Raw genomic sequence first — 113,724 nt, 5'->3', positions numbered from 1 at the left:
GCTGGCGTTCCGCGCCGAGGCGTGGTGGGCAGGCTCGACCGTAGAGCGCCACCTGGGCACGGCAGTAGTCGCCGTCGATGCGGACGCACACACCGTGACAACCGAGGACGGCGGGACGATCAGTTACGGCACGCTCGTCTGGAGCGCGGGAGGAGAGGCGCGCCGACTGCCGACCCCCGGAGCCGACCTCAACGGGGTGCACGTAGTGCGCAAGCTGAGCGATGCGGAGCATGTCAAGCGCCTGGTCGCCACGACCCGAAAGGCCGTCGTCATCGGCGGCGGATACATCGGGCTGGAGACGGCCGCGTCACTGCGGAAGCTCGGCATCGAGGTGACGGTCGTCGAGGCGCTTGAACGGCTCCTGCAACGGGTCACGGGCGAGGACATCGCGGCGTACATCAAGGCGAAGCATGAGGGCGAGGGAGTCGAGTTCTTGCTGGGCACCGGCGTGAGCGAGATTCTCGGCGAGGACGGCCACGTCACCGGCGTGCAGCTGGCCTCCGGCCAGGTTCTTCCCGCCGACCTCGTCATTGTCGGGATCGGGCTAATCCCGAACGTGCGGCAACTGGCGGATGCCGGTGCCGAGATCGGCAACGGAGTGCTCGTCGACAAGTTCTGCCGCACGACCCTTCCGGATGTCTACGCGATCGGTGACTGCGCGAGTTTCGAGTCCGATTGGGTGCCCGATGACCGGCTGCGGCTCGAGTCCGTCCAGAACGCCAACGATCAGGCGAAGGCCGTCGCCAATACGCTCCTCGGTAAGCCTCAGCCGTACGACGCGTTGCCGTGGTTCTGGTCGCACCAGTACGACGATCGACTGCAGACCGCCGGGGTACTGACCGGCTACGATTCCGCAGTGCTTCGTGGAGATCCGGCCACCGGAAAGTTCAGCGTCGTGTACATGCGCGGTGACACTGTCGCCGCCGTCGACGCCATCAATAACGTCAAGGACTATGCGCAGGCCAAGTCGCTCATCGGCCGGACAGTGGCTGCCGACGATTCTCGCCTCGCTGACTCCGCGGTGCCGCTGAAGGCATTCGTCACCGAATCGCAGCTGGCATGAGCGATTCGATGAGTCCGCTGCGCTGGGCGGTCAAAGAGTCGTTCATCGACTACATCCGGGGCCTGGAAGACGGCACGATCGAGACGTTCGACGGGTGTGAAGCGGTCGACGGTGGTTTCGTCTTTCCCGGGGTGTCCGAGGCGGACGGCGAACTTCTGTTCACGGGCGGCGTCCGGTTCACGGGGTTCAGCGGCATGCTGGACGTTCGGCTGGTAGATCCGATGATCGAGGGCGACGGTCCTGACAAGACCCTGTCCGCCCTAGTCGGAGTTCCGTCGATCGCCGCGCGGGTTGCGATCGCAACCATTGAGGGCGCCGAGCAGCGCAACGCTGGACAACAGTGGACTGCAACACCGCGGATCACGTTCGAGGGCGTGCGCATCTTCGGCGACGTATACCAGGTCGGCACCGACCTCGCCCCGCTGGTTGTCGATCGGGAACAGTAGTGAGCGACACCGCGTACGAGGCGATTCTTGCGGCCGCGCGAGTGCGGTTCGGTGAAGACGGTTATCGCGATGTGACGATCCGCGCGATCGCCGCCGACGCCGGCTATTCCGCAGCCATGGTCATGAAGCTCATGGGTAGTAAGGAGCGACTGTTCTGGCTTGTCGCGCCCGGCGTGGCGTCGACCGCCGGCTTGGAGGACGAACGCGAACTCGTACCCAAACAAGAGATCGGCCGCGAACTCGTGCGGCGTATCTTCGCCCGGCGCCGAATGGGCTCCGGCGACCCCTACGCCGTGGCACCGCTGCTGATCAGGTCCGCACCGGAACCCGATCAGATCCGAGAAGAGATCCGGGAGCGGTACCTGCACAACATGGCCGCAATCATCGGTGACTCCAGCAAGGATCGGCGGCACGCGAAGGCTGTTCTGGCGATGATGTTCGGCATCGCCGCATCCGTCCACACGCTCGAAGCGTATGACGACGGTGACGACGAGGAAGCGATCACCACGTTCGCGGAACTGGTGCAGGTCGTGATCGATCGCTGCGACGGACCGCGACTGCCGTTGCCCGACGAGAGCGTCGGGATCTCCGCGGCGAGCCATGCCACACAAAGAGAGGACTGACTCCATGGCGGAGCAATCAAAGGGAGCGCGGCTGCGCGCACTGTTCACATCCCAGGAAACGACGCTGATGCCCTTCGGCGTGCTGCCTTTGCATGCGCGGATGGCGCAGCAGGCCGGCTTCCAGGCGTTCGAGGTGTCCGGCGGTTACTCGTCGTTCTGGCTCGCGGGCGTCGCCGATGTCGGGTATCAAACGATGACGGAGATCGTCGAGCAGGCGGCTCGCGTGGCGCGATCCGTCGACATTCCGGTCTTCTGCGACGCGGACACGGGGTACGGGGGCCCGGTGAACGTGCAGCGCACGACGCGCGCCTTCATCGACGCCGGAGTCGCGGGCATCCACCTGGAAGACCAGGCCGAACCGAAGAAGGCCGGCGGTCGCGGTGGTATTCGCCTGGTTTCGGATGCCGAGGCGATCGGTCGCTTCGCCGCCGCGGTCGAGGCGCGAGACCGGGTGGACCCCGACTTCGTGCTCGTCGCACGGACCGACGGCTATGGTGCCGCCGGCGGCGGTCTGGACGAGGCGATCCGGCGAGGCCAGCTGTACCGCGAGGAGACGGGTGTCGACGTCATCTTCTACGAGGGCCTGGAGACCTGGGAGGAGATCGAGACCGCGCTACGCGAAACGCCCGGTCCCGCCTACGCGATCCCGCACCGGAACGCAGGTCCGACGCCGTCGGTGGCTGAGATGACCCGAATGGGACAGGCGATTCAGATCGTTCCGTTCCTGCTGCCTGGTGTGCATGAGGTCTGGAACCTGCTGCGTGCGGTGGCAGAGAGCGGCGAGCTGAAGCCGGTCGACGACTACCGCGCGTACGTCGAGTCCTTTCGGGGCACCGACGCCTGGGTGGGAGCGGGCGAAGCGTTGTTGGGGATCACCTATGACGAGGTCGCGGAGCTCGAGGCCCGCCTCGCGCCGATTGCGGCGAACGCGACGACCGGTGGCGGCGCCGCATGAGCGCGCTCGACACGCCGCTCACGTTCTTGCGGGGAAGGGCGCTGCCGAATCGCTTCGTCCTGGCGCCCATGACGAACAAGCAGAGCGCGCCGGATGGCACGGTATTGGATGCCGAGATCGATTGGCTGGCTCGTCGGGCGCAGGGCGGATTCGGCGGGGTTGTCACCAGCGAGAGCGGCGTGGAGTTGCGCGGCCGCGGGTTTGAGACCGAGCCCGGCACGCACTCCGACGATCACATTCCGGGCCTCGCCCGGCTTGCCGAGGCAGTGAAGTCTGCCGGAAGCCTGGCGACCATGCAGTTGAATCACGCCGGCACGCGCGGGTACCGACTGGGTGAGCGCGTCAGTTCGTCGGATGACCCGGACACCGGGGCCCGGTCCTTGCTGGACGACGAGATCCCCGACGTGATCGAGGCATGGGCCAAGGCGGCGGCGCGATGCGAGCTCGCCGGTTTCGACGGCGTGCAGATCCACGCCGCGCATGGCTATCTGATCGGGCAGTTCCTCAGCGGCTCGCTGAATCGGCGTGTCGATGACTGGGGTGGGTCGCCCGAGAACCGGGCACGCTTCCTGTTCGCCGTGGTCGATGCCATCCGCGGAGCGACGGGTCCGGACTTCCAGATCGGCATCCGACTGTCCCCTGAACGATATGGCCAGGATCTCTTCGAGACGACCGCGGTGGTGGAACGTCTGATTGACGAGCGCCAGGTCGATTCGATCGACATGTCGCTGTGGGACGCTGGTAAGTTCCCGGATGACGAGCGCGCCGACCGTGCGCCGATCATGCGCCACTTCCTGCGCCTTCCCCGTGGCGAGGTACGGATGGGCGTCGCCGGCCGCGTGCGCACCGGGGCAGCAGTGCGTGCAGCGCTCGACGAGGGTAGTGACTACATCGCGATCGGCAAAGCAGGCATCCTGTACCCGGACTTCCCCCAGCGGGTTCTGCGTGACCCGGATCTGGAGCCGGATTGGTTGCCCGTGTCGGGGTCCTATCTGCGGTCGCAGTCGGTGGGGGACGGGTTCATCGAATACCTGAAGACGTGGAAGGGCTTCATCTCGGATGAGGCCCCACCGGAGGGATCCGCAGCATTCGTTTCGGCGTGGAGCGATGACGTGCACGGCATCAAGCCCGTGACCGTAGGCGCGGAATGATTCACACAACGACAAGGAGGTCGAGCGAATGAGTAGTACTGCAATCGCCGGCGGCAAGCAGGCAGTTTTCGATATGGATTCGCTGACGCTCACCGTCGAGGAAGCACCACACCCGGTGGCCGTACCCGGCGGACTTATTGCCCGCGTGACGCTCGCGGGTGTGTGCGGCAGCGATGTGCATCGCCTCGTCGGGCATGTAAAGGATGCCGTGGGCCGAGTCTCCTTCGGCCATGAGGCTGTCGGCGTCATCGAAGAGCTCGGCGACGGCCTCACCAGCGACTGGGGTGGATTGCCGATCTCGGTCGGCGATCGAGTCGTCTGGTACGCCGGTTCGACGCCGTGCGGCAAATGCCGCGGCTGTCGCACGACCGGCGAGGCCTGTGACGACCGGCAGTGGCCGTCGCCGTCAGAAGAGCCGAACGCCGCCGGCTACCGGGACGTTGCGAGCCTCTCTCCCCTCGTCCCATTCTTCCGAGTCGATGGGCCAGTAACAGACGAAGAGATCGTGGCCTTCGGCTGCGCACTGCCGACCGCGATCAGCGGTCAGCGTCGGCTCGGCCAGATCGAGCCGGGGCAGACCGTCGTCGTTCAGGGCGCCGGGCCGGTCGGTATCGCTGCCGCGATGGTCGCCTCGCTCAGTCCTGCCCGGAACGTCATTGTCATCGGGGCCCCGGCGCATCGCCTTGAGCTCGCGCGCGAGTTCGGCGCAACGAGCACGATCAACCTGGATGAGACGACCCCCGAAGAGCGGCTCGCCCGCGTGCTCGAACTCACCGATGGCCGCGGGGCAGACGTTGTCATCGAGGCGGCCGGCGTGCCGGAGGCGTTTCCGGAGGGAGTCTCCCTGCTCGCCCGCCACGGACGCTACCTGCTCTCGGGACTTTATTCGGGAACGCGGGAAGTCTTGTTCAACCCGGTTCCGATCACCCTCAAGTCGGCACGCATCATCGGCAATCTCGGGTCTAAGCCCGAGAGCGGGCTCCAAGCGCTGCGCTTCGTGCAGTCGAACCGCGAGCGGTTCCCGTTCGCCCGGGTCGTCACGCACCGCTACGGGCTGGAGGGAGTTGCCGATGCACTCGGGGCGATGCAGGACGGGTCGGCGCTTAAAGCCGTCATCACGCCCGCCCTCCGGCAGGCGTAGCTCGCGATCCTGATCCGGCTGGCGCACGGTGTGCCAGCCGGATCAACCAGCTCAGTCGTGAGCGAGGTGGGTGCCGAACAGGCGCTGGTGATAGGTCAACGGGGCCACGTCGGCGTGCTCGGCCCGCAACACCGTGCCGATCGCAATCTCATGATCGCCACCGTCAACCAGGGTGTGCAGCTCGCACGCGACCCAGCCGGACGAACCGTCCAGCCGGGGTGCACCCGCATCCAGTGCCCAGTCCACGTCCGCGAACCGGTCAACGCCTTTGCGGGCGAACACGGATGCCGTCGCGCTTTGGTGCGCGCCGAGAACGTTCACGCCGAAAGTACCGACCCGGCGCACGATCTCGAGCAGCTCCGAGCGACGATCGAGCGAGACGAGGATCATCGGCGGGTTCATTGACAGCGATGCGAACGCGCTCACTGTCGTGCCGTGCGGCATGCCGTCCTCGTATGCGGTCACGATGGAGACCGGGGTCGCGACGTTTCCCATCGCCATGCGGAAGGCGTCTTGCAGCAGAAGCGTCGGGGCAGTTTCGGTCATTGTCATGGGTCAGACTCCAGTGTCTTCAGGTCGGCGCGGATCGCTCCTGCCGAAGTTGCTTCTCACCATCGTCGGACGCCGAGCATGGTGTGTAAAGTGCAAGTAAAGCTACCTAACATGCGAAAACTGCAAGGAAAAAATAATGCTCGACGTCACTCGACTCAACCACGCGGTTGCGATCGCGGAACACGGGACGTTCGGTGCTGCCGCGCTCACCCTGCACATGTCGCAGTCCGCACTCACCCGCAGCATCCAGTCCCTCGAGTCCGAGTTCGGCATCAGACTGTTCGAACGCGGGCGCTCTGGCGCGAAGCTGACAGCTGAGGGAACGCGATTCATCGCCCAGGCGGAGCAGCTGGTGCGCCACGCCGCGTCCGTCGAACGCGACCTTCGCGACATCAGCGCCGGACGGGATGCCGCCGTGAACGTCGGCATGGGGCCGATCTCCGCGACGCTGTTCCTCCCGCGGATCCTCGAGGGTATGCTCCAGCTCTCTGCGCTCTTCCCCATCCGGGTCAAGGTCGGATCGAACAGCGAACTGCGGTACATGCTCGAAGCCGGCGAGCTCGACTTCTACGTGGGCGGTGTGCCGCGGGAGTCGCGTGGATTCTCCGGCGAGGACGGGCTGCGGATCGATCCGGTTCGAGCGCGTTCACGGTTGGCACTACTGGTGCGCGAAGGTCACCCATTGCTCGAATCGCCGGGTGATGTGGAACTTCGGGAGCGCTGTCCTGTGGTCGCCGGCACGTTCGCGCGGGATACTTCCGTCGGTGCCGATGTCGAGCGACACGGCTTTGCCGCTCCGGCGTTCGTCCTGGACGATTACGACCTTCTCGCGGATCTCGTCCGGCGGACGGATGCGGTTCTTCTGGCGACCGAACTCTTCGTCATAGTGCGCCCGGAACTCGGCTTGCACCGACTTGATATCGACGTCGCGCCTCAGGCCGATGCGAACTACGGCATCGTGTACTCAGACGCGCGCCGACTCTCGGTGGCGGCCAAGCAGGTCGCGGGACTGCTTCGGGAAACGGTCACCGTCGCCTACACCTGACGTTTCAGTCGAGCCCGCCACCGAACCGCTCGCTGAGTGCTCGGGATGCCGTGACCAGCACGTCGCGGGCGTGCTCAACGAACTCCAGTGACGCGTTCGGCGGGAACCCGTACAGCGTCAGGTGCAGGAGCGGGCCGTTCGCGTTGAGTACCGGTGCCGTGATCGTTCGCACCTCGCTCGCGGTTGACTCGTTCAACAGCGTGGGGTCATCGAGACCCCTCATCTGCGTACCGACGTCGAATAGCCGGCGCTGGAGACTCGGCGTGCGTCCGTGCTCTGCCATCGCCTCGACCAGTTCCTCTGCTTCGGTCGCGGCGTCGCTGCGGAACGTGAGTGTCCACCCGCGCTTGCGGATCCGGTCCAGGTCCGCGTCGAACTCCGCCCGCTGCTCGCTGCCAAGCTCTGCCGGGAAGCCGTCATACCACTCGGCTCGCAGCTCCGGCACGCCCCAGGCCGCGATGGTGCCGCCGAACGGGGGGAAGAACGGCAGAACCGCACCGACCGGATCGGCACCGCCGGCGTGGCCGGCAGTTGCCACGATGACGAGACCGTCCGCCTCGCGCGCAATGACCCGGCACTCCAGGCCCACGTCGGCCGCGAGTTGTTCCAGGTCTTCCCGTGCGGCCTCTGCCATACGAACTGCCTCGCTCGGGCGGCCACGAGAGGCCATGACCAGGGAGCGCGGGGCGAAGGTGCCGTACCCGCCCTGGAAGAACAGCAAGGGCAGGGTGGGAGTTTGAATCTCGAGCCCGAGTACCTTCCCGATGACGATGTAGTGGTCGCCGGCCTCGTGTACGTCGCCGAGTTCACAGTCGATCCACGCGACTGCTCCATCGAGCACGGGCGAGCCGGTGTGCGGCGCAGGACGCCAGTCGACTGAGCCGAAGCGATCTGCTCCCCTCGTCGCGAAGATGCGGCAGAGGTCCTCCTGGCCTCCCGCGAGCACATTCACGCAGAACCGGCCGGCGTCCCGAATCACCGGAAAGGTCGAGGATCCCCGATCGGGAAGGAACGCCACCATCGGAGGGTCCAGGGAGACCGATGCGAATGAGCCGACAGCCATGCCGATTGGCGCACCGTCGCCGTCGAGGGCGGTGATGACGGCCACGCCGGTCGGGAAGTGTCCGAGCACATCCCGAAAATGCCGCGGCGAGATCTCGCCGCCCTGGGGTCCATTCAACACAACGACTCCTTCGTCTACGTCCGTTCCTGTCCATCCGGCAGGATGTCAGATCGATCCGCGCTAGCGGGATCCGGACCACCGTACCAACTCGATCCACGGCTGCGATCTTGCGGGTCGAGGTGCCGGTACGCTCAGTGGCGTGTCGATGAAGCCAGCTCCTGCGGTCGTGAGAGCGATGTCCACCCTGAACTATCTGACTGCGCACCCTGGCGTCTCGTTCACACTCTCGGACCTCTGCGACGCCCTCGATGTGAACGCGGCATCCCTCTCTGCCCTTCTTCTCGCTCTGTCCGACGCCGGCTATGTGACGCGGCATCCGCGGCGCAAGACGTACACGCTCGGCCCGGCGGGTGTGGCGCTCGGGCATGCTGCGGCGCTGCAACACCCAGCGATTGAAGCTGCGGCAGATGAGATGCGCGAACTCGCCAATCTCGGCAACGAGTGCGTCGGCACCGTGGCCACCTCCGGTGAGATCCTGTTCGTCGCGATCGAGGGTCATCCCGGTGCAAAGTCACGGGAGGCGTGGGTGGGGCAGCGGATCCCGATGCTGCCCCCGTTCGGCCAGGTGTTCGTTGCGTGGTCATCGAGGGCAGAAATCGACCGCTGGCTCGGCCAGCCGGGCGAAGATGAGTCTGCGGTTCTCCTGCGCGAGCGAATCTTTGCGTCGCTGGAGCGAGTGCGCGAGGACGGCTATGTCGTGGGTCTGGCGAACGAGCCTGCCGAAGAGGTCATTGCGCTCGTCGACGAGCTCACCGAACTGGATCGCGAGGGGATCCGTCGTCGGCTCCTGGAGGCGATCCCGCGGCAGGGCGCGGACTACATCTCCGAAGGGATCCAGCCGGACGATGTTTACGATGTCGCGAACCTGGCAGTGCCCGTCTTCGACGCGGAAGGCACAGTGGCCTTCGCGATGACTCTCACCGGGTTGACCGGTATCCGTGGGGCCCGGCTTCGCGAGATCGGCGAGACTGCACTCGGCGCCGCACGGCGGGTGACCCGCAGTATCGGTGGAAAATGGCCCTCGCCGATAACCCCTGAACGGTAGCCATCGAGCTATCTGTCCATCTAGTGCATCCTATAGAGGATTGATAGGATAGAGTGGACTTGTCGCGGATGAAATCCGCCTGGATGGAGGACGAAGTTGTCTGGTGATCAAAGCGTCTACTCGGATCGGTTCCGCCTGGATGGCCGACGTATCGTGGTGCTCGGGGCCGGTCTCGGCATGGGTCGCGAGTCGGCAATCGCGGCACAGCAACTCGGCGCATCCGTATTTGCCGTGGACCTCGACGAAGCACGCGCGAAAGCGACCGCCGAGATCGTGGGCGGCGGGTATGCCGCGGTCGACGTCACCGACCGCGATGCCGTACTCGCGCTCGCCGATCGCGTTTCACAGGAGCTCGGGGAAGTCGACGGGGTGATCGACGTCGTCGGCATGGCCGCCTGGCACCCGGTCGACCAGACACCTGCGGACGTACGCGAGCGAATGTTCGCGCTGAACTACGTGCAGGCACTCCACGTCTTGGAGGCGTTCACGCCCAAGATGACCGGCGGCGGCACGTTTGCGTTCGTGAGCTCGGTATCCGGTGTGCGCGGCGCACAGAGTCACAGCGCCTACGGTGCGGCGAAAGCTGCCCTCATCGCCCTCGTCCGTTCGGCCGCCGTCGAACTCGCGCCGAAAGGCATCCGGGTCAACGCGGTTGCTCCCGGCGTAATCCTCACCCCGCGAACCCAGGACAGCTTGTTCGCCGATCCGAAGTTCATCGCGGCGCAGGAAGCGAGCGTTCCGATGGGGCGGTTCGGCGAGACGCCCGACATTGCCGGCGCCTTGATGTTCTTCACCGCGGCGGCGAGTGCCTATGTGACCGGACAGAACCTGATCGTCGACGGCGGAGTCGACGCGAAGTTCCCCCACCTCATCAAGTCTTGACGGCGCAGGAGGCCTTCCAATGATTGACAATGACTTCACCCGCATCTTCGGTATCGAACACCCGATCACCTGCGGTGGCATGACCGGTGTCGGGACGGCGCAGCTGATCGGTGCGGTCGCCGAAGCCGGAGCCCTCGGCTTCCTGACCGCCCTCACTCAGCCCACGCCTGAGGACCTCGTCCGGGAGATCCAGCGCACGAAAGATCTCACCGACAAGCCGTTCGGTGTCAACCTCACGATTTTGCCGACGATTCGGCCCGTGCCGTACGACGAATATCGCCAGGCGATCATCGAGAGCGGTGTCAAGGTCGTGGAGACCGCGGGCAGCAGCCCCGAGCCGCACATGGCGGACTTCAAGGCTGCCGGTGTCAAGGTGATCCACAAGGCAGTCGCGGTGCGTCATGCGCTGAAGGCCGAGTCTCTCGGCGTCGACGCGATCAGCATCGACGGATTCGAGTGCGCCGGGCATCCGGGCGAGGAAGACGTCCCCGGCCTGATCCTCATCCCTGCCGCCACGCGGCAGCTGACGATCCCGGTGATCGCATCCGGCGGTTTCGCCAACGGGCAGGGCCTTGCGGCAGCCATGGCACTGGGGGCCCAGGGCATCAACATGGGCACGCGATTCGTGGCTACCCACGAGGCTCCCGTGCACGAGAACGTCAAGCGACAGATCGTCGCGAACAACGAGCGCGACACGGTGCTGATCTTCCGAATGTTCAAGAACTCCGCCCGCGTCGCGCGCAACTCGATCTCCGAGGAGATCCTCGAGATCTCGAGTCGGCCCGGTGCCACCTTCGAAGACATCGCACACCTGGCGTCGGGCGTGCGCGGTCGCGAGCGAGTGCTCGCCGGCGGCGACATGGAGGGCGGCGTGTGGTGGGCGGGACAGTCTCAGGGCCTCATCCACGAGGTGCTGAGCGCCCGCGAGGTCATCGAATCGGTGGTCGCGGATGCCGAGGACGTAATCGTGAATCGACTGGCCAGCCAGGTCAAGGTCGCAGTCTGACACCCCGAGACGAAGAGAGAGACAGCAGATGGAGATCCGCAACGCAGCCGCACTAGTGACCGGCGCCGCATCCGGACTGGGCGCGGCCACGGCCGCGCGTCTGGCCGCCGACGGCGCGCAGGTGTTCGGTCTCGACCTCGCCGCCGGCGTGGAAAAGGCTCCGGCGATCGAGGGCGTGCGGTACCTCGCCGCCGATGTGACGAGCCCGTCGGACGTGGAGGCTGCTCTGGCGGCGGTCCGCGAGAGCGGGCACGACCTGCGCCTGGTGGTCAACTGTGCCGGTATCGCACCGGCGGTGCGCATCCTGTCGTCGCGTGGCGTGCATGACCTGGACGTGTTCCGCCGTACGATCGAGGTCAACCTGGTGGGCACCTTCAACGTGCTGCGCTTGAGCGCCGAGCTGATGGCCGCGCAGGATGCCGACGGTGACGGGCAGCGCGGCGTGATCATCAACACTGCGTCGGTCGCGGCCTATGAGGGGCAGATCGGGCAGGCCGCGTATGCCGCCTCGAAGGGTGGCGTGGTGAGTCTCACGATCGCCGCCGCCCGTGACCTGGCCCGGTCGGGGATCCGGGTGAACACCATCGCTCCCGGCATCGTGGCAACCCCCATGCTGACATCCCTCGGCGAAGAAGTCGGAGCATCGCTGGCACGGACGGTACCATTCCCCGCGCGGCTGGCGCGGCCGGACGAGTACGCCGATCTCGTGACGATGATCGTCGCCCACGACTACCTCAACGGTGAGACGATCCGCATGGACGCGGCGCTGCGGATGGCCCCGCAATGAGCGTGCTCCTCTCCGAACGGGACGGTCCGATCGCCCGCTTGACCCTCAACCGGCCGGACGCCGGGAACGCGCTCGATCTCGAGCTCGCCCGGGCATTGCGTGACAGTGCGCGGTCGTTGAGCGCCGACGACACGTGCGCCGTCATCCTCATCGACGCCCGCGGCGCCCTCTTCTGCGGGGGCGGCGACGTCGCGGCGATGTCCGCTGCCGAATCGCCCGCGGACTATGTGCGTGAACTAGCCGGAACGGTGCACGAGGCCATGCTCACGCTCGCCGCATCCGACACCGTCGTCATCAGCGCTGTGCACGGTGCTGCCGCCGGTGGCGGGTTCGGCATCGTGCTGAACTCCGACTACGTCGTGGCGGCCGAGACCGCGACCTTTGTCAGTGCCTATTCGAAGGTCGGGCTCAGCCCCGACTGCGGTTCGTCCTACCTGCTCCCACGAATCGTCGGCTCTATGAGGGCGACCGAATTCGCGATGTTCGGACGGCCCCTCGATGCCGCAACGGCACGCGACTGGGGCGTCGTCAACGCCGTCGAGCCGACCGAGCAAGTCGGAGCCACGGCGGTGCGCGCCGCGGAAAAGGTAGCCGGCATGCCGCCCGCCGCCCGAGCTGCATCCAAGCGGCTGCTGGCCGCCAGTTGGCTGCCTGGCTACCGCGAACACCTTGACGATGAGCGCGACACCATCGCGCAGCTCGCCTCGACGCTGGACTCCCAGCGCCTTCGCGCGGCCTTCCTCGCCCGCGCATCCTGACGAACCAAAAACTACTTGCGGTACCTAGTAATTACTTGCAGGTCCAAATATAATTTTGAGAACGTGCACCGCGAAAGGACACCATGACCACCCAGCTGACAGAAACCAAGACCCGCGAACTCACCCACTTCGTTGGTGGCCGCCACGTCGCCGGAACGTCCGGGCGATTCAGTGACGTCTACGACCCCAGCACCGGTGAGGTGCAGGCCACCGTCCCGCTCGCGAGCGCGGCAGAGGTTGGGGCCGCAATCGCCAACGCCGAGGAGGCACAGCTCGAGTGGGGTGCCTGGAACCCGCAGCGCCGCGCCCGCGTGCTACTGAAGTTCCTTCAGCTCGTCGACCGCGACATGGACTCCCTCGCCCGACTGCTCTCATCCGAACACGGCAAGACCATCGCCGACGCGAAGGGCGACATCCAACGCGGCATCGAGGTCATCGAGTTCGCCGCCGGCGGACCCCACCTGCTCAAGGGCGAGTACACCACTAGCGCAGGCACCGGAATTGACGTGTACTCGATGCGCCAGCCGCTCGGTGTCGTCGCGGGCATCACCCCCTTCAACTTCCCGGCCATGATTCCGCTGTGGAAGATGGGTCCGGCCCTCGCGGCAGGCAACTCCTTCATCCTCAAGCCGTCCGAGCGCGACCCTTCCGTGCCGCTGCGGATCGCCGAGCTCTTCCTTGAGGCCGGCTTGCCCGCCGGAGTGCTCAATGTCGTCAACGGCGACAAGACGGCCGTCGACGTGTTGCTCACCGACGACCGCGTCAAGGCGATCGGCTTCGTCGGCTCGACCCCGATCGCCCAGTACATCTACGAGACGGCCGCTGCCCATGGCAAGCGCGCCCAGTGCTTCGGCGGCGCGAAGAACCACATGATCGTGATGCCGGATGCCGACCTCGACCAGGTGGCCGATGCCCTGATCGGCGCTGGCTACGGCTCGGCCGGAGAACGCTGCATGGCCATTTCTGTGGCGGTTCCCGTGGGCAAAGAGACGGGCGACGCGCTCGCCGCGAAGCTCGCCGAGCGGGTCAAGGGCCTGAAGATCGGCCACTCCCACGACGAGAACGCCGACTACGGACCCCTGATCAACGCCGACGCCGTCACCCGAGTGTCGGCCGCCATTCAGGCCGGAATCGACGAAGGCGCCGAGCTGCTCGCCGACGGCCGCGGCCACGTGGTCGAAGGATACGAGAACGGCTTCTACCTCGGCCCGACCCTCTTCGACAACGTCACCACCGACATGAGCATCTACCAGGAAGAGGTCTTCGGGCCGGTGCTCATCATCACTCGCGTCGACACGTACGAAGAGGCACTGCGCCTGCCGTCCGAGCACAAGTACGGAAACGGTGTCTCCATCTATACGCGCGACGGCGACACCGCGCGCGACTTCAGCGCCCGCGTCAACACGGGAATGGTCGGTGTCAACGTGCCTATTCCGGTGCCCATCGCGTACCACACGTTCGGCGGCTGGAAGAAGTCTGGCTTCGGCGACCTCAACCAGCACGGTCCCGACTCGTTCCGGTTCTACACAAAGACCAAGACGGTGACGTCCCGCTGGCCCTCCGGCATCAAGGACGGCACCAGCTTCGTCATCCCGACGATGCACTGAGGAACCACGATGTTCACTACCCAGACTGAGGAGCAGGCGGCGCTCGTAGAAGCGGTACGCGACTTCGCCGAGAGCGAGCTGGCGCCGTATGCCGCCGAGCGGGATGCCGAGAAGTTCTTCCCGGTAGATACTCTCCGCAACGCCGGCGAGCTCGGCCTTGGCGGCATCTACGTCAAGGAGGATGTCGGGGGCTCCGGCCTCTCGCGGCTTGACGCGGTCGCGATCTTCGAGGAACTCGCCAAGGGCGACACGACGGTCGCGGCGTACATCTCGATCCACAACATGGTGGCGTGGATGATCGATACCTTCGGCAACGACGAGCAGCGGCACCGGTGGGTTCCGTCTCTCGTGACCATGGCCGACCTCGGCAGCTACTGCCTCACCGAGCCGGGTGCGGGCTCCGACGCCGCCGCGATCACCACGTCGGCACGGCGTGAGGGCGACGAGTATGTGATCAACGGCACTAAGCAGTTCATCTCGGGTGCGGGTTCGTCCGCGGTCTACATCGTGATGGCTCGAACAGGGGCGGACGGTCCCCGCGGGATCAGTGCGATCGTCGTCCCCGCCGGCGCCGAGGGGCTCAGCTTCGGACCCAACGAGAAGAAGATGGGCTGGAACGCGCAGCCCACGCGACAGGTCATCTTCGACGATGTGCGGGTTCCCGTCTCGAACCGGCTCGGCGAAGAGGGCGACGGCTTCGGCATCGCCATGAAGGGCCTCAACGGCGGGCGCGTGAACATGGGTGCCTGCTCCCTGGGCGGTGCCCAGTGGGCGTTGGACCGCGCCGCGCGTTACGTGCAGGAGCGCCACGCCTTCGGTGCGCCCCTGTCCGCGAACCAGTCCGTCGTGTTCACGCTCGCCGATATGGAGACCAACCTGCAGGCGGCCAGGGCGCTGCTGCAGCGGGCTGCCTCGATGATGGACGACGGAGATTCCGACGTGGCCGTCGCCTGCGCACTCGCGAAGCGATTCGCGACGGATGCCGCGTTTGAGGTGGCCAACGCCGCCCTGCAATTGCACGGCGGATACGGCTACCTGCAGGAGTACGGCATCGAGCGTGTGGTCCGTGACCTGCGGGTGCACCAGATCCTGGAAGGGACGAACGAGATCATGAAGGTCATCGTCGGGCGCAGCCTGCTGGAGCACATCCGATGACTGACGACGCAGAGGTCCTGGTTGGCCGTTCCGGCCGCCTCGGCATCCTCACCCTGAACCGACCACGCGCGATCAACGCGCTGACCCACGGAATGGTGCGCGCCGTCACCGACGCGCTGAACCACTGGCGGGGCGACGACAGTGTCCTGACCATCGCCATCGTCGGCGCGGGAGAGCGCGGACTCTGTGCCGGCGGAGACGTCGTGAGCCTCTATCGCGACGCGACCGAGGGTGACGGCTCGGCCGCCGCCGAATTCTGGCGCGACGAGTACCGCATGAATGCGCTCATTGCGCGCTATTCGAAACCGATTGTCGCGATCCAGGACGGACTCGTGCTCGGCGGCGGCATCGGCATCTCCGCGCACGCGTCGCATCGCGTCGTGACGGAGCGATCACGCATCGGCTTCCCCGAAGTCACCATCGGCTTCGTTCCGGATGTCGGGGCCAGCTGGCTGCTGTCTCGAGCGCCGGGCCAGGTGGGGAGCCGTCTCGGCCTGACCGCCGAGTCCATCGGCGCTGCCGACGCGATCTACGTCGGATTCTCCGACCACTTCGTGCCGAGCGACCAGATCTCTGCTTTGCTCATGGCCCTCGAGACGGAGGATCCCGATTCGGCGATTGCTGCTCTCGCGCAGCATCCGGGTGAGGCTCCCCTCGCCGCACAAACTCCGGCCATCGATCAGGCGTTCGGGCTCGACACTGTCGGCGAGATCCTTGCCGCGCTCCGCGAGGCCGGTGCCGACGACCTCGCCGACGGCATCCAGGCGAAGTCCCCGCTCGCGCTCGCCGTCACACGTGAGTCACTCCGCCGGGCGCGCGACTTCGGCGATCTGGAGGAGGCGCTCGTCAATGAGTTCCGGGTCTCAACGCACGCGCTGGCGGCACCCGACTTCGCCGAGGGGGTCCGCGCCCAGCTGGTCGACAAGGACCGCAACCCGCAGTGGACTCCCGCCTCTCTCGCGGACGTCACAGCTGACGCCGTGGCCCGGTTCTTCGCCGAGCCGGCCGCCGGCGACCTCACCATCCCCGATTTCGCACCGTCGAAGGAGACAGCATGACAACGATCGCATTCCTCGGACTCGGTCACATGGGCGGCCCCATGGCCGCAAACCTGGTGAAGGCCGGGCACCGCGTGATCGGCTTCGACATGATGCCCGCCGCGCTGGAGGCCGCCGCTGCCGCCGGTATTGAGGTGGTGGCGTCGGGTCAGGATGCCGTCCGGTCCGTGGGCTCGGGAGGCGTCGTGTTCACGATGTTCCCCAGCGGCCGACACGTGATCGACGCCTATCGGGGAACGGAAACCGAACCGGGCCTGCTTGCCGTCGCGGCGCCCGGAACCCTGTTCGTTGATTCCTCGACGATCGCGGTCGACGAGGCCCGTGCCGCGCATGCCCTCGCGGAGGCAGCGGGTCACCGTAGCCTGGACGCCCCGGTATCGGGAGGCGTCGTGGGAGCAGAGAACGCCACGCTCGCATTCATGGTCGGCGGAGGCGACGCTGACTTCGCAGAGGCGCTGCCGCTGCTGGAGACCATGGGCCGCCGCATCGTGCACTGCGGGGGCGCCGGACTCGGCCAAGCAGCGAAGATCTGCAACAACATGATCCTGGGCATCTCGCAGATCGCGGTCGCCGAAGCCTTCGTGCTCGGCGAGCGTCTCGGGCTCACCCACCAGGCCCTGTTCGACGTGGCATCCAACGCGTCCGGCCAGTCCTGGGCGCTCACGACGAACTGCCCCGTCCCGGGACCCGTGCCGACCAGCCCGGCAAACCGCGACTACCAGCCCGGCTTCGCGGGCACGCTCATGTCGAAAGACCTGGGCCTTGCCGAGCAGGCGATCGACCTGACCGGTGTCGACGCCAAGCTGGGTCTGATGGCGCACGAGATCTACAAGGAGTTCGCGGCCGGCGCCGGCGCAGGGCAGGACTTCTCGGGAATCATCAACACGGTGCGCGCGCAGAGCACTCCGGCGCCCGACCAGTTGTCGAGCAGCATGGTTCGGGAGGGCGCAGCATGACCAGCGCAGTCATCGTGGATGTCGTCCGCACCGCCAGCGGACGAGGCAAGCCCGGAGGCGCACTATCCGGCGTGCACCCGGTCGACCTCGCCGCGACCGTGCTGTCCTCGGTGCTCGAGCGCAACGGCCTGGAGTCCCGGCAGATCGACGATGTGATCTGGGGGACGGTCAGTCAGGTCGGCGACCAGAGCATGAACATCGCGCGCCAGGCAACCCTTGCGGCCGGGTTCGACGAGACCGTCCCCGCCACCACGATCGATCGCCAGTGCGGATCGAGCCAGCAGGCCGCCCATTTTGCGGCACAGGGCGTGATCGCGGGCGCCTATGACATCGTGATCGCCGGTGGCGTCGAGTCGATGAGTCGCGTGCCGCTCGGCAGCTCTTCCCGGGGCGGGTCTTCCTCGTCTCGCCTGGGCGAGCGATACCCGGAGGGCCTGGTCAACCAGGGCATCTCAGCGGAGCTGATCGCGGCGAAGTGGGGCTTTGACCGCGACCGACTGGACGCCTTCGCGGCAGAGTCGCACCGGAGAGCCGCGCTCGCGGCGGACTCCGGCTGGTTCGACTCTGCGCTGATCGAGGTCGACGTGACCGGTGCCGACGGAGAACGGCATGGACTCCGCAGGGACGAGACCATCCGCTCCGCGACGACCGCCGAAGGCCTCAGCGGGCTGCAGCCGTCGTTTTATGACGAGCAAGTCGTCGCCCGATTCCCGCAAATCGGCTGGTCGATCACGCCCGGCAACTCGTCGCCGCTCACGGACGGGTCATCCGCCGCGCTCATCATGAGTGAGGCGAAGGCTGCCGAACTCGGGCTCACCCCCCGCGCGCGCTTCCACAGTTTTGCCGTTGTGGGCGACGACCCGCTCTACATGCTCACCGGTCCGATCCCCGCGACCCGTCGCATCCTGGAGCGATCCGGGCTCAGCTTCGACGATCTCGACGCGTACGAGGTCAACGAGGCGTTCGCGTCCGTGCCGCTGGCGTGGGCTCACGAGTTCGACGCGGACCCGGCAAAGCTGAACCCGTGGGGCGGCGCGATCGCCCTCGGCCACGCGCTCGGATCCTCGGGAACGAGGCTGCTCGGCACTCTCCTGACCCACTTGGAAGCGACCGGCGGCCGGTACGGGCTGCAGACGATGTGCGAGGGCGGCGGTTTGGCCAATGCCACGATCATCGAGCGCCTCTAGCGCATCCACCCCAACTTTTCTTCACCAATCTCATAAGGACAGCTCTATGACTCACTACGAAGCAATCCTGGTCGAGACCCGCGGTCGCGTCGGCTGGATCACGCTCAATCGCCCCGAGGCGCTCAACGCGCTGAACTCGACCCTGATCCGCGAGATCGTGGCAGCAGGGCAAGCCTTCGACGTCGACCCCGCGATCGGCGCGATCGTGATCACCGGCTCGGAGAAGGCGTTCGCGGCCGGGGCCGACATCAAAGAGATGGCGGAGATGGGCTACGCCGACATGTACCTCAACGATCCGTTCGCGGGCTGGGGAGGCTTCGGTCGTCTGCGCACTCCGGTGATTGCCGCCGTCGCCGGGTACGCCCTGGGCGGTGGAAACGAACTCGCGATGATGTGCGACATCATCCTCGCGGCCGACACCGCGAAGTTCGGGCAGCCGGAGATCAACCTCGGCGTCATCCCGGGCATCGGCGGCACCCAGCGGCTGCCGCGTGTGGTCGGCAAGTACAAGGCAGCCGAACTCGTGCTGACCGGGCGGATCATGGGGGCCGAGGAGGCTGAGCGCGCGGGCCTGGTCTCGCGGATCGTGCCTGCGGCCGATCTGCTGGACGAGGCTCAGAAAGTGGCCGAGACGATCGCGTCCAAGTCGCTGCCGGTCGTCTATGCGGCCAAGGACGCCCTGCACGCGGCCGAAGAGACGGCGCTCGCTGAGGGGCTCCGCTTCGAACGGCAGGCTTTTGCCGCTGTCTTCGCCCTTGAGGACCAGACTGAGGGAATGGCGGCCTTCCGTGAAAAGCGTGCACCGAACTTCACGCACGGCTAAGGAGAGTGTGCTGTGATTTCTCAGAGCGGATCGGGCATCGGGCGGGGCTCCTCGAAGTCGCCCGCGTCACGCCGCAGTCGAGCCACAATGCGCACGAGGTCGACGGTGTCGGTCTCGGTCAGTCCCGGCTCGGCGAAGACGTCTCTGTTCAGGGCATCCGTCGCCGCTTCGACGACCTCGCGTCCCGCGGCTGTCAGCGACACGAGCGCGGCACGCCCGTCCTGCGGGTGCGGCTCGCGGAGCACGAGCCCGTCGCGGACGAGTCGGTCGACGGTGTTGGTCACGCTCGTGGGGTGCACCTGCAACCGCGCGATGGCGCTGGCCATCGGCATCCGCCCCTCCCTCGTGAACGCGAGCAGCCGCAGCAACTCATATCGGGCAAACGAGAGCCCGAATGGTTTGAGGGTGCGCTCCACTCTGCCCAGCATGATCTGCTGGGCACGCATGATCGATGTCACCGCTGACATGCCGGATGCGGCATCCGCCCAGCCATGCTCGGCCCACTGGCGTTTCGCCTCGGCGATCGGGTCAACCTGCAGCGGTGTGCGTCGTGCCATGCGCTCCTCCTCGTCGCTCAACGGTAGCCGACCGGGGCAGGCGGGACGGACGGTGACGCGCCACGCTGGCCGACCGCGTGCGGTAGGCGAGCGGTCGAGAGACCTCAGAGTTTTAGATACACCGAATGAGTACGTTGCAACAGTCGCCCCTGGAAACACGGCGGCGTAAGGAGATGTCAATGAAGATCATCGTGCTGGTTAAAGAGGTCCCCGACACGTACGGGGACCGCAAGCTCGACCTGGAGACAGGGCTCGCGGATCGCGGGGCTGGCGAGGTGGTGCTCGACGAGATCGGGGAGCGCTCGCTGGAGGTGGCGCTCTCGTTCGCGGACAAGAACGCCGACACCGAGATTGTTGTGCTGTCGATGGCGCCGGAGAGCGCCGCGGCGACGGTGCGCAAGGGACTCGCGATGGGTGCGACATCGGCGGTGCAGGTGGCCGACGAGGCGCTTCGCGGGGCGGACCTGGGGCTGACCGCGCAGGTGCTCGCCGCGGCGATTCAGCGCACCGGGTTCGACCTCGTGATCGCGGGAAACCTGTCCACGGATGGCACGGGTGGGGTGCTTCCGGCGATGGTCGCGGAGCTGCTCGGGGTGCCACAGGCGACGTCGCTGACCTCGATCGAGATTGCCGCGGACGCGGTGACCGGGGTGCGCGCGACGGATGATGGCACGATGCAGGTGAGCGCGCCGCTGCCGGCACTGGTGTCGATCACGGAGGCGCTGCCGGATGCGCGGTTCCCGAACTTCAAGGGGATCATGGCGGCGAAGAAGAAGCCGTTCGAGACGCTGTCCCTCGCCGACCTGGACGTGGATCCGGATGATCCGGAGTCGGCGCGGTCGATCGTGATCGCGATCGCGGAGAAGCCGGCCCGTGATGCGGGCGTGAAGATTGTCGACGAGGGCGATGCGGGCGAGAAGCTCGCCGAGTTCCTCGTGCAGAACCGATTGGTGTGAGGAGCGCAGTCATGACTGATTACGCAGCAGAGTCCATTCTTGTCCTGATCGAGCTCACGCCGTCCGGCGGGTTGGCGGGCAGCGCGGCGGGCCTGATCGGCGCGGCCGCCCTGGTTGGCACCCCGGTGGCGCTGGTGGTGACCGCACCCGGTGAAGGGGCTGCCGCGGCGGAGGCCGCGGGTGCCCTGGGCGCCGCGAACGTGGTCGTCGCCGAGACCGCTGACCCGGGAAGCCTGACGGTGCCGGTGGTCGATGCGCTTGTCGCCGCCGTGGACGCGGTGCGCCCTGACGCGGTGCTGATTTCGAACTCGATCGCGGGACGGGATGTCGCGGGCCGGTTCGCCGCCCGCACCCGATCCGGCCTGGCAGTCGACGCGATCGGTGTCTCGCGGGATGCGGAGGGCATCGTCGCCCAGCACTCGGTGTATGGCGGTGCGTACAACGTCGACTCCGCGGTGACCTGGGGTGCCCCGGTGATCACGGTGCGGCAGGGTTCGATCGACGCCCGCGCCGAGGCGCGCACCCCCACCGTTCAGATGCTGTCGGTGACCGCATCGGGCAAGCCCGCGGCGAGCATCGTGTCGTTCGACCCGGTGGTCGAGGCCTCGAGCCGGCCCGAGCTGCGCGGAGCGGCCAAGGTTGTCTCCGGTGGGCGGGGCTTGGGCTCCGAGGAGAAGTTCGTGCTTGTCGAGCAGCTCGCGGACACCCTGGGCGCGGCCATCGGTGCGTCCCGTGCGGCGGTCGACGCCGGGTACATCCCGCAGTCGCACCAGGTCGGCCAGACCGGCGTCTCGGTGGCGCCGCAGCTGTACGTGGCGCTCGGGATCTCCGGGGCGATCCAGCACCGTGCGGGCATGCAGACCTCGAAGACGATCGTCGCGATCAACAAGGATGCCGATGCCCCGATCTTCGAGATCGCGGACTTCGGTGTCGTCGGCGACCTGTTCACTGTCGTACCGCAGCTGATCGCTGCACTCGACGCGAAGAAGAAGTAGCGGACAATGGCAACGTATGTGCGGTCGATACGCCAAGGCCTCCCGCGGTGGCCCGGCGGTGAACCCTGGCCGCCCGCCGGCGACGCGCCGGTCGCTGAGCTCATCGCGGTCGCCCCGGAGCAGCCGCGGGAGATGGTGGCGGATGCCGCTGTGACCGTGCCGGCGCCGACTCCAGAAGCGGCGACCGGTCCCAGCGAGATGGCGCCGGCCACGGTAACGCCGATCGTGGCGGAGCCGGTTGCGCCCGCCGCACCGGCCAGGGGCTTGCAGTCGATCCGTCGCGGATTGCCGCGGGTTCCGGGCGGCGAGCCATGGCCGCCAGCAGGCACGGTGGCGGCATCCGTCGCCGCGGTGCCGGTGGCGTCTCCCATGTCGACTCCGGATGCGGGTCCGACCACGGCGGCGCAGGCTGCGGTCGCCGCGCAGGCTCCGGTTGCCGCGGAGGTTCCGGTTGTTCCCGCAAGACCGGCCGCGGGGATTCCGGTTGCCGCGGCTTCCGATCGTCCGCTCCGTCGCGGCTTGCCGCGGGTGAAGGACGGCGAGCCGTGGCCGCCGGCCGGGTTCGCGCCCGCCCGCGTGGCACCGGCGGCACAGGTAGCACCGGCGGCACCGGACGAGATCGCGCCCGCGGTCGCGGCAACCGCGCCCGCACCCGCAGCCGCGGCAACCGCACCCGCCCCCGCAGCCGCGGCATCCGTTCCCGCCCCCGTCGCTACTGCGGGACGGCCGGTGCGCGCACCGCTGGCACGCCCGACCACGCCGGCTCGTCCCGTGCCGCCGGCCCGCCCCCGTCCGGCGTCGGTGCCCGCCCAGAAGCCCGGACGGTTCGGCGCCTACACCCGCGGCCAGTTGCTGGGTTTCGCGGTCATCGGCGGCTTCGCGCTGATGTTCGCGGCGATGGTCGCGGTGGTCGCCGCCGCCTGGATCCGGGCCCTGCCGGTCACGCAGGACTTCCTCACCGCATTCCCCGGCGAATACCACCTGCCCGAGACGGCGACCCCCGGGTTCCCGGCGTGGGTGCAGTGGCAGCACTTCTTCAACGTGTTCCTGATGGTGCTGATCATCCGTTCCGGGCTGCAGGTGCGCACCGAGAAACGACCGGGCGCGTACTGGACACCGCGATGGTCCAAGGACGGCAAGGGCAAGATCAGCCTGGGACTGTGGTTCCACCAGTCGCTCGACATCCTGTGGCTGCTCAACGGCGTCATCTTCGTCGCGTTGCTGTTCGCCAGCGGGCACTGGATGCGAATCGTGCCGACCAGCTGGGAGGTCTTCCCCAACGCCCTCTCGGCGATGCTGCAGTACGCGTCGCTGAACTGGCCGACCGAGAACGGCTGGGTGAACTACAACAGCCTGCAACAGATCATGTACTTCCTCACCGTCTTCGTCGCAGCCCCGCTGGCGGCCATCACCGGGGTGCGGATGTCGGGCATGTGGCCGAAGAACGCCAAGACACTGAACCGGATCTACCCAGTCGAATGGGCGCGCGCGATCCACTTCCCGGTGATGCTCTACTTCGTGGCGTTCATCATCATTCACGTCGCCCTGGTGTTCGCCACCGGAGCGCTGCGGAACCTGAACCACATGTACGGCGGCACCGACGTGGTCAACTGGGCCGGGTTCTGGATCTTCTTCGTCTCGCTGCTGATCATCGTCGGCGGCTGGATCGCAGCCAGACCCCTGGTGCTCGCCCCAATCGCGAAGCTCACCGGCAAGGTCACGGCACGCTGATCAAGGCTCGCACGCCAGTATTGATTACCGCGCGGCACGCGGCTACAAGAAAGAAGGCACCATGCTGAAACTGGGATTGAAGGCGTCTGCTGAGCAGTTCGCGCCGCGTGAGCTGGTCGAGCTCGGGGTGATGGCGGAGGAGTACGGCTTTGACAGCGTCACCGCCAGCGACCACTTCCAGCCGTGGCGGCACAAGGGCGGGCACGCTCCGTTCTCGCTGGCCTGGATGACCGCGGTCGGCGAGCGCACCAAGCAGGTGCAGATCGGCACCTCGGTGATGACCCCGACGTTCCGCTACAACCCGGCGGTGGTGGCGCAGGCGTTCGCGACCATGGGCTGTCTCTACCCCGGCCGCATCATCCTCGGGGTGGGCACCGGGGAGGCGTTGAACGAGATCGCGACCGGGTTCCGCGGTGAGTGGCCGGAGTTCAAGGAGCGCCTCGGGCGGCTGCGGGAGTCGGTGGACCTGATGCGGCAACTGTGGACCGGTGACCGGGTCGACTTCGAGGGCGAGTACTACTCGACCAAGGGCGCCTCGATCTACGACGTGCCGGAGGGCGGCATCCCGATCTACATCGCCGCCGGCGGCCCGGTGGTGGCGCGCTACGCCGGGCGGGCCGGTGACGGCTTCATCTGCACCTCGGGTAAGGGCATGGAGCTGTACACTGAGCAGCTGCTGCCCGCGGTCGCGGAAGGCGCCGCGAAGGCGGGCCGCAACTTCGAGGACCTCGACCGGATGATCGAGATCAAGATCTCCTACGACACCGATCCGGATGCCGCGCTGGAGAACACCCGCTTCTGGGCTCCGTTGTCGCTCAGCGCCGAGCAGAAGCACTCGATCGAGGACCCGATCGAGATGGAGGCGGCGGCCGATGCGCTGCCGATCGAGCAGATCGCGAAACGCTGGATCGTGGCATCCGACCCCGACCAGGCGTTGGAGCAGATCCAGCCGTACCTGGACGCGGGCCTGAACCACCTGGTGTTCCACTCGCCCGGCCACGACCAGAAGCGGTTCCTCGACCTGTTCCGCAGCGACCTCGCGCCGAGACTGCGCGCGATCGGCTAACTAGTCACGCGGGTCGTCGCTCGACCGTTCCAATCTGTTTCCTTTGCCCTACCTGATCTTTCGACGAACCTTGGGAGCCCTCAGATTCGTCGCCAACGTGCTCGCCGCACACTGAGGAGACCTGGCTGCAATGACTATCGTGATGAATCCTGCCCTTGACGAGGCCGAGGTGCTCGTCGGCATCCCAGACCGCCTGTTCATCGGAGGGGAATGGGTTGAGGCTGAGGGCAGCGCCACGATCGACGTTCTTGACCCGTCGACCGGACGTCGGATCGCAACGGTGGCGGATGCCTCGATCGCTGATGGTGTGCGGGCGCTGGATGCCGCGGCCGCAGCACAGGCGGACTGGGCGCGCACTCCCGCCCGAGTGCGCGGCGAAATGCTGCGCCGCGCATTCGACCTGCTGCAGCAGCGCACAGAGCAGTTCGCGTTGCTGATGACCCTGGAGATGGGTAAGCCGCTGGCCGAAGCGCGTGGAGAGGTCGCCTACGGCGGCGAGTTCCTGCGCTGGTTCAGCGAGGAGGCGGTGCGAATCAGCGGTCGCTACGGGCCGACCCCCGAGGGCACCGGGACGATGATTGTCACCCAGCGCCCGGTCGGTCCGGTGTATCTGATCACCCCGTGGAACTTCCCCCTCGCGATGGCCACCCGCAAGCTCGGTCCGGCTCTCGCGGCCGGCTGCACGGTGGTGATCAAGCCGGCGACGCTCACGCCGCTGACGACCCTCGCTCTCGTCGCGTTGCTCGAGGAAGCCGGCCTGCCGAAGGGTGTCGTGAACCTGATCACCACGACATCCACCGCGCAGCTGTCCGAGACGTTGCTCGCCGACCCGCGGCTCCGCAAGGTGAGCTTCACCGGATCCACTCCGGTGGGGGTCGCGTTGCTGAAGCAGGCCGCGCCGAACGTGCTGCGCACCTCGATGGAGCTCGGCGGCAACGCCCCCTTCATCGTCTTCGACGACGCCAACCTCGACGCGGCGGTGGAGGGCGCCCTGGCCGCGAAGTTCCGAAACATCGGGCAGGCGTGCACCGCGGCGAACAGGTTTATCGTGCAGGAGAGCATCGCCGACGAGTTCGCGGCTCGACTCGCGGAGCGGGTTCGCTCGATGACGGTGGGCCGCGGCACCGACGACGGCGTGACGATCGGCCCGCTCATCGATCACAAGGCCGTTGCCAACACGCAGCGGCTGGTCGACGACGCCGTGGCGAAGGGCGCAGTCCTGTTGGCCGGTGGGTCCGCGATCGAGGGCGCCGGCAGCTTCTTCGAACCAACCGTGCTCGATCGGGTGACGGATGGGATGGCGATCAAGGTCGAGGAGATCTTCGCCCCTGTGGTGTCGATCATCCGGTTCGCCGACGAGGCCGAGGCGGTGCGCATCGCGAACGATTCCGAGTACGGGCTTGTCGGCTACGTGTTCACCGAGGACTTCAAGCGCGGCCAGCGCATGATCGACCAAATCGACACCGGCATGATGGGCCTGAACGTTGGCGTGGTCTCCAACGCCGCGGCACCGTTCGGCGGCGTGAAGCAGTCCGGAGTCGGGCGAGAGGGCGGGTCCGAGGGCATCCACGAGTACCTCGAGACCAAGTACACCCTGATGCCGAACCCGTCCTAATCGGGGACGTGGAAAGAGGGGCCTGCGCATTCGGCGCAGGCCCCTCGTTTCATGACTGCGCGCAGCGTCAGAGGCCGGTAGCCTTCGCGGCGGCGCCTGCTTTAAGAGCCGAGGATCCAAAATCGGTGGACCAGACAGATGCCGAGGTACGAGAACTCGTTTCCGCCCAGCGGAAGAAATCCTTGCGCTCTTTCTGTTGGGCGACCTTAGATGAGTGCTGCCGCCTCCTCTCGGCCGTGGATGTGACGATGGGTGGGGGATCGGTCCAGACAACAAAGGAGTCGTCATGGTGCTTTCCGAGGATCCGTTCCCCGCCTACGCGGAGCTGCTGAGTCATGGGCTCTCCGAGGAGACACCATGACCACTCAGGACACCCTCGATCCCACCGAGTATCGGAGCGCCCTCGGCGGCTTCGCGACGGGCGTGACGATCGTGACGACGAAGATTGACGGCGTTGCCTACGGCGCCACCGTCAACGCCTTCACCTCCGTGTCGATGAATCCGCCACTCGTACTCGTCTCGCTCGACCGCCGCAGTAACCTCTGTACCCGTCTCGCGGGTCGACCCTTCGTCGTCAACGTACTCGCGCACAATCAGGAGTCGCTCGCCTGGCACTTCGCGGGTCGATCCCGGTTCGAGCCTCACGAGATCCCGTGGGAGGCGGTCGACGCTGACTCGCCGTTCGCGCCACTCAAGGGGACGGTTGCGTCCTTCCGCTGCAGCCCGTGGGCCGAGTACGACGGCGGCGACCACTCACTATTCATCGGTGAGGTGCGGGCATTCACTCGAACCTACGGCGATCCGCTCCTGTTCCACAGCGGCATGTTTTCCATGACGGCCGAGAACATCCGGCACGGGTTGCACTCGACCCTGTGACACCAATCCCACCTATAACCACTGAGACCGAAGGAAGTGAACTATGTCAATCGCTGAATCCGAAGACACCATCACCCCCACCCTGACCGGCATCTCGAACAACCCCGTCCTGAGTAACCTGCCCGCTGACCGCCCGATGACTGGCGATGAGTACGTCGCCAGCCTGCGAGACGGTCGCGAGATCTACATCTACGGTGAACGCGTCCGCGATGTGACGGAGCATCCAGCGTTCTATAATCCGATCCGCATGACCGCGCGTCTCTATGATGCGCTGCACGATCCCGAACAACGTGATGCCCTGACCAGCCCGACCGATACAGGCAACGGCGGACGGACAATGTCGTTCTTCCGTGCCGCCCGAAGCGTCGAGGACATGACGCAGGATCAGAGGGCAATCAAGGCCTGGGCCGAGATCACGTACGGATGGATGGGTCGATCCCCGGATTACAAGGCCGCGTTCCTGGGTACACTCGGCGCCAATTCCGCCTTCTACACGCCGTTCGAGGACAACGCGAAGCGCTGGTATGCGGAGTCGCAAAACAAGGTGCTGTACTGGAACCACGCCATCGTGAATCCGCCCGTCGACCGGAACCGTCCGGCGGACGAGGTCGAGGACGTGTTTGTGCACGTCGAGAAGGAGACCGATGCCGGTCTCGTCGTGAGCGGCGCGAAAGTGGTGGCGACGGGCTCCGCGCTGACGCACTTCAACTTCATCGGCTATTACGGTATGCCGTTCAAGAAGAAGGAATATGCGCTCATCGCAACGGTGCCGATGAGTTCGCCCGGCATGAAACTCATCTGCCGGCCGTCGTACACCGCCACATCTGCGGCGATGGGCGCACCGTTCGACTACCCCCTCTCCTCCCGCCTCGATGAGAACGACACGGTCCTGATCCTCGACAAGGTGCTCATCCCGTGGGAGAACGTCTTCTCATACGGCGATGCGGATCGGATCTCGAACTTCGTGCCGCTGTCGGGCTTCCTCGAGCGTTTCACGTTCCAGGGGACGATCCGCCTCGCCGTCAAGCTCAAGTTCATCGCCGGTCTGCTGCTGAAGGCAGTGGAGATGACGGGCACGAAGGACTTCCGCGGTGTTCAGAGCCGGATCGGCGAAGTCATCGCTTGGCAGCATCTCTTCGAAGGTCTGTCCGACGCCGCGATCCGTGACCACCGCGAGTGGGAAAATGGAACGCTGCTGCCGAGCACCAAGTACGGGATGATCTACCGATGGTTCATGCAGGTCGGGTACAGCCGCGTCAAGGAAATCATCGAGCAGGATGTCGCGAGCGCCCTCGTCTACATGAACTCGAGTTCCGCGGACTTCAAGAACCCGGAAATCCGCAAGTACCTCGATAAGTACGCGCGCGGCTCCAACGGCTTCGACGCCGAAGCCCGTATGAAGCTTATGAAGGCCCTGTGGGACAGCATTGGATCCGAGTTCGGTGGCCGGCACGAACTGTACGAGCGCAACTACGCCGGCAACCATGAAGGTGTGCGTGTCGAGCTATACGGGGCCGCGGAGGCGACCGGGAACGCCGATGGAATGAGGAGCTTCGTCGACCGCTTCCTGAGTGAGTACGACCTCGACGGCTGGACGTCTCCCGACCTCAAGAGCTTCGACGAGTTGCGCACGAACACCTTCACGAGCATCCATAACGCCTGAGCCCACCGGGTGGGCCCGCATGTCGCCTCGACGATCATGTGGGCCCACGTTGGCGGGGTCTGATCGTTTAGGTCAGACCCTGTCGCTGCGGCGCACCGTCCAGAGACGCGATCGCGGTCAGCACCCGGCCCATTGTGCGAGCGGCGTCGGTGAACAGGCTGCCCTGCACCCGCGCGGCGGTAATCCGTAGCGACTCATCGCGAGTCAGACCGAACCAGCCGCACACCGTGGCAATCCCGTGCGGGGTGACTCGCCACAGCTTGTCGGCATCCTTCACGATGGCATCCTCGACGGACAGCGCGGTCAAACGCGAGTCATGGCCATCGATGATTGCGACGACGCGCTCAATCATGTCGGCGTCATAGTCGAGATGGTGCAGGATGTCGCGGGCGATCCGCGCCCCCTCGATCTCATGCTTGCGGATCAGGTCGGGTCGCCCTCCACCGGGAGCGATCGCCTCGAGGATCTCGTGTTCGGCGACCGTGGACCAACCAGTGTCGTGCAGCAGGATCGCGCACAGAACCACCTCTTCGTCGGCGTCCGGGGTCACCGCCAGCAACGCCCTGGCAATGCCGTACGCGTACAGCGTATGGGTGTCGTTGTTGCGAACATGCAGGTATGCGGCTGCCCGTTCCCAGATGGCGGCGTCGCGATCGCTCAGCGATAGGTATCCGTCGATGGTCGTGCCGTCAGGGATGTGACTGCGAACGTCGCGCCCGTAGCGCGTGCTGGTCGGCGAGGTCATGGCGAGCTCCTGGCTACTTCCGGCGGTGGATCGACTTGTAGGTCAGGTACGCGTTGAGCCCCTCGATGCCATACTCGGTGCCGAGCCCGGAGTCGTGGCGGCCGCCGAACGGTGCGGCGTGGTTCGAGGCGAAGAAGTTGATTCCAACCGATCCGGTGTCCATCCGGTCGGCGACCGCGAACGCGGCAGACTCGTCCCCGCTGAACACCACACCACCCAGACCGAACTCGGTGTTATTCGCAAGCGCGATTGCCTCATCGACGTCCGCGTACTTCAGAACGGAGAGCACCGGCCCGAAAATCTCCTCGCGCGAGATCCGCATCCAGGGCTCGACGTCAGCGAACACCGTGGGCTCCACGAAGAAACCCCGTTCCAGGCCACCGGCCAGGCTGGCGGCGCGCCCACCAGTGGTGGGCCGAGCGCCTTCTGCGCGGCCAGACTCCACGTAGTCCAACACGGTGCGGAACTGCGACTCGGTTGCGGTCGGCCCGAACACAGTTGCCTGGTCGAGCGGATCGCCCTGCGGCCCTGCCGCGATGGTGGCGGTCACCATGTCGACGACCTCGTCATACCGGCTCGCGGGCGCGAGGATCCGCGTCGAGATGTAGCAGGTCTGACCGGTGTTGCGCATGCACGACCGGATGAGCACCGACGACATGGCGTCCAGGTCGGCGTCCGGCAGCACGATTGCGCTGGACTTGCCGCCCAGCTCAAGCGTGACCGGCCGCAGCAATTCCCCGCTCGCCGCGGCAATCCGGCGCCCGACCGGCGTCGATCCGGTGAATGCGACCTTGTCGACATCCGGATGCCGCACCAACACGTCACCGAGACGACCCGACCCGGTGATGAGGTTCACCACCCCGGCCGGCACCCCCGCCGCGGCGACCGCATCGACGATCAACCGGATAGACAGCGGAGTCGGCGAGGCCGGCTTGATCACGACGGTGCAACCGGCCAGGAGCGCCGGAGCGAGCTTGCTGACCACGAGGTTGATCGGGAAGTTCCACGGCGCAATCAGCGCGCAGACACCGACCGGGTCACGCCGCACGATGGACTCGCCACCGCCTCGCGGGAAGGCGCGCACATCCTCGTGCTCGAGGTACCCGGCGAGGCTGGCGAAGTAGCGCAGAATTCCCGCCGCGTTCGCCGCAGCGCCACTCGACTCCGCTACCGGGGAGCCGTTCTCGCGAGTGTTGGTCAGGGAGATCTCCGTTGCCCGCTTCTCGACCTCATCGGCGATCCGCAGCAGGTAACCGGCGCGCTCTGTGGGCGTCAGCCGCGGCCACTCGCCGGCGAACGCGCGGCGGGCCGAGGCCACGGCGGCGTCGATATCCTCGGCCGATCCATCGGGCACCGATCCCCACACCTCGCCAGTGGCCGGGTCGGTGACCGGGTTGCGGTCGGTGCCGATAGCCGGGGTCCACGCGCCATCCACGAACACGTCATCCACGTTGCTGTACGGCAGCGACAGCACGCCTCGCGCGATGGATGCCGGTGAGGCGCTCGCGCTGGTCACGGAGTTCTGGTCGTGGAGAGAAGTCATCGCAGCACCGCCGTCTTCAGCAGCGCCCGGGAGCGCGCGATATCCGCGGTCGCCATATCGAGGGCAGCCTGCGTGATCAGCTCGGGCAGGATCTCGGAGATGAGCCGATCCGTGTACATAGCGGGGTCCATCTTGAACCAGGAGCTGGCCAGTGCGATTCCCGCATGGTCGAACCGCCACAGGCGGTCGGCATCGCGCATCATCGCATCCTCGAGTGAATACGCCACCGGACGAGTGTCATGCCCGTCGATGATCAGGCAGACACGCTCGATGAACTCGTCGGAGTAGCCGAGGCCGGGCAGCACGCGGCGGGCGACGTCGCAGCCTTCTCGCTCGTGTTCGTACCGGATGTCGGAGGTTCGCCAGTTGCCGGTGAAGCCCTCCGACATTATTCGGGACTCGTCGACGTGTGCCCAGCCGGTGTCGTGCAGCAGCGTGGCCACCCGAACCAGCTCGGCGTCGGCCGAGGGATAGGCGCGGCAGAGCCGCTCGGCGAAGGCCAGGGAGATCGGCAGGTGGATGTCGTTTCCGCGAGTGCGCGTCTCGGGGACAACGGCTCGCCAGAGACCGTCGAGGTCGTCGAGCGCAGCAGGAGTCGTGGCAATGGGGGAGGAATCCACCGGGCCGTCGGCCGGGACAGGACGAACCGGATAGCCCGCGACGAAGTCGTCGGCCAGTGCGTCCGCGTCGAGCTGCTGGGCTGAGTGACCGGCCGAGGCGGCCGGGTTGTTCGCGCTCGTCATGATGCTCCTTAGGCGTCAGCCGTGAATCAGTTGTCGATGGTGATGGTCTTGAGCGCCGCGGCCGGATCGCTGGCAGCCTCGGCAGGGATGTTCTGGGCGCGCGCGAGCGCGTTCTTGACCGCCATGAAGTCGAGCGGCGCATTGACGCAGTCGGCGGCGATGATCTGCCCGGCGCGGTAATAGAGCACGCTGAACTTTCCGCGCTCGTCGTCGCGGCGCACGACGGTCTGGTCGTGCCCGCTGCAGAGGCCTGCGATCTGGAGCTTCAGGTCGGCCTGATTCGACCAGAACCAGGGGATGCCGGCGTACTCCTCGCGTCGCCCAGTGAGGGAGTACGCGGCGACCTTTGCCTGCTCGACCGCGTTGTTCACGCTCTCCAGCCGGATCCGCTCGCCTGGCGCCGACCCGGGCACCGGGTTCGGCATGTTCGCGCAGTCGCCGACCGCCACCGTGGTGCCGTCCGACGCGAGCGCGTAGCGGTCGACCACGATGCCGTTATCGACCGCGAGCCCGAGCTGTTCGGCGAGGTCGGTGTTCGGGATCACACCGATGCCGATGATCACGATCTGGGCCGGCAGCACGGTGCCGTCGGGCAGCTCGACGCCGGCGACTGTGCGGCCATCGGCATCCGGCACGAACCGCCGCAGGGCGGTGGAGAGCCGGATGTCGAGTCCTCGCTCACGGTGCGCACGCAGGAAGTAGTCAGCGGTCTCTTCGCCGACCGCCCGGCCTACCAGGCGGGGACCGTATTCCAGCACCGTCACGTTCTTGCCGAGCTTCTGCAGGCTGGATGCGGCCTCGAGCCCGATGAAACCGCCGCCGACGATCACGACATCCTGGGCTTCGCCGATTCTGGCCTTCAGCTCTAGTGCGTCATCCGCGTTGCGCAGGTACAGCACCCGGTCGAGGTCTGAACCCTCTACATCCATGCGCCGGGCGCGGGCGCCGACGGTGAGTGCCAGCCGGGTGAACGGGAAGGATGCACCGGATGACGCGTGCGCGACACCCGAGCCGTCGGCATCCTTATCGATCCGCACGATCCGCTCGCCTTTGACCAGGCTCACGTTGTGCTCGGCCCAGTAGTCATTCGAGCGGAAAATGAGCGACTCGCTCTCCATCGTTCCCTGCAGGAACTCCTTCGACAGTGCCGGCCGCTGGTATGGCCGGTGATCTTCGTCGCCGAGCAGGGTGATGTGCTCGTCGAAGCCGAGGGCGCGCAGTGACACGGCCAATTGCACGCCGGCTTGGCTGGCCCCGATGATGAGCAGCCCGGTTCGGGTCGCCCGGGTGCTGTCCGCCACCGGCTGGCCGGTGGGCTGGATGGTTTCGGTGGTGCTCATGGTCAGACCTGCGTGCTGGGGGTAGTGATGAATACCTCGTCGTCTGCCAGCTTGAGCTGGCAGGACAGCCGGGAGTTGTCCTGCCGGTCGACGGCGGTGCCATAGAGCATCTCGTCTTCCATGTCGCTCATCGGGGGCAGATGCTCGGCGCAGTCCTCCCGAAGGAACACGTGGCAGGTGGCACAGGACAGTGACCCGCCGCACTCGGCGACGATCCCGGGCACGCCGTTGCGAACCGCGGTTTCCATAACCGAGTCGCCGACGTTGCCGTCGATGTCGCGCACGGTGCCGTCCGCGTCGGTGAAATGGACCGTTGGCATGACTACTCCTTGGGGTGGTGGTGCTAGATGAACTGTCGGCCGCCGTCGACGACCATGGTTTGACCGGTGAAATACGCGCTGTCGGGGCCGGCGAGGAACACGGCGGCTCCGACAATGTCCTCGGGCTGGCTGGCCCGCTTGATCGCGCCGCGGTCCACGCCGTACTCCGCGGCATTGTCGATGAGTCCGTAACTGGCCTCGGTGAGGGTGAATCCCGGGGCGATCGCGTTGACCGTGATCCCGCGTCGCCCCAGCTCTTTGGCCAGTACCCGGGTGAGCGCGACCACGCCTCCCTTGGATGCCACGTAGTGCAGCCACTGCTCGGATCCGCTGTACACGGTGGCGCTGGAGATGTTGATGACTCGACCGCCCTCGGGCAGGAACGGGCTGGCCGCCCGGGTGACGAGCCAGGGTCCCTTCAGGTTCACGCCCATCACCAGGTCCCATTCGGCCGGGTCGATGTCCTCGAAGGGGCTGCGGGTGACGGTGGCGTACACGGCGGCGTTGTTGAGCACGACGTCGATGCGTCCGTCCCCGAACTCGGCGACGCCTGCCGCGAGTTCCTCGGTGGAGTCGAGACTGGTGACGTCGGCCCGGAAGGCCGCGGCATCCGCCCCGGCCTCCCGAACCAGACGAGCGGTTTCTTCGGCGCCCTCGAGGTTGAGGTCGGCGACCGCGACCCGGTAGCCGCGGCCGGCGAAGCCGAGCGCGAACGCTCGACCCAGCCCGCCGGCCGCGCCGGTGATCAGGATGGTGCGGGGAGCAAAATCAGCCATGGCTGTGACTGTGTGCTCCAGGACCGGACACGATCAGTTCGCCGGCATCCGCGTCGTCCAGGATCTGCACCGTGCCCTTCGTGCCGTCCACGCGCAGGCGCTGGCCGGTCTTGATGGTGGTGGATGCCGATCCGGTTCCAGTGACGGCGGGCAGGCCGTACTCGCGGCAGACGATCGCGGCGTGGCTCATCATGCCGCCGATGTCGGTGACGGTGGCCTTGATCTTGCCGAAGATCGGACCCCACGAGGGTGCGGTGACCGTGGCGACCAGGATCTCACCCTGCTGCACCTCGGACAGCTGATCGGCGTCATGAATGACGCGCGCCAGGCCCTCGACCACACCGGGGGATGCCGCCATGCCGCGCAGTCCGCCGCCCTCGACGGCCTCGCCCTCGCCCAGCCAGGACTGCACCTGCTCGGTGGTGATGCCCCAGAGCATTCGGGTGAAGGGTTCGGTGATCACCGACGGCGGAGTGTTCAGCGCCGGAGCCGGACGGGCCGTCTTCAACGCGTCAACGATCTTGCGGCGCCGCTCGACCTCGTCCGGCCAGTAGGTCGGGCCGATCGGCTCGGCGCCGACACCCCAGCCGGTGACCAGGTCGAACAGCGCATCGCGCACCTCGTTGCGGCCGAGGTAGAGCAGGTCGTCGGGTTCGTTCCAGAAGCCTTCGGCGTGCAGCATCCGCGACAGCTCGCGGATCTTGCGCCAGAACACTCCCATCGTCCAGTGCTCGATGTAGAAGTTGTGGTTCTCCACGTACGGGTACGCCATGGCGGCCAGCCCACGCTTGCCGTCGAAGGTGGCCTGGGTCTCGCCGTCGAGCAGGTCGCGGTACTCCCCGATAATCCGGTCACGCTCGGCGATCAGCGCGGCGACCGGTCGCATGATGTCCTGACCGTCCTCGACGCGTCGGATGTAGTCGGCGATGTAGCCGAGCGGGATCTCCTGGTGTTCGTTCCAGTACTTGTCGTGCCCGTAGAAGCCGTTGCCGACGGTGAAGTTGAACCAGGGGTCCTGGGCCGACTCGTACTGGGCGATCCAGCGCTCGCCGCCGGGGGCGGCGGCGATGGTGGCCAGGGTTGCCTCGACGTCGTCGGTGTTGCCGAACTCACCCTGCAGCCCGAGCTCCACCGCGAGGGTGGCGAGCTTCTTCAGCTCGTCATCGGGCTTGAAGAGCTCCATGTCGACGCCCTGCACCATGGTGGCGATGGACTGGTCGGGGATGTTCGGGAAGACCTCCTTGCAGAAGTTGAAGAAGTCCAGGTAGGCGATGTAGCCGAGGTTGAGGAACTCGAAGTGGTACTGCCAGTTCTGGTAGGCCAACTGGATCAGCCTGTCGTAGCTGTCCAGCAGCACCTCGGAGCCGTCCTTGGCCTTGCCCGAAACGATGTCCTCCATGGGCACCATGTCGGGCAGCTTCGTGAACGAAATGCCCTCCATCTCATCGATCGTGCCGCGCACCTTGACGCGCCACTGGTCAAGCAAGGTCTCCCAGTTCTGGAAGTAGTGGCCAATGCGCTGTTCGAACAGCGGTACACGGGCGGCGATCTGGTCCTCCGGCACCGGGATCGGCGACATGTAGAGGTAGCCGAGGTGAATCTTGAACTCGATGCCGTTGGCGTTCGGGATCATCAGGTGGCGGGAGTTGTACTGGCCCAGACACTTGACCGCGAACTCACCGCCGATGGTTTCGAACGGCTTGAACACCGTCGGCCAGTGCTGGCTGTCGCAGAACCAGAACTTGGCGTCCTCCTGCTCCTTCAGCTTGTCCTGAAAGACCAGATAGTACGGGTACAGCTGCTCCCAGCCTTCGGCGCCAGATGGCACCGCAAGATCAGAAGGTTTCGGGAAGGACTTCGGTGACATAGCGATCCTTTCGGGTCTGGCTCGACAGTGAGCCGTGAATGGAGCAGAGGGTGGAACGTCAGGTGGTCGGTTTGAGCAGTGCCGAGGTGATGCTGCCGAAGCTGTAGCCACCGGTCGCGGGCGGGGTCGGCACCGGTTTCGTGGCCGGCTTGCTGGAGTGCACGGTTTCGGGCCGGGACTGCAATAGCAGCAGGTTCTCGCCTTCTGGCAGGTCGGCATCCAACGCCCACTCGATGTCCTGCGGGCTGCGGTAGTGCTTCTCGGCCCGCTTGGCCATCTGGGCAACCGCCAGCAACTGGTCGTCGGTGAGGCTGCGGACGGCGCGACGGGCGGGCTCGACTTCGTGTTCGATCAGGGCTCCCGCCGAGGCATCCGGGATCAGCTCGATGTGCTTGTCGCCCAGGTGCTCGGTGATCAAGGCAAGCGTGACCTTGTCGAGCAGGATGTTGTCAGGCGTGACCAGCCCGGAAACGACCAGCTCGCCGACGCCGTATGACGAGTCGATGGTGATCTTGGAGCGGTCGCCGTTGGTCGGGTCGAGGGTCATCGCGACGCCGGAAACCAGACTGTTGACCATCTTCTGCACGACCACCGCCATGGACAGTCCCTCGGCAGGGATGTTGTTGCGCAGTCGGTAGATGATGGCGCGCGAGGTGTACAGCGACGCCCAGCACTTTCGGATGTGCTCGGTCACTGCGGCGACGTCCGTCAGCCACAGGTAGGTGTCCTGCTGGCCGGCGAAGGATGCGTCGGGCAGGTCCTCCGCGGTTGCGCTGGAGCGCACCGCGACCGGGACGGGGCTGCTGAAGCGAGTCTGCAGCGCCTCATACGCGCCGATGGTCTCGGCGCGCAAGTCGTCGGGCACCGGACACGAGCAAATTGAATCGCGGATGTCGGCGGACACGCGGTCGACGTGGACGATGTCCTCGGGGTCGAGGTCGGCGAGCAGCTGCTCGATCTTCTCGGCGATCCCGGCCGCGTGCATGAAGGCGTCGAATTGGGCGGTTGTCACGATAAAGCCTGGAGGAACCGGCATCCCCGCGGTGGTCATGGTGACCAGGGAGGCGCCCTTGCCGCCGAGCTGGTCAAGCCGCGGCTCGATTCCGCCATCGAAGAACTGGACGAATTCGGTGCTGCGCATCACGCGGCCTCCCAGCTCACCGGCACAGCCTCGGGCACACGGAACGAGATGTTCTCGCGGAAGGTGATCTGCTCGGGGTCCTGCAGTCTCAGGTTCGGCGCCAGCCGCGTGACTTCCTCGAGCACGACCTTCGCCTGCAATTTGGCCAGCATGTTGCCCAGGCAGTAGTGAATCCCGAAGCCGAACGACAAGTGTTCGCGGGCGTTCGGTCGTGAAATGTCGAATGCCTCGCCGTCGTCGAACTTCTCGGCGTCGCGGTTGGCCGATCCCATGAGCAAGAGCAGCTCGGCTCCCTCGGGGATCCGCACGCCGGCGACATCCGCAGTCTTAAGCGCCTTGCGGCGCCAGGCGACGATCGAGCCGGAGTAGCGCAGCACCTCGTCGATGGCGGCGGGGATGCGGGCGGAGTCCTCGACCAGCTGCTGCCACTGCTCCTGGTGTGCGAGCAGCACGCGCAGCGAGTTGGCGATGAGCGTCGTGGTGGTCTCGTGGCCGGCGAAGAGGAGGCTGTACGCGACGGAGGCGATCTCGTGGTCGGAGATGTCGGCGCCTTCTGCCTGCGCACGCACCAGGTCAGCGGTCAGGTTGTCGCCGCCCTCCTCGTGTGCAACGCGCACCAGGCGCAGGCATTCCTGCCAGTACTCGACCAGGTTGTGGGCGTGCGGGATCTGTTCCTCGTCGCTGAGGTCACCCCAGGTCATTGCCGCGCGAGAGTCGCTCCACCGCTTGAAGGTGTCAACCTGTGAGGTATCGGCGCCGATGAGCGCGAGGATCGTGATCGTCGGCACGTCGTATGCGATGTCGCGGAAGACGTCACCGTGATGGTCGGGCTGCGCGAGCATCTTCTGGGTGAGCTCGATCACGTTCTGTCGGATTGCCGGCTCGAGTGCCTTGTAGCGGCGCGGCGTGAATGCCTTCTGCACGACGGCACGGATGCGGGTGTGCTCGGGTGGGCGGCGGGCGGAGAGCCCGGAGTACGCGGTGAATCCGCCGTCCTCCATGATCTGCTTCGCCGCAGCGCCACGCTCACGAACTGGAGCTTGCGCGTTCTCGCTGGAGAAGGTCTCCCAGTCGTCGAACACGGCCTTGATGTCCTCGTAACGAGAGACCACGTAGAGGCCGGTGCGCTCATCGAACATGACCGGCTGCTCGGCGCGAAGCTCTGCATAGGCGGGGAACGGATCCTTCAGCTGGAACGGTTCGTAGCCGTGATGTCCTGCCGGTGCTTCCGCTCCGTGCGCGACTGGGCAGCGGCCCATCGTTTCCGTTGAGGACGACATGTGAACTCCTATGTTCTTTCCCGGTGCAGGTTCGGTTCCCACAGTCTGGCTCACCGAGGCGCGCGAGGCCTGCCAACACTTCCGTCCAGCGGAAGTGATTTTAGTGTGATGGCATCAATCGCGGAGGGCGGAGCCGCGTGCGAGGAACGCCTCAAGGGGGATGTGGGCGGTGGCGCGCTCGATCTGTGCGGAGACCCCGCGCAGGGTGGGCAAATGGCGGACCATCGTCGCCGCCTGTGTCGACAGCATGACCAGGCCGAGCCCGGCACCGACGCGTCCGGAGTGGAACACCGGCACGGCGATCGAACAGGAGCCCAGCCGTACCTCCTCCAGCGTTGTCGCGTACCCCTGCTCCCGGATCTGTGCGAGCTCCTCGGCGAGGAGACGCGGTTCGACGTGCGTGTGCGCCGTGCGATGCTCCAGCCCGCGATCGAGGTACGCGCTTCGCACCCATTCCTCCTCAAACGCGAGGATCACCTTGCCGACGGCGGTCGCATGCATCGGCAGCCGCCCGCCTACGCGCGACGCCCGGGGAACGCGCTTTGATCCGTACACCCGGTCGATGTACAGCACCTCGTTGCCTTCCCGCACGGCAAGGTGCGCCGTTTCGCCGGTGAGCGAGAACAGATCCTGGATGAACGGACGCGCCGTCTCCCGGAGCGGACGCCAGGCATTCTGAGCCAGCTCCCACAGGCGGATGCCGAGTTGATAGCGACCCTGCGCTCCGCGGAAGAGCAAGCCCCACTCGGTGAGTTCGGTGACCAGTCGATGGGCGGTGCTCAGCGGCATGCCCGAGCTCTCGGCGATCTCGGTGAGGGTAAGCGCGCCGCGCGACTGCTCGAACGCCTCGAGAATGGCCAGGACCTTCGTGGTCACCGTTCGTCCGGGCTCGCTGTTCCCGCCTGCCATCGGGGTCCTCTCCTGCGTCGTGATTAGAGCGCCGACTCGCCACCCACAAATGGCCACCCGGTGTATGCCTCTGCCAGGTACTGGCGGCCCGCCCGAGAGGAGACTACCGACTCCAGCTCGCCGCGTCGTCGGCGTTCGTCAAACTCGGTCGCGCCGGGTGCAGCGTGCAGCATGCTTGTCATCCACCAGGAGAAGTGCTGCGCGCGCCAGATGCGCTTCGATGCCCGTTCGGGGAACTCGTCGAGCTGCGTAGTCGAGCCGGTGCGGTAGAACTCCTGAATGGCGCCATCCAGCAGGCGAACATCGGCAACCGCCAAGTTCAGCCCCTTCGCGCCGGTGGGTGGCACCGTGTGCGCCGCGTCGCCGACCAGGAACACGCGACCGTGGCGCAGCTGATGGGCGACGAAGCTGCGGAAGCGCAGCACGTCGCGCTGGAAGATCGGCCCTTCGATGAGGCCGCCGCCGACTCGCTCCTGCAGCGAGTCCCAGATCTCGGCGTCGCTCATGGATGTCGGATCCAGTTCCGGGTCGCACTGCAGGTACATTCGCTGCACCGTCTCACTGCGCTGGCTGATCAGGGCGAACCCGTGCTCCGAGGCGCTGTAGATCAGCTCCGGGGCGCTCGGCGGTGCTTCGCAGAGGATGCCGAACCAGGCGAACGGGTACTCGCGGAAGTAGCCGCCGGTCGATGACCCGGTCACCGCCTCGCGGGCGACGCTGCGCGATCCGTCGGCGCCGATCACGAAATCGGCGACGATCTCGAACGGCGCGCCATCCGCGTCGGTGCCGATGATCCGCGGGGCGTCGGTGTCGGCATCCGCAACCGCGCTCGCCGTGACCCCGAACCGGATGTCGCCGCCATCGCGCAGCCGGGTCGCGATCAGATCTTTTAGGACCTCATGCTGCGGGTAGAGCCAGACGGCCCGGCCAACCAGGTCGGCGAAGTCGATCCGGTGTCCCTCGCCGCCGAAGCGGAACTCGATGCCGTCGTGTCGGTGCCCGTCGGTGAGTACCCGATCGGATGCTCCGGTCTCGGCCAGGAGGTCGACGGTGCCGTTCTCGAGGATGCCGGCCCGGATGGTCTGCTCGACCTCCTCGCGGCTGCGGTTCTCGATCACGATGGAGTCGATGCCCGCGCGGTGCAACAGGTGCGAGAGCATCAAGCCGGCGGGTCCCGCGCCGATGATGCCGACCTGGGTGCGAACGGTGTTGGTCACGACGTCTCCTTTGACTGCGAACGGGCTGTTCTCGATATTCTCGGCTCACTCCTCGGCCCCGAGGCGCGCTTTCCTATTCAATGGGAAATGAAGTTGCTGTCCCTGATCGCCTGGGTGATCCCGGCTGCAGCCTGTTTGAGCACGCGCACCGTGGTTGGCTCCTGCTCGCTGCCCCGCGGCAGCACGACCGAGAGTGCGGCAACCACGCCTCCGAACGGATCCTTCACCGGCACCGCGATGCCGGTCGAGACCGATTCGATCGATCCGGGCGCGAAGGCGTAGCCGATTCTGCGGATCTCGTGCAGCTTGTCGCGGAGCAGTCGGGGGTCGGTGATCGTTTCCGCGGACACTGGTTTCAGCGGCGCGGCCAGGACCGCCTCTTGCAGCGCCGGATCCGAGTGGGCGAGCAACACGAGCCCCGATGAGGACGCGTGAATCGGCAGGCGCCCGGCGACCTTGGTGATGTTCGCCCCGGAGTCGCGATCGGACAGTCGCTCGATGAACAGCACCTCGTGCTCGTCGAGCACGGCGAGCTGGGTGTGCTCACGGATCTCCCGTTGCACGTCTGCCATGAACGGCATGGCCAGTTGCCGGAGCCCGAGCGCGCGTGAGCCGCGCGTGGTCAGCTCCCAGAGCTTGAGGCCGATGCGCACCGACCCCTGCTCCTCGCGTTCCAGGAGACCGGATGTCACCAGTTCGCCCACGATGCGGTGAGTGCTCGACACCGGGAGTCCGGTTCGTCGGGCGATCTCCGACGGGGTCTGGTTCGTTCGGGCGCCGTCGAAGGATTCGAGGATGCGCACGATGCGCTGAACCATCGAGTCGCCGGACTGGGAGTTCGCCATTCCAGAAGGGTCTCACGGGGTAGCTGCCCGGATGTGTCACGGACCCCCGAGGATGTCGCGAAGATCGTCTCGTTCTTTGCTGGCCCCGACTCTCAGCCGAAGAAGTCACCGAAGTCTCCGAGATCGCCCAGGCCGTCGAGCAGGCCGCCGATAGCAAGCCCTCCGAGGACGCCGCCGAGCACCTGCGATCCCGTCGAACCGTAGCCGGTGCGCGGGGAACCATACGAGCCGTGCCCGTATCCCTGCGCGCGCGAGAGATCGGCGCGAGCTATGGCTGCAGCTTCCGCACCCAGCCCAGCCGCGCGGCGGGCACGCGCAATGGCGGACTCAGGCTCGCGCTCTTCGGTGAGGCTGGCGAGTTCACGCTCAGCTTCGGCCAACCGGGTGCGCGCATCCGGACCGACCGGCACTTGGTAGTCGAGAACGAGGCCGCGCGCTGCCGCGATCTGCTGCTCGGCGTCATCGATCGCGGTGACAAGCTGCGCGCGCATCCGCTCTCGCCGATCTGCCTGCTGTGCGTGCTCGGCGACCGCGTCATCCAGCGCGGTATTCGCCTGACGCACAGCCGAGAGCGAACCGACCGGGTCGCGCAGCGAGTCGGAGGGCGGCAGGGCTCTGAGCGCGCCCTCGAGGTCTGCGATCGCCGGATCGATGCGTGCGCGGCGGGCGGATTCCGGAAGCTGCCTGGCAGCGACCAGTTCGGCATGCGATTCCGCGACCATCGCGGTCAGGGCGGCCTCGGCTTTGATTGCCTCGACTTCGAAACTGTCGATGGCGTCGAGGAGCGCTTGCGCCCGCCGGATGGACTCGACCGCGGCGTGCAGCGCGGCGGCCGCCTCCGCGTCGCGAGATCGGGTGAGCCGGGACTCGGCGACCTGAGTGCTCCGCTCGGCGAACTCGAGCAATCGCTCGGCTTGAACGGGGTTCGCCGTGATCGGGTCGAGCGCGGCGTCCGAGTACCGCTCGGCGAGCTGGGCTAATGCGTTCCGGCTGGGCGGCAAAGACTGCCGGATGCGCTCGATCTCGCCCCGCACCCGCTGGATGTCCGATGGCGCCTTGTGCGCCGCGGCCCGGCGGGCGGCGAAGGCTGCGGACTGCTCCGTGAGTGATGACTCCGCCGACTGGCAGAGAGCGACGATGCGCTCGTTCCACTCTCGCCGCTGGTCGACAGTGTCTGGCACGTGGTCGCTGAGGCGCTGGTTCAGCTGGAATGCCTCGCTCAGCCGCTGGCGAGCACGGTGGAGCGCCGCACGGAACTCGGTCGTCGCAGCGTCCCCGAACTCGGCAACGGCGAAGCCGAGCTCATCGTCAACCAGGCGGATGCGCTCGTCGGCTCGCACGAGCGATGACCCTGCACGCTGTTCCAACTCGGCCAGGTGCGCAGCGATCTTGCGCTCGTTCTCCAACCGTCGACGCTTCGTCCGCGTCCGGATCACGACGACGATAGAAACGACCCCGATGGTCAGCACCGCCACGGCGGCTACGAACATCAGGACCAAATCCATAGTGCGATCCTAGAGCGGCAGGTGCAAAGGAGGGCCGACGACATCCGCGACATTAGGCTGTGCTACAGCTCAGAACCTCGACTCACGCAGCCAGATACGCGAGACGCAATGAAAGGCCACCATGGAACTCGACGATCTCCTCGAGTCGCTGAACGCAGGCCAGACCATCACGGGGGACTCGCCGTTGCATAAAGTCATGCACCAGGTCAGCCAGGATGCCCTGCGCATCACCGGCGAGCTCAACGGCGGATACCAGGAACCGGCGCGGGTGCGGGAGCTGCTGGCTCAGCTGATCGGCAAGCCAGTTGACGAATCTGTGACAGTTTTCCCACCCTTCTACTCCGACTTCGGCAAGAACATCACCCTCGGGGAGCGGATCTTCATCAATTCAGGGTGCAAGTTCCAGGATCAAGGCGGTGTCGTCATTGGGGATGACTGCCTAATCGGGCACAACACGGTGATGGCCACGCTCAACCACGACCTCATGCCGAGCCGCCGCGCGGACATGCATCCGGCCCCCATCGTCATCGGCCGCAATGTGTGGATCGGTGCTAATGTGACCGTTCTGCCGGGCGTGACGATCGGCGATAACGCTGTCGTGGCGGCTGCGTCCGTGGTCACGAAGGACGTACCGGAAAACACCGTTGTTGTGGGCTCGCCTGCACGAGTGGTGCGCTCACTGGCCAACTGAGCCAGACCCGACATCACCGCTCCACGAGGATGCGTCTTCGTCGCTGTAGAGCTTCGCGCCCGGCCGGAAAATGACGCCCCCGAATTCCAGGTCACTGCTCCGGAATCGCGGCCACCGCGTCGATCTCGACGAGCGCACCCGGTCGTGCCGGGGTGACGGCAAGCACGGTGACGGCGGTGCGGTGCTCACCCCATACCGAGCGCGTCGCGGCGTAGGCCGCCCCGGGGTCGATCCCGGCGGCGAGATAGATCGTCAACTTGGCAACATGCTCGGGGCCAGTTCCGGCGGCAGCCAGCACGGCGAGCACGTTGCGCATGGCTTGTTCCGTCTGCGCTTCGAGTCCGTCGAGCAGAGCGCCGGTACTGTCCGTGCCGTTCTGCCCGCCGACGTAAAGCATCGGCCCGGCGGGAACGAGCATGCCTTGCGCGAAGGCGGGGTTCTGATGCAGCTGCGGAGGGTCTACCGGAGTGGGTTGACGGGTCATGGTGGTGTCCATCCTTCAGTCCTTCAGGTGCTCCCGAGTATCCCGCCGGCATCCGAGATTCCACCACCCCCCGACGAGGCGATCTAGTCGGCGCCGTCCTCGCTGCGGCATGCGAGTTCATAACCGCTGTCGCGGTAGGTGAGCGCATAGGTCGTGCCCGGATGCAGTCGCTCGGCGATGGCGAGCACGTCCCCCCACTCGCCGGGCGTCCCGCCTGCGACGGGATCGATGAGGATGCAGTCGGGGGTGGGGTTCGTGTTGCCGATCCAGTACACGTCGTGGTCGTCGACGAGGTAGCTCATCAGACCGACATCCGTCTCGACGCTCGCTCCGGCAGGCACCGCGTCGAGCACGCTGGTCGCGGCGGCCGCACGGTCGGGTGCCGCCCACGAGGCGGGGGAGAGGATGGTGCCGAGCGGCAAACCGGGTTGCAGCAGCAGAGCGGACGTGATCGCGATGACGGCGCCGTGCCCGCTGTACTGCCGCAGCCACGCCCAGCGGCTGCCGCGACCGCGCTCAATTGCGTCAAGGAGCGCGACGAACGCGATCGGCATCAGCACAGCGCTGTAGTGCCAGTCGGGACCCCAATAGCCGTGATTGGTGGACAGAAACCGCCACGCGAGAGTCGGTATCAGCACGAGCGTGATCGGGGAGCGCACGATCAGACCGCCGGTGATGACCGCGAGCAGTAGCAGGGTCTCCGCTTTGGCCGGGTCGAACAGGGCGGCCAGGTCGGAGAGCACTGCGCCGGGGTTGGCCTTGTCGGCGTAGGCCCAGGCGCCGTTCGGATTCAAGGCGGGGAGGATGACGAGCGTGGCGAGGGCGAACCAGCCGAACCCCCAGGCGGCCAGCCACAGTCCGAGGGGTTTGCGAGCTTGGAACGCGATGAGCACGCCGATCGCCACGACCGTGAGCCCGAGGTCCTCCTTGACGAACACGAGCGGGGCCGCCCAGAGCGCGGCGGCCCGCCACCGCTTCTCGAGGACCGCCGTTAGGCTGGCGGTGAGCAGCGGCACGGCGACGGCGATTTCGTGGAACTGCGCCTCCGCGGCGTACTGCAGCCCCCAGCTGAGCCCGAACGCCAGACCGAGCAGAACACCGACGGCCGGCCCGATCCTGCGCTGCGCGGCACGCGTGAAAATCCCCGCGGCCACGGCGAAGCACACGGCTTGGATCACCAGCAGGCTGAAAGCGTGCGGGAAGATCGCGTAGATCGGCGCGAGCAGTGCCAGCAGCGGGTGGAAGTGGTCGCCGAGAAGATTGAACCCGTCGCCCTTGACGGTCACAATTGGAGGTTGCAGGGCCGCGTACCGGCTGAGCAGCTGGGCGAAGATGCTGAGGTCCCAGGACTTCACCGTGAACTGCGACCACTGCCACGCCGCGAACACGATGTACGACGCGGCGACGGTGACGGTCACCGCGGCGATGCCCGCCCACTCGCGATAGCGATCCGGGATGGCCAGGGTGCGCCAGCGGGATCGCGGGAGGGGTGGCTGTTCCTCGTCTTGACGCTCGGCAACCGTCGTCATCCCGTGGGCCGCCGTTCCATCTGCACACCCGATGATCGCATGAGCGGCAGCCGAGGCGGCGGATCATCAGGTCGTCGGAGCGGCCGGTTATCCACAACCTTGCCGTGGCGGGGCTGTCAACAGGCGCGCGACATCCGCTCCATCCATGGCGAACGAGTGTTCTATGCGAAACTCGCTGATCAATCGCCTGATTCGAATTACACGCGTGTCATTCAATGCGAATGCAGGGCCGGCCGCTCTACACAGGCGGGACGAGGTCATACCCAAGTTGTGCACAGGGTTGTCCACAGCTCGAAATCCAAGTGTCGCCCGGCGCCTGTCAGCGCAGGTCGAGCCGCATGAGCACGCGCGGGAACCCATTGAGCACCGAATCGGTGTCGGCGGCCTTGACGAAACCGGCTTGTTCGAAGAGCGAGCGCGTACCCACATAGGCCATGGTGAGATCGATCTTCTTGCCCTGGTTATCGAGCGGATAGCCCTCGATGGCGGGGGCGCCATGCTCACGGGCGAACTCGACCGCGCCGCGCAGCAGGTGATGCGAGATTCCCTGGCCTCGATGCCCGGGCCGCACCCGAATGCACCACACCGACCACACATCGAGATCGTCGACGTGCGGGATCCGGCGATTGGTCGCGAAACCGGTGTCGGCGCGCGGATGCACGCCCGCCCACCCGACGACCTCGTCGCCGTCGTACGCGAGGACTCCGGGCGGCGGATGCTGCCCGACGAGTTGATGCACAAGATCGCCCCGCGCCGGGCCGCGCAATTCCAGGTTCTGCTTCGAGGGGATGCGGTAGCTCAGGCACCAGCACACGTTCGCGTCGGGCCGCTTCGGTCCAATCATCGCCTTCACGTCGTCGAACCGCGTCGCCGGCCGAACCTCGATCGCCATGCTCCTACCCTGACACCGACATCCGACACGGACAAGGCAAGGGGAAGACAGAGGGCTTCACCCCCAACAGATGCGCAACCCGAATGCTCAGCTCCTGGGGGTGAAGCAGGCCCCACCCGCATGCGACCCGAACGCAGCGGATGTGTGCCCGACGCCGTTACCCCCCTTTCGGGGGAGGCGCTGGTGGTCAGCCTATAGGTATGACATATACAAATCTAGGGTTCGCGGGCAAAGCTCATCTGGCACCGTAACCGAGAACATGTCGCCTCTGCGTGAGACAATGGAAGCCTGCCAAGCTCGCGAGCACGAGCGCTTCCGCCCATGCGGTTGTGAGCATGTTCGCGCGCCCGCCGTGGGCCCGCCGACTCTGTCGGTCGGGCGGCGGGACGACCGTCTAGGTGTGATGACCCCGTGTCCATCCGGCCGTTGATTTCGAGTGTGGCGCTCACGCGCACCCCGGGAATCTCACATGCACTTTGCAACTGGTCAGACCATCGTTCACCCCCACCACGGACCGGCAACGATCCGTGCCATCACGCATCGCACGGTGCGCAGCGTCGACAGGTCATACCTGGTGCTCGACGTCGAGAACTCGAACCTCACCATCAGTGTGCCGGTCGACAACGCCGGCCTTGTGGGGCTGCGCGACATGCTGAGCAGCGCCGAGATCGAAGCGCTGTTCGACGTTCTGCGTGACGCCGACGCCGTCGAGGAGACCCGCTGGTCGCGCCGGATCAAGGAGAACCGCGAGAAGCTGAGCTCCGGCGACATCCTGAACGGCGCCGCGGTCGTGCGCGACCTGTCTCGGCGGATGACGGGCAAGGGCCTGTCGCCGGCCGAGAAGGAGATGCTCCGCGACGCCAAGCGGCCGCTGCTGACCGAGGTCGCGCTCGCGCTCGGGATCAGCACCGATGAAGCGAATGCCGTGCTCGATTCCGTGCTGACCGCGGACTCCGCGAAGCCGAACCAGCAGCTGCTGCGCGAGATCCAGGCGGGCGCGCAGCAGTCGCTCGCCAGCTGACCGGCTGAGCCGCCTGCCCCCTGCCGTGTCGGTTAGGGTCAGCAGGTGGCTGAGATCGAGATACCCGCACGGCTCGCGTCGGCGCTCCGCACCATGCTCGCGCGGGCAGACGCCGACCCGGCAGGCCGCGACTCGGCCGACCACTGGCGCCGTGCCCGCGACCGCTGGGTCGACGTCGTTGATCCGATGAACCGGATGCTGGCGCCCGAGCAGGCCGTCGAGCTGCTGACTTTCCTTGCCGACTCGGTGCCGTCGGCCGAATCGCGGATGTCGCGAGTCGAGTGGCATGCGGCCGTCGACGATATCGCGCCTCAGCTGATCGGACTGAGCGGCTGATCGGCCACGAACCAGACCGTCGGTAAGCTGCTGTCGCCGCCGATAGGAGATCAATGAAGATTCGTGGAGCCGTGCTCACCGCCGCCGGCGCCGAACAACCGTACGCCACCTCGCAGCCGCTGGGCATCCACGAGTTGCACATCGACGACCCGCGACCGAGTGAAGTGCTGGTTAGGGTCGAGGCCGCGGGCGTCTGCCACTCCGACCTCTCCGTGGTCAACGGCGATAGGGTTCGCCCGCTGCCGATGCTGCTCGGGCACGAGGCCGCCGGCGTCGTGGAAGCGGTCGGCTCCGAGGTCAGCGATCTGAAGCCCGGCGACCATGTCGTCATGGCCTATGTGCCCTCCTGTGGCGAGTGCCCGTTCTGCCTCGCCGACCAGCCCGCGCTCTGCACGCCCGGCGCGGCGGCCAACGGCGCCGGCGAGCTGCTGGCCGGTGGGCGACGCCTGTCGGATGCCGCGGGCCAGCCGGTCAACCATCACCTGGGTGTCTCCGGCTTCAGCGATTACGCGGTGATCGATCGCTCCTCGCTGGTGCGCGTCGACGACGACATCCCGTTCGACGTGGCGGCGCTGTTCGGCTGCGCCATGTCCACCGGCTTCGGCGCGGTCACCCGCACCGCCGGCGTGCAGGCCGGCGACACCGTGGTGGTGATCGGTCTCGGCGGGGTCGGGCTGTCGGCCGTGATGGCGGCCGCCGCGGTCGGGGCATCCGTCATTGTCGCGGTCGACCCTGTGGAGCAGAAGCGCGAACGCGCCCGAGAGATGGGCGCCACCCACATTGCGACTCCGGATGACGCGGCCCAGATGGTCGCCGACGTGACCGGCGGCGCGCGCTGGGTGTTCGAGGCCGTCGGCTCGGCCGCGGTGCTGGCGCAGGCAGTGGCGCTCACCGGCCGCGGTGGCACCACCGTGGCGATCGGCCTGCCCCACCCGTCGGCCACCCTCACCATTCCCGCGCTGCCGATCGTGGCAGAGAGCAAGACCATCACCGGCTCGTACATGGGCTCGACCCGGCCGCAGATCGACATCCCGGCAATGATCGACCTCTGGCGCGACGGCAACCTGCCGGTCGAACGGCTGATCAGCGGCTACCGTCCGCTGCACGAGATCAACGAGGCCCTCGACGAACTCGCCAGCGGCGCGGCGATCCGCCAGATCATCACCCCGCAGCGGTAGGAGTAGTCGTCGCGGGGTTCTCCAACGCGCTTCGGCTGAGCAGGGTCGCACCGGCGACCGCCGCCGGCATCACCACCACCGCAGCCAGCGGGACAAGGAACAGTAGATAGGTGGCGACGCCGAAGCCGAGCGCGGTCGAGCGGCGAGCTCCGAGCATCCGTCGCCGGTCGCGCAGCGACAGCCCCCGTGCGTCGAACGCGAAGCCGGTGAGTTCCAACGTTAGGAACCAGCCGCCGAGGGACGCCGCGAGCACCGGCACCACGGTCTGACCGACGACCGGAATGAAGCCCAACACGAACAGCCCGATGCCCACCGTGGCGGTGAGCAGCAGCAGGCGCAGTCCGTTGCCGATGCCGCGCGACATCGACGTCCAGAACGACTCGTCCGGGTCGGCGGGTGGTTCGCCGAGACGCTGCTCGACCTTCCGCCAGATCCGCTCGTAGAACGGGTCGCCGACGGTCAGCGTGATCGCCACGAACGTGTACACCAGCACAAGGCCGGTGAATCCGAACAGTGCGCCGCCGGCGGCGATCCGCGTGCCCAGACGCCACGGTTCGTCCCAGCCCTCGGCGAACGGGGTGAGCCACACCGCGATGCCGTCGATGTTGACCGCGAGCAGCACGATCAGCGCGGCGTAAACGGCTCCGACGATGAGGGCGGGGATCGCGCCGAGCAGCATCAGCTTCGGCGAAGTGACCCACATGCCGAGCCCACGCCCAAGCAACGCTATGCCGGAGAAGAACCCGCGCACCGTCTTCGAGGTGGCAGCCGTCGCGACGGCGTCGCGCAGTCGCCTGGTTTCGGCCACGCGCGTAGTCTCATCCACGGTCTTCAGCGTACTTGTCCGCGGTTTACCTGTGACGACGGAGCGACCCCCCCTCACCGGCTCCGGCCCACAGGCGAGAGCTCAGACGCGCTCCGCAGACGTCAGCTCAAGTTGCTCGGCCAGCGCCCGGTAGGCATCCGATTCGTCGTCGGGCGCCGCAATGACCTGCACCGCCACGTGATCCGCACCGGCATCCAAGTGCTCCAGAAGCCGAGACGCTGCGACCTCAGCAGGCCCGTGCGCCGCCAGGCCGTCGATCAACGCGTCGCTGCCGACATCCCGCATGCTCTCCTCGTCGAACCCGAAGCGCTCGAAATTGCGGCGGTAGTTTGTCAGCTTGAGGTACGGCGCGATCGTCTGCCGAGCCAGCTCCCGCCCGAGGTCGGGGTCCGCTTCAATCACGATGCGCTGCTCCGGCACCAGTAGCGGCTCGGCACCGATGATCTCGCGGGCTTCCCTGGTGTGTCCGGGAGTTGTCAGGTACGGATGCGCGCCGAGCGACCGGTCGGCGGCGAGCTGCAGCATGCGCGGGCCGAGGGCTGCCAGCATCCGTGATTCGGATGGCACGTCCTGCCGATCGAGCACGTCGAGGTATTGCAGCATTGCCTCGTACGGCCGCCCGGCCAGCGGGTTGTCGCGCTCCGGATGGCCACCGCCGATGCCGAGGATGAACCGGCCAGGGTGCGCGGCGGCCACCCGGTGGAACGACTCGGCCACCTGCTCGGCATCTGCGCGCCAGATGTTGATGATGCCCGTGGCGATCACCAGCGTTGAGGTTTCGGAGAGCATCCGCTCGACCTCCACCAGATCGCCAGCGGGCGACCCGCCCAGCCAGAGGGCGCCGAAGCCCAGCCGCTCAACCTGCTGCACGAACGAGGTGTCGCACTTTGAGTGAGTGCGCCAGATTCCGAACGAGCCGATTTGCTGCTTGAGGCTGTCTCGTTGGGCGGTGCTGACGTTCATGCGGATGACCTCTCTGTCGGTTCGCGCCTGCCGTTTCGTGGCGGCGGTGTGCGCGGTCGAAGCCTAATCCACACACATGTTCCGCAGAGGGGTGCCGCCGCCAGCGGTTCGAGAGTAAAACGGAGGCATGGCAGACACCGTCACCGCGTGGGTCGAAGGATATCGCCGGGCGTGGGAATCCAATGAGCCGGACGACATCCGCGCCATCTTCACCGAGGATGCCGAGTACCGCACCGACCCGTGGCTGGATCCCTGGCGCGGGCACGACGAGATCGTGTCGAACTGGCTCGAGCGCCGCGATGAATCGGGGGCCGCGACCTTCGATTGGTCGCCGCTGTCGGTCACCACGGATGTCGCGATCGTTCAGGGCGTCACGAACTACAAGGACGGCCGCACCTACAGCAACCTGTGGGTGATCCGGCTGGCCGACGACGGCAGGGCGCGCGAGTTCACCGAGTGGTGGATGGACCAGAGTAAGCATTCCTGAGTCGCCTCGCGCCGCGGCTCGCGAAGTCTGGCGTTTGGTCCTTCGGCGCGGTCGGGAACGACCGAATGCCAGATCTCAGTCGGCAACCTGGCCGGCCAGCCGCAGACCGGGGCCGTCCTCGCGAACCGCTCGAAAGAGTCGCGAAATTTAACGCAGGGCACCGATCTGCCGAGGTTTCGCGCGCTACTGGCGCATCAGAAGTGGCGACTCTTGTCAGGATGGAAGTACCACCTGACCCAAAGGAAGTCATGAACAACGCCTCCGACACCGCTCTGAAACACTGGATGACTCGGGAGGCGATCGCTGAACGCATGATTCCGCTGATCGGTGCGCTGTACCGAGAGCGCGGCGTGGTGGTGTCGATCCACGGGCGGCGGCTGATTCACAAGTCGGCCATCGGGATCCTCAAGGCGCACCGCTACGCGCGGCAGCTCGACAACACCGAGCTTGCCGTACAGGAGACCCTGCCCCTGATCGAGGCGCTGTCCGAGCTTGACCTTGGCGCGGCATCCGTTGACCTGGCCAAGCTGGTGACCCGCTACAAGGAGATCGGCGAGGGCCGCGGCCTGGACGACTTCCTGCGCACCGAACTCTCCGACGTGCTCGGCGGCGGCGAGGCGGAGGAGGGTCGGGATGTCGTGCTGTACGGCTTTGGGCGCATCGGCCGCCTGCTCGCCCGGATTCTCATCGCGCACGACGGCAACGGCCAGGGCCTGCGGCTGCGTGCCATCGTGGTGCGCAGAGGCGGCGAGAAAGACCTGATCAAGCGGGCGAGCCTGCTGCGCCGCGACTCGGTGCACGGCCCGTTCGAGGGCACCATCACGGTCGACACCGAAAACAACACGATCCTCGCCAACGGCACCCTGATCCAGGTGATCTACTCCGACAACCCCACGACCGTCGACTACACCGCTTACGGCATCGACGACGCGATCGTCGTCGATAATACCGGCCGCTGGCGCGACCGGGACGGGCTGTCGCAGCACCTGCAGGCGAAGGGCGTCTCCAAGGTTCTGCTCACCGCCCCGGGCAAGGGCGACCTGAAGAACATCGTGCACGGCATCAACCACGACGTGATCGGCGACGACGACCTCATCCTCTCCGCGGCATCCTGCACCACCAACGCCATCACCCCAGTGCTGAAGGCGATCAACGACGAATACGGCATCGAGCACGGCCACGTCGAGACGGTGCACTCGTTCACCAACGACCAGAACCTCACCGACAACTTCCACAACGGCGACCGCCGCGGCCGCGCCGCCGCGCTGAACATGGTGATCACTGAGACCGGGGCCGCCAGCGCTGTCGCCAAGGCGCTGCCCGAGCTTGCGGGCAAGCTGACCGGCAACGCCATCCGGGTGCCCACGCCGAACGTGTCGATGGCCATCCTCAACCTCACCCTGGACCGCGCTGCCACCAAGGATGACGTCAACGCCTACCTGCGCGGACTCTCGCTGAACTCAGCGCTGCGCCAGCAGATCGACTACATCGACTCGCCCGAGGTCGTCTCCAGCGACTTCGTCGGGTCCCGCCGCGCCGGCATCGTCGATGGGCTTGCCACGATCTCGAACGGCCGCAACCTGGTGCTCTACGTCTGGTACGACAACGAGTTCGGCTACAGCTGCCAGGTGGTTCGCGTGATCGAGCAGATCGCCGGCAGCCACCCGCAGGTGTTCCCGGCGCGCGAGTCGGCGTAGGGGAGCCGCAGCGGCCAGCCGCTAACCTCACCTGGGAACGTGCCGCGGCCTGACCCGGGCCGCTAGTCGAGCCTGAGCAGACGCACCGCGTTCTGCTTCATGATCAGCGGCCGCACCTCGGGTTTGATCTCGAGCTTGTCGAAGTCGGCAATCCAGCGGTCGGGCGTGAGCAGCGGATAGTCCGACCCGAAGAGCACCCGATCCTTCAGGAGGCTGTTCGCATACTGCACGAGGTTGGGTGGGAAGTACTTCGGTGACCACCCCGACAGGTCGATGTATACGTTCGGGTTCTTCGCCGCCACAGCGAGCGCTTCATCCTGCCAAGGGAAGGACGGATGCGCCATCACGATGCGCAGATCCGGAAAGTCCACCGCGACGTCGTCGATATGGAGAGGATTGGAATACTTCAGCCGCAGTCCGCCAGCCCCGTGCAGCCCGGAGCCGACACCGCTTTGTCCGGTGTGGAAGATGATCGGCACGTTCAACTGCTCGATTTGCTCGTAGAACGGATACACGCTCCGCTCGTTCGGGAAAAACGCCTGCAGGTTCGGATGCAGTTTGAAGCCGCGGATGCCGCGTTCCGTCACCAACCGTCGGGCCTCATCCACTGCGGCACTACCCTTGGCGGGGTCGATGCTGCCGAACGGAATGAGCACATCGGAGTGTTGCGCGGCGCCGTCGGCGATCTCATCGTTCGAGATGGCGCGTTGGCCGGTTACGGACTCCGAGTCGACAGTGAAGACGACGGCGGCCATCTTTCGCTCGCGGTAGAAGGCAGCGATATCCGCCAGCTTGGGAATGCCTCCCGAGGACTGGAAGTGCGCTTGCGCGCCCTCCATCAGGTGGTCGGGCAGCGATGCATGGCCATGGTCGTCCATGTCGATGTGCACGTGTATGTCGATCGCCTCGAGGGCGTTGATGTCAACCGTCGTCATTGCTCCCCCACGTAGGTGAGTGCGTTCTTGTATGCGCCCACCGGGATCGTGCCGGGTTGCAGCGCTTCGGGGCTGACCCGCACGCGAAGCTGCTGTCGCACCTGCTCCGCAATGGTGGCCAGCAATCTGTCCCGTTCGGCCGCAGGCATGGCGTCGCTGACCTCGATCTCCAGCGGAATCGGGTCATCGAACCGCACCTGAGCGGCGGTCTCCTTGCGAATGCGCATTGCTCCTGTCAGTCGTCCTTCACTGGCGCCCAGAACGACCTCGCGGATCGCCGAGGGGAACACGTTCATCGCCTTGTAGATGAGCATGTCGTCGGTGCGGCCGATGCAGCGCACGGTCGGCGAGGTACGCCCGCAGGCGCAGTCCATCCCGGTGACCTCCATATGGTCCCGCGAGCGGAACCGCACCACGGGCGACGCCTCGCGCAGGAGGGTCGTGTACACCGCCTCACCGGTCGCTCCCGAGTCCCATGGCACGTGCTCCCCGCTGTCCGGGTCGATCAGCTCGACCAGCACACTCGGCGCGGCCGTGAAGTGCATGCCCTGGCCCACCGGGCACTCCGCCCACATCGCCGGCAGCACGTCGCCGAGCCCCATGATCTCGCTCACGCGGGTGGCCCCCCACGCGGCCGCGACCTTCTCGCGGATCTCGGGCACGCCGAGCCCGGGCTCGCCGCCGCCGATGATTGTGCGCACCGAGAGTTCGGTGGCTGGCCTGCCGAGCTCTTCGGCGATCCGATCGGCGAAGAAGGTCGCGTACGAGGCCGTGCCGACGAAGACATCGACGCCCAGTCGCTCGAGAATCGTCGCGGTGCGCGGCACAGTTTGTCCGCCGACCCAGGCGAGCGTTCCGCCGGCTTCCCGAATGGCATCGGCGTAGGCGATGCCACCCGCAACCATGGGCATGCCGGTGGTCAACGCCACGATGCTCGGGCGGCGCACCCCGGCGGTGAAGAAGGCATTGCCGATACTGAACTTCCAGCGCGCCCAGTCGCCCTCGGTCAGGCCGAAGAACACTGGGGTGCCGGTCGTCCCGGAGGACGCGATGATCTGCACCAGCTCACCAGTGGGTGCGGCCTGCAGGCTGCCGAGTGGCGTGCCACTCGTGGTCTCAGCCTGGCTCGCCCGCAGGTCGTCCTTGGTGGTGAACGGGATGCTGGCAAGGCTCTCCAGGGATGCCGCGCCCGCGACATCCGCCCGCTTCAGGTGTTCCCGCCACCCGTCCGACGCCGACGACAGCCGCCGGATGAGGCCGGGAAGCTGTTGCGCCTGCGCGGCTTGGGTGTCTGCCCATGGCCGGGTGTCGTTCTCGGCGTCCCAGAGTGCGTCAGCGGGCATGGCCCACCTCCCCCAGGACGAGGTCGCGTCTGCCAGCCGACCCGGGCTTGCCGAGCCCGAACACGCTCGCGGCGACCTGGTCGATCAGCGGCAACGCGGCGGCCGCCGCCCGCTTGCGCGTGGACCACACGGTCTCGGGGCGACACTGCAGCAGGATGATGTTCGCCCCGTCTGGCAATTCCCGATCGATCGCGAACTCGATGTCCTGCGGAACGCCCTGCTGCTTCTCCAGCGTCTTCCCGAGCCGCGCCAGCTCGAGCACCTCGCTGTCGGACAGGCAGAGCACTGCCCGTCGGGATTCCTCGACCGGGGTCGACCGCTGGCCGTCGAGGTACTCGATTCTCTTGTCGCCAGGGATGCGCTCGAGGATGTTGAGACTTACCTTGTCCACCGCGTAGCGGTCGGGGGTGACCTCGCCGCCGACGACGGCCAGCCCGATTCCCCAGCTGGCCTCGACCACGATCCGCGAGCGGTCGCCGGTGGCCGGGCTGAGGGTGAACATGACCCCGGCCGCGCGCGCCTTGACGGTTTTCTGCACGACCACCGCCATCGACACCGCGAGCGGAGAGAAGCCCCGGTCGTGCGCGTAGGCCATGGCGTGCGCGGTGAATCCGCTCGCCCAGCACAGCTTGACGTGCTCGATGACCTGCTCGGCGCCGACCATGCCGACGTATGTTTCATACTCGCCGGCGAAGCTCGAGTCTGGGGTGTCCTCCGCGGTCGCCGAGGAGCGAACCGCGACCGAGAGCTCTGGCACCCCGATCCGCTCCGCGAGTCCGCGGTAGCCGGCGGCGATGTCCTCCGCGATGGCCGGGGGAACCGGCGTTTCGGCGAAGACCGCCGCGATCGTCTGCTCGGCCTCGGCCAGGCTGTCTTGCGAGTGCCAGTCGATCCCCTCGACCACGCTTTCGATGTGAGCGTTCAGTTGTGTCTGTTCGAGAAAATCGCGGTGCACCCGGGTGGACACCGTCAGCCATGGGGCGACGGGGATGCCGCCCGCGGTCATTCTGGCAAGCCCGATGGCCTTGCCGCCCACCAGGCTCAGGTCCGACGCCTCCGGGGCCGTGGAATCGGTGAGGATTGTCATGCTGCCTTCTCTGCTTCACCGATGATGGTCACCGTGCCGTCGTCGCCGTTGACCCTGATCCGTTGACCCGTCGCGATGCGGGTGGTCGCGAAGCCGGTGCCGACCACGGCGGTCAACCCGTATTCGCGGCAGACGATCGCGGCGTGGCACATCATGCCGCCGATGTCGGTCACTACCGCGGATGCCACCGAGAACGCCGCACCCCACGACGGGGCGGTGATCGGCGCGACGAGAATCTCGCCCGGTTGCAACTGCGGCAGGTCTTTTTCGGTCAGGATGACGCGGGCGACGCCCTCGACGACTCCGGGGGATGCCGCGGCTCCTGCGAGTGCGCCCTCGCCGCCGCCGGTCTGGCCGAGCCAGCCGCGGATGCGCTCGGTCGTGACGCCGTAGTTCATGATCGCGAACGGATCAGTGATCTCGTCCGGCGGGGTTGCGAGGGCGGGAGCGGCCGGCTGCGTGCGCAGCGCGGTCATAATGTCCCGTCGCGCGGCGACCTCGGCCCGCCACTTCTGCACGCCGCGGGCGGGAACGCCGATCACGTGTGACGCGACCACGTCGGACAGCACCTCGTCCAGTTCGAACCGGTTCAGCAGGTACATGTCTTCCACGTCCTCGAAAAAGCCGGCCTCGACCAGGCGTGCGGCCAGTTCGCGGAGCTTCTGGAAGAACACCGAATGGGTCCAGTGCTCGACGTAGATGTTGTGTTCCTCGATGAACGGGAACACCGTGCGCGCGAGTTGCAGCATGCCGTCGAACTGCGCCGCCTCGTCGTCGGACAGCAGGCCGCGGTACTCGGCGACGATCTCGTCGCGCTCGGCACGCAGCTTCGCGACATCCCGCGCAATGTTCTCACCGCCCTGCAGCATCTGGATGTAGCGGGCGATGCCCGCGAACGGGATGGACGGGTTCGACAGCCAGGTGTCCTGGTCGTGCAGGAAGCCGTACTCGGCGAAATAGTTGAACCATGGGTCTTTCGCGGTCTCGAGCGCGTCGATCCACGCCCGGCCGTGCTCAGTGTCGCGCAGCGCGGCGACGATCGCCGCCGGGTCATCGCGACGGGTCACGATGTCGTCGACGCCGAGTTCGACGGCCTTGCGCGCTAGCCCGCGCAGCTCGTCATCTGGGCGGAATGCGAGCACGTCGACACCGGCGACCATTCGCGCAACCGCCTGGTCGGAGATTTCGGGGAAGAACTGCTTACAGGTTTGGAAGAAGGTGATGTAGCCGCCGTAGCCCAGGTTGAGGAACTCGAAGTGGTGCTGCCAGGCGACGAAGAAGTCGTCGATGAGCTGGTGGTAGCCGGCGATCAGGTCCCAGGCGGTGGACCGGCCGCGGGCTTCGGTGACGACCTCGATCGGCTCGTACTCGGCGAGGGCCGGGAAGTCGATGGCCCGCATCGTGTCGACGACGGCGCTCATCTTCGCCTTCCACTTCTCGTACAGCTCCTCCCAGTTTGCGAAGTAGTAGCCTGCGCGCTCCTGGAAGTGGACGAGCCGTTCATTGATCAAGTCGGGGTCGGTGATGCCTGTGGGCGAGATGTACACGTATCCGTTGACGACCCGCATGTCCAGGCCGAGGGAGGTGGGCAGCGCGAAGATGCGGGCGCTGTTCTGGCCAGCGCCGAGGTAGACCGCTTCGGCGCCGATGCTGTCGAGCGGGTACACCGCGCGCGACCAGTGCATGGTGTCGGCGAACCAGAGGCGGGCGTCTTCGAGCCGCTCACCCTCCGGCTGCGAGGTGAGGAAGTACGGATACATCCGCTCCCACCCCTCGGCCCCGGCGGGCGGCTGGAACTCACGGAAGAACGGGAAACGGTCGGAAGCGGACATCGTGGTGCTCCTTCACAGATAGGGGGATAGCAGGGTGTTGATGTGGCGAACGCTGTCGGCCACGAGGTGCGGGCGCAGCTCGGGGCCGAGTCCCGCGACGTCGCTGTCGCGGGTGGCACCGGTCAGCACCAGGAGCCCGAAGGCGTCCATTTCTTGCGCCAGTCGGAGTTCCGCCGGAGCGTCTCCCACCACCGCCAGAGTCTTGTTGGCGCCGCCGAGTTGGCGGCGCAGGGTTTCGGCGAGCGCGGGCGACGGCTTGCCGAGCACGGTCGGCTGCACCCCGGTCACCCAGGTGATGGCGTGCGCGATCGCGGCCGACACGCAGACCGAACGGCCCTGACCGCCGTGAAACCACGGCGTGTTCACGGTGACGTACAGCGGGCTGCCACGATCGGCGACGGCCAGGCAGGCGGCGTTCAGATCCTGGGTGCTGTAGTGATCGTCGGCGCCGACCACGACGACATCCGCCTCGTCCGACGGGTCGGTGACCACCTCGAGGCCCAGCTCGCGGATCGGCTCCAGCAGCCCGCTTTCACCGAGCACCAAGATGCGCCCGTCCGGGTGGTGGTCGGCCAGATACAGCGCGGCCGCGCTGCCGGCGGTCAGGAATTCGTCGTCGTGGATGTCGAAGCCGAGGCCGCGCAGGTGCTGGGCGTACTCGCGCGGCGACTTCTGCGAGGCGTTCGTGCAGACCCGGATCGAGCGGCCAGAGTCCCGCAGCGCCGAGACGAACTCGATCGCGCCGGGGATTGCCACGCCGCCTGCCCCGCCGGCGCGGCTCGTGCTGACGAGGCATCCGTCGACGTCCAACACCCAGCCGGTCGCCTCGGCCAGCCGTTCCAGCTCGATGGGGGCAGTCGTCGAGTCGGTCACGAGCCGGTTCCTCTCTGCACCGTGACGGTGCTGGTCGAACTCGTCACGCTGAACGAGCGAACGTCGGGCGCGCCATTGAGCCCGGCGAGCAGGGTGCGCAGCGAGCCTCCGGGCGGGCTGTCGCGCCGCTCGACCATGGCGTCCATCTGCTGGCCCGGCATGAGCGCCCGCAGCAGCAGGTCTTCATCGCTGATGCCGATCCCGAAGCGCTGACGCAGTTCCGCGAGGCTCGGCGGCTCTGGCGGGTTCTCCCGCTCGCGGGCCCGGTGCGAACTGCTCGCGCGGTCGAGCAGGTCCTGGTTCACCGGGCCAGGCATCTCGCCGAACTCGCCAAGCAGAAGGTCGATGATCTCGTCGGACAGTCGGGCGTAGCGCTCACCCGTCATCACGTTCATGGTCGCCTGCGTGACGATGTACTGGGCGAACGGGGTGACCACGATCGGCCAGCCGAGGTCTTCACGCACGTGCACCGCCTCATCGAGCACGGCCGGGAACAGGGCCTCCTGACCGATCTCGACAAGTTGCCGATGCAGGGTAGAGAGCACTCCGCCGGGGATGTTGTGCCGGTAGTACACCTCGTCGTATTCGGCGGGCACCCCGGTGGGCAAGCGGTGCAGCCGGGCGAACCGGCTGAGCACCGCGGAGGCTTCGGCCATCGCCTCGACGTCGACGTTCACGGTGTGGCCGCGGGCCGCGAGGTTCTCGACCAAGCGGAGCGCATTGGTGTGCGACGCGCCGTTTGCGAGTGGCGGCAGTGCGGTGTGCAGGATCGACATGCCCTGGTCTGCCCCTTCGAGCAGGGTGAGCGGCGCCAGCCCGGTGTTGCAGTGCGAGTGCAGTTCGTTCAGGGTCTTGTTGCGCAGGCGGGCGTTCAGCCGCGGCACCATGTCGGCCACCCGCTGCGGGGTGAGCAGCCCGGCCGGGTCTTTCAGATAGAGGCCGTCGACGGCCTCGGTGTCATCGAGCTGTGCGATCTTGTCGAGGTAGTAGTCATCGGTGTGCACCGGGCTGATGCTGTAGCAAATGCCGCCGATCACCTCGTCGAAACCGATACGCTTCGCCATCTCGGCGGTGCGGATGGTGTCGGCCATGTTGTGCATCGGATCGATCACCCAGAGCCGGGTGATCCCGTTGCGCCGCAGCAGGTCGAAGGCCAGTTCGAACAGGTTGTCGGGCGTGCGGGTGAAGCTGATGAAGCGCTTGCCGGTGGTGAGGAAGCCGAGCGTGGTGTCGGGCATCGCGGCGTGCGCGTCGCGCACTCGCTGCCAGGGGTCTTCGGTGTGGTAGCGCACCGCGGTGGCGAACATCGTGCTCGTCATCAGCTCAACCGCGTGGTATCCGACGCGGCCGAGCGCCGGCGCGACATCCGAGACGAGCTTGTTGGTCACGCCGGTTGCGCCCCAGAGGCTCTGGTTGCCGTCGCGCAGTGACACATCGACCAGACGGATGTCAGCCATGGACGGCCTCCTTGAGCATGCCTTCCAACCAGTGCGTGGTCACCGTGTTGGCCGTGAAATCCGGATGCGCGGTGATCGCCTGCAGCAGCGGCAAATTGGTGCGCGGCCCGGCGATCTCGAACCGGTCCAGCGCCCGCTGCACCTGCTCCACGGCGGCGGCGCGATCCGCGCCGAACGCGATCAGCTTGCCCATCAGCGCGTCGTAGTACGGCGGGAACAGGTACCCCTCGTAGATGTGGGAGTCGACCCGGATGCCGCCGGTGGCGGGTGGCCGCCAGCGAGTCACGCGTCCGGGTGACGGCTGGAAATCGGCATCCGGATCCTGCGCGGTGATGCGGCATTCGATGGCGTGACCGGACACGGTGACGTCGGCCTGTTCGAAGGAGAGCGGCTCGCCGAAGGCGATGAGCAGCTGTTCGCGCACCAGGTCCACGCCGGTGACGGCCTCGGTGACCGGATGCTCGACCTGCACCCGCGGGTTGACCTCGAGGAAGCTGAGCCGCTCGCGGTCGACGTCGTAGAGGAACTCCACGGTGCCGAGGCTGACGTAGTCGAGCGCGTCGGCGATGCGCAGCGCGGACTCGTGCAGCAGTCGCCGGTTCTCGGCGGACAGGGCGGCGCAGGGTGCCTCTTCGATCACTTTCTGGTAGCGGCGCTGCACCGAGCATTCGCGCTCGCCGAGGTGCACTCGATGCCCGTGCGCATCGCCGAGGATCTGCACTTCGATGTGCTTCGCATCGCGGATGTAGCTCTCGAGGAAGACGGTGCCGTCGCCGAATGCTGACTCGGCCTCTGACGAGGCAACCGACCAGGCGTGTTCGAGTTCGTCGGCGGCCTCGACCAGCTTCATGCCGCGCCCGCCTCCGCCGTGCGCTGCCTTGATCAGCACCGGGTAGCCGATCTGCTCGGCGAGCGCATTTGCCTCGGCGAGGGTGTCGGCCTCGCCGCCGTGGGCAAGCGGAACGCCCAACGATGCCGCGAGCTCACGGGCTCGCAGTTTGTCGCCGAGCGCCTCGAGTTGTTCGGCCGTCGGCCCGATAAAGATGATGCCGTTCTCGGCGCAGAGCCTGGCGAGTTCGGGCTGCTCGGAGAGGAATCCGTAGCCGGGGTGCAGGGCGGTGCATCCGGTGGCGATGGCGGCGTGCACGACGGTGGGGATGGAGAGGTAGCTGTCGGTCGAGCGCGCCGGACCGATCACCACGGTCCGGTCCGCGCGGCGGGCGCCGAGCGTGTCGGTGTCGGCGGCCGAGGCGCCGAGCACCGTTTCCACCCCGAGGCGCGCGCAGGCGTCGAGGATTCGCACCGCGATCTCACCGCGGTTGGCGACGAAGACGCGGTGACCGGTCATGCGGCGGCGTCCGCCCGGATGCTGAACAGAGGCTGCCCGTGCTCGACCAGTTGCCCGTCGGTGACGTGGATGGCGGTGACGATCCCGGCGGTGCCGGCGTGCACGGTGTTCATCAGCTTCATGACCTCGACGATGCAGAGCGACGACTCTGGGGCGACCGTGGCGCCGACCTCGACGAAGCGTGCCTCACCGGGCTTGGGCGCCAGGTACACCGTGCCGAGTAGGGGAGCGGCGACCACGATGTCGTCCTCGGTGGGTGCGGCCCCGACGCGACTCGGCGCGGCCGACGCCGGGGCGGCAGCCGGGGCAGTAGCCGGGACGGGCGGGTCACTCACAACGGCCGCGGGTGCGCTGGCTGAGGCGGGGGAGGACGCCGGCATAGCGGGAACATCGCCGCCGCCGCGCCGCACCTCGATGCGCACATCGCCCTTCTCGTACAAGAAGTGGGTGAAGTCAGTGTTCTCCAGCGTCTCGACGAAAATCGCGAGTTCCTCGAAATCGATGTCCATCATCCTCCTTGATGACATGCCGCTCGTTTGGGTTCACTGTGGGCGCGCAGAACGGAATTGGCAATAGCATTCTTTTGTGCAGAATGCTTCGATGCAGCACCGCCCTCCATACGCGATCGACTCGGTCGACAAAGCGTTATGGCTGCTGCAGCTCCTGCGAGATCAGGGCAGCCTGCGAGTGACGAGTGCCGCCACTGAGTTGGGCATCGCACCCTCGACGGTGCACCGGCTGCTGTCGATGCTGGTGTACCGCGGCTTTGCCGTGCAGGACGAGACGCACACCTATTTGCCCGGTCCGGGCATGGATCTCAGCCCGGTGCGCACCTCGTGGACGCGCGAACTGCGCGACGTGGCGCATCCGTACCTCGACATGCTCGCGGGCCGACTGAATGAATCGGTCAACCTGATGATCCGCGTCGGCGGAACCGTGCGATTCCTCGCCACGGTCGAGTCCTCCAGCGTGCTTCGGGTGAGCAACCGGCAGGGTCAGGTGCTGCCCGCACGCTTCGCCTCCGGCGGCAAGGCCCTGCTCGCGACGGTGGACGACCGAGTGCTCGAGCGGCTCTACCGATCGCAGGGGGCGAGCATCGCGGGCGAGGCGCTGTCGGATGACGACTACGCGGCGTTGCGTCGCGAGCTCCGCGGGATCGCACGGCAGGGCTACGCGCTCAACCGGGAGGAGACCGAGAGTGGCGTCTGCGCGATCGGGGTGGCCGTTCGCGGGGCGTCCGGCCGCGGAATCGCGGCGGTGTCCATCGCCACACCCGCGTCACGCTTCCCCGGTTTGCTCACCACGGAGGTGCTCAACCTCGCCTTCCGCGCGCGGGAGGACATCAGCCTCGAGCTCGCGGAGCGTGGCATCGACGCTCCCGCGTGACGCGACTGGAAGACCTCGGCACCCCGTCGGTCAGTGCGGCGTCATCGACATCCGCTCCCGACTCCAGGTCACCAGCGGGTGCAGCAGCGAGATCAGTTGCTGCCCCGACGGCGTCAGGGAGTACCGGATCGACACCGGCGTAGTCGGCTGCACGTCGCGGTGGATGAGCCCCTCGGTCTCGAGCTCCTTCAGTCGGGCGGCGAGTAGTCGGTCGGAGATGCCCTCGACCAGCGTCCGGTACTCCGAGAACCGACGGGCCCCGCGCGCTCCGGCGAGCAGAATCGCGCCCACCCACTTGCGGCCGGCCAGTTCGACGGATGTCTGGAACCTGCGGCACTCCTCGTCGTTGATGTGCTCGAACTCGGCGTTCATCATCATTGCCCTCGCTAACTATTAGTAAGTAGCTTACAGTGAATTGGCGGATGCCGTCACGGTTCGGCAGAGTGGAGACACCATGACCTACCGCCACGCCCTGCAGTTCGGCATCTCGACCACCATGCCCGATCTGGCCGAGCTCAGCGAGCGGCTCGGCTTCGACAGCGTCAGCTTCGAAGCCGGCGAGCTGGAGCCGTGGACGCTGCTGTCCTGGATCGCCCCGCGCACGACGCGCATCCGTCTGTCCGCCTCGCTGCCGACTCCGGAGTTCCCGGCCGTGCTTGCCCGCCAGGCCGCCAGCCTCGATCTGCTTTCGGGCGGTCGGCTCGAGCTCGCGTTCAGCGGCGACGAGCCGGATGCGCTCGATGAGACGCTCGACATCGTGCGCGCGATGTGGAGTGTCGACGATTCTCGACTGCTGCGCTACAGCGGCGACCACGTCCGTCTGGACGGCACCGAACGCGGACCGGCCCCCGCCCACGACGTGCCCATCCACCTCGTCGGGGACGACCCGCGGATGCTGCAGCTCGCCGGCCGCGCGGCAGACGGCTGGCACACGGCGCTCACCGCCCCCGAGCAACTGCGCGCGGCCAACGCCGCCATCGACGCCGCCGCCGGCGACCTGCGCCGCGACCCGCGCGAGATCCGCCGGACGGTCACCGTCACCGAACCCTCCATCGACCTGGTCTCCTTGCTCGCCGAAGGCGTGTCAGGGTTCATCCTGCGCACAGACGAACCCGACGCGATCGAAGCCTTCGCGCGTGAGGTCATCCCGGCACTCCGCGCCGCCGCACCCGAACCCGAGCGGGCACCCCGCCGCACCGCCGCGCGCGCGAAGCGCCGCCCGGGTATCGACTACGACGGACTGCCCGCCGCGCTAGCCGAGATCGCCGTCGAGCCCGGCGACACCGCATACTCGCGGCTGCGGTCAACGTACATGCGCGGTGGCGCGCCGGGTCTGGTGTTAGCAGCCCGGAACACCACCGATGTCGTCGCGGCGCTGGCGTTCGCCCGCGAACACGCCCACCTACCGCTGTCGCTGCGCAGCGGCGGGCACGGCATCAGCGGCCGGTCCACCAACGACGGCGGCATCGTCATCACCCTCGCCGCGATGAACCGCATCGAGGTGCTCGATGAGAGCAGCCGTCGCGTGCGCATCGGCCCCGGAGCTCGGTGGCAGGATGTCGCGGCCGCGCTCGAGCCGCACGGCTGGGCGATCAGCTCCGGCGACTTCGGCGGGGTCGGCGTCGGCGGGCTCGCCACGACCGGCGGCATCGGCTTCCTCGGCCGCAACCGGGGCCTCGCGATCGACCACCTGCGTGCCGTCGACATGGTGCTGGTCGACGGCACGGTGATTCGCGCCAGCGACACCGAGAACCCCGACCTGTTCTGGGCAGTCCGCGGCGCCGGCGCCAACTTCGGCGTCGTCACCGCGTTCGAGTTCGAGGCCGCCGCGGTGCCCGCCGTCGGCTGGGCGCAGCTGGTCTTCGTCGCCGAGGACGCCGCCGACTTCCTGGTGAAGTGGGGCGCCGCCCAGGAGGCCGCGCCGCGGCAGACCACCAGCTTCCTGCTGATGGGGGCACCGCGCCCCGGCCAGCCGATGATCGCGCAAGTGTTCGCCATGGTCGACTCGGATGATCCCGACACGATCATCGAGCAGCTGCAACCGTTCGCCCAGATCGCCCCGCTCTACGAGCAGTCCGTGCAACTGCTGCCGTACGCGGCCGCATTGCTGAAGGCTCAGGATGACGCGAACCAGGGCCGGGGCGAGCCGGTCAGCCGCTCCGGCCTGACCCGGCACATCAGCCCGGAGTTCGCCGCGGCGACCGCCCGGCTCGTGCAGAGCGGCGTCACGCACTTCTTCCAGATCCGGGCGACCGGGGGAGCGACATCCGATATCGATCCGGATGCCACCGCCTACGCGCACCGCGACGCGAACTTCGCGATCAGCGCGATGGGCTCCAACCGCGCCCGGCTGAATGCCGAATGGGAGACCCTCTACCCGTTTATGGACGGTCTTTACCTGAGCTTCGAGACCGAGCGCGATCCGGAGCGGCTTGAGGACGCGTTCCCGCCGAGGACGCTGGCCCGGCTGCGCGAGCTCAAGGCTGAGTTCGACCCGGACAACCTGTTCATCGACAACTTTCCGATCACGCCCGCAGCGCCCGCCGCGCTCGCCGAGGAGGCAGCATCATGACCGACTACGGACACGACCTGCAGTTCGGGGTATTCATCACCCCGCTGAACCAACCCGCGCAGCAGGCGGTTGACCTCGCCGTTCTCGCTGATCGGGCGGGCCTCGACCTGGCCACCTTCCAGGACCACCCGTACCAGCCGCGATTCCACGACACGTGGACGCTGATGTCCTACATCGCCGCCCGAACCGAGCGGATCCGGATCAGCGCCAACGTCACCAACCTGCCGTTGCGGAACCCGGTGATGCTCGCACGCAGCGCGGCGTCGCTCGACCTGCTGAGCGGCGGCCGGATCGAGCTCGGCATCGGCTCGGGCGGCTTCTGGGACGCGATCGAGGCGATGGGCGGCCGGCGATTGACTCCCGGCCAGGGAGTCGACGCGCTTGAGGAAGCGATCCGGATCATCCGTGAGGTCTGGAACACCGACGAGCGCGGTGGGGTGCGGGTCGACGGTAAGTATTACCAGGTCGCGGGAGCAAAGCGCGGCCCAGCGCCGGCGCACGACATCGGCGTCTGGATCGGCGCGTACAAGCCCCGGATGCTGCGGCTCACCGGCCGCGCCGGCGACGGTTGGCTGCCCTCGCTCGGCTATCTGAAAGGTGGCCCGGCTGAGCTCGCCGGGATGAACGACCTGATCGACGAGGGCGCGCAGGCCGCCGGCCGGGACCCCAAGGCGGTGCGGCGCCTGCTGAACATCAACGGCAGGTTCCAGACATCCGGAACCGGCCTGTTCTCGGGACCGCCCGCGCAGTGGGCCGAGCAAGCCGCCGAGATCGCGCTGGACTATGGCACCTCCGGGTTCATCCTCGCCAGCGACGACGCCGCGACAATCAACCTCTTCGCCGCCGAGGTCGCCCCGGCAGTCCGCGAACTGGTCGCCGCCGAACGCTGACAGCCGTCGCCTTCGTGGGCAGGATGACGAGACCTCAGCTGCCGTCCGTCCCGAAGACGCGGCGGGTGAGGGCTTGCACGTCGCGGTCGAGGTTGTCGAGCTTGGTGTTGACGGAGCCGATGTCGGCCCGCACTTCTGCTCGGAGGGCGTCGAACTTGGCGTCCAGCCCCTCGAACTTGGCGTTGATTCCTTCGAACTTGGCGTCTATTCCCTCGAACTTGCCGTCCATTCCTTCGAATCGGCGGTCGATGCTGGCCTGCAACGAGGTGATGGACGTAGTCAGGTTTCGGTTGAAGCTGGTCGTCACGATGGTCAACATTCCGAAGATGGCCGCGCAGAAAGCGCCGGTGAGCACCCATACTTGCGGTTCGGTCAAGGTCGCCACCCTTCCATTCTGCGCGATCCACGTGATCAAAACATAAGGGCCAGGTCACCCGATCTGCTGGCCGCAACCCGTCCTGGTGGTGAGTTGCGTGTGTTGAGGAGCGGTTGCGGGCAGGATGAAGACGTGCCCGACGAATCCCTGACGATCCCGACCGGCGACGGCAGCGTCTCCGCGCTGTACGCCCGACCCGAGAACCCGTTCGCCACGCTCGTCATCGCGCACGGTGCCGGTGCCGGCAAGGAGCATCCGTTCCTGGCCGGATTCAGCCACGCCATGAACGAGGCGGGCGTCGCGACGCTGCGCTTCAACTTCCCGTACCGCGACGCCGGTCGCCGCTTCCCCGATCGACCGCCGGCGGCGATCGCCACGTGGAACGCGGTGACGGATGTCGCCAGGCAGCGTTCCACCGGCGAGCCGGTGTGGGCGGCGGGCAAGTCGTTCGGCGGTCGGATGGCGTCGATGGCCGTCGCCGAGGGGATGGATGTCGCGGGGCTCGTCTTTCTCGGCTATCCGCTGCATCCGCCGGGCAAGCCCGAGAAGCTGCGCGACGAACACTTGTACGGGTTGACCGTGCCGATGCTGTTCCTGCAGGGAACCCGCGACCCGTTCGCGACCCCCGACCTGCTTACCAATGTGGTGAGCCGCATCGGCGCAAACGCGGTGCTCGACTGGACCGAAGGCGGCGGGCACTCGTTCGAGGTCGCCGGGGTGAAGCGGTCAGCCGCCGAGGTTGGGGCGTCGCTGGCCCCTACGGTGGTGGAGTTCCTGCGCGCGAACGGTTAGCGCGCGGCCTCAGCGCTCGAGCCGGCGGTACATCGACGCGTAGTGGATCAGCGGACCACGGCTGGAGGTCGCGACATCCGGTCCCTGACTCGGCGACCGACCCTGACTGAGTACCCGGCCGACGAACAGCTGGTGCGTGGCCGCGGTGTGCACGTCGACGGTGCGCAGTTCGAACCAGGCGATGGCGCCATCGATGATCGCCGCATCGGTCAGCGGCCCGCGGTGATGCGGCACCTGGTTGAATAGCCCCTCCACCGGGGCGCCAGGGCTGGACAGCCACTTCGCGGTCTGCTCCTGGTCCCGGTTCAGCAGGCTGAGCGCCCAGGTGCCAGAGTCGGCGACCGCCTCGGCGATCCGGGACAGCTCGAACAGGCTCACCAGCATTGTCGGCGGGTCGTACGAGACTGAGAACCAGGCGCTCACGGTGGCCGCGTAGTCGCGGTCGCCCACGCGAGTGGATACCACGGCGACTCCGGATGCCGCATACGAACTGAGCAGCCGGTAGCGCTCCTCGCTGATCGGGTCGCTCGCGAGCGGGCTGGCAGCATCCGTCATAACCCCATGATCGCACCGACGCCGCATCGGCAACACGTCGTCGGCGGCTGGCAGGATGCCGCAAAACGCTCGCGTTCGCACAACACGCCGTGCCTAGACTGAGCCATGGCAGTGACGCTGAGAGCTCTTGAGACCGCAGTTCCGCAGACCGTGCTGATCCAAGCCGAAGTGCGCGACGTTTTCGCCACCCAACCCGACCTCACCCGACTCGCGCAGCGCCTGGTCAGCGCCTCGTTCGACGCATCCGGCATCGAACGCCGGCACAGCGTCATCGACGAATTCACCTGGGACCGCCAGTCCGAGGACCCGCAGTTCTTCGACCGCGACCGGCGGCTGCTGCTCTCGCCGGGCACCCGGGTGCGCAACGAGCTATACATCGATCGCGGCGGCAAGCTGTTCGTCGAGGCGGCGCGCAAGGCGATCGACGCTTGCCCGGATGTCGGCGCCCACGACATCACCCACGTGATCACGGTGTCCTGCACCGGGTTCTTCGCGCCGGGGCCCGACTACCTGATCGTGCGCGAGCTCGGGCTCGGCGTCGACGTGCAGCGCTATCACCTCGGCTTCATGGGCTGTTACGCCAGCATGCCGGCGCTGCGGATGGCCAAGCAGCTCTGCGAGGCCGACCCGGATGCCGTCGTGCTCGTGGTGAGCGTCGAGGTCTGCACCCTGCACGTGCGCTCATCCACCGACCCCGACCAGATCGTGGCCGCGTCGCTGTTCGCCGACGGCGCCGGCGCCGCGATCATCAGCCACCGCCCGCCGCAGTCTGGCGAGCGCGCGTTCAACCTGGACGGCTTCGAGACGGTGATCACCCCGGTCGGTGAGGCAGACATGGCCTGGAAGATCGGCGATCAGGGCTTCGAAATGGTGCTCAGCACCTACGTGCCGCACATCATCGACGAGCACATCGAGAGCGCGATCGCGCCGCTGTTGAGTGGCGACGGCAGCCGCAAGGAGGATGTCGCGCACTGGGCGATCCACCCCGGCGGCCGCAGCATCCTGGACAAGGTGGAGGCCAAGCTCGAGCTCACCGAGGCGCAGTTGGTGCCGTCGCGGCAGACGCTGCGCGATTACGGCAACATGTCGAGCGCCACCGTGCTGTTCGTGCTGAAGCAGATTCTGGAGGCGCCCGACACCGAGTCGGGGGAGCGCGTGCTGGCCATGGCGTTCGGGCCGGGGCTCACGGTGGAAACCGGCCTCCTGACCGTGGCCTGACATGCCGCAGCACCTCGCCGCACCGGTTCGCGTCTCACTCGCCAGCCGGGCCAGCACCCTCACCGAATACATGGACGACCCGAACTGCGACCCGCGAGCGCTTCGCCGCAGCTACGCCGGGTTCCGGGTGGTGAACCCGGTCGTCTCCGGGTGGCGGCACACCTACCGGCGGCTGATCCGCCCGCTGCTGTCGGCCAGCGAACCGCGCACTCTCCTCGACATCGGCTCCGGCGGCGGGGACGTGCCGCGGTCGCTGGCCCGCTGGGCGACGCGTGACGGGCTGCTGCTCGACGTCACCGCGATCGACCCGAACCCGCGAGCGTACGAGTACGCGACATCCCAGCCAGCCATGCCCGGCGTGCGGTTCCGGCTCGCGTACTCGGCCGAGCTGGTCGCCGAAGGGGCGCAGTTCCACTTCGTCACCTCGAACCACATCCTGCATCACCTGAGCGAGCAGGAACTCCGCGGGGTGATCGCCGACACCGAGACCCTGTGCACGGTGTTCGCCGCGCACAGCGACATCGCTCGCAGCCGGTTCGCCTACACCGGGTTCTCGCTGGCGACGCTGCCGTTCTTTGCCGGCTCATACATCCGTCACGACGGGCTCGCCTCGATACGGCGCAGCTACACCGTGCCCGAATTGAGGGCCGCGCTGCCGGCGCGGTGGAGGGTGATCCCGCAGTCGCCGTCGCGGTTGCTGGCGACGTGGAGTCCGGATGTCGCGGACCGATGACCCCGTCTGAGACGCCACCGCGTGAACCAGCACGGCCGTCTGAATCGACACCGCCGCATGACGTTGTGATCGTCGGCGGCGGCCCGGTGGGCCTGCTGCTCGCCGTGCTGCTCGCCGGGTGCGGAATCGACGTGGCGGTGCTGGAGCGGCGCGCCGAGGCGTCCACTCGAACCCGGGCGATCGGCATTCACCCGCCCGCACTCGCGGTGCTCGGTGAGGCGGGGATCGCCGACGAGGTGCTCCGTCGCTCGGTGCCGATCCGGCAGGGGGTCGCCCGATCCGGCGGCCGCACCCTCGGTCGGTTGCGGTTCGATCCCGCGATTCGCGCGCTGCCGCAGTGGCAGACCGAACGGATGCTGCGTGCCCGGCTGGCGGAGCTGAACCCGGACGCACTGCGGATGGGGGTTGAGGCGTCGACGGCGGAGCAGCGGGGTGGCCGGGTGACCGTGCAGACCAGTGCCGGGCGCATCGAGGCGCGGTTCGTCGTGGCCGCCGACGGTGCCCGCAGCCGGATCCGTGATTCGGCGGACATCGCTTGGGTCCCGCTCGGGGGCCGGCTCAATTACCTGATGGCCGACCTGCCCGACACCAGCCCGTACGGTTCCACCGCGGTGCTCTCGTTCGAACGGGGCGGCGTCGTGGAGTCGTTCCCGATGCCTGACCGGAAGCGGCGCTGGGTGGCGCTCACCCCGACGCCCGTCGAGAACCCGAGCTGCGAACTGCTGGCGAGACTGGTGCGCGAGCGCACCGGAGACACGCTGCTGCCCGGCGGCACCGCCAGCGGCTTCGAGGCCAGGCAGCACCTGGCCAGCCGGATGGTGAGCGGCCGGGTGGCGCTCGTCGGCGACGCCGGCCACGAGATCAGCCCGATCGGCGGGCAGGGCATGAATCTGGGCTGGTTGGATGCCGCGGACCTGGCACGCACGCTGACGCAGGCGCTGCGACATCCGCAGTCCGCCCTGTTCACCGACGTGATGCTGGCCGGCTACGACCGTCGCCGCCGACGCTCCGCCTGGATCGCCGCGCGGCAGGCCGGGTTCAACATGTCGATGGGCCGCCCGGCCGGCGCGGTGGCGCTCGTCGCCCGCACCGCGCTGATGCGCACCCTGGCGGCGCCGCCGACCCGGGAGCTGCTCGCCAAGGCATTCACGATGCGCTGGCTATGAGCCTCGTGCTTGACGCTAGAAGGGTGGCGGTTCGATGGTGGTGGTGAGTCCGGTGGGGGTGGTGATGGTGACGCGTCCGTCGCCATCGCGTTGGTAGTCGTACCAGCTGAGGTTCTTGCGGCGGTTGCTGGTTTCGCAGAGGGGGAAGAGGTTCTCGTCGTTGGTCGCCCCGTGGTCACGGACCCATTCCTCGAGGTGATCGATGTCGGTGTCGTCGACGGGCCTGGTGCAGGTGGGATCGATGCAGTCTTCGAAACTCATCGCGATCCAGTCCCTTTGGGCTTGTGTGGGCCGGTAGCGGTGGCGGTCCAAGACGAGCTTCTCAGCGGTGAATGGGTCGGTGCCGACCCGGCGGAACGAGGGCGCCCGGGTGAACAGATCCAAAGCGGTGGCGCGGTCAATGGTGCCGTAGCCGCGTAACTCGATGGGTTCGGTGCCCTGCCCGATGAGGGTCAGCATGGGAACCAGAAGCACCGGGCGGACCGTGGCGGCGGTGGGGGTGCCATCGCCGGCCAGCCACGCCACGGCGAGGTCGGCGCGGAGCTGGTCACGGGAACGCCACCCCGGCTCGTCGTGTTTCGTCTTCTTCTGCTCCGCGCGGGCGGTCGCGTTCAACCGGGCGGCGATCCTCACCGCGTCGGGCGCGGACACGAGAGCATGCAACCAGGCCATGCCGTCATCGGCCGGTTCGACCACGACCCGCCGGTCGGCGAATGCGCGCGCGTGACGGGCCTCGGCGGGCTCGATCAGCAGCTTCTCCTTCAGCCGGCGCGCCCGGGTGCGGAACTGGACCGGGGTGAGCGTCACCGCGGTCTGAGCGATCTGAGCGTCGAACACCTGCACAGCCGCGTCGTCCATCCAGCCGACCACAAGGTCCAACGCCGCCGCCACATGCGCGACAGTGGTGCCGCCGGCGGCGAAGACGGCGCGGAGCCGCGGTAGCCGGTCTTCGAGGGTCTGTGCCTGGTGGGCGCGCCCCCGTACCTGGCCAGCTGGAAGGTGCAAGCGGAGACCGGCATCGAACGCCGCGGCATCCTCTGCCAGTTCGAGCACGTCCTTCTGGGCTAGCCCGGCCGGGCGCAGGTAGAGGTGCGGATTCGCCCGCGCCAAGCGCATCAACTCGGCAAGTGCGGCCCAGCTCCGGGCGTGCGCCCGATTCGCGTCGGACTCCGCGGCGGCGGCCTCATCGAGCCGACCGACGATCAGATCCAGGCTGTCGTGCGGGGATGGGGAAAGCATCCAACTCTCCATATGTTCGCCTCGGCACGAGCGATTCTGTCCCTCCAGTATAGAACATATGTTCGAAGATGGGAAGAAGAACGGGACAAAAACTACCGGCGCAGGGCACTAGCTTCCTTCGCCTGGCGAATCCCCGTGCTAGTCAGTCGTGCGGGTTCGCCAGCACCCAGGCGCGCTGCGACCGGGTCAGCGCGTTGAACACCAGGCGGTACGAACTCGCGGTCAGCTCCAGCACGAGGTCCTCCGGCACGCTGCCGTCGAGGGCCACCGTGATCCAGTGCTGCTTGTTCAGGTGGTAACCGGGGGTGATGCCGGAAAAGGCACGGCGAAGCCCCTCGCTCTCGATCGGGTCGCACTTGAGGCTGATCGAGGTGCCGCGGTCGCTGCACAGCGCGAAGACGCGGCCACCCACCTTGTAGACGCGGGTACCCGGGCCGAACGGGTATGACGGCTGGGCACCGGGCAGGTCATCGAGTGCGGTCTCGAGCGCTGGCGCCAGCATATTAGCCCTTCGCGCGGGCCCGGCGCTCGGCATCCCGAGCCTTGACGCGGGCGTTCTCGGCGTGCACCTGAGCCTGCGTGCCCCGTTCGGCGCGCAGCCAGTCCGGCTGGTCTTCGAGCAGGGCCTGGATCTCGGCCGAAGTCAGCGGCTCGGTGATCCCGCCGCGGGCGAGGCCCGACGCCGACACCCCGAGCTTGTGCGCCACGACCGGCCGCGGGTGCGGTCCGTTCTTGCGCAGCTCTTCGAGCCAGGCCGGCGGGTTGGTCTCGAGTTCGGCCATTTCCTCACGCGTCACCACGCCCTCCTGGAACTCCGGCGGAGTGGCCGGCAGGTAGATCCCCAGCTTCTTCGCCGCGGTGGCGGGCTTCATGTTCTGGGACGACGACGAGGAACTCATGTACGAAAGCGTACGCTGTGAGCACCATGCCTCGCTTCTCGCTCGCCTATATGCCCGGGGTGACCCCCACCAAATGGGTGCGCATCTGGAAGGAGCGGCAGCCGGAGGTTCCGATCGAATTGCTGATGACGGATGTCGCCAGCCAGGTGTCCGCGCTCCGTGACGGCCGCGCCGACATGTCGCTGGTGCGGTTGCCGATCGACCGCGAGGGACTCAACGTCATCGCGCTCTACGAGGAAATCCCCGTTGTGGTGCTGCCGAAGGATCACGCCGCCGCCGAGTCCGACGAGGTCACCCTCGCCGACCTGGCCAACGAAACCTGGCTCGAGTTCCCCGAGCTCACCGACGAACAGCGCATCGACGTGGTCGCCACCGGCGCTGGCATCGTGGTGGTGCCGCAGTCGATCGCCCGGCTGTACGCCCGCAAAGACCTTACATACCGACCGGTGACGGATGCCGAGACCACCGAAGTGGCGCTCGCCTGGCCGGTCGACACCGCCGCCGACCCCGAGCTCATCGAGGAGTTCATCGGCATCGTGCGCGGCCGCACCGCCCGCAGCTCGCGGGCCGTGCCGACACCGCCCACCGAGAAGCCGAAGCGGGAACCGGCCGCGCCCAAGACGGCGAAGAAGAAGCCGCCGCGCCGGGCACCGCGGCAGTCGTCCGGGGCGCCGAAGCGCAAGAAACGGCACTGACGGCAGCTGGCAGCCCCGCACGTTCAGCAAACTCCCCACAGCCCAACCGCTGAGCCGCGCGCGGCCTCCTCGGCGGCGCTCAGCTGCGGCCAATACGCGTCATTCGCGCCGATCCGCACCGCCTCGGCAAACCCCTCCTCCACCAGCTGGCGATTCACGAACTCCCCGCTCGCCGTCCACAGGTAGAGCAGCTCACGTCCGTACTGGTCGCGCGGTTCGTCATCATGGGTCGCCCACACCTGCGCGCCCTCCGGCAGCAGCGCGCGCAGGTGGTCGCGGGCTTCGTTTGCGAAGCACTCGGTGTCGAGCTCCGGGGTGTCCACGCCGATGAGGCGCACCTTCAGTTCCGCGCCGGCCGCGTCGGTCAGGAACAGGGTGTCGCCGTCGTGCACGTAGTCGACGCGCAGGCTCGCGGCATCCGCCGGTCGCATCGCCGGCTCCGCGACATCCTGTGCCGTGTCGGGCGGCCGATCGGGTGCCACGGCCGGGCCGCCGCCGCTCTCAGGGTGGATCAGCTGCGACGCCACGACGAGGGCGACCACGGCAACCACCAGTAGCAGCGCGAACCGGATCACAGTTTTCATCGAGGTGAGCATACCGAGCCCGCATCTCGACCGATTCTCAGGTGACCAGTAGGCTCCCCCTGACAGAAGGGGTACCAATGAAGGACGCCGAACCCAAAATCGATCCCCGCTACAACCCCGCGTTCCAGCCGGGGTATGACCATGCGATTCATGCGGTGCCCGCCAGCCCGGCACGACTTCGCCCGGTCGAGGCGGTACGCAAGGTGCTGTCGCGGGAACCGCAGACGAGCACGCCGACCGCCAGGCTGGCCCCGCTTGCGGCGCCGCAGTCCACCGAGCTTCCGCAGCTTGATGAGGTTCCGGATGTCGCAACGACCGACACTGCGGACGCCCTGGCCCGCCCGTTCCTGGTGGTGAGCGGCAACCCCTTCCTGCGCGCGCTGTGGCTGGTGGGGCCGGTGCTCACCGCGTTCGGGCTGTGGGCACAGTGGCAGTCGGTGAGCGCGTTCTCGGGCTTCAACGGCGGGCCGACACGGCCAGAGGACTTCCTGTTGCCGCAGTTCTTGGGCGGCATCGGGCCGTGGTGCACGGTGCTCGGCGTCGCCACGCTGGTGACCGTGCTCGTGCTGCACGCCGTGCACTGGCGATCCCCGGAGTGAGGCGGCCGTTCGCCCTGATGTGGGCTGCTCTCGGCCTCATCAGCCTGGTTGCCGCCGTCGTGTTCGTCGTGAACGTCGAACAATTCGCGGCGGAAACGAGATTATCCACGGGGTGGGGAGTATCGGGCGAGTATGTCTTCTCGAATGGCGGAGGCACCATATTCCTTCCGCCGTACTCGGCAATCTGTGGGCTCGTCATCGCGGCAAGCCTTGCTTTGCTGTTCGCGCACGCGGTGCGTTGGCGGCCGCGCGGTTGACGCGGCGACATCCGGCGCCCAGCATTTTCCCGCCCTGTGGATGGCCGAGCTGCTGTGTCGGTGGCCGGGTTCACACTGTCCGCATGGAAAAGCCATTACCTACCATTGACGAAGTCCTCCGACCGTTCTTTGCCACGCGCCTTGACGGCGCCACTGGCATCAAACGGAAACGCACCGAGCAGATCGAAGCTCTCCTCCGCGAGTATCTCGAGGCTGACTGTGACAAGGTTTTCACGCCATTTGAGCGTTCGGTGGTCGCCGCCGAACGCCAGTTCTCTCCGGACGGAGCGGTGTGCCGCACGATGAACGCCGAGGTTCTACTGTTCTCGCTGCTGGGGTTCCTCGACCCATCGCACCTTCCGCCTGATCCGCTGCTGCGACGCGCACAGTTGAGCATCGTGGAGAGCCTCATCGCGGGCCTGGTCCGGACCGACTTGGCCGAGCTCGACACAGTGTGTTTCCAGTACGACCTGCGCGCGGCACTTGACCGGGCGCAAGCGGAGCTCAACTCGACCGCGCCGCAGCAGCAGGATCGACACCACTGAGAGGGGCATCAACTGCCTCGCGGCAGAGTAGTTCCCCGGTTCTGAGCCAGATACTCTGATGGCGTTACTCGGCCCGGCAGCGGCGAGCAACGGCACCGAGTTCCTGTCGCTTCTCGCGGGCGACGCCATCGACGATCGTGTCGCGAAGGGTGTGGCACGTGCGCGTGACACAGCCACCCTCGGAGGGCCGGCGTGGCCCGTCTACCGCTGGCAGGCCGGACAGAAATAGGTATCGCGCTCGGACAGCACGTCCGGGCCGAGCGAGCCCTTGCGGATCGGGGTTCCGCAGCGCCGGCAGGGTTGCCGTTCCCGGTGGCTTACCCAGGTGCGCTCGCCGCGGCGCAGGTTTCCGGTGGTGACCCGGTCGGCGCGGTCGCGGTTGGCCAGGATCAGGCGGTGCGCCAGCCCAATCATCGCGGGCAGGTCGTCGACCTCGCCGACCGGACGCTCCGGCATCACCCCGCGCAGGAACAGCACCTCGTTGCGGAACACCGTGCCGAGCCCGGCGATATTGCGCTGGTCGATCAGCGCCACCCCGATCGGCACCTCGGGGGCGGCAAGCATGCGCCGCATCGCCTCGCCGGCGTCCCACTCCGGGCTCAGGATGTCGGGACCGAGGTATCCGACGGCGCCGTCCTCCTCGACCGTCGGCAGCACCTCGACCAGCCCCAGCTGGAAGCCGACCGCGGTCCACTCCGCCGTGCCGAGCACGATGCGCGCCTGCCACCCCGGACGACTCCAGCGCTCGCCCGCCGCGAACACACGCCAGGAGCCTTCCATCTTCAGGTGCGTGTGGATGGTCGTCTCGCCCACGCGGGTGAGCAGGTGTTTGCCGCGCGACACCACATTCCGCACGGTCTGCCCGGTGAGGTCCACGGTGGCGAACTGCGGCACCCGGATGTCGCAGACCGTGAGCACCGAACCGGAGAGCGCCTCGTTCAGGCGCCGCGCGGTGCGGTAGACGGTGTCGCCCTCAGGCACGCAGCCTCAGCCCCTGCGGTGTCGGCACGAACCCGGCTCGCTGCAGCGCGTCGCCGAGGTCGGTGCCGATCGCGAACTCGCCGTCAATCTTCTCGATGCGCATCCGGCCGAGCCCGGCCCGCACCGTCTGAGCGAGCGATGCGGATGCTGCATCCAGTGCGACATCCGTGAACGACAGCACGGTCTTGCCGCCGCGCTCCACGTACAGCGTCAGTTGGCCGTCGACAATCACCACGAGCGCGCCCGCCTTGCGGCCCGGCCGGTGCCCTTCCGTCGCCGGCCACGGCAACGCAGCCCCGAACGGGTTCGCCGGGTCGGTGGCGGCCAGGGTGATCGCGACCGGCTCGCGGGGGGAGCTGGCATCGACGTCCTCCGGTTCGCGGCTGAATCGGCGCAGCCGGTCGATGGTGGGGCCGGTGGCGAATTGCGCAGCGCCGAGCCCCTCGACGAAGTAGCCGCGCCGGGCGCGGCCGCTTTCTTCGAAGCCGCGCAGCACCTTGTAGACCAGGCTGAAGCCGCCGGGCACGCCCTCCGCCATCACGGCGCCCCGGGTGACCACACCGTACCGTTCCAGCAATCGCTCGGCGGTGGCGGCGGCGCGCAGCGTGGTGCTCTGCTCGACCGGCGGCAGCAGCGACCAGCGGCCGGAGACCGTCGGCGGGCCGGACTGGCTCGGCATCGACAGCCGACCCCGGCCGCGGTAGGCCCGGGCGCGCGGCTGCCTGGTGCGAACGACGCCGCCGATCTGGCTGCGCAGCGGGGCGAAGGTGTCGTTCGTCACCTGTCCGGCCCAGACCAGATCCCACAGCGCGGTGGCCAGGTCTTTGTCATCGATCAGCCCGATCGCGCTGCCGACCGTGCCCGCAAGCTGGCGGAAGAAGAACGCCCCGCCGGGCGACAGCGCCTGCAGGATCGCCTCCTGCACCGGGTCGCCGGTGCTGACGCCGATCGGCTCGCCTTCCGCGGTCTCCACCAGCCGAACGCCGGGCAGCTCGGTATCCGGCTCGGGCAGGGGAAGGGTCAGGTGTGCCGATTCGGCCAGGTGCAGGCTGACCCAGCCATCGTTGCCGGCGAGCGAGCCGGCACCGGCCCAGAGCACCTCGCCGGTGGTGGTCAGCTCGTCCAGCCAGGCGGGGGAGTAGTTTTTGAGCCGCGCGGGAAGCACCAGGCTCTCCCAGGAGGAGGCGGGCAGCGGCACCCCGGCGAGCTGGTCGATCACCTGCACCAGCCCGTCGATGCCGGTGAGCCGACCGCCGACCTGCTGCCACTCCGGCAGGAAGCGGGCGAGGGTGTCGGGGCTGACCGGTTCCACTTCGTGCCGCAGCGCGGCGAGCGACCGGCTGCGCAGCCGGCGCAGGATCTCGGCATCCACCCATTCGCTGCCGGTGGCGTCTGGCCGGAACTCGCCCTCGGTGACCCGGCGGTCGGCGGCGAGCCGGCGCAGGGTGTCGAGCACTACCGCCTGGCCGAGGCCGAACCGGGTGGCGGCATCCGCCACCGTGAACGGGCCGTGCGTGCGCGCGTAGCGGCTGATTAGGTCACCGACCGGGTCGGGCACCGGTTCCACGAACGCCGAAGGGACGCCGATCGGCAGCGCAACGCCGAGCGCATCGCGCAGCCGGCTGGCGTCTTCGATCACCGCCCAGCGCGGGCTGCCGGCGATCTGCACCGGCAGCACCCGGTTGGAGCGGGCAAGGTCATCGAGCACGCGCTGCAGCCCCGCGGTGTCCTCGGCGATCGCCGGCACCGTGCGTTGCCGGATCTCCTCCAGCGTCAGCGGCCCGAGCAGCCGCACCAGATCGACGATGCCCTCGGCATCCTTTGCCTTGCGGTCCTCGACGAGGCGCTGCAGTTCCCGTTCGGTCTGCTCGATCACGCCCGCGTCGAGCAGTTCGCGCAGTTCCGCCCGGCCGAGCAGTTCGGCAAGCAGCGTGGGGTCGAGTGACAGTGCCGCGGCCCGGCGTTCGGCGAGCGGGGAGTCCCCCTCGTACATGAACGCGGCGACGTAGCCGAACAGCAGCGACCGCGCGAACGGGGAGGCCTGCTCGGTCTCAGTCTCCACGATGCGAATGCGCCGGGAGGCGATCTCGCCGGCCAGCTCGGTGAGCGCCGGCAGGTCGTAGACATCCTGCAGCACCTCGCGCACCGTCTCCAGCACGATCGGGAAGCTGGGGAACTTGCGCGCCACCTCGAGTAGCTGCGACGCCTTCTGCCGCTGCTGCCAGAGCGGCGAGCGGCGCCCGGGGTTGTAGCGCGGCAGCAGCAGCGCCCTGGCGGCGCATTCCCGGAACCGGGAGGCGAACAGCGCGGAGCCGCCCACCTCGGCGGTCACCAGGTCGGAGAGTTCGGATGCCTCGAACACGAACAGTTCGGCGCCGGGAGGCTCGGCATCGGTCTCCGGCAGCCGCACTACAATGCCGTCATCGCCCGCCATCGCGGCGCCGTCGAACGAGTAGCGCTCGCGCACCCGGGCTCCCACGGCGAGGGCCCACGGCGCGTGCACCTTCATGCCGTATGGCGAATGCAGGATGACGCGCCAGTCGCCGAGCTCGTCGCGGAACCGTTCCACCACCAGGGTCTTGTCGGTGGGCACGTGCCCTGTCGCCTTCTTCTGATCGGCGACGAAGGCCAGCAGGTTGTTGGCCGCCCGCTTGTCGAGGCCGATGTTGGCGAGCCTCGTGCGGGCGCTGGGGTTTTGAGACGCGGCCGACTTCGTCGGGCGCTCCTCAACCGGCGAGTCGGCCATGTCGCGGGTGAAGGCGCCGATGGCCCTGCCGAGTTCGGCGGGGCGGCCGAGCGTGTCGCCCTTCCAGAACGGCACCCGGCCGGGTTGCCCGAACGCCGGGCTCACCATCACCCGGTCGTGGGTGATCTCCTCGATCCGCCAGCTGGTGGTGCCGAGGGCGAAGACATCCCCGACCCTGGACTCGTAGACCATTTCCTCGTCCAGCTCGCCGACCCGTCCGCCGCCGCGGCCGCCGGCGCTCGAGCTGGCCGCCGCGCCCACCATGAACACGCCGAACAGTCCTCGGTCGGGGATGGTGCCGCCGCTGGTCACCGCCAGGCGTTGCGCGCCCGGCCGGCCGGTGAGCTGGCCGGTGACCCGATCCCAGACGATGCGGGGGCGGAGCTCGGCGAACTCGTCGCTCGGGTAGCGTCCGCTCAGCAGGTCGAGGGTGGCCTCGTACGCGCTGCGCGGGAGGGTGGCGAACGGGGCGCTGCGGCGCACCGTGTCGAACCAGTCCTCGATGTCCAGCGGCTCGAGTGCCACCGCGGCGACGGTCTGCTGGGCGAGGATGTCGAGCGGGTTCTGCGGCACCGTCATCTGCTCGATGAGGCCGGACGTCATCCGCTCGCTCACCACGGTCACGTGGATTAGGTCGGCGCGGTGCTGCGGCATCAGCACGCCCTTGGAGATCTCACCGACCTGGTGCCCCGCGCGACCGATCCGCTGTAGCCCGCTCGCCACCGACGGGGGTGACTCCACCTGGATCACCAGATCGACCGCGCCCATGTCGATGCCCAGCTCGAGTGATGACGTGGCCACCACGCAGCGCAGCCGACCGCTCTTCAGATCGTCTTCGATCACGGCCCGCTGGTCTTTGGAAACCGAGCCGTGGTGGGCGCGGGCCAGCAGCGGTTCGGCGCCGGATGTCGCGCCAGACTGCCCCATGATCGCGGCGGGTGGGCCGCCTACTGCCGCGAGCAGCGCTTCCGGCTCCGCCACCGGTTCGCCCAGTCGCTCCTCGTAAATCTCGTTCAGCCGCGCGGTCAACCGCTCGGCCAGCCGCCGCGAGTTCGCGAACACGATCGTCGACCGGTGTTGCAGCACCTGGTCGACGATCTCCTCCTCCACATGCGGCCAGATCGAGCCCTGCGCGTCCGTGCCCTCGGCCGAGGTGGTGCCGAGCTCGGTCATGTCCTCCACCGGCACGACGACACTCAGGTCGAACGTCTTCGGTGAGGGCGGCGCCACGATCGACACCGGTGCCAGGCCGCCGAGAAAGCGGGCCACTTCCTCTTGCGGGCGCACCGTTGCCGACAGTCCGATCCGCTGCGCCGGCTTCGGCAGCAGTGCGTCGAGCCGCTCCAACGACACAGCCAGGTGCGCGCCGCGCTTGGTGGCGGCCACCGCGTGCACCTCGTCGACGATCACCGTGTCGACGCCGACCAGCGTCTCGCGGGCGGCGCTGGTGAGCATCAGGTACAGCGATTCCGGCGTGGTGATCAGGATGTCGGGAGGCCGGCGCAGCAGCATCCGGCGCTCCTGGCTGGTGGTGTCGCCGGATCGCACGCCGACGGTGACATCCGGTGCGGGCAGCCCGAGCCGGCGGGCGGTCTGCGTCACGCCGACCAGGGGCGAGCGCAGGTTACGCTCCACGTCGACGCCGAGCGCCTTCAGCGGTGAGATGTACAGCACGCGAGTGCGGTGCTGGGGATCGTCCGGTGGCGGTGATGACGCCAACTGGTCGATCGCCCAGAGGAACGCCGCCAGGGTCTTGCCCGATCCGGTGGGTGCCACCACCAGGGCGTGCGCGCCGCCCGACACCGCCTCCCACGCGCCCAGCTGCGCGGCGGTCGGCGCGGGGAAGGCGTTGGTGAACCACTCGCGGGTCGCGGCAGAGAATCGGTCGAGCACACTGCTCATTGCTCTATCTTCACGGATGCCGCTGACATCCCGCCGGGGCAAACCGGGCGCCGCGACATCCGGCACCGCGACATTCGCTTCTGCGACATCCGTGCCGCGACATTTCTTACAGCTGCGCCGTGATGAACGCCGCCACGTCGGTGATCTCCTGCTGCGACACCGAGTGCGGCATGCCCTCGTAGATGCGGCGGGTGAGCGCGGCGTGCTCCGGCAGCCAGGTCTCGGTGTACGCCCGGAACTCGGGATTGATCACCTGGTCTGCGGTGCCATAGCCCCAGAACACCGGCGGCTTCAGCTCGGCGAGCTTGTCGTCGCCGGGGTGCGCGGCGGGGATCACGAAGCCGGACAGGTTGACGGCGTAGCTGAACTGCGCCGGCCGGTGCCGCATCAGCTGCGCGCTCATCGCGCCACCCTGCGAGAAGCCGAGAAGGCCGACCGACTGGAAACTCTGCTCATCGAGCCAGTTCAGCACCGACACCGTGGCGAGGTTCGCGGCCGGCTCCCGGTCGCCGGTGGCCTCGAACCAGGCGTATCCGCCGCCGTAGGAGAGCGGGGCGCGCAGCGAGGCGATCACCGGTTCCAGCGGCAGGTAGGAGGAGAGGCCGAACAAGTCGCTCTCGTTCGAGCCGAGCCCGTGCAGCAGCACTAGCAACGGACGCCCGGCGCGCTCCGATTCCGGGGCAGACCACACAACCGCGTCAGCGTCAATCTTCATATGTAAGTATCCGTTCTCATCGTGTTCACATGCCCCAACCTCGAACTGTACCGGCCCATTCCGGATGGCCCGCAGCACGGTGTGGCACCCATTCGAATGCTGAGCAGGTAAGAATGGGAGTGTGAGCACGGTAGGAACGCCCGACCCGAATTCCGCGTGGCTGTCCGATGAGGAGTTGGAGGCAACCCGCAGGCGACTGCCGTTGCTGTACGTGGAGGCCGTTCCGGTGCGCGTCGACGGGCTCGGCACCGTCACCGAGGTGGGGGTGCTGCTGCGGGCCAACACCGTGGGAGAGATCACCCGCACCATCGTCTCCGGCCGGGTGATGTACGGCGAGACCCTGCGTGACGCGCTGTTCCGCCACCTGGAGAAGGACCTCGGCCCGATGGCCTTCCCGCTGCTGCCGGCCTCGCCGGTGCCGTTCCAGGTCGCCGAGTACTTTCCCTGGCCGGGCAGCAGCCCGTTCCACGACGAACGGCAGCACGCCGTGTCGCTCGCCTACGTCGTGCCGGTGACCGGCACCTGCGAGCCGCGCCCGGATGCCCTCGAACTGACGTGGATGTCTCCCGTCGAAGCGGCATCCGCGGCGACATCCGCCGAGATGGAAGGCGGCCGCGGCGTGCTGCTGCGCGCGGCCCTCGCCTCTGTCGGCGTTCTGCCGTGATCGATCGCGGAACCCACCCGACCATCATCGGCAGCCAGACCGTTCACCTGCCGTTGGTCGCGCTCACCGAAAGCATCACGGTGGCGTTGATGATCACCGTCGATCTGGGCGTGCGATTCATGGATGTCGCGTGCCGAGACCTCGCCGATGAGGTGCGGGCGCTCGCGCCCGACGTGATCGTCTCGGTGGCGACCATGGGCATTCCGATCGGCCTCGGCGTGAGCCGGGAGCTGCACCTCGACGGCTACGTGATCCTGCAGAAGCAGCCGAAGTACCACCTGCGCGACAGCATGCGCGAGCCGGTGGAGTCGATCACGACCCAGGGGGAGCAGCAGCTCATCCTCGACGAACGACGCGAACCGCTGCTGCGCGGCCGGCGCGTGGTGCTTGTCGACGACGTGATCTCCACCGGCGCCTCGACGATGGCGGCGCTGCGGTTGCTCGACCGGGCCGGGGCAGAGGTCGTCGGCATCGGCGCGTTCCTCACCGAGAGCGACGAGTGGCGGGAGACTTTGGGTGACCGGGCGTCACTCGTGCGGGCGCTCGGCCACATCCCGCTGTTCGAGTCCTAGGGCATCGGGCGGGTACGCCAAAGGGGCGCCCACCGCGTCGTGCCACCGGAGTGACCGAGCAGTGTGCGCCCCTTGGGGAGCTGGTTAGCCCTGCGCCCGACGGTTCGGACGGCGTTCGCCGTTCGAGGCCGGGGTGGAGGTGCTGAAGGTGCGAGCCGAGCCGCCAGCCGGGGCACCGCTGCGACGCGAGCGCGGCGCGTGCGAGCCCTCGGCGCTAGCGGAACGGGCGCGACCGGTTGACGCCTGGTCGGACGACCGGCGCTGACCCGAGCCGGAGCCCGCGCCGCCGCTTGCGCCGCCGGAGCGACCGGATGCCGCCGCTGCCGGGCGACCCGAACGGTCGGTGCGACCTGAGCCGCCGGCGCGCGCGTCGCGCTTGCGCTGCGCGTTGGCGCCCTGCGACACCCCGCCGCCGGTCTGCATCATGCGCGGCGCGGGCTTGACGTACGCGGCGATGTCACCGACGAGGGCGTCGACCGCGGGGGAGTTAGCGGTGACCCGCTGCGGAGACACGCTGATGCCGGCCTTGCGCAGCAGCTGCGCGACATCCTTGGACTGCGAGCCCATCATCACCGTCACCACGTCGCCGGCGCTGCCCGCACGAGCGGTGCGGCCGGAGCGGTGCAGGTATGCCTTGTGCTCCATCGGCGGGTCGACGTGGATCACCAGTTCGACGTTGTCAACGTGCACGCCGCGGGCCGCGACATCCGTCGCCACCAGCACGCGAGCCGAGCCGTCGCTAAACGCGGCCAGGTTGCGGTCACGCTGCGGCTGCGACAGGTTGCCGTGCAGGTCGACGGAGGGGATGCCGGCGTCGGTCAGCTGCTTGGCCAGCTTCTTGGCGTGGTGCTTGGTGCGCATGAACAGGATGCGGCGTCCGGTGCCGGAGGCCAGCTTCTGCACCAGCGCGGTCTTGGCGTCGGCACCGCCGTCGACCTCGAACACGTGGTGGGTCATCGCGGCGACGGGGGAGTTGGCCTCGTCGACCTCGTGCAACACCTCGTTGTGGAGGAACTTCTTGACCAGCTTGTCCACGCCGTTGTCGAGGGTGGCGCTGAACAGCATGCGCTGCCCGCTGTCGGGGGTGGCGTTCATGATGCGGGTGACGCCGGGCAGGAAGCCGAGGTCGGCCATGTGGTCGGCCTCGTCGAGCACGGTGATCTCGACGGCGTCGAGGTTGATGAAGTTCTGCTTCATCAGGTCTTCGAGGCGCCCGGGGCAGGCCACGACGATGTCGACGCCCGCCTTGAGCGCGGCGACCTGACGGTTCTGCGAGACGCCACCGAAGATGGTGGTGGTCTTCAGGCCGTACGCGTCGGCGAGCGGCTGCATCGCCGCCGCGATCTGGGTGGCCAGTTCGCGGGTCGGGGCGAGCACCAGGCCGAGCGGGCGGCCGGGACGACGCTTGCCGCCGGCGAGCTTGCCGCCGAGGCGCGCGACCAACGGAATCGAGAACGCCAGCGTCTTGCCGGAGCCGGTCTTGCCGCGGCCGAGCACGTCGCGGCCGTTCAGGGTGTCGGGCAGGGTGTCAACCTGGATCGGGAACGCCGTGGTCTTGTCATCGGCCGCGAGGGCGGTGACGATCGGCGCGGGCACGCCGAGGGCGGCGAAGGTTGTGTCAGACAAAAAGGGTTACCCATTCGTTGGTTCCCTGGGCGAATGCGCGCTCGTAGGCGAACGTGAATCCCCTGGGATAAGTGGCGAGAGTGCCAACCGGCACTATCGATCGCCGTGAGAAAGATATCTACGAACCGGAGCAGTTGTGAGCTGAATCCGGTGAGAAGAGGAAGCGTTCTACGACGCAGTAATCGCGATGCTGCGTTTACAAGTGAGTCCAGACTACAGGATGTCGCTGACTTCTGCTCGCGAACCCTCAGTTCTCGTCGGCGAAGCGGGCGCCCACCTGGTGCCGCAGCTCATCGAGCAGCTCCATCACGCGCACGCTCTCGTCGAGCCCGAGCAGTGGCGATTCGGTCAGCCCGGCGCGCAGATAGCGGGCCATCGCCGCCACCTGAAACACCATCCCCTCCCGGCCCGGATGTCGCCGGTCGTCGAACCCGAGGCGCTGCCGCCCGTCGGCCGAGACCAGGCTCATGGGCGCCGGGTTGTTGAACACGGCATCCACATCGATCCGTGCCAGCGAGCCGGTGATTCCGGCACGTCCGCTGCCGACGCCGCGCCAGCTCGTGTCGATTACGCCCCGGGCGCCAGTCGGGGTGATCAGCACCGCTGACACGGTGTCCTCCACTCCCGACACGGTAAGGGTGCCGAAGCCGCGCACCTCGGCGATCTCGCCGAGCAGCCCTGCCGCGAATGACAGTGGGTAAACCCCGATGTCGAGCAGCACCCCGCCGCCGAGCGACGGCTCGAACAGCCGACTGCCGGCCTGATACGGGATAGGGAAGCCGTACTGCGCCGTCACGCTGTCGATCTCGCCGAGCACTCCGTCGGCGATCAGCGTGTCGATCATCTGCCGGTGCGGCAGGTAGCGGGTCTTCATCGCCTCCATGACGAACACCCCCGCCGAGCGGCTGCGATCGCGGACGTCGCGGGCCTCGGCCGCGGTGCGGGTGAACGCCTTCTCCAGCAGCGTCGGCACGCCGGCCTCGATCGCCAGCAGTGTGTTCGCGTGGTGCTCGCTCATCGGGGTGGCGATGTACACAGCGTCGATGCCGGGGTCGGCGAGCAGCGCCGCATAGGACCCGTGGCTGCGCTCAATCCCGAAGCGCTGCGCGAAGTCGGACGCTCGCGCAGCATCCCTGGAACCCACCGCAACAACCTGCTGGTCGGTGTGTCTGCCTAGCGCGGAGACGAAATCGGCGGCGATCAAGCCGGGCCCGAGGATGCCCCAGCGCAGCACCGGCGCGTCGCGCGGGTCCGAATCGGTGGGTACGGGCAGAGCGCTGGGGAAGGCCATGCGACCAATCATTACGGATGAGCCGTCCCGGAACGGGTAACCCCGCTAGTCTCGCAGCGTGGATTTCGCAGTTGACCAGAGCAAGTATCAGGTGCGCTTTGACTGGGGCACGGCCGGTGCCGACGCGACCCAGTCGGGCGCTGACGCGGTGATCTGGGTTGACCAGCTCGCCACTGTCGCCGACACCGCGGCGGCGACGCAGCCGGAACCGGACGGCGCGCTGGTGCTCGCCACCGTGCAGAACGCCAAGGCGGTCGCCGGCTGGGTGCTGGCCCGCCAGCATGAACGCGGCGGTCGCTTCGTGGTGACCGTCATCGCCGCAGGCGACGCCAGGGCCGACGGTTCCGCCCGGTTCGCAGTGGAAGACCTGTTGGCGGCGGGCGCCGTGATCGACGCCCTGACCGCGGTCGGTCTCGACCACTGTTCCCCCGAGGCCGCGGCCGCATCCGCCGCGTACACCGGGCTGACCCAGGCGCTCAAGCACCTGATCAAGAACTCGGTCAGCGGTGTGCAGGGCGGCGCGACCGCCCTCGACCTCAGCCCCACCGACGCGGTCACCGTGCTGAAGGAGCCGGCCCCGGTCGTCTGACCGACGACCCGGCCGGGAATGGCAGCTCTCTCCGCGGGGTTTAAGTCTGATGTGTCGCTCCGCGACGCGCGCGTCGCCACCGACGCGGACACCGAGGGAAGGCACACCATGAAGGCAATGCTGGGCGACACCGTGATCGCCGAAGCTCACCGGGACGACCTGATCCGCATCGAGGGCAACTGGTACTTCCCACCGGCAGCGGTGAACACCGCGCTGCTCGAGAAGAGCGACACCGCGTACAGCTGCGCCTGGAAGGGCGACGCCCAGTACTTCACCGTGAAGACGGGCGACGCCGAGTCCGCCGACGCCGCGTTCAGCTACCCGCAGCCGCACGCGACATCCTTCGACCGCGTCGGCCAGGACTTCAGCAACTACGTGGCCTTCTGGAAGGACGTGCGCGTCGTCGACTAACGACGCCGTGCTCAGCGGACCAGCCGCACCTCGAGGAGCTTCTCGCCGAGGAACTCCTCAACATGCTCCGCGCCATCGGGCGTGAAGCCGTTCCGCTTGTAGAAACTGTGGGCGCGCGGGTTGTCCTTGGCCACCCACAGGTAGCCGGGCCGGTCTGCACAGGCGGCGTCGAACAGCCGCTGGCCGATGCCGGTGCCCTGGTATTCCTTGAGCAGGTAGATGAAATACAGCTCACGGTCCCGCGGGGCGTCGTCGGTGTCCCGCGCCGGGCCCGATCCGACGAAACCGACGATCTCACCGTCGACCAATGCGGCGAACTGGTTGTATTCGGGGCCGAGGCTTGCCCAGTGCGTCCACAGTTCGGCCATTCGCCGAGGCGAGACCTTCGCCAGCGCGGCCTCGCTGATCAGGTGGTCGTAGGTCTGGTGCCAGCACTGCGCGTGCACTCTGCCGAGGGATTCGGCGTCAACGTCACGCACGGGGCGGACGATCACGGTTTGGTCAGTCGGGTCGGTGGGGCGGGGAACAGCTTCGTCGATGCTCATCCGCCGACAGTACGACGAATCCCACCCGAATCTGAAATCGAACGCGCCCGGTGCGCCCGCACCTTGGCCCGGTTGCCGCAGCGCTGCATCGAGCACCAGCGGCGGTTGTTCGACCGCGACTCGTCGTAGAACACCAGCTCGCAGTCATCCGCGGTGCAGAACCGGATGCGCCCCGGCCCGCGCTCGCCGAAGAGGTCCACGGCATCCCTCGCCACGGTCGACAGCGCCTGACCGATGCGCACCCGGCCGGCGCCTGCCTGCCGCCTGCCGCCGCCGAGCGCCGGCGGAATATCCGGGGTCGCCGCGAACAGGTTGACGGTGTCGATGTCGTCGGCTTCCGGCTGACTGGCGGATGCCGCGGCCGCAGCCACCCGGCCGATCGCCGCCCGCAGCGCGTGGGCGTCGGCCAGCTCGCGCTCGCTCGCTGCCCCCTGCAGGCGGTCGAAGCGCTCGCCGAGCCAGGCGTCCAGATCGGCCTGGTTCACCAGCGGGCTGGCGGAGAAGTCGAGGCTGAGCGCGCCGGAATCGAAGAATGACCCGTCGGGAAGCTGCTGTCCGGTAACCACGTAACCACTATAGAGAGTTACTCAGCTCCCTTCGTTTGTGCTAGAGCGGCCGCCGCTCCCAGCGGATGGCGTTGGCCGGGTCATACCGGCGCGAGCACTTGCCGCATGCCAACGACCGGTTCGGCCGGCGGTAGCGGTAGTGCTCATGCCCGCGCGGACAGACCCCCACCCACGGGGCCAGCTCTGAGGCGATCGGGCCGTCATGCAGCCGTTTGCCCTCGTAGCCGAGGTCGCTGGCGATGGCCTTCCAGCGCGGGCCGTGCCCGGCCTTGTGCCCGGCCATGGCGTGCGCGACCTCGTGCAGCAGCACCTGGTGGATCGCGTCATCCTCAAATCGGGCGGCGAGATAGCGCGACACGGTGATCCGCTTGGCCGTGTAGTTGCAGAGCCCCGCCCGAGTTTTCGCGTTGTCGAACGCGAACGACCACTCGGTCGGGTTCAGGTGCAGCGCGATCAGGGCGTTGGCCCAGGTGCGCACGCGGGAAAGGTCAGCCACGAGACGACATTAACCCCGCGTGATGTGAGCGGGCAGCGCTACCTTCCAGCGGGGTAATCCACAGGCATCGGAGGAGCGGATGTCGGCGGGTCGGCCAGGAACGATTCGGTGACGCTGATCGACATCATCGAGCTGTCGATCTGGTTGGCGGGAGCCTTGATGCGCACCCGAATCGTGAGCGCCGCCCGGAAATCGCGTAGCGCCGCGTCGTACTCTTTCTGGTCGAAGTGCACCTTGCCGCGGTGCTGCAGCGCGAAGGCCTCGGCGCTCGCCCACTCGTGGCGGCCGGCCTCGGTGACGCAGTCGCTCAGCTCCACCAGCGCGGCCTCGTACTTGCCCTGCGAGCGTTGCACCTGCGCCCGGCGCACCTTGGCGAACACCAGCGCCTCCCGGTCGCCGCCGAACCGTGCCTGACGCACGGCCTCGTTCGCGACATCCCACGCCTCGTCCAGTCGGTTGGCCAGCCGCAGCAGGCCCACCTTCTCGTTCAGCGCGGTCGAACTGCGCAGTTCGCCCAGCTCTTCCAGACGCTCCGCCAGTGCGGCCGGATCGACCTTTTCTTGCAGAGTGACCGGGTCGTATCCCAGAACGATGCTCACGTGTGCCCCTCGGTTGTTGCCCCCCTCAGGCTAACCCGCCGGGAGCAGCTCCAGCCGCACCTCGAGCAGCTTGTCGTCGCCGTCTCGCGGCGTACCGCGCGCCGTGTTGTTGGTGAGCAGCCACAGGGTGCCATCCGGTCCCTCCACCGTGTCGCGCAGCCGACCGACGTCGCCGCGGAACCAGTCGACCGCGTCCACGCTCCCGGATCCCGGGTAGATCGCCCACAGCCGCTCACCGCGCAGGGCGGCCATGAACAGCGTGCCGCGCAGGAAGAGCAGGCCGCTCGGGCTGGCGTCGGTGGTCGCCCACTGGTGAACCGGATCGATGAACCCATCGCGGTCGGCGATGCCCTCCACCACCGGCCAGCCGTAGTTGCCGCCGGGCGTGATGAGGTTCAGCTCGTCCCAGGTGTTCTGCCCGAACTCCGACGCCCAGAGCCGACCGTCGTCGTCCCACGCGATTCCCTGCGGGTTGCGGTGCCCGTAGGAGTACACCGGGCTGTCGACGAACGGGTTGTCGGCGGGCACCGCGCCTTCCGGGGTCACCCGCAGGATCTTGCCGGCGAGGGATCCGACATCCTGCGCCACAGCGCCATTGGTGGCGTCCCCGGTGGTGATGTAGAGCATGCCGTCCGGGCCGAACTTGACGCGGCCTCCGTTGTGGTTGCCGGATTTCGGGATGCCGGTGACGACGTCGGTCGGCGCGCCGAGCGCCAGGCCGCCTGCAACACCGGTGAGCGGTAGGCGGATGACGCGGTTGTCGCTCGCGGCCGTGGTGTACGCGTACAGCCAGCGTTCCTCGGCGTCCACCGCGAGGCCGAGCAGGCCGCCCTCGCCGGCGGGCTGCACGCCGGGCACGGTGCCGACCTCGCGCACGTCGCCGTCGGCGGTGTACTCCTTCACGAGGGCGGTCTCACGCTCGCTGATCAGCGCGGACCCGGAACTCAGCCGCACCACCGACCACGGCACGTCGAGCCCGGTCACCAGGGCGCGGGGCTCACCGGCCGGTTGCACGGGCCCGGGCAGCGCGGGCGGTCCGGTCTCGGTCGGCGACGGCAGCGGCGTCGGGGTCACAGTGTTGCGCGGCGGCGGCTCGACGGGCGCGCATCCGGCCAGGCCAAGCGCGGCAACGCTGAGCGCGGCGACAAGCACCATCGGTGCCGCGGCTCGCACGCGCTTCATCGCCATGCGTTCATCCCACCACGACTCGCGCCGCGGGGGTGAGGTGAATCCGCCGGGCGGCTCAGTCCTTGCCCTGGCGCACCTGGAAGATCGACTTGGCAGGCGGCGGCGACGGAATCGCGGTCGCGTCGGTGACGATCGGGGCGCCGGCGATCCACTCGGTCAGTTCCCGGCCGGCCACCACCTTCGACGGGTGCGGTCCGCCGGCCAGCAGCCGCGGCATCCATTCCAAGGGCAGTGCCGAGGCGGATGCCGCCAACACCACGTTCCCGAAGCGGCGACCCTTCAGGATCTGCGTTTCGGCGAGCGCTGCCACGTTGCCCACGGCCGCTGCCACGGTGGCCGCCTGCCCGCGGGCGAACGCCAGGCCGGGGCCGTCGGCGATGTTCACCGCCACCACCCCGCCCGGGGCCAGCAGCGTCGCCACCGCCCGGTAGAACTCGACACTGGTCACGTGCGCCGGGGTGCGTGCGCCGCTGAACACATCGACCACCACCAGGTCCACGGTGCCGCGCAGCCCGCCAGGCAGCTTCTCCAGCACCGCGCGGGCGTCGCCGTGGCGCACCCGGATCGAGGCGCCGCGCGGCAACGGAATCTGCTCGCGCACGAAGTCGACGAGGTCGCTCTCCAGCTCGATCACCTGCTGCCGGGACCCCGGCCGGGTGGCCTCCACGTACCGCGGCAGGGTGAAGGCGCCCGCGCCGAGGTGCACCGCGGTGATCGGCCCTGGCGGCAGCTGGTCGATCAGGTGACCGATGCGTTGCACGTACTCGAAGAACAGCTGCGACGGGTCATCCAGGTTCACGTGCGACTGCGGGGTGCCGTCGACCACCAGGGTGTAGGCGCCCGGCACCCATCGATCGGGCTGGATCTCAGCGAAGAAGCCGCTGTTCTTCAGGATGATCGAAGGATGCTGCTGCTCGCCGGTGCCCATGCGTCAAGTCTGCGGCATTCGCTCTGACCGGCCGTGCGGTCTGTGTCGGAGCGGGGCGGGGCGGGGTGCATATGACCATCCTGAGCGCGAGGAAGGAGTTATTCGGATGCGGTGGTGCTGAGGGAGGAGTGGTGGCGGCGGAAGGAGTAATTCGAGTGCTGCGGCCGCGAGGAAGGACTCTTTCGGCGACATCCCCGCAGCCACGAAGGACGAACCCCGGTTTTCGCAGAAACAGTTCCTTCCTGACCTGCGGATGTCGCAAAACACTCCTTCGTCGCAACGGTCGACCCCGTGGCCGGCCCTGAGCCGCCCACCGCCTACCGCCTACCGCCCACCGCCCACCGCCTACCGCCCACCGCCTACCGGCTCACGGGCTCGCCGCCGGCGCTCAGGCTGCCGAGGTCGGCCCGGCTGGGCAGCCCCTCCCAGTCGCCCGCGACCAGGCAGGCGAGCGCCCCGGCGGTCACCGCGGTGTCGAGCCGCTCGGAGACCGGCTTGCCCAGCAGGTACTCCGCCAGATAACCGGCCACGAACGCGTCGCCGGCGCCCACCGTGTCCACAGGAGTGATCGGCACAGCCGTCCGCTGATACTCATGCCCGTCGACCACCGCCACCGCACCGCGGGAGCCCAGCTTCACGATCGCCTGCCCGGCGCCGGCCTCGATCAGGCGGTGCGCGAGCTCGAGCGGCGTGCCATCGCCGACCACGATCGCCGCCTCGTCGTCACCGGCGAACACCAGATCGGCCAGCGGCAGCATCCGCGCGTAAGCCTCGGCGGCCGCCTCGCGGGACCACAGTTTGCCGCGGAAGTTCAGGTCGAACGAGACCGGCACCCCCGCCGATCTCGCCAGTTCGACCGCGCCGAACACGGTGTCCGACATCGTCGGCGACAGGGCAAGCGAAATGCCGGTGACGTGCAGCAGTGAGGCGAAGGTCACCAGTTCCGGCGAGAAGTCGTCGAGCGTCAGCCGCGACCCGGCGAGGCCCGCGCGGTAGTACCAAACACGGGTGTCGGCCGGTGCGCGCCGTTCCTTCACCATGACGGATGTCGCGGCCTCGGCATCCGGAATCGACACCACCTGCACGCCTTCCGCCCGGATCTCGCGCAGCACCAGGTCACCCAGTGAGTCTGCGCCCACCCGGCCGATCCAGGTGGCGTCGATGCCGAGCCGCTGCAGGCCGATCGCTACGTTGCTCTCCGAGCCGCCGACGCCGAGCGCCATGGCGGGCCGGTGCTGCAGTGCGCCGTACTCGGTGGCAAGCATCAGGGCCATCGTCTCGCCGAGCGTGACGACCCGGGGCGTGGCCTGCGCCGAGTTCATCGTGCCAACGTCGCCAGCTCGGACGCGCGCCGGGCGCGCTCGCCGAGGGCCGTGAGTGACCCGCCCTTGAACGCGTCACCGACCAGCGGCCCGCCGAGACTGACCGCCAGCGCGCCAGCCTGCAGCCAGGCCGGGATGTCATCGAGGGCCACGCCGCCCGACGGCACGAACTCCAGCTCGGGGAATGGCCCGCGCAGGTGCGCGCCGTACTTGGGGCCCACGGTCTCGGCGGGGAACACCTTCACCGCGGTCGCGCCAGCCTGCCAGCCGGTGAACAGTTCGCCGGGGGTCAGGCCGCCCGGGAACACCGGCACGCCATTGCGTACCGCGACGGCGATCACGTCGGGCAGCGTCACCGGCGTGACCAGGTACGCGGCCCCGGCGTCGATCGCGCGCTGTGCCTGCTCCGCGGTGAGCACGGTGCCGACTCCGATCTCGGCCGCTGATCCGAGCCGCGCGGCAAGCGCCGGCAGGTGCTCGAAGGTGCCGGGGGTGGTGAGTGTCAGCTCGATCGACCGCACGCCGTTCTCGGCGAGGGTGTCGACCACCGGGTCGTAGTCGGTGGCGGCGGCCGCGCGCAGCACGGCGATCACCGGGTGGGCGCGCAGCAGGGCGGAGGGGGCGGAACGGTCAGTCATGAGACTTCACACTAATCGGTGACTTTGTCCGGTCCGGGTTTCGAGCCTAATATCACCCTTATGGGGCACGAGGAAGAACTCCCGGGGGTTCGGCCGCCGACGATCTACGACGTCGCGGCTGCATGTAACGTTTCGCCGTCGACCGTGTCGCGTGCGTTCTCGCGTCCGGGCCGGGTCAACGCAGAGACCGCCGACCGCATCCGCCGGGTCGCCGAGCAACTCGGCTACCACGTAGACCCGATCGCCCGGCCCCGCGGCGACGGACGCACGTCGATGATCGCGCTCGTCGTCGCCGACCTCACCAACCCGTTCTTCCTCGACATCATCCAGGGCGCGCAGAAGGCCGCCGACGAAGCGCACGTCACGGTGCTCGTGATCGACGCACGCGAGTCGCTGACCGGCGAACGCGAGGCGGTTGAGCGCGTCATTCCGATGGTTGACGGGCTCATCTTTGCCACGTCGCGGATGTCGGAGACGGCGATCCGCACGGTGGCGAAGCAGCGGGCGACCGTGATCCTCAACCGGCCGATGCCCGACGTGCCCAGTATCGTCACCGACAACGCCCGCGGCATGCAGCTCGCCGTGGGGCACCTGGCGGCGCTCGGCCACGACACGATCAGTTACATCGCCGGTCCCGAGGCGTCGTGGGCGGACGGCATGCGCTGGCAGTCGGTGCGCAAGGCGGCCGCGGACGCGGGACAGAGAGTGCGGAGGATCGGGCCGTTCCCGCCCACCCTCGCCGGCGGCGCGGCCGCCGCGGACGAGTTCCTGGCCCGTCCCTCGACCGGCGTCATCGCCTACAACGACCTGATGGCGATCGGCCTGATGAGCGAACTCGGCGGTCGCGGCATCCGGGTTCCCGACGACGTCAGCGTCATCGGCTTCGACAACAGCCTCGACTCCCGGTTCACCAACCACGGACTCACCACCGTCGCAGTGCCACACCTGGTGCTCGGCCGGGTTGCGGTCCAGATGCTGCTCGGGCAGCACCGCGCCGCGACGGTCGGAAAGCCGGCCATGCTTCCGGCCGAACTCATGGTGCGACGCTCCACCGCGATCCGCCGCGACGGCGGTTTGCGCGGCACCCGCGGCACCCGCGGCACTCGCGCCACCATCGACGCCATCGCGATCTGACCGTCGCCCGCTCGTAACCGTCTACCCCCAAAACGAGCGCCAACACATGGCAACAGATTGACGGCGCGGCCGGCTACCGCCTCAATGGAGCCACGGCGGGAGCGCAACGGTGCGTTCACCCGAACGCCGCATGTCCTTCAAAGGAGAACGACCATGCGCAGAAAACCCCGCCGATCACCGCGTCGCGGTCCCGGCCTCATCACCGTAGCGGCCATCGTCGGCCCGCTCGCTCTCATCGCCTCCGGAACGGCCGCGGTGGCCGCTCCACCTCACGACAACAATGCCGGCGGCAACCAGCCACCGTCGCACTCACAGGCGCCGAACGGTGCACCGGCGGTCGAATCCCATGTTAAAAACATCATCAAGGTCAACGGGCGCCAGTTCCGCGACCTGAACGACAACGGCAAGCTCGACCGTTACGAGGACTGGCGGCTTTCCGACCAGCAACGCGCCGCCGACCTGCTCTCGCGGATGACCCTCGAGGAGAAGGCGGGTCTGATGCAGATCGCCTCCCTGCGGGACAACGCTCCCGAGCTAATCGAGGATCGTGGCCTCCACCACCTCATCATCCGCGACAACCCGACCGCCACGGAACTGGCCACCCGCGCCAACGGCCTCCAGGAGATCGCGGAGGGCACCAGGCTCGGCATCCCGCTCGTGTTCACCTCGAACCCGCGCAACCACGTGAACCCCGACCTCGAGTTCGGCATCAGTGAGGCCGCAGGCCAGTTCTCCAGCTGGCCGGGAACCCTCGGCCTCGCCGCCACCAACGACATCGACCTGATCCGCGACTTCGCCGACATCGCGCAGGACGAATGGCGCGCATCCGGCATCCAGAAGACCTACGGCTACCAGATCGAAACGGCGACCGAACCGCGCTGGCGCCGCATCAACGGCACCTTCGGTGAGAGCCCGGACCTGAATGCAGCGATCGCCGAGCAGCTCGTGCTCGGCTTCCAGGGCGACGAACTCAGCAACGAGTCGGTCGCCCAGACCATCAAGCACTTCCCCGGCGACGGCGCGGTGCTGCGCGGCCTTGACCCGCACAACGAGCCAGGCAAGTGGGCAATCTACCCGACACCAGGCAGCTTGGAGACCTACCAGCTGCCGCCGTTCCAAGCCGCGATCGACGCGGGCGCCAGCTCGGTCATGTCGTACTACAACGTGCCGAGCAACGCGCTCAGCGCCGAGCAACTCGACATCGCGGACTGGTATGCCCCCGGCCAGCAGTTCGAAGAAGTCGCTGCCGCATACAACAAGGCCATCGTCACCGACCTGCTCCGCACCCGGATGGGTTTCACCGGGTACGTGAACAGTGACAGCGGCATCCTCACCAACCGTGCGTTCGGCGTGGAGAACCTGACCCTGCCCGAGCGGTTCGCCAAGGCTGTGAAGGCTGGGACGAGCCTGTTCTCCGACAACAACGACCCGGCCGGTCTGATCGCCGCGGTGCAGACCGGGCTGCTTACCGAATCCGAGCTGCACCCCTCGGTGCAGCTGCTGCTCGAGGAGATCTTCGCGCTCGGCCTGTTCGAGGACCCGTACGTCGACCCGGCGCTCGCGCAGCAGATCGCGGATGACCCGGCCTCGCAGGCGCGCGCCGACGAGGCGCACCAAAAGTCGATCGTGCTGCTGCGCAACGACCAGCAGCAACTGCCGCTGGCCGACGCGGATGTCGCGACCACCAAGCTCTTCGTCGAGGTCGTCACCGGCCGCGACGCGGAGGAACAGACGGCCGCGCTGAAGAAGCTCATCGCCGAGGAAGACCCGACCGTGCAGGTCGTCAACACCCTCGAAGAAGCGACCGACGCGCTGGTCTGGGTGCGCCCGAACGTCTACGAGTACCCCGACAACTCGACCGTGGAGATCCAGCTCGGCGAGCTCACCGGTGTCGATGTGGCACGGGTGCAGCAGATCGAGGCGGCCGTGCCCACGATCCTCGCGATCAACCTCGGCAACCCGTGGGTGCTCAACGAGATCGAGCCGGGTGCCGCCGCCGTCATCGGAACCTTCAACGTGAAGGCCGAAGCGCTGCTCGACGTGATCCGCGGCCGGTTCAATCCGACCGGTGAACTGCCGGTCAGCATCCCCGCCAGCCAGGCGGCGGTCGAACAGAACGCCTCAGACGTTCCCGGCTACGCCGAGACGTTCGACTACGCGTACACCAACGCCGCTGGCGACGACTACAGCTTCGGCTTCGGTCTGTCCTACGGCAACTAGCTAGCTCCACCCTCCCGCTGGTCGGGCTTGGCGAGATCTCGCCAAGCCCGACCAGCGCACGGTCACACCCATCACACGCAATTCCCCCAACACAAGGAGATGCACACATGACACGTTCCAGGTTGAGCGCCCCCAGGGCGCTCTCCCTCGGGGTAGCCGCGGTTCTCGCGGCCACCCTGGGCCTGCCCGCCGTTGCCAACGCCGACGACCTGCCGTGGATGAACACGGCGCTCTCGGCCGAGGCCCGGTCCGACCTCCTGATCGACGCGATGACGCTCGACGAGAAGATCCAGCAGATCGCCATGCGACCGGTGGCCAACACCAACATCCCGGGCTGCGCGTTCTCCGCGCAGGGCCGCCACGTCGAGGGCATCCCGCACCTCGCCATCCCCACCCTCCGCATGACCAATGGGCCGTTCGGAAACGGCGACTGCCTCGTCGCCCCGACCTCGACAGGGCTCACCAGCGCCCTCACCGTCGCCTCGTCGTTCGACGCCGCAGTGTCGGCCGAGTGGGGCTCCATCCTCGGTGAGGAGACCCGTGCCAGCGCCCACAACGTGCTGCTCACCCCGGGCATCAACCTCGGCCGTGTCGCCCACGCGGGTCGCAACTTCGAGTACTTCGGAGAAGACCCCTACCTCGCCGGCGTGATGGCGGTCGCCCAGGTGAACGCGGTGCAGTCCTTCGGCGTGCAGTCGGTCGCCAAGCACTTCGCGGCCAACGAGCAGGAGACCTCGCGCAACACGATGGACACCCTGGTCGAAGATCGGGTGATGCACGAGCTGTACATGCTGCCGTTCGAGATGGCGATCCAGGAGGCCAACCTGGCCTCGGTGATGTGCTCATACCCGCGGCTCAATGGCACCTTCGCCTGCGAGCACGAGCAACTGCTGACCGACTGGCTGCGCGATGACCTCGGCTTCGAGGGCTACGTGATGTCCGACCGTGGTGCGACGCACAGCACCGCGCCGGCGATCAAGGCCGGGCTCGACCTCGAGTTCGCCAGCCCGCGCTGGTTCACGCCGACGCTGATCAATGCGGCGCTCGCCGCCGGCACGCTCGTGATCGACGACATCGACCAGGCGCTCGACCGTCGCTTCACGGTGATGTTCGAGCTCGGCCAGTTCGACGACCCGATCAACTCGCTGTCGCCGATCGACTACGCCACCAATGGCCAACGCGTGCAGGACATCGGCGAAGAGGGCAGCGTGCTGCTGAAAAACGACGAGGACACCCTGCCGCTGGATGCCGCGGCGCTCGATTCCGTGGCGCTGATCGGTACCCCGACCTTCGCCGGTCAGGCGAAGTTCAACTCGCAGGGACCGTCGAACGCCATCGTCGTGACCGCGCCGTACACGGTCACCCCGGAACAGGGCCTGAACAACGTGCTGGACGCGCTGGGCTCCGACGCCACCGTGACCTACAACAACGCGAGTGACATCGCGGCGGCTGCGGCGCTCGCTGCGGCATCCGATGTGGCGGTCGTGATGGTCGGCGACATCTCTCGTGAAGGGGTCGACCGTGCCAACCTGTCGCTGCCCGCCACCGACGGTGTCAACCAGGATGCCCTGGTGGCCGCCGTGGTCGCAGCCAACCCGAACACAGTCGTGGTGCTGAAGAACGGCGGCCCGGTGCTGCTGCCGTGGCTCAGCGAGGTTCCCGCGGTGCTCGAGGCCTGGTACCCGGCGCAGGAAGACGGCAACATCGTCGCCAACCTGCTGTTCGGTGTCGCTAACCCGTCGGGCAAGCTGCCGATCACCTTCCCCAGTCAGGAGCGTGAGGCGGCGTTCGCGACCGCCGAACAGTTCCCCGGGGTCGACCCCGACGGCACCGGCCCGCTGCCGCGCACGGCCAGCTACAGCGAAGGCCTCGAGATGGGCTACCGCTGGTACGACGCCAACGACGTGCAGCCGACCTTCGCGTTCGGTCACGGCCTGTCGTACACCGACTTCGAGCTCTCCAAGCTCGTGGTCACCCCGAAGAAGACGGATGGCACCCAGAAGATCCAGGTGTCGTTCTTCGTCGAGAACACCGGGGATGTCGCGGGCGCCGAGGTCGGTCAGGTGTACCTGGGCCTGCCAGCCGAAGCCGACCAGCCGCCGAAGCGCCTCGTCGGATTCGACAAGGTGACGCTGAACCCCGGCGAGAAGCAGCGGGTCACGGTCACCATCGACCCGGCGGCGTCGAACCACCCGCTGTCGTACTGGAACACCGAAGCGGATGCCTGGAGCACGGCGTCGGGCACGTACACCGTGTACGTCGGCAACTCATCCGACAACATCACCCTGCAGGACACCATCACGATCCGGGTGCCCAAGGGCCAGCAGTAACACACCACAGAAGAGGCAGGGTGTCGTCCAATCGCGGACGGCATCCTGCTTCTAGTACGACATAACGCGTCGAAGTCGGTCTTCGCGACAACCGATGGCAATTGGTTGCCATTCTGTCCGCGACGTGAGTGAATGTAGATCGGGACCGGAGCCACACCACTTCGATCCCGGCATATATAACCCAAACACCGAGACGGCGACGACGCCGGACCGCAACGGAGACATGGCCGGCACAGCATGCCGACTCCCGCGGCCTGGTCAGCGCCCGACCACCGTCCTGAACAGCGTTCGAAGGAGAACCTCATGCGGAAAACGACCCGGCTCGCATTGATTACGACCACAGCGATAGCGGCCCTCACCCTCGCCGCGTGCAGCGGTGGCGCCAACACCGGCAACAGCTCCGACGCCCCGGCGGAGGAGGTCGAGCCCACGACGATGAAGCTCGCGCTCAACCAGACCGAGGAGCACCCGTCGTTCATCGCGCTGGAAGCCTTCGGCGAGCGGCTGACCGAGGCCACCGACGGCCGGTGGAACATCGAGGTGCACCCGAACTCCACCCTCGGTGATCAGGCTGAATACATCCAGTCGGTCAGCTCTGGGGTAATCGACCTGGCGATCGTCTCGGCGCCGCAGCTCGAGAACGTCTCGAAGGACTTCGTCATCTTCAGCCTCCCCACGGTCTTCGACTCGATCGACCACCAGATGGCCGTTCTTTCTGACGACGAGGTCGTCGGTGACCTGTACACCTCGCTTGAGGACAGCAACAGCATCACGGTCGTCGGCGGATTCACCCAGGGCGCCCGCAGCGTCTACGTGAAGGACGGCGCGGCGGAGACGCCGGACGACCTCGCGGGCAAGAAGATCCGCGTTCAGGAGAGCCCGGTGTTCATCTCAATGATCAACGCGCTCGGCGCCTCGCCCACCCCGATGGCGTTCGCCGAGGTCTACACCGGCCTGCAGTCCGGCGTCATCGACGGTGCCGAGAACAACGAGATCTCGTACTTCACGCAGAAGCACTTCGAGGTTGCTCCCTTCTTCTCGTACACCCGCCACCTGATCGGTGCCGACTTCCTCATCAGCAACACCGGCACGCTCGACAAGATGTCCGAGGAAGACCGCGCCGCATTCGACGCGGCCTGGGAAGAGACCTGGCAGCAGCACACCGACCTGTGGACCACGGAGACGGAAGAGGCAATCGCCGGCGCTGAGGCTGGCGGTGCCACCTTCACCGAGGTCGACAGCGACGCCTTCGTCGAGGCGCTCGAGCCGCTGCTGGACGAGTTCATCACCGAGGACTCGCAGCAGACCCTCTTCGACGCCATCCGGGGCGCCGCGAAGTAGGCTCACCGCATCACTGGAGAGGGCGCCGCGTGGTCACAGACCGCCGGCGCCCTCGCAGTGAGCCACATCGAAGTGCAGCACATGATGGCACGGCCCCCACGGGCAGCCAGCGGAGGAACACAGTGAATATCAACTCACCGGAGCCGGGCGATAGCACGCCGGGCGACAACACGCCGGACGGTCCCGGACGTCTCGAACCGGCGGGCCCCGTCCGCTGGGGCGGCCTGCTCACCGTTCTGGGCGGCATCAAACGCGTCATTGACCGCGTGCTGGCCGCAATCTGCATCATCACCTTCGTGGGGCTCGTCTTCATCGTCTCCTGGCAGGTGTTCACGCGCGAGGTCCTCAACAACTCCGCGCCCTGGACAGAGGAGGCGGCTCGCTACGCCTTCGTCGTGTTGGCAGTCTTCGCTGCCGCATACGTGTTCTCTGAGCGTGGCCACATCGCGGTCATGATCCTGGTCGAGAAGCTTCCACTGAACCTGCAGCGCGTGATGGGCGTCGTCATCGAGCTCGTCGTCCTGTTCTTCTTCGTATTCGTCTTCATCATCGGCGGCTCGAGCGTCGCGGAGAACGCGTGGGCGCAGGACATCTCCACGCTCCCCTTGAGCGTCGGTCAGATGTACCTGGTGCTTCCGATCGCCGGCGTCCTCATCGCCTTCTACTCCCTGGCTCACCTCATCGGCATCCTCGCCGGGGTAGAGCAGCCCACTCCCGAGTTCGACGAGAACGCAGAGGCGATCTAAAACCATGGATACGCTCACCATCATCGCCACCGTCGTCCTGCTCGGCGGCATCACGCTCGGCATCGCCATGGGTCTCCCCGTCGCGGTCGCCATGGGACTGCCGTCCGCCCTGGCGGTCGTCATCCTGCTGGACTGGGACGGTGCCGCGTTGACCTCCGCGCAGCGCATCTTCTCCGCCAGCAACTCGTTCGCCCTGCTCGCGATTCCCTTCTTCATTCTCGCCGGCGGCCTGATGAATACCGGGGGAATCGCGTCGAGACTGATCGACCTGGCTCTTGTGGTCGCTGGCCGGTTGCCTGCCTCGCTCGCCCAGACCACCGTCGTCGCGAACACCATGTTCGCTTCGGTGTCGGGTGCGTCGGTAGCTTCCGCGGCGGCCGTCGGCACGGTGCTGGCACCGCGGATGCGCAAGGACGGCTATGACCCGGCGTTCTCGGCCGCGGTGAACGCCGCCGCCTCCCCGGCCGGCATGCTGATCCCGCCGAGCAACACGTTCATCGTGTACTCGCTGGTATCCAGCACGTCGATCGCGGCGCTGTTCATGGCCGGTATCGGACCCGGACTCCTGTGGGCGCTCGTCTGCGTCGTCGTGGTGGCCCTCTATGCGCGCAAGCACCCCGAGCTGCGCTCTGCCGCCGCCCGCCCGACGTTCGCCCAGGGACTCCTCGTATTCCTTAAGGCGCTTCCTGCGCTCCTGATGATCGTGGTCGTGATCGGCGGCATCCTGACCGGCATATTCACGGCGACGGAATCGGCTGTGATTGCCGTGCTCTACTCGTTCGTGCTCGGCCTCGTGCAACGCACGCTGCCGCTCAGGGCGCTTCCGAAGGTCATCCTCGAAGCATCCAAGGTGACCGGCATCATCATGCTCCTGATCGGCGTATCGGGGATCCTCGGCTGGGTGCTGGCCTTCGCTCGGCTCCCGCAAATGATCACCAGCGGCCTGCTGGGGCTGACCGACAACGTGGCGATCATCCTCGTCATCATCATGGTGATCCTGCTGCTCGCGGGCACCGTGATGGACCCCACACCGGCGATCCTGATCTTCACGCCGATCTTCTTGCCGATCGTCACCTCCCTCGGCGTCAGCCCGATCCACTTCGGCGCGATGATGGTCTTCAACATGTGCCTCGGCAACATCTCGCCACCGATCGGAAACAACCTCTTCGTCGCGGCCCGTGTCGGCAACGTCAGACTCGAACCGGTGATCTCACGGTTGTGGCCCTTCTTCTGGGCGCTCTGCGTGGGCCTGTTCATCGTGGCGTTCGTTCCCGCGCTGTCGATGTGGCTGCCGACCGTGCTGGGGCTTGTTGCGCCCTGATCACTGATCGCGCAGGCTGAGAGCAAATGAGAGCCGCGACGACTGATCTTCGATCCTCCCGCGGGTCGAGCTTGTCGAGACCCCGCAGCCTCGCCGACATCGGCGGCGAGGCTGCGCTTATCGCGGGCGGAGGACGCGCCATCCTGCTGCAGCTGGCGCATCCCGCGGTCGGCCACGGCGTCGCAAATCACAGCGACTTCGTATCGCGGCCGCTCGACCGGCTGCACAGCACGATGACCTTCGTCTACGCCGTGGTGGACGGCGACCGTCGCCTGGTCGACCGGGTGACCCGGGCGGTGAACGCATCTCACCGGCGTGTGCGCTCGGAGGGGGATGCGAGCTCACCGCCCTATAACGCGGCCGACCCCGACCTGCAGCTGTGGGTGGCCGCCACGCTGTACGACACTGCGATGGGCCTGTACGAGCGGCTGTTCGGCGCGCTCTCGCCGCAGCTTGCCGACGAGGTCTACCGGCAATACGCGTTGCTCGGCACCACACTGCAGATGCCGGCCGAGCTGTGGCCGGCTGACCGGGCGGCGTTTGGTCGGTACTGGACCGAGATGGCGGGAACTCTGCAAACGGATGCCGTGACCCGCGATGTTGCTCGGAAGCTGTTGCACCCGACCGCGGTTCCCCGCTGGGTGAAGGCCGGGATGCCGCTGGCCCGGCTGGTCACCGCCGGCCTCCTGAACTCGGAGCAGCGGGCGATGTTCGACCTGCCCTGGAGCCCCCGCCGGCAGCGTCGCTTCGACCGGATCATGCGCGTCGCGTCATCCGTCTATCCCCGGCTGCCGCTGCGCCTGCGTCACGCGCCGCAGCGCCGCTACCTGGCCAAACTGCGCGCATCCGTGCGCTGACCCGCCCGCGAGCCACTCGTCGACCGCGCAGCCCGCCCGCGGCAGACGCAGACCCCACCTGCGAGCCGATCTTCGGGCGCTTGATCCACTTTGTCGCGGTTGAGTCACCGCGCGCTGGCTCAACCGCGACGAAGTGGATCATGCCCGCGAACGAACTGGCTGAACCGCGACATAGTCGCTCAAACCCGGCGACAACCGGGCTCGACCCCACGCGAAACACCCCGAGTCGCGGCATCCGGCGCCCCCGAACCTGCGAGGCAACCGGGAATCGACGTGCTTATAGCCGAGAGTCCGAAATTGGTCAAGGATTGACTGGACACGGCGCGGCGGGCGCGCCTATAGTTGTACTTTGCGCTCCGAGATCAATCACGCCTTCATATTGCGGAAGGTTTGCGCCCCGAGTATAACGGCGGGGCCGATCAGGATGAGCATTTCCTCTTACCGATAATGCCATGGCCCGACGGGGCCCACGGAGGTTGTTTCCTTGGCTGCTGCGCGCAACGCATCCACCAATAAGTCCCCCAAGAACGGCCGCTCAGCTTCGCGGCTCTCGTTCGCCAAAATCACAGACACTCTCACCGTTCCCGATCTGCTTGCCCTGCAGACCGAGAGCTTCGACTGGCTCGTCGGAAACGACGCCTGGAAGGCTCGTGCTGCTGAAGCCGGCGCCACCGGCGACGACCTGAAGACCGGCCTTGACGAGATCTTCGAAGAGATCAGCCCGATCGAAGACCTCGGTGAGACGATGCAACTGTCGTTCACCAACCCGGAGCTCGAAGAGCCCAAGTACTCCATTGACGAGTGCAAGGAGCGCGGCAAGACTTTCGCCGCGCCGCTCTACGTGAACGCCGAGTTCATGAACCACATGACTGGTGAGATCAAGACCCAGACGGTCTTCATGGGTGACTTCCCGCTGATGACCCAGAAGGGCACCTTCATCGTCAACGGCACCGAGCGTGTCGTGGTGTCCCAGCTGGTTCGCTCGCCCGGCGTCTACTTTGACCGCGCGCAGGAGAAGACGTCCGACAAGGACATCTACTCCGCCCGCATCATCCCCAGCCGCGGCGCCTGGCTCGAGTTCGAGATCGACAAGCGCGACCAGGTCGGCGTGCGCATCGACCGCAAGCGCAAGCAGTCGGTCACCGTGTTCCTCAAGGCTCTCGGTCTCACCACCGACGAGATCCGCGAGGAGTTCAAGGGCTACGCGTCCATCGAGCTGACCCTCGAGAAGGACTCGATCCTCTCCAAGGAAGACGCCCTCAAGGACATCTACCGCAAGCTGCGTCCGGGAGAGCAGGTTGCCGCCGAGGCCGCCCGCGCCCTGCTCGACAACTTCTACTTCAACTCCAAGCGCTACGACCTGGCCAAGGTTGGTCGTTACAAGATCAACCGCAAGCTCGGCGTCGACGCCGGCATCAAGGACTCCGTCCTCTCGGTGCAGGACATCATCGCCACGATCAAGTACTTGGTTGCTCTGCACGACAACCAGAGCAAGATCACCGGTGTGCGCGATGGCAAGCCCGTTGAAATCACGCTGGATGTCGATGACATCGACCACTTCGGTAACCGTCGCATCCGTGCCGTCGGTGAGCTGATTCAGAACCAGGTGCGCACCGGCCTCAGCCGGATGGAGCGCGTGGTGCGTGAGCGCATGACCACGCAGGACATCGAAGCGATCACCCCGCAGACCCTGATCAACGTGCGCCCCGTCGTCGCCGCGATCAAGGAGTTCTTCGGAACCAGCCAACTGTCGCAGTTCATGGACCAGAACAACCCGCTCGCGGGTCTCACCCACAAGCGTCGTCTCTCGGCGCTTGGCCCGGGTGGTCTGTCCCGTGAGCGCGCCGGCGTCGAGGTGCGTGACGTTCACCCGTCGCACTATGGCCGCATGTGCCCGATCGAGACCCCGGAAGGCCCGAACATCGGCCTGATCGGATCGCTCGCATCGTTCGCTCGCATCAACTCGTTCGGGTTCATCGAGTCGCCGTACCGCAAGGTCGTCGACGGCGTGGTCACCTCGCACATCGACTACCTGACCGCCAGCGAAGAAGACGAGTACCTGGTGGCGCAGGCCAACGCGCCGCTCACCAAGGACTTCCGCTTCGCCGAGCAGAAGGTGCTCGTTCGCCCGAAGGGCTCCGAAGTGATTCTGGTCGACAAGGAGCGCGTCCACTACATGGACGTCTCGCCGCGCCAGATGGTCTCCGTCGCGACCTCGCTGATCCCCTTCCTCGAGCACGACGACGCGAACCGTGCCCTCATGGGTGCCAACATGCAGCGTCAGGCTGTTCCGCTGCTCCGCAGTGAGAGCCCGCTGGTCGGAACCGGCATGGAGGGCTTCGCGGCCATCGACGCCGGCGACGTGATCACCGCCGACAAGGCCGGTGTGGTGCAGGAGGTTTCGGCGGATGTCGTCACCCTGCTGCTCGACGACGGTGGAACGCAGGACTACTACCTGCGCAAGTTCGACCGCTCCAACCAGGGCACCAGCTACAACCACCGGGTCATCGTCAACGCGGGCGACCGCGTTGAGGTCGGCGAGGTGCTGGCCGACGGTCCCGCCACCGAGAACGGTGAGCTCGCGCTCGGTAAGAACCTGCTCGTGGCGTTCATGCCGTGGGAGGGTTACAACTTCGAAGACGCGATGATCCTGAGCCAGAACCTGGTGAAGGATGACACGCTCTCCTCGATTCACATCGAAGAGTACGAAGTCGATGCCCGCGACACGAAGCTCGGCAAGGAAGAGATCACTCGCGACCTGCCGAACGTCAGCCCCGACCTGCTGGCCGACCTCGACGAGCGCGGCATCATCCGCATCGGCGCCGAGGTTCGCCCCGGCGACATCCTGGTCGGCAAGGTCACCCCGAAGGGTGAAACCGAGCTGTCGGCCGAGGAGCGCCTGCTGCGCGCGATCTTCAACGAGAAGAGCCGCGAGGTGCGCGACACCAGCCTCAAGGTGCCTCACGGTGAAGAGGGAACCATCATCGCCGTCAAGGAGTTCTCCTCCGAGAACGACGACGAGCTCGGTTCCGGCGTCAACCAGCGCGTTGTCGTCTACATCGCCCAGAAGCGCAAGATCACCGCGGGTGACAAGCTCGCCGGCCGTCACGGCAACAAGGGTGTCATCTCGCGCATCCTGCCCGTCGAGGACATGCCGTTCCTCGCGGACGGCACGCCGGTTGACATCGTGCTGAACCCGCTGGGTGTTCCCGGTCGAATGAACTTCGGTCAGGTGCTGGAGATCCACCTCGGATGGGCCGCCAAGCAGGGCTGGAACGTGGAAGGTGCCGAAGAATGGGCGCGCAACCTTCCGGAGGCGGCACACACTGCCGCTCCCGGAACCAAGGTCGCCACCCCGGTGTTCGACGGCGCAGCCGAGGAAGAGATCGCGGGTCTGCTTGACTCGACGACGCTCACCCGCGACGGTGAGCGTCTGATCGGCCGCTCCGGCAAGACTCAGCTGTTCGACGGCCGCTCCGGTGAGCCCTTCCCCGACCCCGTGTCGGTGGGCTACATGTACATCTTGAAGCTGCACCACCTGGTCGACGACAAGATCCACGCTCGGTCGACCGGTCCGTACTCGATGATCACCCAGCAGCCGCTCGGTGGTAAGGCGCAGTTCGGTGGTCAGCGTTTCGGTGAGATGGAAGTGTGGGCCCTCGAGGCCTACGGTGCCGCGTACGCGCTGCAGGAGCTGCTCACGATCAAGTCCGACGACATCCTCGGCCGCGTCAAGGTGTACGAGGCCATCGTCAAGGGCGAGAACATCCAGGAGCCTGGCATCCCCGAGAGCTTCAAGGTTCTGATCAAGGAAATGCAGTCCCTCTGCCTGAACGTCGAGGTGCTCTCGGCTGATGGCACCGAGGTGAGCCTGAAGGACACGGATGACGAGGTCTTCCGTGCAGCGGAAGAACTGGGCATCAACATCTCCTCCCGCTTTGAGTCGTCGTCCGTCGACGACATCTAAAGCCGGCCACCTAACAGACACTGACTGAGACATTTTTACGAAAGAGAAGTCAATTGCTCGAAGCAACAACTTTTGACGAGCTGCGGATCGGCCTCGCTACAGCTGAGGACATCCGCAAGTGGTCGTACGGTGAGGTCAAGAAGCCCGAAACCATCAACTACCGCACCCTGAAGCCCGAGAAGGACGGTCTGTTCGGCGAGCAGATCTTCGGACCGAGCCGTGACTGGGAGTGCGCCTGCGGCAAGTACAAGCGGGTGCGCTTCAAGGGCATCGTGTGTGAGCGTTGTGGCGTCGAGGTCACCAAGTCCTCGGTGCGCCGCGAGCGGATGGGCCACATCGAGCTCGCCGCGCCGGTCACCCACATCTGGTACTTCAAGGGCGTTCCGTCGCGCTTGGGCTACCTGCTGGACATGGCGCCGAAGGACCTCGAGAAGGTCATCTACTTCGCCGCGTACATGGTCATCTCGGTTGACGAAGAGGGCCGCCACGCCGACCTCCCGGGCCTGGAGAACGAGATCCGTCTCGAGATCAAGACCCTCGAAGGCCAGCGCGACTCCCGCGTCGCCGACCGGATGAAGAAGCTCGAAGACGACCTCGCTGCGCTCGAAGAGGAAGGCGCCAAGGCCGACCAGAAGCGTCGCACCAAGGACGGCGCCGAGAAGGAAATGGGCCAGATCCGCAAGTCGTACGACGAGCAGATCACCCAGCTGGAGCGCGTCTGGGACGACTTCCGCAACCTCAAGGTGGGCGACCTGAAGCCGGAAGACAGCGTCTTCCACGAGCTGCAGGACCGCTTCGGCCTGTACTTCGAGGCCTACATGGGTGCCGAGTCGATCAAGAAGCGCCTCGAGGCCTTCGACCTGGTCGCCGAGGCCGAGGTGCTGCACGATCAGATCGCGAACGGCAAGGGTCAGAAGAAGATCCGCGCCATCAAGCGTTTGCGCGTGGTCAACTCGTTCGTGCAGACCGGCAACTCGCCGGCCGCGATGGTGCTCGATGTCGTTCCGGTGATCCCGCCGGAGCTGCGCCCGATGGTGCAGCTCGACGGTGGTCGCTTCGCGACATCCGACCTCAACGACCTCTACCGTCGTGTGATCAACCGCAACAACCGTCTGCGTCGTCTGCTTGACCTCGGTGCTCCCGAGATCATTGTGAACAACGAGAAGCGGATGCTGCAGGAAGCGGTTGACGCGCTGTTCGACAACGGTCGTCGTGGCCGTCCCGTCACCGGTACCGGCAACCGTGCCCTGAAGTCCCTCAGCGACATGCTGAAGGGTAAGCAGGGTCGGTTCCGTCAGAACCTGCTCGGTAAGCGTGTTGACTACTCCGGCCGTTCGGTCATCATCGTCGGCCCGCAGCTGCAGCTGCACCAGTGTGGTCTGCCCAAGCAGATGGCGCTGGAGCTGTTCAAGCCGTTCGTGATCAAGCGTCTGATCGACCTGAGCCACGCGCAGAACATCAAGAGCGCCAAGCGCATGGTGGAGCGTTCACGCCCGCAGGTGTGGGACGTGCTCGAGGAGATCATCCGCGAGCGCCCCGTACTGCTGAACCGTGCGCCCACGCTGCACCGTCTGGGCATCCAGGCGTTCGAGCCTCAGCTCATTGAGGGCAAGGCCATCCAGCTGCACCCGCTGGTCTGTGCCGCGTTCAACGCCGACTTCGACGGTGACCAGATGGCAGTGCACCTGCCGCTGTCCGTCGAGGCCCAGGCCGAGGCGCGCATCCTGATGCTCGCGTCGAACAACATCCTGAAGCCGTCCGACGGCCGCCCGGTCACCCTGCCCACGCAGGACATGATCATCGGTCTGCACCACCTCACCACGCTGCGCGAAGGTGGCGTCGGTGAGGGCCGTGCGTTCTCGTCGGTCGCCGAGGCGATTCTTGCGTTCGACCAGAAGTCGCTGCACCTGAACGCGATTGTCAAGCTGCGACTGGTGGGCACCAAGTTCGAGAACGGTGTCGAGCTCAAGGAGACCACCCTCGGCCGCGCCATCTTCAACGAGACGCTGCCGGTGGACTACCCCTGGGTCGAGGCCGTCGCTGACAAGGGCCGCCTGTCGGCGCTGGTCAACGACCTCGCCGAGCGCTACCCCAAGGTGGAGGTCGCCGCAACGCTCGACCGCATCAAGGACGCCGGTTTCTACTGGGCAACCCGCTCCGGTGTGACCGTCGCGCTCAGCGACATCCTGACCCCTCCGAACAAGCCCGAGATCGTCGCGACCTACGAGAAGCAGGCCGCGAAGGTTCAGGACCAGTTCGACAAGGGTCTGACCACGGACCTCGAGCGTCGTCAGGAACTGATCCAGATCTGGACCAAGGCAACTGAAGAGGTTGCCAAGGCCATGCAGGAGAACTTCCCGGCCGACAACACCATCAACCGCATGGTGACCTCTGGTGCTCGTGGTAACTGGCTGCAGGTGCGCAACATCGCCGGTATGCGAGGCCTGGTGAACAACCCGAAGGGTGAGATCATCCCTCGCCCGATCATCTCGAGCTACCGCGAAGGTCTGTCGGTCGCCGAGTACTTCATCGCCACGCACGGTGCCCGTAAGGGTCTGGCCGACACCGCGCTGCGTACCGCCGACTCGGGTTACCTGACCCGTCGTCTGGTGGACGTGTCGCAGGACGTCATCATCCGTGAAGACGACTGTGGTACCTCGAAGGGTCTCGACCTGCCGATCGCGGTTCAGGACCACACCGGTGCCTGGATTCGCGACGCCAACGTCGAGAACTCGGTCTACGCCCGTTCGCTGGCCGCTGACGCGGTCAACGAGGCTGGCGAGGTCGTGGCGGATGCCGGGTCGGATGTCGGTGACGTTCTGATCGCGAAGCTGGTTGACGCCGGCGTGCGCTCGATCAAGGTGCGTTCGGTGCTCACGTGTGAGTCTGCCGTCGGTGTGTGTGCTGCCTGCTACGGCCGCTCGCTCGCCACCGGCAAGCTCGTCGACATCGGCGAGGCCGTCGGTATCATCGCGGCGCAGTCGATCGGTGAGCCCGGAACCCAGCTGACGATGCGTACCTTCCACACCGGTGGTTCGGCGTCTGCTGACGACATCACCCAGGGTCTGCCGCGCGTCACCGAGCTGTTCGAGGCGCGTACCCCCAAGGGTGCGTCCCCGATCGCCGAGGCCGCCGGTCGCATCACGATCGAGGACACCGACCGTCAGCGTCGCCTGATCCTGACGCCGGACAACGGTGACGAGCCGCACATCTACCCCGTGTTGAAGCGTGCGACCCTCCTCGTTGAGGATGGCCAGCACGTTGACCTCGGTCAGCAGCTGCACGTCGGTAACCTCGACCCGAAGGAAGTCCTTCGCGTTCGCGGTGTCCGTGCCGTTCAGCTGCACCTGGTCGATGGTGTGCAGGGCGTTTACCGGTCACAGGGTGTGCCGATTCACGACAAGCACATCGAGGTCATCGTTCGGCAGATGCTGCGCAAGGTGACCGTCGTCGACCACGGCGACACCGACCTGCTGCCCGGCGAGCTGGTTGACCGTTCGCGGTACAACACGCTGAACCGTGCCGCGCTCACCGAGGGCCAGAAGACCGCCTCGGCCCGTCAGGAAGTCATGGGTATCACCAAGGCATCGCTGGCGACCGAGTCGTGGCTGTCGGCCGCGTCGTTCCAGGAGACCACCCGCGTTCTGACGCAGGCGGCCATGGAGGGCAAGTCCGACCCGCTCATGGGCCTCAAGGAAAACGTCATCATCGGAAAGCTGATCCCGGCCGGTACCGGCCTCGGCAAGTACCGCAACGTATCGGTGGAGGCCACGGAAGAGGCCAAGGCCGAGCGGTACCCGAACCGGATCTTCACGGATGACGCCGCGTTCAACGAGTCCGACCTGAGCTTCGTCGATTTCGACAGCTTCTCGTCTGACGAGCCGGGCACCTACCTCTAGGGGTAACCCGCACCAGGCACGACCCGCCACTCCTTCGGGAGCGGCGGGTCGTGCTCGTTAACGGGGGCTTTAGCCGCTGGCCGCCCGCCAGCTCGGACGGAGATCGGTCGCTCGGGAGGACGTTTTCTCGCGAAACCATCCGCCCGAGCTCGCTATTTCCGCCCGAGCGACCAGCGGTGAGGCTAGAAGGGCCGGCCCAGCTGCACCTTCCGCGTGGAACCGGCCTGCACCAGCCAACCGCGCCCCTCGGGGAAGTCGGCGCGCTTGGACCGCGGGAACGACGTGCGGAACAGGATGTCGCCCTCGCTGGTGTCCGGCTGCAGGGCGAAGCCGCGGCGGCCGGCCTTGAACTCCATCAACAGCGGCCAGCTCTGCTGCCAGGTGCTCGACTCCGACTCGGCGATCACGTAGTGGTCGTTGCGCTTCGCCGCCTTGATCAGCGCGATCAGGTCGGCATCGGCGGGGCTGCCGAGGAAGTCGGAGATCGACTCGATCACGATGGTCAGGTGCGTGGTCGGCGTCGCCGGCGTGCTCGCCGCCGTCAGTAGCTCGCGGGCAAGCTCCGTCGCGGCGTCGATCACGGTCGCCTTGTGCGTCCACAGGTCGAGCGACCCGATCTGCGACCGCGCGTTGCCGAAGTACGCCAGGCTCGTCGCGGGACGGGCGGCCCTCGACGCGAGCGCGAACGTGCCGAGCGAGGTGGTGCGCCCGCTCGACGGGGGACCGGCCACCATGAAGACGCCGCTTGGCTCGATGGTCACCGGCGTGAGGGTGTCGTCGGCGACGCCGATCACCGCAGCGCCAGGCACGGTGGCGAACAGGTCGGCCAGCGCGATCTCGTCGGCGAGGCGCTCGACGGCGGGCGCCTCGGGCACTCCGCTGCGGCGCATCGCCACGGCAAGGGCCTCGATCGCGGCGGACTGCTCCGACACGTTGGTGCTGCCGCCGAGCACGGCGATCTGGGTCTCCAGCTGGTCGATCACGGCCCGACCGGCAGGCGACACCGCGGACAGCACATCCGACGGGGCATCCAGCAGGCTGTAGTCGTTCTCGTCCGCGAGTCGCAGCACGACCTTCCGTTGAATGGATGCCGCGATCGCCGGCGACAGCGAACCTGGCCGGTCGGCGCTGATGGCCACGTGCACGCCCACCTGGCGGCCGTCGGTGACGATCTGCTGGAACTGGGTGAAGATGCCACCGGCGCCGGTGAACTCGTACTCCTGGCGGAACGTGGCCATGCCGTCGACGAGCAGCAGGATGCGCGGCTCGGCGGGTGCTGCGGCCAGCGCCCGGTAATCGGTCACCGTGCCGGCGCGCACCGCGGCGTACCGGCCGACCCGCTCCTCGATGATGCTCTTGAGCTTGCTGAGCAGCCGCGCCACGCGTTCGGCGTCGCCGCCGCTCACCACGGAGCCCACGTGCGGCAGTGATTCCAGCATCCGTAGTCCGCCCGCGGCGAAGTCGAGCGCGTACACCTGCATCGGCCCGCCCTTGGGCGTGATGCCGGCCGCCACGGCGAGGGTGCGCAGAAC

104 protein-coding genes (2 of these 104 running past the window's edge) are annotated in these 113,724 nt (G+C 67.4%); 54 read left to right on the top strand and 50 right to left on the bottom strand.

Annotated features, from left to right (window positions below; all coding sequences use genetic code 11):
• The 6 genes in view from HCT51_RS15505 to HCT51_RS15480 are tightly spaced (at most 28 nt apart) and all read left to right on the top strand, a layout consistent with a single transcriptional unit that may run on beyond the window.
• Positions 1–1,063: the 3' portion of an NAD(P)/FAD-dependent oxidoreductase gene (locus HCT51_RS15505; protein ID WP_166875416.1), read on the top strand. It extends 179 nt beyond the left edge of the window; the window shows 1,063 of its 1,242 coding nt (coding positions 180–1,242); its start codon lies off the left edge, out of view; the stop codon is at positions 1,061–1,063.
• Complete coding sequence (locus HCT51_RS15500) at positions 1,060–1,509, top strand: HtaA domain-containing protein (protein WP_166875420.1); 450 nt, start codon at positions 1,060–1,062, stop codon at positions 1,507–1,509. The genes HCT51_RS15505 and HCT51_RS15500 overlap by 4 nt, the downstream gene beginning before the upstream one ends.
• Positions 1,509–2,132: a TetR/AcrR family transcriptional regulator gene (locus tag HCT51_RS15495; protein ID WP_224760532.1), complete on the top strand. Its 624-nt coding sequence runs from the start codon at positions 1,509–1,511 to the stop codon at positions 2,130–2,132. Before HCT51_RS15500 ends, HCT51_RS15495 begins: the two co-directional genes overlap by 1 nt.
• Positions 2,133–2,136: 4 nt before the next feature.
• Positions 2,137–3,087 (top strand): isocitrate lyase/PEP mutase family protein, encoded by a 951-nt coding sequence (locus tag HCT51_RS15490; RefSeq protein ID WP_166875428.1) that lies wholly within the window; start codon positions 2,137–2,139, stop codon positions 3,085–3,087.
• The gene (locus HCT51_RS15485; RefSeq protein WP_166875431.1) at positions 3,084–4,238 is read left to right on the top strand and encodes an oxidoreductase; all 1,155 of its coding nucleotides are present in this window, start codon (positions 3,084–3,086) and stop codon (positions 4,236–4,238) included. Before HCT51_RS15490 ends, HCT51_RS15485 begins: the two co-directional genes overlap by 4 nt.
• A 28-nt stretch (positions 4,239–4,266) precedes the next feature.
• Positions 4,267–5,379, top strand: coding sequence for a zinc-binding dehydrogenase (locus HCT51_RS15480; protein ID WP_166875434.1), 1,113 nt, complete (start codon positions 4,267–4,269; stop codon positions 5,377–5,379).
• A 51-nt stretch (positions 5,380–5,430) separates the two neighbouring features.
• Here the strand turns inward: HCT51_RS15480 and HCT51_RS15475 are convergent, their stop codons facing one another.
• Entirely contained in the window at positions 5,431–5,931 is a 501-nt protein-coding gene (locus HCT51_RS15475) for a flavin reductase family protein (protein WP_208322582.1), read from the bottom strand.
• 136 nt (positions 5,932–6,067) lie between these two features.
• Between HCT51_RS15475 and HCT51_RS15470 the strand changes: the two genes are divergently transcribed.
• Positions 6,068–6,976 (top strand): LysR family transcriptional regulator, encoded by a 909-nt coding sequence (locus HCT51_RS15470; RefSeq protein ID WP_166875439.1) that lies wholly within the window; start codon positions 6,068–6,070, stop codon positions 6,974–6,976.
• Positions 6,977–6,980: 4 nt separating this feature from the next.
• Here HCT51_RS15470 and HCT51_RS15465 read toward each other — a convergent pair whose 3' ends face one another.
• The gene (locus tag HCT51_RS15465) at positions 6,981–8,159 is read right to left on the bottom strand and encodes a flavin reductase family protein (RefSeq protein ID WP_166875442.1); all 1,179 of its coding nucleotides are present in this window, start codon (positions 8,157–8,159) and stop codon (positions 6,981–6,983) included.
• 145 nt (positions 8,160–8,304) lie between these two features.
• Between HCT51_RS15465 and HCT51_RS15460 the strand changes: the two genes are divergently transcribed.
• From HCT51_RS15460 to HCT51_RS15410, 11 genes are all read left to right on the top strand, one after another.
• On the top strand, positions 8,305–9,204 hold the full coding sequence (locus tag HCT51_RS15460; protein WP_224760787.1) for a helix-turn-helix domain-containing protein: 900 nt from the start codon (positions 8,305–8,307) through the stop codon (positions 9,202–9,204).
• 96 nt (positions 9,205–9,300) lie between these two features.
• Positions 9,301–10,086 (top strand): SDR family NAD(P)-dependent oxidoreductase, encoded by a 786-nt coding sequence (locus HCT51_RS15455; RefSeq protein ID WP_166875449.1) that lies wholly within the window; start codon positions 9,301–9,303, stop codon positions 10,084–10,086.
• A 19-nt stretch (positions 10,087–10,105) separates the two neighbouring features.
• Positions 10,106–11,092, top strand: a complete 987-nt coding sequence (locus HCT51_RS15450) for an NAD(P)H-dependent flavin oxidoreductase (protein WP_166875453.1) — start codon at positions 10,106–10,108, stop codon at positions 11,090–11,092.
• Between the two features lie 28 nt (positions 11,093–11,120).
• Positions 11,121–11,879, top strand: coding sequence for an SDR family NAD(P)-dependent oxidoreductase (locus tag HCT51_RS15445; protein ID WP_166875458.1), 759 nt, complete (start codon positions 11,121–11,123; stop codon positions 11,877–11,879).
• On the top strand, positions 11,876–12,637 hold the full coding sequence (locus tag HCT51_RS15440; RefSeq protein ID WP_166875464.1) for an enoyl-CoA hydratase/isomerase family protein: 762 nt from the start codon (positions 11,876–11,878) through the stop codon (positions 12,635–12,637). The genes HCT51_RS15445 and HCT51_RS15440 overlap by 4 nt, the downstream gene beginning before the upstream one ends.
• Before the next feature lie 83 nt (positions 12,638–12,720).
• Positions 12,721–14,244, top strand: a complete 1,524-nt coding sequence (locus tag HCT51_RS15435) for a CoA-acylating methylmalonate-semialdehyde dehydrogenase (RefSeq protein WP_166875468.1) — start codon at positions 12,721–12,723, stop codon at positions 14,242–14,244.
• 9 nt (positions 14,245–14,253) lie between these two features.
• On the top strand, positions 14,254–15,399 hold the full coding sequence (locus tag HCT51_RS15430; protein ID WP_166875472.1) for an acyl-CoA dehydrogenase family protein: 1,146 nt from the start codon (positions 14,254–14,256) through the stop codon (positions 15,397–15,399).
• A complete protein-coding gene (locus tag HCT51_RS15425) occupies positions 15,396–16,457 on the top strand; it encodes an enoyl-CoA hydratase/isomerase family protein (RefSeq protein WP_166875477.1) in 1,062 nt (353 codons plus the stop codon). The genes HCT51_RS15430 and HCT51_RS15425 overlap by 4 nt, the downstream gene beginning before the upstream one ends.
• On the top strand, positions 16,454–17,413 hold the full coding sequence (gene mmsB, locus HCT51_RS15420) for a 3-hydroxyisobutyrate dehydrogenase (RefSeq protein ID WP_166875480.1): 960 nt from the start codon (positions 16,454–16,456) through the stop codon (positions 17,411–17,413). The genes HCT51_RS15425 and mmsB overlap by 4 nt, the downstream gene beginning before the upstream one ends.
• Complete coding sequence (locus tag HCT51_RS15415; RefSeq protein WP_166875484.1) at positions 17,410–18,600, top strand: thiolase family protein; 1,191 nt, start codon at positions 17,410–17,412, stop codon at positions 18,598–18,600. The genes mmsB and HCT51_RS15415 overlap by 4 nt, the downstream gene beginning before the upstream one ends.
• Positions 18,601–18,646: 46 nt before the next feature.
• On the top strand, positions 18,647–19,423 hold the full coding sequence (locus HCT51_RS15410; protein ID WP_166875487.1) for an enoyl-CoA hydratase: 777 nt from the start codon (positions 18,647–18,649) through the stop codon (positions 19,421–19,423).
• A 20-nt stretch (positions 19,424–19,443) separates the two neighbouring features.
• On the opposite strand, the gene HCT51_RS15405 is transcribed toward HCT51_RS15410, so the two are convergent.
• Positions 19,444–19,980 carry a MarR family winged helix-turn-helix transcriptional regulator gene (locus tag HCT51_RS15405; protein WP_166875490.1) on the bottom strand — a complete coding sequence of 179 codons (537 nt, stop codon included), beginning with the start codon at positions 19,978–19,980 and terminating at the stop codon, positions 19,444–19,446.
• A gap of 179 nt (positions 19,981–20,159) precedes the next feature.
• On the opposite strand from HCT51_RS15405, the gene HCT51_RS15400 reads away from it, so the two are divergent.
• From HCT51_RS15400 to HCT51_RS15370, 7 genes are all read left to right on the top strand, one after another.
• The gene (locus HCT51_RS15400) at positions 20,160–20,936 is read left to right on the top strand and encodes an electron transfer flavoprotein subunit beta/FixA family protein (protein WP_166875493.1); all 777 of its coding nucleotides are present in this window, start codon (positions 20,160–20,162) and stop codon (positions 20,934–20,936) included.
• 11 nt (positions 20,937–20,947) lie between these two features.
• Entirely contained in the window at positions 20,948–21,931 is a 984-nt protein-coding gene (locus HCT51_RS15395; RefSeq protein WP_166875497.1) for an electron transfer flavoprotein subunit alpha/FixB family protein, read from the top strand.
• A gap of 6 nt (positions 21,932–21,937) precedes the next feature.
• Positions 21,938–23,662 (top strand): cytochrome b/b6 domain-containing protein, encoded by a 1,725-nt coding sequence (locus HCT51_RS15390; protein WP_166875500.1) that lies wholly within the window; start codon positions 21,938–21,940, stop codon positions 23,660–23,662.
• Positions 23,663–23,723: 61 nt separating this feature from the next.
• Positions 23,724–24,728 carry a glucose-6-phosphate dehydrogenase (coenzyme-F420) gene (fgd, locus tag HCT51_RS15385; protein WP_166875503.1) on the top strand — a complete coding sequence of 335 codons (1,005 nt, stop codon included), beginning with the start codon at positions 23,724–23,726 and terminating at the stop codon, positions 24,726–24,728.
• 130 nt (positions 24,729–24,858) lie between these two features.
• Entirely contained in the window at positions 24,859–26,343 is a 1,485-nt protein-coding gene (locus tag HCT51_RS15380; protein ID WP_224760531.1) for an NAD-dependent succinate-semialdehyde dehydrogenase, read from the top strand.
• A 357-nt stretch (positions 26,344–26,700) separates the two neighbouring features.
• Complete coding sequence (locus HCT51_RS15375; RefSeq protein WP_166875506.1) at positions 26,701–27,219, top strand: flavin reductase family protein; 519 nt, start codon at positions 26,701–26,703, stop codon at positions 27,217–27,219.
• 136 nt (positions 27,220–27,355) lie between these two features.
• Positions 27,356–28,882: a 4-hydroxyphenylacetate 3-hydroxylase family protein gene (locus HCT51_RS15370; protein WP_224760530.1), complete on the top strand. Its 1,527-nt coding sequence runs from the start codon at positions 27,356–27,358 to the stop codon at positions 28,880–28,882.
• 67 nt (positions 28,883–28,949) lie between these two features.
• Here the strand turns inward: HCT51_RS15370 and HCT51_RS15365 are convergent, their stop codons facing one another.
• From HCT51_RS15365 to HCT51_RS15305, 13 genes are all read right to left on the bottom strand, one after another.
• Positions 28,950–29,627, bottom strand: coding sequence for an HD domain-containing protein (locus HCT51_RS15365; RefSeq protein ID WP_166875513.1), 678 nt, complete (start codon positions 29,625–29,627; stop codon positions 28,950–28,952).
• A 13-nt stretch (positions 29,628–29,640) separates the two neighbouring features.
• The gene (locus tag HCT51_RS15360; protein ID WP_166875515.1) at positions 29,641–31,170 is read right to left on the bottom strand and encodes an aldehyde dehydrogenase family protein; all 1,530 of its coding nucleotides are present in this window, start codon (positions 31,168–31,170) and stop codon (positions 29,641–29,643) included.
• Entirely contained in the window at positions 31,167–31,913 is a 747-nt protein-coding gene (locus HCT51_RS15355) for an HD domain-containing protein (protein ID WP_166875518.1), read from the bottom strand. Before HCT51_RS15355 ends, HCT51_RS15360 begins: the two co-directional genes overlap by 4 nt.
• 26 nt (positions 31,914–31,939) lie before the next feature.
• On the bottom strand, positions 31,940–33,253 hold the full coding sequence (locus HCT51_RS15350) for an NAD(P)/FAD-dependent oxidoreductase (protein WP_166875521.1): 1,314 nt from the start codon (positions 33,251–33,253) through the stop codon (positions 31,940–31,942).
• A gap of 2 nt (positions 33,254–33,255) precedes the next feature.
• A complete protein-coding gene (locus tag HCT51_RS15345; protein ID WP_166875524.1) occupies positions 33,256–33,573 on the bottom strand; it encodes a 2Fe-2S iron-sulfur cluster-binding protein in 318 nt (105 codons plus the stop codon).
• A gap of 23 nt (positions 33,574–33,596) precedes the next feature.
• The gene (locus tag HCT51_RS15340; RefSeq protein ID WP_166875528.1) at positions 33,597–34,349 is read right to left on the bottom strand and encodes an SDR family NAD(P)-dependent oxidoreductase; all 753 of its coding nucleotides are present in this window, start codon (positions 34,347–34,349) and stop codon (positions 33,597–33,599) included.
• The gene (locus HCT51_RS15335) at positions 34,342–36,216 is read right to left on the bottom strand and encodes a PEP-utilizing enzyme (protein ID WP_166875532.1); all 1,875 of its coding nucleotides are present in this window, start codon (positions 36,214–36,216) and stop codon (positions 34,342–34,344) included. Before HCT51_RS15335 ends, HCT51_RS15340 begins: the two co-directional genes overlap by 8 nt.
• A 58-nt stretch (positions 36,217–36,274) precedes the next feature.
• Positions 36,275–37,357 carry a PEP/pyruvate-binding domain-containing protein gene (locus HCT51_RS15330; RefSeq protein ID WP_166875820.1) on the bottom strand — a complete coding sequence of 361 codons (1,083 nt, stop codon included), beginning with the start codon at positions 37,355–37,357 and terminating at the stop codon, positions 36,275–36,277.
• On the bottom strand, positions 37,357–38,637 hold the full coding sequence (locus tag HCT51_RS15325) for a cytochrome P450 (RefSeq protein ID WP_166875535.1): 1,281 nt from the start codon (positions 38,635–38,637) through the stop codon (positions 37,357–37,359). The genes HCT51_RS15330 and HCT51_RS15325 overlap by 1 nt, the downstream gene beginning before the upstream one ends.
• A 114-nt stretch (positions 38,638–38,751) precedes the next feature.
• Positions 38,752–39,546 carry an IclR family transcriptional regulator gene (locus tag HCT51_RS15320; protein ID WP_166875538.1) on the bottom strand — a complete coding sequence of 265 codons (795 nt, stop codon included), beginning with the start codon at positions 39,544–39,546 and terminating at the stop codon, positions 38,752–38,754.
• 23 nt (positions 39,547–39,569) lie between these two features.
• Positions 39,570–40,763 carry a 4-hydroxybenzoate 3-monooxygenase gene (locus HCT51_RS15315; RefSeq protein ID WP_166875542.1) on the bottom strand — a complete coding sequence of 398 codons (1,194 nt, stop codon included), beginning with the start codon at positions 40,761–40,763 and terminating at the stop codon, positions 39,570–39,572.
• A gap of 77 nt (positions 40,764–40,840) precedes the next feature.
• The gene (locus HCT51_RS15310; protein ID WP_166875545.1) at positions 40,841–41,608 is read right to left on the bottom strand and encodes an IclR family transcriptional regulator; all 768 of its coding nucleotides are present in this window, start codon (positions 41,606–41,608) and stop codon (positions 40,841–40,843) included.
• Positions 41,609–41,700: 92 nt separating this feature from the next.
• Positions 41,701–43,113: a coiled-coil domain-containing protein gene (locus tag HCT51_RS15305; protein ID WP_166875548.1), complete on the bottom strand. Its 1,413-nt coding sequence runs from the start codon at positions 43,111–43,113 to the stop codon at positions 41,701–41,703.
• A gap of 121 nt (positions 43,114–43,234) precedes the next feature.
• Here HCT51_RS15305 and HCT51_RS15300 point away from each other — a divergent pair, with 121 nt between their 5' ends.
• Complete coding sequence (locus HCT51_RS15300; protein ID WP_166875551.1) at positions 43,235–43,804, top strand: DapH/DapD/GlmU-related protein; 570 nt, start codon at positions 43,235–43,237, stop codon at positions 43,802–43,804.
• Positions 43,805–43,895: 91 nt separating this feature from the next.
• Here HCT51_RS15300 and HCT51_RS15295 read toward each other — a convergent pair whose 3' ends face one another.
• From HCT51_RS15295 to HCT51_RS15285, 3 genes are all read right to left on the bottom strand, one after another.
• Positions 43,896–44,288 (bottom strand): RidA family protein, encoded by a 393-nt coding sequence (locus tag HCT51_RS15295; protein WP_166875823.1) that lies wholly within the window; start codon positions 44,286–44,288, stop codon positions 43,896–43,898.
• A gap of 83 nt (positions 44,289–44,371) precedes the next feature.
• Positions 44,372–45,817 carry a DUF2079 domain-containing protein gene (locus tag HCT51_RS15290; protein WP_166875554.1) on the bottom strand — a complete coding sequence of 482 codons (1,446 nt, stop codon included), beginning with the start codon at positions 45,815–45,817 and terminating at the stop codon, positions 44,372–44,374.
• Between the two features lie 319 nt (positions 45,818–46,136).
• Positions 46,137–46,709, bottom strand: coding sequence for a GNAT family N-acetyltransferase (locus HCT51_RS15285; RefSeq protein WP_166875557.1), 573 nt, complete (start codon positions 46,707–46,709; stop codon positions 46,137–46,139).
• A 469-nt stretch (positions 46,710–47,178) separates the two neighbouring features.
• Here HCT51_RS15285 and HCT51_RS15280 point away from each other — a divergent pair, with 469 nt between their 5' ends.
• The 3 genes from HCT51_RS15280 to HCT51_RS15270 are packed head-to-tail and all read left to right on the top strand — an operon-like array spanning position 47,179 to position 49,244.
• Positions 47,179–47,730 carry a CarD family transcriptional regulator gene (locus tag HCT51_RS15280; protein WP_166875560.1) on the top strand — a complete coding sequence of 184 codons (552 nt, stop codon included), beginning with the start codon at positions 47,179–47,181 and terminating at the stop codon, positions 47,728–47,730.
• 45 nt (positions 47,731–47,775) lie between these two features.
• The gene (locus HCT51_RS15275) at positions 47,776–48,066 is read left to right on the top strand and encodes a hypothetical protein (protein WP_166875563.1); all 291 of its coding nucleotides are present in this window, start codon (positions 47,776–47,778) and stop codon (positions 48,064–48,066) included.
• 53 nt (positions 48,067–48,119) lie between these two features.
• A complete protein-coding gene (locus HCT51_RS15270; RefSeq protein WP_166875566.1) occupies positions 48,120–49,244 on the top strand; it encodes a zinc-binding dehydrogenase in 1,125 nt (374 codons plus the stop codon).
• On the opposite strand, the gene HCT51_RS15265 is transcribed toward HCT51_RS15270, so the two are convergent.
• Positions 49,228–50,070: an EI24 domain-containing protein gene (locus HCT51_RS15265; RefSeq protein ID WP_224760529.1), complete on the bottom strand. Its 843-nt coding sequence runs from the start codon at positions 50,068–50,070 to the stop codon at positions 49,228–49,230. The genes HCT51_RS15270 and HCT51_RS15265 overlap by 17 nt on opposite strands.
• Before the next feature lie 81 nt (positions 50,071–50,151).
• Positions 50,152–51,033 (bottom strand): LLM class F420-dependent oxidoreductase, encoded by an 882-nt coding sequence (locus HCT51_RS15260; RefSeq protein WP_166875569.1) that lies wholly within the window; start codon positions 51,031–51,033, stop codon positions 50,152–50,154.
• A 127-nt stretch (positions 51,034–51,160) separates the two neighbouring features.
• On the opposite strand from HCT51_RS15260, the gene HCT51_RS15255 reads away from it, so the two are divergent.
• On the top strand, positions 51,161–51,520 hold the full coding sequence (locus HCT51_RS15255) for a nuclear transport factor 2 family protein (RefSeq protein ID WP_166875573.1): 360 nt from the start codon (positions 51,161–51,163) through the stop codon (positions 51,518–51,520).
• A 248-nt stretch (positions 51,521–51,768) separates the two neighbouring features.
• Positions 51,769–53,217 (top strand): glyceraldehyde-3-phosphate dehydrogenase, encoded by a 1,449-nt coding sequence (locus tag HCT51_RS15250; protein ID WP_166875577.1) that lies wholly within the window; start codon positions 51,769–51,771, stop codon positions 53,215–53,217.
• Between the two features lie 62 nt (positions 53,218–53,279).
• On the opposite strand, the gene HCT51_RS15245 is transcribed toward HCT51_RS15250, so the two are convergent.
• The 8 genes from HCT51_RS15245 to HCT51_RS15210 are packed head-to-tail and all read right to left on the bottom strand — an operon-like array spanning position 53,280 to position 62,604.
• Positions 53,280–54,152, bottom strand: a complete 873-nt coding sequence (locus tag HCT51_RS15245; RefSeq protein ID WP_166875580.1) for an amidohydrolase family protein — start codon at positions 54,150–54,152, stop codon at positions 53,280–53,282.
• The gene (locus HCT51_RS15240; protein ID WP_166875583.1) at positions 54,149–55,495 is read right to left on the bottom strand and encodes a phenylacetate--CoA ligase family protein; all 1,347 of its coding nucleotides are present in this window, start codon (positions 55,493–55,495) and stop codon (positions 54,149–54,151) included. Before HCT51_RS15240 ends, HCT51_RS15245 begins: the two co-directional genes overlap by 4 nt.
• Positions 55,485–56,582, bottom strand: a complete 1,098-nt coding sequence (locus HCT51_RS15235) for a PEP/pyruvate-binding domain-containing protein (protein ID WP_166875586.1) — start codon at positions 56,580–56,582, stop codon at positions 55,485–55,487. The genes HCT51_RS15240 and HCT51_RS15235 overlap by 11 nt, the downstream gene beginning before the upstream one ends.
• On the bottom strand, positions 56,579–58,414 hold the full coding sequence (locus tag HCT51_RS15230; protein ID WP_166875589.1) for a PEP-utilizing enzyme: 1,836 nt from the start codon (positions 58,412–58,414) through the stop codon (positions 56,579–56,581). Before HCT51_RS15230 ends, HCT51_RS15235 begins: the two co-directional genes overlap by 4 nt.
• A gap of 12 nt (positions 58,415–58,426) precedes the next feature.
• A complete protein-coding gene (locus tag HCT51_RS15225; protein WP_166875592.1) occupies positions 58,427–59,287 on the bottom strand; it encodes an HAD-IIA family hydrolase in 861 nt (286 codons plus the stop codon).
• On the bottom strand, positions 59,284–60,744 hold the full coding sequence (locus HCT51_RS15220) for a pyruvate/oxaloacetate carboxyltransferase (protein ID WP_166875595.1): 1,461 nt from the start codon (positions 60,742–60,744) through the stop codon (positions 59,284–59,286). Before HCT51_RS15220 ends, HCT51_RS15225 begins: the two co-directional genes overlap by 4 nt.
• Positions 60,737–62,092 (bottom strand): acetyl-CoA carboxylase biotin carboxylase subunit, encoded by a 1,356-nt coding sequence (locus HCT51_RS15215; RefSeq protein WP_166875599.1) that lies wholly within the window; start codon positions 62,090–62,092, stop codon positions 60,737–60,739. The genes HCT51_RS15220 and HCT51_RS15215 overlap by 8 nt, the downstream gene beginning before the upstream one ends.
• The gene (locus tag HCT51_RS15210) at positions 62,089–62,604 is read right to left on the bottom strand and encodes an acetyl-CoA carboxylase biotin carboxyl carrier protein (protein WP_224760528.1); all 516 of its coding nucleotides are present in this window, start codon (positions 62,602–62,604) and stop codon (positions 62,089–62,091) included. The genes HCT51_RS15215 and HCT51_RS15210 overlap by 4 nt, the downstream gene beginning before the upstream one ends.
• A gap of 73 nt (positions 62,605–62,677) precedes the next feature.
• On the opposite strand from HCT51_RS15210, the gene HCT51_RS15205 reads away from it, so the two are divergent.
• On the top strand, positions 62,678–63,478 hold the full coding sequence (locus HCT51_RS15205; RefSeq protein WP_224760527.1) for an IclR family transcriptional regulator: 801 nt from the start codon (positions 62,678–62,680) through the stop codon (positions 63,476–63,478).
• 30 nt (positions 63,479–63,508) lie between these two features.
• On the opposite strand, the gene HCT51_RS15200 is transcribed toward HCT51_RS15205, so the two are convergent.
• Entirely contained in the window at positions 63,509–63,856 is a 348-nt protein-coding gene (locus HCT51_RS15200) for a winged helix-turn-helix transcriptional regulator (RefSeq protein ID WP_166875603.1), read from the bottom strand.
• A gap of 76 nt (positions 63,857–63,932) precedes the next feature.
• Between HCT51_RS15200 and HCT51_RS15195 the strand changes: the two genes are divergently transcribed.
• Both HCT51_RS15195 and HCT51_RS15190 read left to right on the top strand, forming a co-directional pair.
• A complete protein-coding gene (locus tag HCT51_RS15195; RefSeq protein WP_166875606.1) occupies positions 63,933–66,050 on the top strand; it encodes an LLM class flavin-dependent oxidoreductase in 2,118 nt (705 codons plus the stop codon).
• Positions 66,047–66,940, top strand: coding sequence for an LLM class flavin-dependent oxidoreductase (locus HCT51_RS15190; RefSeq protein ID WP_166875609.1), 894 nt, complete (start codon positions 66,047–66,049; stop codon positions 66,938–66,940). Before HCT51_RS15195 ends, HCT51_RS15190 begins: the two co-directional genes overlap by 4 nt.
• Positions 66,941–66,974: 34 nt before the next feature.
• Here HCT51_RS15190 and HCT51_RS15185 read toward each other — a convergent pair whose 3' ends face one another.
• Entirely contained in the window at positions 66,975–67,325 is a 351-nt protein-coding gene (locus HCT51_RS15185) for a hypothetical protein (protein ID WP_166875612.1), read from the bottom strand.
• A 123-nt stretch (positions 67,326–67,448) separates the two neighbouring features.
• On the opposite strand from HCT51_RS15185, the gene HCT51_RS15180 reads away from it, so the two are divergent.
• A complete protein-coding gene (locus HCT51_RS15180) occupies positions 67,449–68,108 on the top strand; it encodes an alpha/beta hydrolase family protein (protein WP_166875616.1) in 660 nt (219 codons plus the stop codon).
• A gap of 9 nt (positions 68,109–68,117) precedes the next feature.
• Here HCT51_RS15180 and HCT51_RS15175 read toward each other — a convergent pair whose 3' ends face one another.
• Positions 68,118–68,663 carry a flavin reductase family protein gene (locus HCT51_RS15175; protein WP_166875619.1) on the bottom strand — a complete coding sequence of 182 codons (546 nt, stop codon included), beginning with the start codon at positions 68,661–68,663 and terminating at the stop codon, positions 68,118–68,120.
• Between the two features lie 105 nt (positions 68,664–68,768).
• Here HCT51_RS15175 and HCT51_RS15170 point away from each other — a divergent pair, with 105 nt between their 5' ends.
• The 3 genes from HCT51_RS15170 to HCT51_RS15160 all read left to right on the top strand — a co-directional run bounded on the left by HCT51_RS15170 (position 68,769) and on the right by HCT51_RS15160 (position 71,780).
• Positions 68,769–69,881: a type III polyketide synthase gene (locus HCT51_RS15170; RefSeq protein WP_166875621.1), complete on the top strand. Its 1,113-nt coding sequence runs from the start codon at positions 68,769–68,771 to the stop codon at positions 69,879–69,881.
• Between the two features lies 1 nt (position 69,882).
• Positions 69,883–70,614 (top strand): class I SAM-dependent methyltransferase, encoded by a 732-nt coding sequence (locus tag HCT51_RS15165; RefSeq protein ID WP_166875624.1) that lies wholly within the window; start codon positions 69,883–69,885, stop codon positions 70,612–70,614.
• 65 nt (positions 70,615–70,679) lie between these two features.
• Positions 70,680–71,780 carry an FAD-dependent oxidoreductase gene (locus HCT51_RS15160; RefSeq protein ID WP_255523526.1) on the top strand — a complete coding sequence of 367 codons (1,101 nt, stop codon included), beginning with the start codon at positions 70,680–70,682 and terminating at the stop codon, positions 71,778–71,780.
• Between the two features lie 15 nt (positions 71,781–71,795).
• Here the strand turns inward: HCT51_RS15160 and HCT51_RS15155 are convergent, their stop codons facing one another.
• From HCT51_RS15155 to HCT51_RS15145, 3 genes are all read right to left on the bottom strand, one after another.
• On the bottom strand, positions 71,796–73,019 hold the full coding sequence (locus HCT51_RS15155) for a DUF222 domain-containing protein (protein ID WP_166875632.1): 1,224 nt from the start codon (positions 73,017–73,019) through the stop codon (positions 71,796–71,798).
• Positions 73,020–73,161: 142 nt separating this feature from the next.
• Positions 73,162–73,521: an MmcQ/YjbR family DNA-binding protein gene (locus HCT51_RS15150; protein ID WP_166875635.1), complete on the bottom strand. Its 360-nt coding sequence runs from the start codon at positions 73,519–73,521 to the stop codon at positions 73,162–73,164.
• A 1-nt stretch (position 73,522) separates the two neighbouring features.
• Complete coding sequence (locus HCT51_RS15145; protein ID WP_166875637.1) at positions 73,523–73,918, bottom strand: DUF5997 family protein; 396 nt, start codon at positions 73,916–73,918, stop codon at positions 73,523–73,525.
• Positions 73,919–73,944: 26 nt separating this feature from the next.
• On the opposite strand from HCT51_RS15145, the gene HCT51_RS15140 reads away from it, so the two are divergent.
• Positions 73,945–74,613, top strand: coding sequence for a LysR family substrate-binding domain-containing protein (locus HCT51_RS15140; protein WP_166875834.1), 669 nt, complete (start codon positions 73,945–73,947; stop codon positions 74,611–74,613).
• A gap of 23 nt (positions 74,614–74,636) precedes the next feature.
• Here the strand turns inward: HCT51_RS15140 and HCT51_RS15135 are convergent, their stop codons facing one another.
• Positions 74,637–75,197 carry a thermonuclease family protein gene (locus HCT51_RS15135; protein WP_166875640.1) on the bottom strand — a complete coding sequence of 187 codons (561 nt, stop codon included), beginning with the start codon at positions 75,195–75,197 and terminating at the stop codon, positions 74,637–74,639.
• A 77-nt stretch (positions 75,198–75,274) separates the two neighbouring features.
• On the opposite strand from HCT51_RS15135, the gene HCT51_RS15130 reads away from it, so the two are divergent.
• Both HCT51_RS15130 and HCT51_RS15125 read left to right on the top strand, forming a co-directional pair.
• Positions 75,275–75,796: a hypothetical protein gene (locus HCT51_RS15130; RefSeq protein ID WP_166875643.1), complete on the top strand. Its 522-nt coding sequence runs from the start codon at positions 75,275–75,277 to the stop codon at positions 75,794–75,796.
• 340 nt (positions 75,797–76,136) lie between these two features.
• On the top strand, positions 76,137–76,598 hold the full coding sequence (locus HCT51_RS15125; protein ID WP_166875646.1) for a hypothetical protein: 462 nt from the start codon (positions 76,137–76,139) through the stop codon (positions 76,596–76,598).
• 201 nt (positions 76,599–76,799) lie between these two features.
• On the opposite strand, the gene HCT51_RS15120 is transcribed toward HCT51_RS15125, so the two are convergent.
• The 3 genes from HCT51_RS15120 to HCT51_RS15110 all read right to left on the bottom strand — a co-directional run bounded on the left by HCT51_RS15120 (position 76,800) and on the right by HCT51_RS15110 (position 82,942).
• Entirely contained in the window at positions 76,800–77,579 is a 780-nt protein-coding gene (locus tag HCT51_RS15120) for a DNA-formamidopyrimidine glycosylase family protein (RefSeq protein WP_166875649.1), read from the bottom strand.
• Positions 77,572–82,227: an ATP-dependent helicase gene (locus tag HCT51_RS15115; protein WP_166875652.1), complete on the bottom strand. Its 4,656-nt coding sequence runs from the start codon at positions 82,225–82,227 to the stop codon at positions 77,572–77,574. The genes HCT51_RS15120 and HCT51_RS15115 overlap by 8 nt, the downstream gene beginning before the upstream one ends.
• Before the next feature lie 106 nt (positions 82,228–82,333).
• Complete coding sequence (locus HCT51_RS15110; RefSeq protein ID WP_166875655.1) at positions 82,334–82,942, bottom strand: alpha/beta hydrolase; 609 nt, start codon at positions 82,940–82,942, stop codon at positions 82,334–82,336.
• Positions 82,943–83,063: 121 nt separating this feature from the next.
• Between HCT51_RS15110 and HCT51_RS15105 the strand changes: the two genes are divergently transcribed.
• Positions 83,064–83,606 (top strand): NUDIX hydrolase family protein, encoded by a 543-nt coding sequence (locus HCT51_RS15105; RefSeq protein ID WP_166875659.1) that lies wholly within the window; start codon positions 83,064–83,066, stop codon positions 83,604–83,606.
• Positions 83,603–84,178, top strand: coding sequence for a phosphoribosyltransferase family protein (locus HCT51_RS15100; RefSeq protein ID WP_224760526.1), 576 nt, complete (start codon positions 83,603–83,605; stop codon positions 84,176–84,178). Before HCT51_RS15105 ends, HCT51_RS15100 begins: the two co-directional genes overlap by 4 nt.
• A gap of 84 nt (positions 84,179–84,262) precedes the next feature.
• Here the strand turns inward: HCT51_RS15100 and HCT51_RS15095 are convergent, their stop codons facing one another.
• Positions 84,263–85,804 carry a DEAD/DEAH box helicase gene (locus tag HCT51_RS15095; RefSeq protein WP_166875662.1) on the bottom strand — a complete coding sequence of 514 codons (1,542 nt, stop codon included), beginning with the start codon at positions 85,802–85,804 and terminating at the stop codon, positions 84,263–84,265.
• Between the two features lie 247 nt (positions 85,805–86,051).
• On the bottom strand, positions 86,052–87,095 hold the full coding sequence (locus tag HCT51_RS15090) for a Gfo/Idh/MocA family protein (protein WP_166875665.1): 1,044 nt from the start codon (positions 87,093–87,095) through the stop codon (positions 86,052–86,054).
• 58 nt (positions 87,096–87,153) lie between these two features.
• Here HCT51_RS15090 and HCT51_RS15085 point away from each other — a divergent pair, with 58 nt between their 5' ends.
• Both HCT51_RS15085 and HCT51_RS15080 read left to right on the top strand, forming a co-directional pair.
• On the top strand, positions 87,154–87,684 hold the full coding sequence (locus HCT51_RS15085) for a 2-phosphosulfolactate phosphatase (protein WP_166875668.1): 531 nt from the start codon (positions 87,154–87,156) through the stop codon (positions 87,682–87,684).
• 108 nt (positions 87,685–87,792) lie between these two features.
• A complete protein-coding gene (locus HCT51_RS15080; protein ID WP_166875671.1) occupies positions 87,793–88,095 on the top strand; it encodes a DUF427 domain-containing protein in 303 nt (100 codons plus the stop codon).
• An 11-nt stretch (positions 88,096–88,106) separates the two neighbouring features.
• On the opposite strand, the gene HCT51_RS15075 is transcribed toward HCT51_RS15080, so the two are convergent.
• The 8 genes from HCT51_RS15075 to HCT51_RS15040 all read right to left on the bottom strand — a co-directional run bounded on the left by HCT51_RS15075 (position 88,107) and on the right by HCT51_RS15040 (position 94,377).
• Entirely contained in the window at positions 88,107–88,640 is a 534-nt protein-coding gene (locus tag HCT51_RS15075) for a GNAT family N-acetyltransferase (protein ID WP_166875674.1), read from the bottom strand.
• Entirely contained in the window at positions 88,637–89,206 is a 570-nt protein-coding gene (locus tag HCT51_RS15070) for a CGNR zinc finger domain-containing protein (RefSeq protein WP_166875677.1), read from the bottom strand. The genes HCT51_RS15075 and HCT51_RS15070 overlap by 4 nt, the downstream gene beginning before the upstream one ends.
• A 40-nt stretch (positions 89,207–89,246) precedes the next feature.
• A complete protein-coding gene (locus HCT51_RS15065; RefSeq protein ID WP_166875679.1) occupies positions 89,247–89,702 on the bottom strand; it encodes a SprT-like domain-containing protein in 456 nt (151 codons plus the stop codon).
• A 38-nt stretch (positions 89,703–89,740) separates the two neighbouring features.
• On the bottom strand, positions 89,741–90,301 hold the full coding sequence (locus HCT51_RS15060) for a tetratricopeptide repeat protein (RefSeq protein WP_224760525.1): 561 nt from the start codon (positions 90,299–90,301) through the stop codon (positions 89,741–89,743).
• 30 nt (positions 90,302–90,331) lie between these two features.
• On the bottom strand, positions 90,332–91,483 hold the full coding sequence (locus HCT51_RS15055; RefSeq protein ID WP_370626969.1) for a PQQ-dependent sugar dehydrogenase: 1,152 nt from the start codon (positions 91,481–91,483) through the stop codon (positions 90,332–90,334).
• A 61-nt stretch (positions 91,484–91,544) separates the two neighbouring features.
• Positions 91,545–92,417 carry a spermidine synthase gene (locus HCT51_RS15050; RefSeq protein ID WP_166875686.1) on the bottom strand — a complete coding sequence of 291 codons (873 nt, stop codon included), beginning with the start codon at positions 92,415–92,417 and terminating at the stop codon, positions 91,545–91,547.
• A 359-nt stretch (positions 92,418–92,776) separates the two neighbouring features.
• Positions 92,777–93,739: a sugar kinase gene (locus HCT51_RS15045; protein ID WP_166875689.1), complete on the bottom strand. Its 963-nt coding sequence runs from the start codon at positions 93,737–93,739 to the stop codon at positions 92,777–92,779.
• Complete coding sequence (locus HCT51_RS15040; RefSeq protein WP_166875692.1) at positions 93,736–94,377, bottom strand: bifunctional 4-hydroxy-2-oxoglutarate aldolase/2-dehydro-3-deoxy-phosphogluconate aldolase; 642 nt, start codon at positions 94,375–94,377, stop codon at positions 93,736–93,738. The genes HCT51_RS15045 and HCT51_RS15040 overlap by 4 nt, the downstream gene beginning before the upstream one ends.
• Before the next feature lie 60 nt (positions 94,378–94,437).
• On the opposite strand from HCT51_RS15040, the gene HCT51_RS15035 reads away from it, so the two are divergent.
• The 9 genes from HCT51_RS15035 (at position 94,438) to rpoC (ending at position 112,192) form a co-directional block, all read left to right on the top strand.
• Entirely contained in the window at positions 94,438–95,511 is a 1,074-nt protein-coding gene (locus HCT51_RS15035; protein ID WP_166875695.1) for a LacI family DNA-binding transcriptional regulator, read from the top strand.
• 153 nt (positions 95,512–95,664) lie between these two features.
• Positions 95,665–97,731, top strand: coding sequence for a glycoside hydrolase family 3 protein (locus tag HCT51_RS15030; RefSeq protein WP_166875698.1), 2,067 nt, complete (start codon positions 95,665–95,667; stop codon positions 97,729–97,731).
• A gap of 107 nt (positions 97,732–97,838) precedes the next feature.
• Positions 97,839–100,061, top strand: a complete 2,223-nt coding sequence (locus tag HCT51_RS15025; protein ID WP_166875701.1) for a beta-glucosidase family protein — start codon at positions 97,839–97,841, stop codon at positions 100,059–100,061.
• A 303-nt stretch (positions 100,062–100,364) separates the two neighbouring features.
• Positions 100,365–101,402 (top strand): TRAP transporter substrate-binding protein, encoded by a 1,038-nt coding sequence (locus tag HCT51_RS15020; protein WP_166875704.1) that lies wholly within the window; start codon positions 100,365–100,367, stop codon positions 101,400–101,402.
• A 122-nt stretch (positions 101,403–101,524) separates the two neighbouring features.
• Positions 101,525–102,148: a TRAP transporter small permease gene (locus HCT51_RS15015; RefSeq protein ID WP_166875707.1), complete on the top strand. Its 624-nt coding sequence runs from the start codon at positions 101,525–101,527 to the stop codon at positions 102,146–102,148.
• Positions 102,149–102,152: 4 nt separating this feature from the next.
• Complete coding sequence (locus HCT51_RS15010; RefSeq protein WP_166875711.1) at positions 102,153–103,469, top strand: TRAP transporter large permease; 1,317 nt, start codon at positions 102,153–102,155, stop codon at positions 103,467–103,469.
• Between the two features lie 71 nt (positions 103,470–103,540).
• Entirely contained in the window at positions 103,541–104,326 is a 786-nt protein-coding gene (locus HCT51_RS15005) for an oxygenase MpaB family protein (RefSeq protein WP_224760524.1), read from the top strand.
• A gap of 484 nt (positions 104,327–104,810) precedes the next feature.
• Positions 104,811–108,293, top strand: coding sequence for a DNA-directed RNA polymerase subunit beta (gene rpoB / locus HCT51_RS15000; protein WP_166875717.1), 3,483 nt, complete (start codon positions 104,811–104,813; stop codon positions 108,291–108,293).
• A 53-nt stretch (positions 108,294–108,346) separates the two neighbouring features.
• On the top strand, positions 108,347–112,192 hold the full coding sequence (gene rpoC, locus HCT51_RS14995) for a DNA-directed RNA polymerase subunit beta' (RefSeq protein WP_166875720.1): 3,846 nt from the start codon (positions 108,347–108,349) through the stop codon (positions 112,190–112,192).
• Between the two features lie 182 nt (positions 112,193–112,374).
• Here the strand turns inward: rpoC and HCT51_RS14990 are convergent, their stop codons facing one another.
• Positions 112,375–113,724 carry the end of an FtsK/SpoIIIE domain-containing protein gene (locus HCT51_RS14990; RefSeq protein WP_166875723.1) on the bottom strand. The gene runs 3,135 nt beyond the window's last position, so only the last 1,350 of its 4,485 coding nucleotides appear in the window; its start codon lies beyond the right edge, outside the window — the gene reads right to left on this strand; it ends in the stop codon at positions 112,375–112,377.

The sequence above is a fragment of the Salinibacterium sp. ZJ450 genome, from assembly GCF_011751885.2.
Classification (GTDB): domain Bacteria; phylum Actinomycetota; class Actinomycetes; order Actinomycetales; family Microbacteriaceae; genus Ruicaihuangia.
Note: the sequence above shows the minus strand (reverse complement) of the source record. Positions and strands in the feature narration are given on the sequence as shown.

What these genes read in the sequence shown, in the direction of transcription:
- HCT51_RS15235 (WP_166875586.1), bottom strand. Translation starts at nt 56,582, where the DNA reads ATGACAATCCTCACCGATTCCACGGCCCCGGAGGCGTCGGACCTGAGC.
- HCT51_RS15240 (WP_166875583.1), bottom strand. Translation starts at nt 55,495, where the DNA reads ATGCCCGCTGACGCACTCTGGGACGCCGAGAACGACACCCGGCCATGG.
- HCT51_RS15445 (WP_166875458.1), top strand. Translation starts at nt 11,121, where the DNA reads ATGGAGATCCGCAACGCAGCCGCACTAGTGACCGGCGCCGCATCCGGA.
- HCT51_RS15150 (WP_166875635.1), bottom strand. Translation starts at nt 73,521, where the DNA reads ATGCTGGCGCCAGCGCTCGAGACCGCACTCGATGACCTGCCCGGTGCC.
- HCT51_RS15030 (WP_166875698.1), top strand. Translation starts at nt 95,665, where the DNA reads ATGCGCAGAAAACCCCGCCGATCACCGCGTCGCGGTCCCGGCCTCATC.
- HCT51_RS15365 (WP_166875513.1), bottom strand. Translation starts at nt 29,627, where the DNA reads ATGACCTCGCCGACCAGCACGCGCTACGGGCGCGACGTTCGCAGTCAC.
- HCT51_RS15270 (WP_166875566.1), top strand. Translation starts at nt 48,120, where the DNA reads ATGAAGATTCGTGGAGCCGTGCTCACCGCCGCCGGCGCCGAACAACCG.
- HCT51_RS15395 (WP_166875497.1), top strand. Translation starts at nt 20,948, where the DNA reads ATGACTGATTACGCAGCAGAGTCCATTCTTGTCCTGATCGAGCTCACG.
- HCT51_RS15195 (WP_166875606.1), top strand. Translation starts at nt 63,933, where the DNA reads ATGACCTACCGCCACGCCCTGCAGTTCGGCATCTCGACCACCATGCCC.
- HCT51_RS15440 (WP_166875464.1), top strand. Translation starts at nt 11,876, where the DNA reads ATGAGCGTGCTCCTCTCCGAACGGGACGGTCCGATCGCCCGCTTGACC.
- HCT51_RS15055 (WP_370626969.1), bottom strand. Translation starts at nt 91,483, where the DNA reads ATGAAGCGCGTGCGAGCCGCGGCACCGATGGTGCTTGTCGCCGCGCTC.
- HCT51_RS15330 (WP_166875820.1), bottom strand. Translation starts at nt 37,357, where the DNA reads ATGCGCAGCACCGAATTCGTCCAGTTCTTCGATGGCGGAATCGAGCCG.
- HCT51_RS15350 (WP_166875521.1), bottom strand. Translation starts at nt 33,253, where the DNA reads ATGAGCACCACCGAAACCATCCAGCCCACCGGCCAGCCGGTGGCGGAC.
- HCT51_RS15470 (WP_166875439.1), top strand. Translation starts at nt 6,068, where the DNA reads ATGCTCGACGTCACTCGACTCAACCACGCGGTTGCGATCGCGGAACAC.
- HCT51_RS15355 (WP_166875518.1), bottom strand. Translation starts at nt 31,913, where the DNA reads ATGACGAGCGCGAACAACCCGGCCGCCTCGGCCGGTCACTCAGCCCAG.
- HCT51_RS15215 (WP_166875599.1), bottom strand. Translation starts at nt 62,092, where the DNA reads ATGACCGGTCACCGCGTCTTCGTCGCCAACCGCGGTGAGATCGCGGTG.
- HCT51_RS15370 (WP_224760530.1), top strand. Translation starts at nt 27,356, where the DNA reads ATGACTGGCGATGAGTACGTCGCCAGCCTGCGAGACGGTCGCGAGATC.
- HCT51_RS15145 (WP_166875637.1), bottom strand. Translation starts at nt 73,918, where the DNA reads ATGAGTTCCTCGTCGTCGTCCCAGAACATGAAGCCCGCCACCGCGGCG.
- HCT51_RS15230 (WP_166875589.1), bottom strand. Translation starts at nt 58,414, where the DNA reads ATGTCCGCTTCCGACCGTTTCCCGTTCTTCCGTGAGTTCCAGCCGCCC.
- HCT51_RS15390 (WP_166875500.1), top strand. Translation starts at nt 21,938, where the DNA reads ATGGCAACGTATGTGCGGTCGATACGCCAAGGCCTCCCGCGGTGGCCC.
- HCT51_RS15475 (WP_208322582.1), bottom strand. Translation starts at nt 5,931, where the DNA reads ATGACAATGACCGAAACTGCCCCGACGCTTCTGCTGCAAGACGCCTTC.
- HCT51_RS15345 (WP_166875524.1), bottom strand. Translation starts at nt 33,573, where the DNA reads ATGCCAACGGTCCATTTCACCGACGCGGACGGCACCGTGCGCGACATC.
- HCT51_RS15165 (WP_166875624.1), top strand. Translation starts at nt 69,883, where the DNA reads ATGCCGCAGCACCTCGCCGCACCGGTTCGCGTCTCACTCGCCAGCCGG.
- HCT51_RS15430 (WP_166875472.1), top strand. Translation starts at nt 14,254, where the DNA reads ATGTTCACTACCCAGACTGAGGAGCAGGCGGCGCTCGTAGAAGCGGTA.
- HCT51_RS15380 (WP_224760531.1), top strand. Translation starts at nt 24,859, where the DNA reads ATGACTATCGTGATGAATCCTGCCCTTGACGAGGCCGAGGTGCTCGTC.
- HCT51_RS15300 (WP_166875551.1), top strand. Translation starts at nt 43,235, where the DNA reads ATGGAACTCGACGATCTCCTCGAGTCGCTGAACGCAGGCCAGACCATC.
- HCT51_RS15410 (WP_166875487.1), top strand. Translation starts at nt 18,647, where the DNA reads ATGACTCACTACGAAGCAATCCTGGTCGAGACCCGCGGTCGCGTCGGC.
- HCT51_RS15500 (WP_166875420.1), top strand. Translation starts at nt 1,060, where the DNA reads ATGAGCGATTCGATGAGTCCGCTGCGCTGGGCGGTCAAAGAGTCGTTC.
- HCT51_RS15200 (WP_166875603.1), bottom strand. Translation starts at nt 63,856, where the DNA reads ATGATGATGAACGCCGAGTTCGAGCACATCAACGACGAGGAGTGCCGC.
- HCT51_RS15310 (WP_166875545.1), bottom strand. Translation starts at nt 41,608, where the DNA reads ATGGCGAACTCCCAGTCCGGCGACTCGATGGTTCAGCGCATCGTGCGC.
- HCT51_RS15400 (WP_166875493.1), top strand. Translation starts at nt 20,160, where the DNA reads ATGAAGATCATCGTGCTGGTTAAAGAGGTCCCCGACACGTACGGGGAC.
- HCT51_RS15040 (WP_166875692.1), bottom strand. Translation starts at nt 94,377, where the DNA reads ATGACTGACCGTTCCGCCCCCTCCGCCCTGCTGCGCGCCCACCCGGTG.
- HCT51_RS15075 (WP_166875674.1), bottom strand. Translation starts at nt 88,640, where the DNA reads ATGAGCATCGACGAAGCTGTTCCCCGCCCCACCGACCCGACTGACCAA.
- HCT51_RS15285 (WP_166875557.1), bottom strand. Translation starts at nt 46,709, where the DNA reads ATGGCGATCGAGGTTCGGCCGGCGACGCGGTTCGACGACGTGAAGGCG.
- HCT51_RS15135 (WP_166875640.1), bottom strand. Translation starts at nt 75,197, where the DNA reads ATGAAAACTGTGATCCGGTTCGCGCTGCTACTGGTGGTTGCCGTGGTC.
- HCT51_RS15280 (WP_166875560.1), top strand. Translation starts at nt 47,179, where the DNA reads ATGCACTTTGCAACTGGTCAGACCATCGTTCACCCCCACCACGGACCG.
- HCT51_RS15090 (WP_166875665.1), bottom strand. Translation starts at nt 87,095, where the DNA reads ATGGCCTTCCCCAGCGCTCTGCCCGTACCCACCGATTCGGACCCGCGC.
- HCT51_RS15340 (WP_166875528.1), bottom strand. Translation starts at nt 34,349, where the DNA reads ATGGCTGATTTTGCTCCCCGCACCATCCTGATCACCGGCGCGGCCGGC.
- HCT51_RS15130 (WP_166875643.1), top strand. Translation starts at nt 75,275, where the DNA reads ATGAAGGACGCCGAACCCAAAATCGATCCCCGCTACAACCCCGCGTTC.
- HCT51_RS15490 (WP_166875428.1), top strand. Translation starts at nt 2,137, where the DNA reads ATGGCGGAGCAATCAAAGGGAGCGCGGCTGCGCGCACTGTTCACATCC.
- HCT51_RS15295 (WP_166875823.1), bottom strand. Translation starts at nt 44,288, where the DNA reads ATGACCCGTCAACCCACTCCGGTAGACCCTCCGCAGCTGCATCAGAAC.
- HCT51_RS15290 (WP_166875554.1), bottom strand. Translation starts at nt 45,817, where the DNA reads ATGACGACGGTTGCCGAGCGTCAAGACGAGGAACAGCCACCCCTCCCG.
- HCT51_RS15020 (WP_166875704.1), top strand. Translation starts at nt 100,365, where the DNA reads ATGCGGAAAACGACCCGGCTCGCATTGATTACGACCACAGCGATAGCG.
- HCT51_RS15050 (WP_166875686.1), bottom strand. Translation starts at nt 92,417, where the DNA reads ATGGGCACCGGCGAGCAGCAGCATCCTTCGATCATCCTGAAGAACAGC.
- HCT51_RS15010 (WP_166875711.1), top strand. Translation starts at nt 102,153, where the DNA reads ATGGATACGCTCACCATCATCGCCACCGTCGTCCTGCTCGGCGGCATC.
- HCT51_RS15115 (WP_166875652.1), bottom strand. Translation starts at nt 82,227, where the DNA reads ATGAGCAGTGTGCTCGACCGATTCTCTGCCGCGACCCGCGAGTGGTTC.
- HCT51_RS15325 (WP_166875535.1), bottom strand. Translation starts at nt 38,637, where the DNA reads ATGTCGTCCTCAACGGAAACGATGGGCCGCTGCCCAGTCGCGCACGGA.
- HCT51_RS15155 (WP_166875632.1), bottom strand. Translation starts at nt 73,019, where the DNA reads ATGCTTTCCCCATCCCCGCACGACAGCCTGGATCTGATCGTCGGTCGG.
- mmsB (WP_166875480.1), top strand. Translation starts at nt 16,454, where the DNA reads ATGACAACGATCGCATTCCTCGGACTCGGTCACATGGGCGGCCCCATG.
- HCT51_RS15255 (WP_166875573.1), top strand. Translation starts at nt 51,161, where the DNA reads ATGGCAGACACCGTCACCGCGTGGGTCGAAGGATATCGCCGGGCGTGG.
- HCT51_RS15025 (WP_166875701.1), top strand. Translation starts at nt 97,839, where the DNA reads ATGACACGTTCCAGGTTGAGCGCCCCCAGGGCGCTCTCCCTCGGGGTA.
- HCT51_RS15435 (WP_166875468.1), top strand. Translation starts at nt 12,721, where the DNA reads ATGACCACCCAGCTGACAGAAACCAAGACCCGCGAACTCACCCACTTC.
- HCT51_RS15125 (WP_166875646.1), top strand. Translation starts at nt 76,137, where the DNA reads ATGGAAAAGCCATTACCTACCATTGACGAAGTCCTCCGACCGTTCTTT.
- HCT51_RS15045 (WP_166875689.1), bottom strand. Translation starts at nt 93,739, where the DNA reads ATGAACTCGGCGCAGGCCACGCCCCGGGTCGTCACGCTCGGCGAGACG.
- fgd (WP_166875503.1), top strand. Translation starts at nt 23,724, where the DNA reads ATGCTGAAACTGGGATTGAAGGCGTCTGCTGAGCAGTTCGCGCCGCGT.
- HCT51_RS15425 (WP_166875477.1), top strand. Translation starts at nt 15,396, where the DNA reads ATGACTGACGACGCAGAGGTCCTGGTTGGCCGTTCCGGCCGCCTCGGC.
- HCT51_RS15415 (WP_166875484.1), top strand. Translation starts at nt 17,410, where the DNA reads ATGACCAGCGCAGTCATCGTGGATGTCGTCCGCACCGCCAGCGGACGA.
- HCT51_RS15360 (WP_166875515.1), bottom strand. Translation starts at nt 31,170, where the DNA reads ATGACTTCTCTCCACGACCAGAACTCCGTGACCAGCGCGAGCGCCTCA.
- HCT51_RS15190 (WP_166875609.1), top strand. Translation starts at nt 66,047, where the DNA reads ATGACCGACTACGGACACGACCTGCAGTTCGGGGTATTCATCACCCCG.
- HCT51_RS15480 (WP_166875434.1), top strand. Translation starts at nt 4,267, where the DNA reads ATGAGTAGTACTGCAATCGCCGGCGGCAAGCAGGCAGTTTTCGATATG.
- HCT51_RS15175 (WP_166875619.1), bottom strand. Translation starts at nt 68,663, where the DNA reads ATGACGGATGCTGCCAGCCCGCTCGCGAGCGACCCGATCAGCGAGGAG.
- HCT51_RS15375 (WP_166875506.1), top strand. Translation starts at nt 26,701, where the DNA reads ATGACCACTCAGGACACCCTCGATCCCACCGAGTATCGGAGCGCCCTC.
- HCT51_RS15140 (WP_166875834.1), top strand. Translation starts at nt 73,945, where the DNA reads ATGCCTCGCTTCTCGCTCGCCTATATGCCCGGGGTGACCCCCACCAAA.
- HCT51_RS15035 (WP_166875695.1), top strand. Translation starts at nt 94,438, where the DNA reads ATGGGGCACGAGGAAGAACTCCCGGGGGTTCGGCCGCCGACGATCTAC.
- HCT51_RS15245 (WP_166875580.1), bottom strand. Translation starts at nt 54,152, where the DNA reads ATGACGACGGTTGACATCAACGCCCTCGAGGCGATCGACATACACGTG.
- HCT51_RS15460 (WP_224760787.1), top strand. Translation starts at nt 8,305, where the DNA reads ATGAAGCCAGCTCCTGCGGTCGTGAGAGCGATGTCCACCCTGAACTAT.
- HCT51_RS15210 (WP_224760528.1), bottom strand. Translation starts at nt 62,604, where the DNA reads ATGATGGACATCGATTTCGAGGAACTCGCGATTTTCGTCGAGACGCTG.
- HCT51_RS15250 (WP_166875577.1), top strand. Translation starts at nt 51,769, where the DNA reads ATGAACAACGCCTCCGACACCGCTCTGAAACACTGGATGACTCGGGAG.
- HCT51_RS15485 (WP_166875431.1), top strand. Translation starts at nt 3,084, where the DNA reads ATGAGCGCGCTCGACACGCCGCTCACGTTCTTGCGGGGAAGGGCGCTG.
- HCT51_RS15305 (WP_166875548.1), bottom strand. Translation starts at nt 43,113, where the DNA reads ATGGATTTGGTCCTGATGTTCGTAGCCGCCGTGGCGGTGCTGACCATC.
- HCT51_RS15335 (WP_166875532.1), bottom strand. Translation starts at nt 36,216, where the DNA reads ATGTCACCGAAGTCCTTCCCGAAACCTTCTGATCTTGCGGTGCCATCT.
- HCT51_RS15110 (WP_166875655.1), bottom strand. Translation starts at nt 82,942, where the DNA reads ATGAAGATTGACGCTGACGCGGTTGTGTGGTCTGCCCCGGAATCGGAG.
- HCT51_RS15320 (WP_166875538.1), bottom strand. Translation starts at nt 39,546, where the DNA reads ATGGCAGGCGGGAACAGCGAGCCCGGACGAACGGTGACCACGAAGGTC.
- HCT51_RS15220 (WP_166875595.1), bottom strand. Translation starts at nt 60,744, where the DNA reads ATGGCTGACATCCGTCTGGTCGATGTGTCACTGCGCGACGGCAACCAG.
- HCT51_RS15080 (WP_166875671.1), top strand. Translation starts at nt 87,793, where the DNA reads ATGAAGGCAATGCTGGGCGACACCGTGATCGCCGAAGCTCACCGGGAC.
- HCT51_RS15405 (WP_166875490.1), bottom strand. Translation starts at nt 19,980, where the DNA reads ATGGCACGACGCACACCGCTGCAGGTTGACCCGATCGCCGAGGCGAAA.
- HCT51_RS15170 (WP_166875621.1), top strand. Translation starts at nt 68,769, where the DNA reads ATGGCAGTGACGCTGAGAGCTCTTGAGACCGCAGTTCCGCAGACCGTG.
- HCT51_RS15450 (WP_166875453.1), top strand. Translation starts at nt 10,106, where the DNA reads ATGATTGACAATGACTTCACCCGCATCTTCGGTATCGAACACCCGATC.
- HCT51_RS15260 (WP_166875569.1), bottom strand. Translation starts at nt 51,033, where the DNA reads ATGAACGTCAGCACCGCCCAACGAGACAGCCTCAAGCAGCAAATCGGC.